The organism is Streptomyces sp. NBC_01116, from assembly GCF_041435495.1.
Lineage (GTDB): Bacteria > Actinomycetota > Actinomycetes > Streptomycetales > Streptomycetaceae > Streptomyces.
Genome location: NZ_CP108644.1, coordinates 6,516,734 through 6,632,076, shown reverse-complemented (window position 1 = coordinate 6,632,076; position 115,343 = coordinate 6,516,734). Strand labels below are relative to the sequence as shown.

92 protein-coding genes, 4 pseudogenes and 1 riboswitch (2 of these 97 running past the window's edge) are annotated in these 115,343 nt (G+C 70.7%); of the genes and pseudogenes, 33 read left to right on the top strand and 63 right to left on the bottom strand.

Annotation, left to right across the window (positions count from 1 at the left end):
- The 6 genes and pseudogenes from OG245_RS29260 to OG245_RS29235 all read left to right on the top strand — a co-directional run.
- A protein-coding gene (locus OG245_RS29260) for a tetratricopeptide repeat protein (protein WP_371626358.1) crosses the window boundary here: on the top strand, positions 1 to 126 show its 3' portion. It extends 1,230 nt beyond the left edge of the window; 126 of the gene's 1,356 nt are visible here — the last part of the coding sequence; its start codon lies off the left edge, out of view; it ends in the stop codon at positions 124 to 126.
- Positions 123 to 1,781: a nickel/cobalt transporter gene (locus tag OG245_RS29255; RefSeq protein WP_371626357.1), complete on the top strand. Its 1,659-nt coding sequence runs from the start codon at positions 123 to 125 to the stop codon at positions 1,779 to 1,781. Before OG245_RS29260 ends, OG245_RS29255 begins: the two co-directional genes overlap by 4 nt.
- Before the next feature lie 75 nt (positions 1,782 to 1,856).
- The gene (locus OG245_RS29250) at positions 1,857 to 2,291 is read left to right on the top strand and encodes a hypothetical protein (RefSeq protein WP_371626356.1); all 435 of its coding nucleotides are present in this window, start codon (positions 1,857 to 1,859) and stop codon (positions 2,289 to 2,291) included.
- Positions 2,270 to 3,445 (top strand): annotated as a pseudogene (locus OG245_RS29245) (DUF4331 domain-containing protein); the annotation flags it as partial. The gene OG245_RS29250 and the pseudogene OG245_RS29245, both read left to right, overlap by 22 nt.
- Positions 3,446 to 3,693: 248 nt before the next feature.
- Entirely contained in the window at positions 3,694 to 4,176 is a 483-nt protein-coding gene (locus tag OG245_RS29240; protein WP_257138271.1) for a class F sortase, read from the top strand.
- A gap of 274 nt (positions 4,177 to 4,450) precedes the next feature.
- On the top strand, positions 4,451 to 4,927 hold the full coding sequence (locus tag OG245_RS29235) for a dihydrofolate reductase family protein (RefSeq protein WP_179893222.1): 477 nt from the start codon (positions 4,451 to 4,453) through the stop codon (positions 4,925 to 4,927).
- A gap of 283 nt (positions 4,928 to 5,210) precedes the next feature.
- Here OG245_RS29235 and OG245_RS29230 read toward each other — a convergent pair whose 3' ends face one another.
- Together OG245_RS29230 and OG245_RS29225 are read right to left on the bottom strand one after the other, a co-directional pair.
- Positions 5,211 to 6,113 (bottom strand): DUF4394 domain-containing protein, encoded by a 903-nt coding sequence (locus tag OG245_RS29230; protein WP_098021763.1) that lies wholly within the window; start codon positions 6,111 to 6,113, stop codon positions 5,211 to 5,213.
- Positions 6,114 to 7,147: 1,034 nt separating this feature from the next.
- Positions 7,148 to 7,556: pseudogene (locus tag OG245_RS29225) on the bottom strand (MarR family winged helix-turn-helix transcriptional regulator); the annotation flags it as partial.
- Positions 7,557 to 8,298: 742 nt separating this feature from the next.
- Between OG245_RS29225 and OG245_RS29220 the strand changes: the two are divergent.
- Positions 8,299 to 8,778 carry a ricin-type beta-trefoil lectin domain protein gene (locus OG245_RS29220; RefSeq protein WP_098021764.1) on the top strand — a complete coding sequence of 160 codons (480 nt, stop codon included), beginning with the start codon at positions 8,299 to 8,301 and terminating at the stop codon, positions 8,776 to 8,778.
- A gap of 325 nt (positions 8,779 to 9,103) precedes the next feature.
- Here OG245_RS29220 and OG245_RS29215 read toward each other — a convergent pair whose 3' ends face one another.
- A complete protein-coding gene (locus OG245_RS29215) occupies positions 9,104 to 9,274 on the bottom strand; it encodes a hypothetical protein (RefSeq protein ID WP_179893223.1) in 171 nt (56 codons plus the stop codon).
- A gap of 543 nt (positions 9,275 to 9,817) precedes the next feature.
- On the opposite strand from OG245_RS29215, the gene OG245_RS29210 reads away from it, so the two are divergent.
- Entirely contained in the window at positions 9,818 to 11,236 is a 1,419-nt protein-coding gene (locus OG245_RS29210) for a hypothetical protein (protein WP_371626355.1), read from the top strand.
- Between the two features lie 434 nt (positions 11,237 to 11,670).
- Here OG245_RS29210 and OG245_RS29205 read toward each other — a convergent pair whose 3' ends face one another.
- From OG245_RS29205 to OG245_RS29195, 3 genes are all read right to left on the bottom strand, one after another.
- On the bottom strand, positions 11,671 to 12,006 hold the full coding sequence (locus OG245_RS29205) for a hypothetical protein (RefSeq protein ID WP_098021765.1): 336 nt from the start codon (positions 12,004 to 12,006) through the stop codon (positions 11,671 to 11,673).
- A gap of 38 nt (positions 12,007 to 12,044) precedes the next feature.
- On the bottom strand, positions 12,045 to 12,293 hold the full coding sequence (locus OG245_RS29200; protein WP_098021766.1) for a hypothetical protein: 249 nt from the start codon (positions 12,291 to 12,293) through the stop codon (positions 12,045 to 12,047).
- Between the two features lie 186 nt (positions 12,294 to 12,479).
- Positions 12,480 to 12,824: a hypothetical protein gene (locus tag OG245_RS29195; protein WP_179893224.1), complete on the bottom strand. Its 345-nt coding sequence runs from the start codon at positions 12,822 to 12,824 to the stop codon at positions 12,480 to 12,482.
- Positions 12,825 to 13,076: 252 nt separating this feature from the next.
- Between OG245_RS29195 and OG245_RS29190 the strand changes: the two genes are divergently transcribed.
- Positions 13,077 to 13,826, top strand: coding sequence for a transposase family protein (locus tag OG245_RS29190; protein ID WP_371626354.1), 750 nt, complete (start codon positions 13,077 to 13,079; stop codon positions 13,824 to 13,826).
- A gap of 97 nt (positions 13,827 to 13,923) precedes the next feature.
- On the opposite strand, the gene OG245_RS29185 is transcribed toward OG245_RS29190, so the two are convergent.
- Complete coding sequence (locus tag OG245_RS29185; protein WP_097958454.1) at positions 13,924 to 14,526, bottom strand: hypothetical protein; 603 nt, start codon at positions 14,524 to 14,526, stop codon at positions 13,924 to 13,926.
- Between the two features lie 209 nt (positions 14,527 to 14,735).
- Here OG245_RS29185 and OG245_RS29180 point away from each other — a divergent pair, with 209 nt between their 5' ends.
- On the top strand, positions 14,736 to 15,953 hold the full coding sequence (locus OG245_RS29180) for a hypothetical protein (protein WP_371626353.1): 1,218 nt from the start codon (positions 14,736 to 14,738) through the stop codon (positions 15,951 to 15,953).
- Between the two features lie 387 nt (positions 15,954 to 16,340).
- Here the strand turns inward: OG245_RS29180 and OG245_RS29175 are convergent.
- Positions 16,341 to 17,168: pseudogene (locus tag OG245_RS29175) on the bottom strand (MFS transporter); the annotation flags it as partial.
- Between the two features lie 558 nt (positions 17,169 to 17,726).
- Here OG245_RS29175 and OG245_RS29170 point away from each other — a divergent pair.
- Complete coding sequence (locus OG245_RS29170; RefSeq protein WP_371626352.1) at positions 17,727 to 18,713, top strand: AAA family ATPase; 987 nt, start codon at positions 17,727 to 17,729, stop codon at positions 18,711 to 18,713.
- Positions 18,685 to 21,348: pseudogene (locus OG245_RS29165) on the top strand (S8 family peptidase). Before OG245_RS29170 ends, OG245_RS29165 begins: the two are co-directional and overlap by 29 nt.
- A 538-nt stretch (positions 21,349 to 21,886) precedes the next feature.
- Here the strand turns inward: OG245_RS29165 and OG245_RS29160 are convergent.
- The 3 genes from OG245_RS29160 to OG245_RS29150 form a co-directional block, all read right to left on the bottom strand.
- Positions 21,887 to 22,135 carry a DUF5132 domain-containing protein gene (locus tag OG245_RS29160; RefSeq protein ID WP_371628022.1) on the bottom strand — a complete coding sequence of 83 codons (249 nt, stop codon included), beginning with the start codon at positions 22,133 to 22,135 and terminating at the stop codon, positions 21,887 to 21,889.
- A 164-nt stretch (positions 22,136 to 22,299) separates the two neighbouring features.
- A complete protein-coding gene (locus tag OG245_RS29155; protein WP_371626351.1) occupies positions 22,300 to 24,555 on the bottom strand; it encodes an ABC transporter ATP-binding protein in 2,256 nt (751 codons plus the stop codon).
- 269 nt (positions 24,556 to 24,824) lie between these two features.
- Complete coding sequence (locus tag OG245_RS29150) at positions 24,825 to 25,883, bottom strand: hypothetical protein (RefSeq protein ID WP_371626350.1); 1,059 nt, start codon at positions 25,881 to 25,883, stop codon at positions 24,825 to 24,827.
- 457 nt (positions 25,884 to 26,340) lie between these two features.
- Here OG245_RS29150 and OG245_RS29145 point away from each other — a divergent pair, with 457 nt between their 5' ends.
- Entirely contained in the window at positions 26,341 to 27,474 is a 1,134-nt protein-coding gene (locus OG245_RS29145) for a DUF917 domain-containing protein (RefSeq protein WP_371626349.1), read from the top strand.
- A 199-nt stretch (positions 27,475 to 27,673) separates the two neighbouring features.
- Here the strand turns inward: OG245_RS29145 and OG245_RS29140 are convergent, their stop codons facing one another.
- Positions 27,674 to 29,251: a hydantoinase/oxoprolinase N-terminal domain-containing protein gene (locus OG245_RS29140; protein WP_371626348.1), complete on the bottom strand. Its 1,578-nt coding sequence runs from the start codon at positions 29,249 to 29,251 to the stop codon at positions 27,674 to 27,676.
- A gap of 48 nt (positions 29,252 to 29,299) precedes the next feature.
- A complete protein-coding gene (locus OG245_RS29135) occupies positions 29,300 to 30,673 on the bottom strand; it encodes a cytochrome P450 (protein ID WP_371626347.1) in 1,374 nt (457 codons plus the stop codon).
- Between the two features lie 125 nt (positions 30,674 to 30,798).
- On the opposite strand from OG245_RS29135, the gene OG245_RS29130 reads away from it, so the two are divergent.
- Positions 30,799 to 31,812 carry a phosphotransferase family protein gene (locus OG245_RS29130; protein WP_371626346.1) on the top strand — a complete coding sequence of 338 codons (1,014 nt, stop codon included), beginning with the start codon at positions 30,799 to 30,801 and terminating at the stop codon, positions 31,810 to 31,812.
- A gap of 277 nt (positions 31,813 to 32,089) precedes the next feature.
- On the opposite strand, the gene OG245_RS29125 is transcribed toward OG245_RS29130, so the two are convergent.
- Both OG245_RS29125 and OG245_RS29120 read right to left on the bottom strand, forming a co-directional pair.
- A protein-coding gene (locus tag OG245_RS29125) for an IS5 family transposase (RefSeq protein ID WP_371626345.1) occupies positions 32,090 to 32,904 on the bottom strand; the annotation gives its coding sequence in 2 pieces (ribosomal slippage) (positions 32,090 to 32,562 and positions 32,562 to 32,904; 816 coding nt in all).
- Positions 32,905 to 32,943: 39 nt separating this feature from the next.
- Positions 32,944 to 33,543 carry a TetR/AcrR family transcriptional regulator gene (locus tag OG245_RS29120; protein WP_371626344.1) on the bottom strand — a complete coding sequence of 200 codons (600 nt, stop codon included), beginning with the start codon at positions 33,541 to 33,543 and terminating at the stop codon, positions 32,944 to 32,946.
- A 92-nt stretch (positions 33,544 to 33,635) separates the two neighbouring features.
- On the opposite strand from OG245_RS29120, the gene OG245_RS29115 reads away from it, so the two are divergent.
- Entirely contained in the window at positions 33,636 to 34,532 is an 897-nt protein-coding gene (locus OG245_RS29115) for a DMT family transporter (RefSeq protein WP_371626343.1), read from the top strand.
- Between the two features lie 532 nt (positions 34,533 to 35,064).
- On the opposite strand, the gene OG245_RS29110 is transcribed toward OG245_RS29115, so the two are convergent.
- Positions 35,065 to 36,393, bottom strand: coding sequence for a class I SAM-dependent RNA methyltransferase (locus tag OG245_RS29110; RefSeq protein ID WP_371626342.1), 1,329 nt, complete (start codon positions 36,391 to 36,393; stop codon positions 35,065 to 35,067).
- Between the two features lie 177 nt (positions 36,394 to 36,570).
- A complete protein-coding gene (locus OG245_RS29105; RefSeq protein ID WP_371626341.1) occupies positions 36,571 to 38,616 on the bottom strand; it encodes an APC family permease in 2,046 nt (681 codons plus the stop codon).
- Positions 38,617 to 38,938: 322 nt separating this feature from the next.
- Between OG245_RS29105 and OG245_RS29100 the strand changes: the two genes are divergently transcribed.
- A complete protein-coding gene (locus tag OG245_RS29100; RefSeq protein ID WP_007454533.1) occupies positions 38,939 to 39,607 on the top strand; it encodes a TrkA family potassium uptake protein in 669 nt (222 codons plus the stop codon).
- On the top strand, positions 39,607 to 40,284 hold the full coding sequence (locus OG245_RS29095; RefSeq protein ID WP_371626340.1) for a TrkA family potassium uptake protein: 678 nt from the start codon (positions 39,607 to 39,609) through the stop codon (positions 40,282 to 40,284). The genes OG245_RS29100 and OG245_RS29095 overlap by 1 nt, the downstream gene beginning before the upstream one ends.
- A 79-nt stretch (positions 40,285 to 40,363) precedes the next feature.
- Here the strand turns inward: OG245_RS29095 and OG245_RS29090 are convergent, their stop codons facing one another.
- The 8 genes from OG245_RS29090 to OG245_RS29055 form a co-directional block, all read right to left on the bottom strand.
- The gene (locus OG245_RS29090; RefSeq protein WP_371626339.1) at positions 40,364 to 41,155 is read right to left on the bottom strand and encodes a DUF3159 domain-containing protein; all 792 of its coding nucleotides are present in this window, start codon (positions 41,153 to 41,155) and stop codon (positions 40,364 to 40,366) included.
- A 3-nt stretch (positions 41,156 to 41,158) separates the two neighbouring features.
- Positions 41,159 to 41,584, bottom strand: a complete 426-nt coding sequence (locus tag OG245_RS29085) for an OB-fold nucleic acid binding domain-containing protein (protein WP_176739446.1) — start codon at positions 41,582 to 41,584, stop codon at positions 41,159 to 41,161.
- Positions 41,585 to 41,659: 75 nt separating this feature from the next.
- Positions 41,660 to 42,355 carry a response regulator gene (locus OG245_RS29080; RefSeq protein ID WP_371626338.1) on the bottom strand — a complete coding sequence of 232 codons (696 nt, stop codon included), beginning with the start codon at positions 42,353 to 42,355 and terminating at the stop codon, positions 41,660 to 41,662.
- Between the two features lie 127 nt (positions 42,356 to 42,482).
- On the bottom strand, positions 42,483 to 45,026 hold the full coding sequence (locus OG245_RS29075; protein WP_371626337.1) for a DUF4118 domain-containing protein: 2,544 nt from the start codon (positions 45,024 to 45,026) through the stop codon (positions 42,483 to 42,485).
- 180 nt (positions 45,027 to 45,206) lie between these two features.
- Complete coding sequence (locus OG245_RS29070; protein ID WP_371626336.1) at positions 45,207 to 45,941, bottom strand: ABC transporter ATP-binding protein; 735 nt, start codon at positions 45,939 to 45,941, stop codon at positions 45,207 to 45,209.
- A gap of 168 nt (positions 45,942 to 46,109) precedes the next feature.
- Entirely contained in the window at positions 46,110 to 46,883 is a 774-nt protein-coding gene (locus tag OG245_RS29065) for a DUF3710 domain-containing protein (protein WP_371626335.1), read from the bottom strand.
- Between the two features lies 1 nt (position 46,884).
- A complete protein-coding gene (gene dut, locus OG245_RS29060) occupies positions 46,885 to 47,415 on the bottom strand; it encodes a dUTP diphosphatase (RefSeq protein WP_371626334.1) in 531 nt (176 codons plus the stop codon).
- A complete protein-coding gene (locus tag OG245_RS29055) occupies positions 47,412 to 47,996 on the bottom strand; it encodes a PaaI family thioesterase (RefSeq protein ID WP_050360243.1) in 585 nt (194 codons plus the stop codon). Before OG245_RS29055 ends, dut begins: the two co-directional genes overlap by 4 nt.
- 58 nt (positions 47,997 to 48,054) lie before the next feature.
- On the opposite strand from OG245_RS29055, the gene OG245_RS29050 reads away from it, so the two are divergent.
- Positions 48,055 to 48,513, top strand: a complete 459-nt coding sequence (locus tag OG245_RS29050) for a DUF3093 domain-containing protein (protein WP_371626333.1) — start codon at positions 48,055 to 48,057, stop codon at positions 48,511 to 48,513.
- Positions 48,514 to 48,610: 97 nt separating this feature from the next.
- On the opposite strand, the gene OG245_RS29045 is transcribed toward OG245_RS29050, so the two are convergent.
- The 4 genes from OG245_RS29045 to OG245_RS29030 form a co-directional block, all read right to left on the bottom strand.
- The gene (locus OG245_RS29045) at positions 48,611 to 49,564 is read right to left on the bottom strand and encodes a hypothetical protein (RefSeq protein WP_371626332.1); all 954 of its coding nucleotides are present in this window, start codon (positions 49,562 to 49,564) and stop codon (positions 48,611 to 48,613) included.
- 13 nt (positions 49,565 to 49,577) lie between these two features.
- Positions 49,578 to 49,874, bottom strand: a complete 297-nt coding sequence (locus tag OG245_RS29040; RefSeq protein WP_003965732.1) for a DUF4193 domain-containing protein — start codon at positions 49,872 to 49,874, stop codon at positions 49,578 to 49,580.
- A gap of 405 nt (positions 49,875 to 50,279) precedes the next feature.
- Positions 50,280 to 51,512: a sensor histidine kinase gene (locus tag OG245_RS29035; RefSeq protein WP_371626331.1), complete on the bottom strand. Its 1,233-nt coding sequence runs from the start codon at positions 51,510 to 51,512 to the stop codon at positions 50,280 to 50,282.
- A gap of 5 nt (positions 51,513 to 51,517) precedes the next feature.
- A complete protein-coding gene (locus OG245_RS29030) occupies positions 51,518 to 52,171 on the bottom strand; it encodes a response regulator transcription factor (RefSeq protein ID WP_030577291.1) in 654 nt (217 codons plus the stop codon).
- A 382-nt stretch (positions 52,172 to 52,553) separates the two neighbouring features.
- On the opposite strand from OG245_RS29030, the gene OG245_RS29025 reads away from it, so the two are divergent.
- A complete protein-coding gene (locus OG245_RS29025) occupies positions 52,554 to 52,727 on the top strand; it encodes a hypothetical protein (protein ID WP_018957059.1) in 174 nt (57 codons plus the stop codon).
- A 105-nt stretch (positions 52,728 to 52,832) separates the two neighbouring features.
- Here OG245_RS29025 and OG245_RS29020 read toward each other — a convergent pair whose 3' ends face one another.
- Both OG245_RS29020 and OG245_RS29015 read right to left on the bottom strand, forming a co-directional pair.
- Complete coding sequence (locus OG245_RS29020) at positions 52,833 to 53,633, bottom strand: inositol monophosphatase family protein (protein ID WP_371626330.1); 801 nt, start codon at positions 53,631 to 53,633, stop codon at positions 52,833 to 52,835.
- 45 nt (positions 53,634 to 53,678) lie between these two features.
- Positions 53,679 to 54,806, bottom strand: coding sequence for a ferrochelatase (locus OG245_RS29015; protein ID WP_371626329.1), 1,128 nt, complete (start codon positions 54,804 to 54,806; stop codon positions 53,679 to 53,681).
- Positions 54,807 to 55,039: 233 nt separating this feature from the next.
- Between OG245_RS29015 and OG245_RS29010 the strand changes: the two genes are divergently transcribed.
- Both OG245_RS29010 and OG245_RS29005 read left to right on the top strand, forming a co-directional pair.
- Complete coding sequence (locus tag OG245_RS29010; RefSeq protein ID WP_371626328.1) at positions 55,040 to 56,287, top strand: MFS transporter; 1,248 nt, start codon at positions 55,040 to 55,042, stop codon at positions 56,285 to 56,287.
- On the top strand, positions 56,244 to 57,566 hold the full coding sequence (locus OG245_RS29005) for a D-arabinono-1,4-lactone oxidase (protein WP_371626327.1): 1,323 nt from the start codon (positions 56,244 to 56,246) through the stop codon (positions 57,564 to 57,566). The genes OG245_RS29010 and OG245_RS29005 overlap by 44 nt, the downstream gene beginning before the upstream one ends.
- A 90-nt stretch (positions 57,567 to 57,656) precedes the next feature.
- Here OG245_RS29005 and OG245_RS29000 read toward each other — a convergent pair whose 3' ends face one another.
- On the bottom strand, positions 57,657 to 58,730 hold the full coding sequence (locus OG245_RS29000) for a hypothetical protein (RefSeq protein ID WP_371626326.1): 1,074 nt from the start codon (positions 58,728 to 58,730) through the stop codon (positions 57,657 to 57,659).
- A 575-nt stretch (positions 58,731 to 59,305) separates the two neighbouring features.
- Between OG245_RS29000 and sepH the strand changes: the two genes are divergently transcribed.
- Positions 59,306 to 60,406 carry a septation protein SepH gene (gene sepH, locus OG245_RS28995; RefSeq protein ID WP_371626325.1) on the top strand — a complete coding sequence of 367 codons (1,101 nt, stop codon included), beginning with the start codon at positions 59,306 to 59,308 and terminating at the stop codon, positions 60,404 to 60,406.
- A 132-nt stretch (positions 60,407 to 60,538) separates the two neighbouring features.
- On the opposite strand, the gene OG245_RS28990 is transcribed toward sepH, so the two are convergent.
- Positions 60,539 to 61,369 carry a sulfurtransferase gene (locus OG245_RS28990; protein WP_371626324.1) on the bottom strand — a complete coding sequence of 277 codons (831 nt, stop codon included), beginning with the start codon at positions 61,367 to 61,369 and terminating at the stop codon, positions 60,539 to 60,541.
- 233 nt (positions 61,370 to 61,602) lie between these two features.
- On the opposite strand from OG245_RS28990, the gene OG245_RS28985 reads away from it, so the two are divergent.
- The gene (locus OG245_RS28985) at positions 61,603 to 62,397 is read left to right on the top strand and encodes a VOC family protein (RefSeq protein ID WP_371626323.1); all 795 of its coding nucleotides are present in this window, start codon (positions 61,603 to 61,605) and stop codon (positions 62,395 to 62,397) included.
- Positions 62,398 to 62,437: 40 nt separating this feature from the next.
- On the opposite strand, the gene OG245_RS28980 is transcribed toward OG245_RS28985, so the two are convergent.
- The 5 genes from OG245_RS28980 to OG245_RS28960 all read right to left on the bottom strand — a co-directional run bounded on the left by OG245_RS28980 (position 62,438) and on the right by OG245_RS28960 (position 69,113).
- Positions 62,438 to 63,499 (bottom strand): metallophosphoesterase, encoded by a 1,062-nt coding sequence (locus OG245_RS28980; RefSeq protein WP_371626322.1) that lies wholly within the window; start codon positions 63,497 to 63,499, stop codon positions 62,438 to 62,440.
- 146 nt (positions 63,500 to 63,645) lie between these two features.
- Positions 63,646 to 64,296, bottom strand: a complete 651-nt coding sequence (locus OG245_RS28975; protein WP_047179213.1) for a thymidine kinase — start codon at positions 64,294 to 64,296, stop codon at positions 63,646 to 63,648.
- Between the two features lie 44 nt (positions 64,297 to 64,340).
- Positions 64,341 to 65,528, bottom strand: a complete 1,188-nt coding sequence (locus OG245_RS28970) for an alkaline phosphatase family protein (RefSeq protein ID WP_371626321.1) — start codon at positions 65,526 to 65,528, stop codon at positions 64,341 to 64,343.
- The gene (locus OG245_RS28965; protein WP_030577251.1) at positions 65,528 to 66,124 is read right to left on the bottom strand and encodes a DUF5998 family protein; all 597 of its coding nucleotides are present in this window, start codon (positions 66,122 to 66,124) and stop codon (positions 65,528 to 65,530) included. The genes OG245_RS28970 and OG245_RS28965 overlap by 1 nt, the downstream gene beginning before the upstream one ends.
- A gap of 58 nt (positions 66,125 to 66,182) precedes the next feature.
- Positions 66,183 to 69,113, bottom strand: coding sequence for a GNAT family N-acetyltransferase (locus OG245_RS28960; protein ID WP_371626320.1), 2,931 nt, complete (start codon positions 69,111 to 69,113; stop codon positions 66,183 to 66,185).
- Positions 69,114 to 69,285: 172 nt separating this feature from the next.
- Here OG245_RS28960 and OG245_RS28955 point away from each other — a divergent pair, with 172 nt between their 5' ends.
- On the top strand, positions 69,286 to 69,567 hold the full coding sequence (locus tag OG245_RS28955; protein ID WP_007449776.1) for an HPr family phosphocarrier protein: 282 nt from the start codon (positions 69,286 to 69,288) through the stop codon (positions 69,565 to 69,567).
- Between the two features lie 159 nt (positions 69,568 to 69,726).
- Here OG245_RS28955 and OG245_RS28950 read toward each other — a convergent pair whose 3' ends face one another.
- From OG245_RS28950 to OG245_RS28935, 4 genes are all read right to left on the bottom strand, one after another.
- Complete coding sequence (locus OG245_RS28950) at positions 69,727 to 70,434, bottom strand: GntR family transcriptional regulator (protein WP_371626319.1); 708 nt, start codon at positions 70,432 to 70,434, stop codon at positions 69,727 to 69,729.
- 177 nt (positions 70,435 to 70,611) lie between these two features.
- Positions 70,612 to 71,427, bottom strand: a complete 816-nt coding sequence (locus OG245_RS28945) for a M23 family metallopeptidase (RefSeq protein WP_371626318.1) — start codon at positions 71,425 to 71,427, stop codon at positions 70,612 to 70,614.
- Between the two features lie 13 nt (positions 71,428 to 71,440).
- Positions 71,441 to 71,607, bottom strand: a riboswitch (cyclic di-AMP (ydaO/yuaA leader).
- A gap of 223 nt (positions 71,608 to 71,830) precedes the next feature.
- A complete protein-coding gene (locus OG245_RS28940; protein ID WP_371628021.1) occupies positions 71,831 to 73,201 on the bottom strand; it encodes a M16 family metallopeptidase in 1,371 nt (456 codons plus the stop codon).
- 26 nt (positions 73,202 to 73,227) lie between these two features.
- On the bottom strand, positions 73,228 to 74,610 hold the full coding sequence (locus OG245_RS28935; RefSeq protein WP_371626317.1) for a M16 family metallopeptidase: 1,383 nt from the start codon (positions 74,608 to 74,610) through the stop codon (positions 73,228 to 73,230).
- 268 nt (positions 74,611 to 74,878) lie between these two features.
- Between OG245_RS28935 and OG245_RS28930 the strand changes: the two genes are divergently transcribed.
- Entirely contained in the window at positions 74,879 to 77,335 is a 2,457-nt protein-coding gene (locus tag OG245_RS28930; protein WP_371626316.1) for a DNA topoisomerase (ATP-hydrolyzing) subunit A, read from the top strand.
- A 37-nt stretch (positions 77,336 to 77,372) separates the two neighbouring features.
- On the opposite strand, the gene OG245_RS28925 is transcribed toward OG245_RS28930, so the two are convergent.
- Complete coding sequence (locus tag OG245_RS28925; protein WP_371626315.1) at positions 77,373 to 78,497, bottom strand: GTP-binding protein; 1,125 nt, start codon at positions 78,495 to 78,497, stop codon at positions 77,373 to 77,375.
- Positions 78,498 to 78,520: 23 nt separating this feature from the next.
- A complete protein-coding gene (locus tag OG245_RS28920) occupies positions 78,521 to 79,666 on the bottom strand; it encodes a citrate synthase/methylcitrate synthase (RefSeq protein ID WP_371626314.1) in 1,146 nt (381 codons plus the stop codon).
- Between the two features lie 145 nt (positions 79,667 to 79,811).
- Here OG245_RS28920 and OG245_RS28915 point away from each other — a divergent pair, with 145 nt between their 5' ends.
- The gene (locus tag OG245_RS28915; protein WP_371626313.1) at positions 79,812 to 81,080 is read left to right on the top strand and encodes a citrate synthase; all 1,269 of its coding nucleotides are present in this window, start codon (positions 79,812 to 79,814) and stop codon (positions 81,078 to 81,080) included.
- A gap of 54 nt (positions 81,081 to 81,134) precedes the next feature.
- Here the strand turns inward: OG245_RS28915 and OG245_RS28910 are convergent, their stop codons facing one another.
- A complete protein-coding gene (locus OG245_RS28910; RefSeq protein WP_371626312.1) occupies positions 81,135 to 82,154 on the bottom strand; it encodes a LacI family DNA-binding transcriptional regulator in 1,020 nt (339 codons plus the stop codon).
- Positions 82,155 to 82,338: 184 nt separating this feature from the next.
- Between OG245_RS28910 and OG245_RS28905 the strand changes: the two genes are divergently transcribed.
- Together OG245_RS28905 and OG245_RS28900 are read left to right on the top strand one after the other, a co-directional pair.
- Positions 82,339 to 84,045 carry an ATP-binding protein gene (locus tag OG245_RS28905; RefSeq protein ID WP_371626311.1) on the top strand — a complete coding sequence of 569 codons (1,707 nt, stop codon included), beginning with the start codon at positions 82,339 to 82,341 and terminating at the stop codon, positions 84,043 to 84,045.
- A complete protein-coding gene (locus OG245_RS28900; protein WP_371626310.1) occupies positions 84,042 to 84,716 on the top strand; it encodes a response regulator in 675 nt (224 codons plus the stop codon). The genes OG245_RS28905 and OG245_RS28900 overlap by 4 nt, the downstream gene beginning before the upstream one ends.
- A 39-nt stretch (positions 84,717 to 84,755) precedes the next feature.
- On the opposite strand, the gene OG245_RS28895 is transcribed toward OG245_RS28900, so the two are convergent.
- From OG245_RS28895 to OG245_RS28885, 3 genes are all read right to left on the bottom strand, one after another.
- Complete coding sequence (locus OG245_RS28895; RefSeq protein ID WP_371626309.1) at positions 84,756 to 86,348, bottom strand: cation acetate symporter; 1,593 nt, start codon at positions 86,346 to 86,348, stop codon at positions 84,756 to 84,758.
- The gene (locus OG245_RS28890; RefSeq protein ID WP_371628020.1) at positions 86,345 to 86,836 is read right to left on the bottom strand and encodes a DUF485 domain-containing protein; all 492 of its coding nucleotides are present in this window, start codon (positions 86,834 to 86,836) and stop codon (positions 86,345 to 86,347) included. The genes OG245_RS28895 and OG245_RS28890 overlap by 4 nt, the downstream gene beginning before the upstream one ends.
- A gap of 245 nt (positions 86,837 to 87,081) precedes the next feature.
- The gene (locus OG245_RS28885) at positions 87,082 to 89,208 is read right to left on the bottom strand and encodes a type IIA DNA topoisomerase subunit B (RefSeq protein ID WP_371626308.1); all 2,127 of its coding nucleotides are present in this window, start codon (positions 89,206 to 89,208) and stop codon (positions 87,082 to 87,084) included.
- Positions 89,209 to 89,654: 446 nt separating this feature from the next.
- Here OG245_RS28885 and OG245_RS28880 point away from each other — a divergent pair, with 446 nt between their 5' ends.
- Positions 89,655 to 89,888, top strand: coding sequence for a hypothetical protein (locus OG245_RS28880; RefSeq protein ID WP_018957087.1), 234 nt, complete (start codon positions 89,655 to 89,657; stop codon positions 89,886 to 89,888).
- Positions 89,889 to 90,111: 223 nt separating this feature from the next.
- On the opposite strand, the gene OG245_RS28875 is transcribed toward OG245_RS28880, so the two are convergent.
- The 7 genes from OG245_RS28875 to wecB form a co-directional block, all read right to left on the bottom strand.
- Positions 90,112 to 90,942 (bottom strand): trypsin-like serine protease, encoded by an 831-nt coding sequence (locus tag OG245_RS28875; RefSeq protein WP_371626307.1) that lies wholly within the window; start codon positions 90,940 to 90,942, stop codon positions 90,112 to 90,114.
- 143 nt (positions 90,943 to 91,085) lie between these two features.
- Positions 91,086 to 92,633 carry an RNA polymerase sigma factor gene (locus OG245_RS28870; RefSeq protein ID WP_371626306.1) on the bottom strand — a complete coding sequence of 516 codons (1,548 nt, stop codon included), beginning with the start codon at positions 92,631 to 92,633 and terminating at the stop codon, positions 91,086 to 91,088.
- Between the two features lie 324 nt (positions 92,634 to 92,957).
- Positions 92,958 to 93,827 (bottom strand): FadR/GntR family transcriptional regulator, encoded by an 870-nt coding sequence (locus OG245_RS28865; RefSeq protein WP_371628019.1) that lies wholly within the window; start codon positions 93,825 to 93,827, stop codon positions 92,958 to 92,960.
- Positions 93,828 to 94,008: 181 nt separating this feature from the next.
- On the bottom strand, positions 94,009 to 95,745 hold the full coding sequence (locus tag OG245_RS28860) for an ATP-binding cassette domain-containing protein (RefSeq protein ID WP_371626305.1): 1,737 nt from the start codon (positions 95,743 to 95,745) through the stop codon (positions 94,009 to 94,011).
- A 143-nt stretch (positions 95,746 to 95,888) separates the two neighbouring features.
- A complete protein-coding gene (locus OG245_RS28855) occupies positions 95,889 to 96,647 on the bottom strand; it encodes an NUDIX domain-containing protein (RefSeq protein ID WP_371626304.1) in 759 nt (252 codons plus the stop codon).
- Between the two features lie 1,692 nt (positions 96,648 to 98,339).
- Complete coding sequence (locus OG245_RS28850) at positions 98,340 to 99,758, bottom strand: glycosyltransferase family 2 protein (RefSeq protein ID WP_371626303.1); 1,419 nt, start codon at positions 99,756 to 99,758, stop codon at positions 98,340 to 98,342.
- 216 nt (positions 99,759 to 99,974) lie between these two features.
- Positions 99,975 to 101,258 (bottom strand): non-hydrolyzing UDP-N-acetylglucosamine 2-epimerase, encoded by a 1,284-nt coding sequence (wecB, locus tag OG245_RS28845; RefSeq protein WP_371626302.1) that lies wholly within the window; start codon positions 101,256 to 101,258, stop codon positions 99,975 to 99,977.
- Positions 101,259 to 101,757: 499 nt separating this feature from the next.
- Here wecB and OG245_RS28840 point away from each other — a divergent pair, with 499 nt between their 5' ends.
- Complete coding sequence (locus tag OG245_RS28840; RefSeq protein ID WP_371628018.1) at positions 101,758 to 103,332, top strand: AMP-binding protein; 1,575 nt, start codon at positions 101,758 to 101,760, stop codon at positions 103,330 to 103,332.
- 181 nt (positions 103,333 to 103,513) lie between these two features.
- Positions 103,514 to 103,768: a DUF6332 family protein gene (locus tag OG245_RS28835; RefSeq protein WP_371626301.1), complete on the top strand. Its 255-nt coding sequence runs from the start codon at positions 103,514 to 103,516 to the stop codon at positions 103,766 to 103,768.
- 475 nt (positions 103,769 to 104,243) lie between these two features.
- Here the strand turns inward: OG245_RS28835 and OG245_RS28830 are convergent, their stop codons facing one another.
- Together OG245_RS28830 and OG245_RS28825 are read right to left on the bottom strand one after the other, a co-directional pair.
- Complete coding sequence (locus OG245_RS28830; protein ID WP_371626300.1) at positions 104,244 to 105,623, bottom strand: DUF4192 domain-containing protein; 1,380 nt, start codon at positions 105,621 to 105,623, stop codon at positions 104,244 to 104,246.
- Between the two features lie 131 nt (positions 105,624 to 105,754).
- Positions 105,755 to 107,914: a RecQ family ATP-dependent DNA helicase gene (locus OG245_RS28825; protein ID WP_371626299.1), complete on the bottom strand. Its 2,160-nt coding sequence runs from the start codon at positions 107,912 to 107,914 to the stop codon at positions 105,755 to 105,757.
- Positions 107,915 to 108,219: 305 nt separating this feature from the next.
- On the opposite strand from OG245_RS28825, the gene OG245_RS28820 reads away from it, so the two are divergent.
- Positions 108,220 to 108,861, top strand: coding sequence for a hypothetical protein (locus OG245_RS28820; RefSeq protein ID WP_371626298.1), 642 nt, complete (start codon positions 108,220 to 108,222; stop codon positions 108,859 to 108,861).
- A gap of 129 nt (positions 108,862 to 108,990) precedes the next feature.
- On the opposite strand, the gene OG245_RS28815 is transcribed toward OG245_RS28820, so the two are convergent.
- The 6 genes from OG245_RS28815 to OG245_RS28790 form a co-directional block, all read right to left on the bottom strand.
- Entirely contained in the window at positions 108,991 to 109,641 is a 651-nt protein-coding gene (locus OG245_RS28815; RefSeq protein WP_371626297.1) for a hypothetical protein, read from the bottom strand.
- 62 nt (positions 109,642 to 109,703) lie between these two features.
- On the bottom strand, positions 109,704 to 110,414 hold the full coding sequence (locus OG245_RS28810) for a ribonuclease HII (protein ID WP_371626296.1): 711 nt from the start codon (positions 110,412 to 110,414) through the stop codon (positions 109,704 to 109,706).
- 256 nt (positions 110,415 to 110,670) lie between these two features.
- The gene (locus OG245_RS28805; protein ID WP_371626295.1) at positions 110,671 to 112,494 is read right to left on the bottom strand and encodes a DUF4153 domain-containing protein; all 1,824 of its coding nucleotides are present in this window, start codon (positions 112,492 to 112,494) and stop codon (positions 110,671 to 110,673) included.
- Positions 112,495 to 112,778: 284 nt separating this feature from the next.
- Positions 112,779 to 113,687 (bottom strand): ADP-ribosylglycohydrolase family protein, encoded by a 909-nt coding sequence (locus OG245_RS28800; RefSeq protein WP_371626294.1) that lies wholly within the window; start codon positions 113,685 to 113,687, stop codon positions 112,779 to 112,781.
- A gap of 12 nt (positions 113,688 to 113,699) precedes the next feature.
- Positions 113,700 to 114,359, bottom strand: a complete 660-nt coding sequence (locus tag OG245_RS28795) for a histidine phosphatase family protein (RefSeq protein ID WP_371626293.1) — start codon at positions 114,357 to 114,359, stop codon at positions 113,700 to 113,702.
- A gap of 43 nt (positions 114,360 to 114,402) precedes the next feature.
- A complete protein-coding gene (locus OG245_RS28790) occupies positions 114,403 to 115,008 on the bottom strand; it encodes a YdbC family protein (RefSeq protein WP_371626292.1) in 606 nt (201 codons plus the stop codon).
- Between the two features lie 256 nt (positions 115,009 to 115,264).
- Here OG245_RS28790 and OG245_RS28785 point away from each other — a divergent pair, with 256 nt between their 5' ends.
- A protein-coding gene (locus tag OG245_RS28785; protein ID WP_371626291.1) for a TerD family protein crosses the window boundary here: on the top strand, positions 115,265 to 115,343 show its start. The gene runs 458 nt beyond the window's last position; only the first 79 of its 537 coding nucleotides appear in the window; it begins with the start codon at positions 115,265 to 115,267; its stop codon lies off the right edge, out of view.

The window sequence follows — 115,343 nt, the reverse complement described above, 5'->3', positions numbered from 1 at the left end:
CACGCCCTCGGCGACCCCGGCGCGGCCCGCCGCGACCTGACCGAAGCGCTGCGCGAGCCGGGCTTCCACCCCCTGCACGCCAACACCGCCCGCGACCTGCTCCAGCGAATCGACACCACACCATGAACCACACCCTGCGCCGAGCCCTCACCACCCTGGCCGCCGGCGCCCTCGTCGCCGTCGCGAGCGTGGCGTCCGCCCCCGCCGCCACCGCCCACCCCCTGGGCAACTTCAGCGTCAACTACCACACCGGCCTCGTCCTTCGCCCCGACCGGATCGACGCCCACGTCGTGGTCGACCATGCGGAGATCTCAGCCCTCCAGGAACGCTCCGCCATCGACACCGATCACAACGGCAGGGTCAGCGACAACGAATCGCGCGTCCACGCCGAGAAGACCTGCTCGGACCTGAGCGGACAGCTCCACCTGAGCGTGGGCGGTACCCAGGCGGACTGGAGGCGGTCCTCGGCCACCCTGGTGTACGAGAACGGGGAAGCGGGCCTCAAGACCAGCCGCCTCACCTGCTCGCTGACCAGCCCGGCCGACCTCACCGAGCCCGCCGGCATCCGGGCCGAAACGGACTACGACACCAAGCGCGTCGGCTGGCACGAGATGACCGCGACCGGCCAGGGCGTCAGGATCACCCGGACCGACGTACCGGCAGCGTCCACCACCCGCGAACTGCGCCAGTACCCGCAGGACCCCCTCGCCTCCCCGCTGGACCAGCGCAAGGCAGAACTGCGCAGCGAACCCGGGCAGGGTGCGGGGGCCCTTCCGGCGATGGCGGCGGACCTTCCCGGCGCGGGCCTGGTCAGCGAGGCGCTCGCCAAGGTCACCGGGGCCTTCGACTCGCTCGTCGGCGCCCGCGAGATCACTCTGCCCGTGGGACTGCTGGCCCTGTTCCTGGCGCTCGTCCTCGGGGCGTCCCACGCGGCGATGCCCGGCCACGGCAAGACCATCATGGCCGCCTACCTGGCGGGCCGCCGCGGCACCCGGCGGGACGCCCTCACCGTCGGCGCCACCGTCACCCTCACCCACACCGCAGGCGTCCTCGTCCTCGGACTGGCCCTCCCGGTCTCCACTCATCTGGCGGGTGAGACCGTCCTGTTGTGGCTCGGTGCCGCCAGCGGCCTCCTCGTCACCAGCATCGGCCTCTGGCTCCTTCTGGGCGCGGTCCGGGGCAGGCCGCAACACAACCACCATCACCACGGCGACAGCCACAGCCACAGCCACAGCGGCGTCGGCCATCATCACGACCACAGCCACGACCACGACCACGGGCCCGGTCGTCCCCACCACCACGGGCCCGCCGTACCGGCCCCCGCGATCGACAGCGCGCCGGCCGAGGAGCTTCGGTCGAACCCCGCGGTCGCGACCCTCAGCCCGCCGGACCACGAGCACCACCTGTCAGGCACATCAAGGGCCCCTGAGAAGACCCGGCGTACGAGCAGGTCCGGCCTCATCGGTATGGGCATCGCCGGCGGTCTTGTCCCCAGCCCCTCCGCCCTCGTCGTACTCCTCGGCGCCGTTGCCCTCGGACGTACGGCCTTCGGCGTCCTCCTCGTCATCGGCTACGGACTCGGCATGGCCGCCACCCTCACCCTCGCCGGGCTCCTTCTCGTCCGCCTGCGCGAAAGGATCGAGAACCACGACCGGGCCCGGACCCTCCGCCACAACACCCTGCTCAGGAAGCTGGCACGGACCGGCCCCGTCATCACCTCACTCCTCGTCATCGCCGTCGGCCTCGGCCTGACCCTGCGCGCGGCCGCTGGCAACGGCTGACTTCCGCCTTGCACCTGGCGAACCAAGCGTCCGCGCCCGGAGCATCAGCATGCGGCGGGTTTCCCTCGGGTACTCATGGAAGGTCTGCTCACCATGAGCGGAGGCGGTGGGTTTGATGTGAACGCTAGGCGCGGGCTTCTGGTACTGATGGGCTCCGGCGAGACGAGCCCGACCATGGTCACACTGCATCGGGAGGTCACTGCCCACCTTTCCCGCGCAGCCGACGCGGTGATCTTGGAGACGCCGTACGGCTTTCAGGTCAACCGCGACGACATCTCCACCCGCGCCAGGGAGTACTTCCGTCGCTCGGTGAGCCTCGCGACCGCGGTCGCTCCGGACGCTGAGATCGACGGCCCCTCGGGCGAGGGCGGCGCGGACAAGGTTCGCGACCGAGTCCGCAGGGCGGAGTGGGTCTTCGCCGGTCCCGGCAGCCCGTCGTACGCGCTGGGCCGCTGGAACACCCTGCGCCTCGGAGAGATTCTCCGCGCGGGAACACCAAGACGCTCCTGAAGGACTCCCCGGTCGCACCCTCGAACGTCGGCAAGGCGTCGATGCCCGACTACGCCTCCCTCCGCAAGGAGGCCGTGGTTCCGCTGCCGGGCGGCGGCACGACCTTCGCCGGCCAGGCGTCCGACCCGTTCTTCCTGGACCTGCGGATCTTCGACCTCCTGTACGGGGGCGACCTCTCGGAGACCGGCCACAACACACTGGCCGGCTACAACATCAACACCCTCGCCGTCCAGGTGCCCAAGTCGACGCTGGCGCTCAAGGACGACGCCAAACGCAACCCCGTCATCGGTGTGTGGTCCACCACCGACCGTAGAGGAGCGAACGTCACGGGCGCAGCCGGCAAGGGCAGCGAGGACGCGAAGGCGAAGGACGCGCAGGGGACACCCGCCAAGGACGGAAACGCCGACGACTGGCGGCAGGTCTCGCGCCTGGGCAATCCGCTCGTCAACGAGGTCGTCGTGCCGCTGAAGTACAAGGACGCCTTTAACTCGCTCAGCCCGGAGAAGGACGCCACCGTCACCCCGGTCGTCGACAAGGTCAAGGACCCCATCGTCCCCAAGCTCATCCAGAACATCTACAAGGTCCCCGCCCCCGCCACGCCGCGCAACGACCTCGTCGAGATCTTCCTCACCGGGATCTGCAAGGAGTGCGGTCCGATCAAGGCGGACCTCAACTCGCAGCGCCTCAACCAGGACGTCGACAAGGCCGCGGTCGTTCCCGCGGAAATGCTGCGCCTGAACATGGCCGTCCCGCCGGCCGCCAAGCCCAACCGCCTCGGCGTCCTGGGCAAGGACCTGGCCGGCTTCCCCAACGGCCGCCGGCTCAACGACGACGTCGTCGACATCGAGCTCCAGGCCCTCGAAGGCGCCGCTCAGACCGGGAAGATCGTGCCCGCCCTGGCAGCCGGCGATGCCGTCGACACGCCCTACCGCGAGCCGGGTGACACCTTCCCGTACGTGGCGCTGCCCAACACCGCGGCCGTCAACCAGGCTGACTCGCTCCACCCCGACGGTGGCGTCGGCGCCGGCCTCGGCGGCCTCGCCTCGGGCGACGGCTTCCCCGTCGTGCCCGTCACCGCCCTGGGCGGCGGGGCACTCCTGGCCGTGGCCGGAGTGCTGGCACTGCGCCGACGACGCGGCACCGGCCAGGCATGAACAGCCCGTTCCTACCCGGTCGCCCGATCCGCCGTCGGCGGGTCGGGCGACCGGCCCGTGCCACCACCACCCGCCGCCCACGACTGCGGCGTATACCCGGCAGGCGGGGAACCGCTGGAACGATCGCCATAGCCGTCGGGGCAGCACTGGCCTGCATCGGCTTCTCCACTCTGAGCACCGGCTCCGGACAGGTACCGAAACTGATGGACAGAGGCAGCCTGCCCGTTCACCCGGGATCCGGCCAAGCCATGACATCCGGCGACCTGACGCCCGCACCACCGGTCCGCATCCGCATACCTACCATCGGAATCGACCAGCCCCTGATCGGCCTGCGCGTCCAGCAGGACGGCCGCCTCGGCGTTCCCGACGAGCCCGAAAACATAGGGTGGTGGAGCGACGGCCCCCGCCCCGGTGGCCCCGGCGCGACGGTCGTCGTCGGCCATGTCGACTCCGCCACAGGCCCCGGAGCCTTTCACGGACTCTCCACGCTCGGCCCGGGCGACGAAGTGACTATGGTCCAGGAGGACCGGTCCACCATCACCTTCACCGTGCGGGCGCTGCGCCAGTACGGGAAGGACGCCTTCCCCGACAGCCAGGTCTATGCGACCAGCGGACCACCCGCCCTGCACCTGATCACTTGCTCGGGCACCTACGACCGCAGCCGCCGCGAGTACCGGGACAACCTCGTCGTCTACGCCACCCTCGACAACGCAGGTGTGCCGAAGGGATGAACGCGAGCCCCGAGACCGGGACCTCCTACGGTCACCGATATCGATCGCTCGCGCACCTTCCAGACCGCGGTCTCGCGCTCTGCGACCGACCGCCCCGGACTGCTTCGCCGAGGGCCGTGTCCGCCGAAAGCAGGCGTCACGATCGTCATCGGACATGACCCGCCCGGCTCCCCTGCTTGACGTCGGTGGTTTCGAGCAGTTCTGGAACGAGAGCTTCGACCGATTGGACGCCTACGTGCGGGACCTGAAGCAGACGAGGGAAGCGGAGTAGCTGATGAGCAGGACAGGACAAGGAACGCCGGCGCAATCGGCGACAGCCGACCGTGAGACCGTCGTCTCCCAGATCATCGACGCTCCACGGGAGCTGGTGTTCGAGGCGTTCACCGACGTCCGACACCTGCCGCACTGGTGGGGACCGGAGGGGTTCACCACCACCACGCGTGACCCCCGGGTGCTGCCGGGCGGGACCACGTTCCACTTCGTCAACGACGGCATCGAGTCCGCGCTCGAACAGGCCCGCGAGGCCGCCGGTGATCGCGACGTCCGCGTCGCGGGCGGCGGCGCGACGATCGTGGAGTACGTGAACGCCGGCCTGATCGACGAGTTTTCCATCGCGCTGTCGCCTGTGCTGTTCGGCTCCGGAATCCGTCTGTTCGAGGGCGTGGACGCGGCCCGCGTGGCCCTGGAGCAGGTCCGCGCGGAGCCCTCCCCGAGGGTGACGCATCTGACCTACACCGTCCGGGAGCGGTGACCGCCCCGAACTCGGCACGCTCCCTCCGCGCTCAGCTGCCTGCGGACGGCCCAGCCCGCCCCGGCGGCGAAGACGGATGGCGATACGCGCTCACCTATTGGTGCGAGGAGCTGGCCCTGTACGCCGACACGGTGTCCGAAGTGCTGTCGCGAGTACCTGACTGAGCTGTACACCGGCGCCTCTACCGGCAGGTCCGAATGCTGATCACGGCGGTGGTGGAAGGAGCTGGTGTGGGGCGGGAAATTGGTGCCGGCCTCGCTGGCCGGCACCAAGCCCTTTGTTCTCAGCTCTGGTTCAGGGGCAGCGCGACGTCGGTGACCTGGTGGTTTCGGGGGAACTCTCCGATGCTCTCGGCCTGGCCGGTCAGGACGTTGACCTCGTAGAAGCGGTAAGCGCCGTTGACGCTCAGCGCCGCGAAGCCGTGGTTCGTGCGGGTCCGGTGGGAGAAGTAGATGTCGAATCCGGCGTTAGGGCCGGCGTTGACGCCGAGGTTCCCGGTGGGGGCGAGGGTGCCGACGTTGGCGGGCGACTGGAGCGAGACCCGGTCGTTCGTCGTGTCGATGTCGAACAGCGAGGTCGCGGTGTCCGCGTTGAGGTCGTTGTTCGTGTAGGCCGCACCGGTCACACCCTTGGCCGATGACGGGGGCGTCGTCGGGTTGGTCAGCGGGCCGTCGACGGTTGTGGTGAGCGGGGCGGCCGGGTCGTCGATGTTGTGGCGCAGGTTCTGGCCGGTGTCGCTGATGACGCGCAGCCGGTTCGCCGCCGGGTTGAAGTCGACTCCGAAGAAGTTGCCGGCCGGAGCCACGGTCAACTGCGAGACCTTGGTCGCCTTCGCGTTGCGGGTGTTCAGGGTGTAGATGCCGCCCTTGTCGCCGACCCCGTACAGCTTGGCGTTCTGCACGCGGAAGTCGATGCCGACCAGCTTGGTGTCCTTCTTCAGCCCACTGACCTTGCCCAGCTGCCAAGGCTCGGACGGCGCTCCGGTGCGGAACTCCACCAGCCGCTGACCGGAGGTCAGGCCGATCACCGCGAGCCCGTCGTCTCCTGCCTTCTGCTCCCGCGTGTCACCGGGCCCGCCCTGTACGGCCTGCGTGGGCAGCGGACCGGCCGCCCACGCGCCTGCCGATGCCGGCACAACCATGGACACCGCTGCGGTCAGGGCCGCGACGAGAACTGCTTTGCGCATCTGTGTCTCCTACGAGGTGCGACTCCCGACCATCGGGCGTCAACAGCGACAGGAACACGTACGCACCTGGGCCGCCCGTCGCACAGGCCCATCCAGCCCCAACCCCACGGGGAATGGCGACCGATACTCCAGCGGGCGAGGACAGGCCCACCGCGCCCTCGATGAAGCTCGCACGCAGGTTCGCGAGGTCTCGTCTGCCGTTGGGAGAGCGACCGCTCTCGGGCCACGGGAAGTGGCCCTGTTCCACCGTCCAAGGCGCGATCAAGTACGCCGACCCCCGGTACATCTGACACCTGGCTTCCAGGCCCGGTGCCACCCCAACGCCATCGTCAGGGACTCCCCCGGTAGTCCCGCTCATGTCGCCGCCGCGGCCCCGGAAGTCAGTTCGGCGGTCGTTCAGGAGGCGATGATGCCCCATCCGGGGTCTTGGTCCTGCCGGCTGATGCGCGGGTTCGGTGTGGTGGTCATGGCCGGAGCGTACGCGCGGCGAACCACTGAGAACAGCCCCGGACACCTGCCTCACGCCGGACGGTTCAGGCGCTGCGGCGCGGCCGCAGCCGGGGTGATCGTGGTCAACCCTGCCGATTCGGCGGCTAGGCGTTGCAGGGCCCGTGCCCGGGATGCCTCGCTGGGGCGCACCTGCCCGCTCGGCGGCCACTTTGGTACAGAGCTCCTCGAGGGCCTGGCGGCCGTCTGCGAAGTTCTCCTCCGGTTCCCGGAGCCGTTCCCGGAGCTGCCGTTCGGCCGCCTTCTGGATCTTGGGGCGGGTGTGCTGCCGGGTGGTGGTCCAGGTGGCGCGGTGGGCGGCGATGACCTCGCGGTATCCCTCCGGCGGACCTGCCCGCTGCATCGGTGCGGCGGGCGCTGTCGGCTGCGGGACCGATTGGATGGCCGCCGTGGCGGGGCCGGCCTCTACGGGAGCGGGCGCCAGGACGTGCAGGGAGCGGATGTTCGCGCCCTGCACCCTCTCGTTGGCCGCCGCGATCAGCTTCGGTGCGCTGGGCCGTGACGCCGGATCGTCGCATAGAGCGGCCTCATGCGAAGTCGTCGGGGACGATACGCATCTTCTCCGCGATCCGGGCGAGGGCCTTCTGGTCGGCGGTACTGAGGGAGCCCAGGACCAGACTGCGTACCGCGCGCAGGTGCGTGGGTGCCGCCCGGTCCACGATGTCGAAGCCTGCGTCGGTGAGTTCGGCAAGGGTGTAACGCCCGTCGGCCGGGTCAGGGGTCCGGACGACCCAGCCGCGCTGCTCGCACCGTTTGATGACGTTGGACAGCCGGGAGAGCGACCCGCTGGCGAGGAAGGCGAGCTCCCCCATTCGCAGCCTCCGCTCCGGGGCCTCGGAGAGGTGGCTGAGCACGAGGTACTCGAACAAAGGTGATGCCGTGCTCTTCCCGCAACGGTGACTCCAGCTTCCCCGGCAGCAGCAGCACCAGCAAGATCGGAGTGACACCGAGCTGGTCCAGGGCGCGGGCCCGGTCACCGAGGTCGAGCTCACGGGGGATGTTCAGGCCCCTCGGTCAGAGGGTGTAGACGGGCGCCTCCATGCCAGCCCGGTGTCTTCGGGACTGGCACCCAGTGGCAGCAGCTCGGTCACCTCGTGACAGCCATGATCACGACGGCTGGGGTGCGTGCGCAGGGACAAACGTGGCCATCATGGCTGATTCCCATCTGATGCCACCGATGCTCCCATTCGCAAGCAGTCGTGGAGGGTGGCTGTGAAGCCGGGCAAGGACCCGAGTCCTGCCGCCCTCCGGCCGGCCTCACTTCGCACTGGATTTTCATTAGCACTGCGGCGTGCGTGGGCCGAATCCTCGGGGACGTACTGGATCCGAACCGCTACGGAAGACGATTCCGCGTCAGTGAGCGGTCGTCGCTGCTCCTCGATCGAGATCTGGGCCAGACTCTCAGGTCAACCCGCAGGTCACCCGGTCAAAGCCGGTCTGTGGAGCGGATCCCGGGGCGGTGCCGTAACTGGGGTGTCCTGGTGTACTTTCTGGCTGCTTTTGAGCGACTTTCGGGTCATCTTACGTAGCGGATCTTTTGGATGAATATTCTAAGCAGAAACCATTGGCCAACCCTTGAGCGGTGCTAGTAATTACTCTGCGTTCGGCGCCGAGTTGCCTATCCATCTCGAAGGTCGGGCGTGAATCCCACTTCTCCAGCAAGGATGGATTTCCTCGCATGGCAATCGCTCTCCGCAAGACACTCGCTCTCACAGCTCTGGCGCTGACCGCTTCCTTCCTGCCGACTGCCGGGGCACAGGCCGTGGAAGCGGCTTCCCCCGCCCTGCGTGCTCCCGGGCTGTACTGTCTCGCGAATGCCTGGAACACCCCGAACGTGTCCACGAAGCCGTGTGACGCGAAGGACCAGGGCCAGCACTGGACCCTTTCGGGCCACCAGATTTCCCTGACCAACGCCCCGGCCTACTGCCTCGCCAACACCTGGAACGCCGCGGACGTCTCGGTGAAGCCGTGCGACCCCAAGGACCAGGGACAGTACTGGAATGTCTCGGGCCAGCAGATCGCCCTCACGTATGCGCCGGCCTACTGCTTCAGCAACGCGTGGAACACCCCGAACGTCTCGACCAAGCCGTGCGACGCGAAGGACCAGGGCCAGCGCTGGGTGATCTTCAAGGACCAGATCAGCCTCGCTGCCGCCTGACCCCCGCTGCGCAAACGGCCTTCCCGGCCAGTCCTCGCAAGCAAGCCACCTGCTCCGACGTCCCAGCCGGCAGAGGTCCCTACGATTTCTGACATCCCGCCCGTAGGTCGCCGCACCGGCCGAACCCCGACCTGGTTATAGCGGCGACCTGCGAGGCTGGCACGGATCCTGGAGAGCAGAGGCAGCCGGTCGGCGAGGTCACCGTCATAGCCGCGGACTCCGGCGGCTACCACCAGCCGCCGGGGGAACGCCAGATCGGGGTGGGCCGGCCGGTGATCCTCCGGTGCGCGAGGACACCGAGGATGTACCAGCCTTTCACCGACCATCAGGCGATCCACGCCTCGGCTACCAGCAGGTAGACCACCAGCTTGACCACGCCGACGAAGAGGGCGGCTCCGCCACCGGAACCACCGCCTCGGCTCCGGCCCCCGAAGAGAGGGACGGAACCGCCGAGGGACAGCGGACCGGGCAGCGGGACGGACCAACGCAAGCGCACGGTGTTCTCCTGACGTTGCGGCACTGGGACGGATACGCCGCACCGACAGGTACAACGAGACAGGGGTTCGGGCCGCTTCGCGGGGCCTATCCCGACGACCAGGCACACATGTGCTGGTGGTAGGTATCCGGAGGCGCTCTGCGAACACCCCGAGCCTGGCATAGCCCCGCCACCCGGTGAGAACTCACACACGGCCGCCCTCCCGGCGGCGTCAAGCAACCGGTGCGTCAGCTTTTGCCGGGAAGCGGACAACTATGGAGGTTCTGCATCGCTGACGTTGTCGGGTCGCAAGGATGTGGTGACTTCGCCGGACGTCGGCTCTGCCGGTGTGCGGGCGGGGTAGGGCTGTTGCGGTGCTCGTTCCTGCCGCAGCGGTGCGCGAGGTGTGCAGCGTGCCCAGAGTGGTGGCGCGGTGCGCGCTGTACGGGGCCCTCGGACCCAGTGGTCCTAGACCGCGGGGTGGGGCCGCGCGACCGCACCGCTGCCGGTTCCCGGGTCCTTCGGACCTGCCGTCGGGTGCGGACTCGATGAAGGGGAAGTCCTGTGACTTCTGCACCTGCCAGACCACGCCGCACCCTGTCCAGCTTCGGGCGGCGGCTGATCTCCCTCACCGCCGGCGCCGCTCTGGCCGTCTCGGGCCTGGTGGCGCTCGCCTCACCTGCCCAGGCCACGAACGGCCCGCTGGCCTACGTGACCAACTTCGGCGGTAACACCGTCTCGGTGGTCGACACGGACACGAACACGATCACCGGCAGCGTCACCGTCGGCAGCAAGCCCGTCGGCGTGGCGGTCAACCCGGCGCAGCCGCGCGCCTACGTCGCCAACCTCGCCTCCAACAGCGTTTCGGTGATCGACACCGCGACGAACACGGTCACCGCGACCGTCCCCGTCGGAGCCACGCCTGTGTTGGTGGCGGTCAACCCGTCCGGGACCCGCGCCTACGTCGCGAACACCGGCAGCGACTCGGTCTCCGTCATCGACACCGCGACGGACACAGTCATCGCGACCGTGCCCGTCGGGGACGGCGCGAACGGGGTGGCGGTGAGCCCGTCGGGCGCCACCGTCTACGTGACGAACAACCTCGCGGCCAGCGTCTCGGTGATCAGCACCGCGACCAACACGGTCACCGCGACCGTCCCGGTCGGCAACGGCCCCGCCGGTCTGGCGGTCAGCCCGTCAGGGACCGTGGTCTACGTCACGAACAACAGCAGCAGCAACTCCGTCTCGGTGATCAGCACGGCGACGAACACGGTGACCGCGACCATCCCGGTCGGGTCTGCCCCGAACGGGGTCTCCTTCACCCCCTCGGGAACCCGGGCCTACGTCGCCGACAACGGCGGCTCCGACGTCAAGGTGATCGACACGGCGACCAACACGGTCACCGCGACCGTCCCCGTGGGCGCCGCCCCCGCCGAAGCCAGGGTCAACCCCGCCGGCACCGCCGCCTACGCCACCAACCTGAACGGCAACACCGTCTCGGTGATCAGCACCGCGACCAACACGGTCACGGCCACCATCACCGGGTTCAACAGCCCCTACGACATCGCCTTCTTCCCCAAGCCCGCACCGAAGAAGGCCGACATCGACGTCAACCTCGTCGCGCAGCCCCACCTGGGCATCCTCGTGCCCTACCTGAGCTACACCCTCACCGCCCAGAACACCGGCCCCGACGCGGTCACCTCCGCGACCCTCACCGCGGCCCTCCCGGCCGGCACCACCGCAACGAACCTCTCCCCCGGCTGCACTGTTGCCGGCATCACGGTCACGTGCGCCTACGGGGCCATCGCCAACGGGGCGAGCGTGAACAAGACGTTCCGCGTCCCGCTGAGTGTGCTGACCCTCGGCCAGGTCACCGTCACCGGCGTGCGGACCGCGTCCGCGCCCACCGATCCCAACCCGGCCAACGACAGCGCCACCGCCACCTGCACCGCCATCTCCATCATCCTCGTCACCTGCCCCTGATACCTCCCACGCGGTGAACCGCGTACCACGCACCACCGCTGCCCTCCACCGCCGCACCGGTGGAGGGCAGCGGCACGAGAAGCGCGGAAGACCCAGCGCCGGGGAAGCGCCCTCCATACAGTGCAGGCCGCCGACGTCTTTACAGAGGCTCATCCCGATCGTTCGCCCGACCCGCCGCTCCATCCCAGCGCGCGCCAACAGGCACACGCTGGAGTCAGAGCTCACCTAGAAATGGAGTCGGTCGTCACCGACAAAGCCACCTGGGCGACTACCTGCCGCCTCACGTGGCGGACATGGCGCGGAAGGTCGCCGGGGTACTGGAGGAGCCACAACCGGCGCCCGCGTGACGCCGGGGGCGTGGTCGTTAGGCAACGCGACCCCATACCGGGCCCCGGGGAAGGTGCTGATCCCCCGGGGCCCGTGGTGTGTCCGCTCTACCGGTAGCAGCGGGTGGGGCCCCGCTCCTGGGGGCGGGCAGCAGCGCCTTTCTCGTCCGCGATCCGCTGCTGGTCTCGCCGCAGAGCGTCCGCTCGGGCCTCGGGGGTGACGGCTGGACCGAGGGTGATCGCCTCGGTGCCGGTCACCGGGGCCAGCGAGTACCGCAAGGGCGCTTTGCTGGACCGCGTGGGCAGGTGGAGACGGGCCACACCGGCCGGAAGCTCGGCGCGCAGCGCTCCGTGCCAGCGGATCCATAGCGCGGGGCGCCCGCGGAGTGCTTCGTCTCGGAGCTTGTCCACGGCGGTGCTCTCGTCCGCGCGGTCGATCTCCACGGCGACCGGCGGGCCGTCTTTGGGTCGAGGTAGGCAGACTAGGACGGCGACCAGTAGGCGATGCAGCCGCCGTTCGTCAGACGGGGCGGGTCGATGTAGCGCATCTGCGCCTCTGTCCTGCATCTCCATCCGGACGCTCCCACCCACTGCACCACCGCCCGGGTGATGGACTGGGTCGCGCCCTTGCCGGTCAGGCCGGTGAGGGAGAAGCCGGTCTCGGACAGGTACGTGCCTAAGGAAACGGCGAGAATCTCGGACTCGCCGGCCTCCGTCGGTTCATGGGCCATCCGGTGATTCTCCGCTCGCCCACTGACAACGGCCTGCTGCTTCCCGGCCGACGACCGGCCCGCACTCCAGCCCATCTCGGGGCAGATCGCGGGCGTGCAGTCTGCCTTGGGGTGAAGGCCGGGCTACTCGGCCACGTTGTCGGGACTGGGCAGGTGGGGCGGGAACTGCCGCTCCAGGATCTCCGCTCACTGGTGCAGGACGACGAAGCCGGTCGCGTCGGCCTGCGCCTGGACCAGCTCGGTCAGCGCGTCGATGAACGGCTGGGCAGACGTGCCCGGCGGCATCGCGGCGGCGGCCTGCTTCAGACGTTCGTGCGCGGTCGGGAAGGTCTCCTTGGCCCACGCGTCCTGTTCCTCCATGCGCTGAGAGCCTGCTTCCCAGTCGATCTGCATGATGGTCCACTGCGTGCAGTCCGGCGTGTGCCACATCTGGTGCGGCGTTCCCACCGCGAGGCAGACGTTGTCCCGGCCAGGGCCCGCCGCCTTGCAGTCCGGGCACACTTCGCCTTCCGTCTCCGCGTAACCCTGCATCACGCTGCTCCCCTCGCCTGGAAAGGCACGAGCCTGCCACGGAGGATCGCGGGCTGACCAGAGCTTCGCCGTCCGGCGCCAGCTCGGTGACCTCACGGTATGGCCACCAGCCCGGTGACCAACCAAGGTGGGGCAATGAGCTTCTTCGAGCAGGCCACCGATCGGGTGATGGCCCGTGAAGGGCAACGAGCTAGGCCCTCGGGCTGTTGAGCGAGATGTCTGACGTCTCAATCACGTTGCTCGGGGGCCTCGTTGGTCGTCCATCCTGCCGCACTCGACCTGCCGCATGCACTCGTGGAGTGGGTCACCATGCTGATCATCACTCGTGAGGGCGACCGGCGCTGCAAGCTCCGCCCGTCCCAGCGCGCGATGGTGGCACTCGTGTACCTGCGCGAACACACCACTCTCGCGAAGATCGCCGCCGGGTTCGGGATCAGCGAGTCCACCGCCCACGCCTACACCAGCGCGGTCATCGACCTGCTCGCCGAACGAGCACCGGGCCTGCTCAAGACGCTGCGCGAGCACGAACCCGACTTCGTCCTGCTCGACGGCACCCTCGCCGAGTGCGACCGGGTCGGCGACGGCCGGGCCGACTACTCCCACAAACACCGACGCCACGGCGTGAACGTGCAGGTCGTCACCGACCCAGGCGGCCGGCTGCTGTGGATCTCGCCTGCCCTGCCGGGCCGTACACACGACCTGACCGCCGCCCGCACCCATCGGATCATCCGGATCTGCGAGCGCCAGGGCGTTCCCATCCTGGCCGATCTCGCCTACCAAGGCGCCGGGCCGTGGCTGACGACCGGCATCAAACGCAAGCCACTCACGGACCTCACTTCCACCGAGAAGACTCTCAACCGGGCGCTGGCCGCGGCACGAGCACCCGTGGAACGCGGTGTCGCGAGCCTGAAGTCCTGGCGGATCTTCCGCAGGTCCCGGTGCAGCCCCAACCGCATAACGTCAATCGCCAAGGCCATCCTGACGCTGGAGAGGCAACTCTGAAAGAGCTCATTGACGCACTCTCCGTCGGCCCTGACACCTACGGATTCGATTCCCTCCGTTCTTCGCAGAGCATGGAGGATGGTCACTGGAAGCAGCCTCAAGCGACCAGCTGGCTGACCCAGCGCGCCAGAGAAAAGCCGCCAACAGCGCCCAGACCATTGGATACCAGGAACATCGAGTTCTGAAGAGTAGACAGACCACGCATCGCCGGATCGGCACCCAGAGCGACAATCCTGCTGGGGCTCATCAACCAGAAGGCTCCGCGCAGGCCGGTCGTCCGGATGGTCCACACCGTCACCACGGCGATGAGGGCAAGGCACGGAACGGCACCCACGAGCCGCCAGGCACTGAAGCCGAAATCCTGGGAATACAGCAGAAGATCCACCAGGGCCGCCACGGGCAGTGCCGCCAGAACAACCCGGAAGAACTCATGACCGCGGCGCTCCGGGCCATATATCTCGTTGCTGAGAACGGAGACGGCCACACAGACAGCCGGTGTAAGCACCACGACGAACAGGATGTTCCATCCCGTTCCCGGGCCACAGGCAACACCGTACCTCGCCCCGCACGAGCCGCCCAGGATGAGCGCCCGCACGGCGAAGTACCAGAAGAAGACTCCCCAGGTGAATACCGCCGTCAGCAACGACATGGCCGCATAACCCATCAGCCCGGGGGTCGTTCTGACCGAGGTCTCAGCCATGCATTCTTCCCATCCGCGCCTCTTCGCGCGCCCACCTCCGCCACCGATTTGAAGGGCTCCGGTGGCCACCGCCTGAGCGCGCCTCCAACTGTCCTTGCGGAGGAGTGAATCATGTCCGCGTCACCCCAGGAACAGCTTCAGACGTCAGACATCTCGCTCAGCAGCCCGAGGGCCTCGCTCGTTGCGCTTCACCGACCGTCACCCGATCGGTGGCCTGCTCGAAGAAGCTCACTGACCGCGGCATCCGCCCCGCGGAGCAGAGTGGCGAACCGCCAAAGCAGCCCGGCCGAAAGCCGGCGCCGCCGCGGCCCAAGACAGTACCGAAGGCCCGCACGAGCTACGCGGACCAACTCCTCGAAGAACTGGCCGCGAACGATGGCTGCCTCATCAAGCCCGTCGAGACCGGCCCGCGCACGGTGAATTGGGCGTCACGGGTCAGCGCCGCCCGTAAGTCCGGAAAGATCCCCCATACACAAGAGCTCTACGCATACCGCACCCACCGCGGCTACGAAATCAAACTCGTCGACATCCCCGCCTGGCGCCTCACGGAACTCACCCCGCTCCCCGTTCCGGCCAGACTCACCAAACCCCACTCCCTCGTGGCCGCCCTCCAACAACGACCACAGCCCATGGGGCTCACCAAATCCATCCAAGGCCGAGCCCTGCGCATCATCCAGGCCCTCATCATCGCCACCGAACCACAAGGCCATAAGGCAGCACTCGGAACCACGCAAGGCGCTCCCCCACCCCACCGTCGCCGCAGCGCACCACCGCACTTCATCATCACCGCCCAAGGCGAAAGCGTCGGATTCCTCGTCCTTCAAGAACAGGACCGCAGCGAACACATCCCCACCGACAAGGAACTCGCCGACGCCAAGAAGCACTCATGGATGCGCATCGCCCGCTTCGACTACACCCCCTCAAACCGCCTGCGCTTCATCCTCCGCGGCGGCAGCCCGCACCGTGCGAGCGAATGGGCCGATGTCCCCGACCGGCCACTGGAAGACCAACTCGCCGAAATCGCACAAGAAGTCGGCCTCCGTGGCAAAGCCGCAGAACACAAACGCCTTGCAGACCAGCAAGCCAGGGAAGCCCAGCAGAGGCGCTGGGAAACCGCCATGGAGGAAGCGCGCACCGCATACGCCTACGCCTATCGCGTCAAGCACCTCGAAGAACAAGCAGACGCCTGGCACCAGACCAAGCGCCTGACCGAATACGTCACAGCAGTACGCGACCACGCCACATCGCTGCCACCCGGTCAGGAAAGGACAGAGATCGAGGCGTGGCTCGCCTTCACGGACGCCCGGCTCCAGCACCTCACCGAATCCGCCGCAGCGCCGAAGCTGCCCACCCCACCCAAGCCGAGCGGCGACGACCTCAAGCCTTTCCTCGGCCACTGGAGCCCTTACGGACCCCGTTCCTACTGATCCTCAAATCAGGCCATATCGAGCACGGCTTCACCAAGAAGCGGCAAAGAGGGAGCCCCCTCAAGCCGTACTCGACACACCGTCACCTGCAGAAACGGGCATCTGACATCTCATCAGAACGTGCGTCAAACGTGCGTCAGAAGGGCCCAACGTGCGTCGAATATGCGTCAAGATATCGCCCGTAACGCCCACAGCGCACATAACGCACACTCGGCGAAACCGCAGGTCAGACGCCCTTTGCGGCGGGCTCAAGGATCGCGACGCACTCGACATGGTGGGTCATCACGAAACACGTGGAACAAAAACCTGTGGAAGTTGCCGCAGGTCAGCGGCCCGCATGGGAAAAACCGGACCATTTGCCTTTGTGCGTTACGGGCGCTGTGGGCGCTACGGGCGCGAAACTGACGCACGCCGCTGGTGCGACCGTCCGCACGTCAGGGACAAACGCAAGGCGCTTGCGGAGGCGGCGGCAGCCAGGCTCGCAGCCGCAAGGGACGCGACGGAGAGCACGGTGGACATGTGCGGGTAGCCGCCCAAGATCTCGGCGAGGCTCGCACCCGCCCAGGGCGCGATGGCTGCGGCGACGGTCGCAGGTGCAGCCAGTAGGCCGGAGAGAGCCGTAGCGGGTGACGCGCCCCAGCGATCGGTGACGGCGGTGGCTTGGAGGAGCGTGAGGTTGCCGCGAACCCTGCCGGCGGCGACGACCCGAACCACGAGGAGGAGAATGGGTCCGGGAGCCAGGCCCAGGGCGAGGGTGGTCGCACCGCCCGCAGCGATGAGGAGCACTGTGCGGGTGGTGGCCGTGGTGGCCGTGGTGTGCCTGGCGAGACGTGCCTACAAGGTGCGGCCCAGGGTCTGGCCTGCACCACCACGTCCCAAGGCCCATGCGGCCGTTGTGGAGCTTGCGCCGCGTTCGGTCAGGAGTGGGACGAGCCCGATGACGACCGCGTAGACCGCGAATCCGGAGAGGGCGACGGCAGCGGCGAGTAGAAGAAAGGAGCGTGACAGGGCGACCGTGTCCTGCTTGTTCGAGGAGGTGGCGTGGGTGGGTGGTTCTGGTGGCGGTGGCCATGGGGCGCGTAGGGCGAGTGCGTGGGCGGGGACGGTGATCAGAGCGAGGATCGCGGCCAGGATCGCGTATGTCGTGCGCCAGCTGAAGTAGTCGGCGAGGGCGGCCGTGATGGGTGCGAAGACGGTGGAGGCCAGTCCTCCGGCGGTTGGCTCGCGCCACCACAAGCCCACGCCCCGGCCCACGACATCGGCCACCGCACCGACTCCCACTCTCACCCCCACTGCGACGCCCGCAGAGTCCTCGCCCATCCCGTCGGCGAAGCCCGCGTCTCCCGGGCACCCGCCCCACCCGAAGGGCGGACCGGGGAAGGACGGCAAGGGGGCCGGGAAGGAGCCCAAGCACCCCTGACACCGCCTCGCCGCGAGTCCCGTGTGTACCGCTGTGCAGGGCTCAGGGGCCCGGTGCGAGCCCGTGGCGCGCTGAAACGCTGGGTGCGTAGGTTTCCTGCGCTCGGTCCCGAACAGGACACATGGTTCGGACATCACCGGCAGACTGCCCTACTGCTGGCCTGGGTGAGAGGGGTCCCACGCCAGCTGACCGTTCGGTATTCTCGCGCTGCGATTCACTCATTCGGACATCTCAGTCAGCAGAGGATCCGGGCAGCAGCCTGGTGCTCAGGGCCGTACGATGCAGGCGCAGGGGCCCGCTGATTTGGGTAGACCTCTTCTTATAGGCAGTCCACATCGGAGGGTGACAGGCGTATGGCGGCGAACGCCGATCACCTGAAAGCTCTTGTGCGGGCGCACTCCGAAGCCAATGACGACCTCTTCTACAGCGTCGCGCTGCAGGTGGCGGCGAAGTCCGCCCGCCAGGGGCAGGGAAAGTTCGCCGTAGAGCTGCGTGAGCTGGTCGAGGCCGCCCAGCAGCGGCAGGGGAAGCAGGACACCCAGCGTGGCCCTACCCCGGTGGTGCAGCCCCGCGGTGAGCTGACCAGTCTCCTGACGGCAGGCTATCCGGACACCCAGCTCGACGACATGACCCTGGACGCCGGACTGCGGGCCTCGCTGGATCGTGTACTGCACGAACAGCGACAGCGTGCACGGCTTGAGCGTTTCGGCTTTACCCCGGTGCACCGCATTCTGCTGTCCGGGCCTCCCGGGACGGGCAAGAGCATGACGGCAGCGGCCCTGGCCGGAGAGCTGAAACTGCCCCTGTTCACCATTCGCCTGGACGGTCTGATCAGCCGGTTCATGGGCGAGACAGCCGCCAAGCTGCGTCTGGTCTTCGACGCCGTGGCTCAGACCCGTGCGGTCTACCTGTTCGATGAATTCGACGCTCTGGGAGCCGAACGGGCAGCAGGCAACGACGTCGGCGAAGCCCGCAGGATCCTCAACTCATTCCTGCTGTTTCTCGATGAGGCACCCTCCGAGAGTCTCGTGGTGGCCGGTACCAACCACCACCAGCTTCTGGACCAAGCTCTGTTCCGCCGCTTCGACATGATCGCCACCTACGGCCCTCCCACCGGGGAGGAAGCTGTACAGGTGGTGCAGCGACGCCTAGCCGGAATGGACACCAGCACACTACGGTGGGGCCTCGTGACAGAACGTGCATCGGGCCTGAGTCACGCCGAGCTGGTCAAAGCGTCGGAAGCAGCGGCCAAACGAGCCATCCTGGCTGACCGGGACGTGGTGGACGAGCAGCTGCTCCTGGAGGCCCTGAATGAGCGACACGCCTCCCACCATGCCTGAGCCCGACTCTTCCGCACGATTCAGTCCGCACCTGATCGTGCCCTGGGAGGCCACCACCCTCACGCCGCGCTCCGAGCCTGCTGGCGGAAACGGCCCCTCCCTGGTCCAGCACACGGACCGGCAGGGGCACGCCGATGCTTTGGTGGATGGGCTGGAGAAGGCCCGCCGTGAGGCAACCCAGTCCATGCAGCAGACGGCCGAGGACCGCCAGCCTGACGGTTTCGCGGTGCGTATCGAGGCGGCTCGTGACCATCCGCTGAGCCTGGAGCGCCTGGACGCATCCGGCCTGACACTCATGAGCAGCCACCCGCAGACCGAGAGCAGTCAGCAGGACGCGCTGGTCTGGATCCCGTTCGACAAAGTCGCTTCGTTCACCCAGCGGATCGCCGACTTCACGGATGACACCCCCGGCGGCAACCCCAAGCAGGCCGTGCTGGTGGCCAATATGGAACAGGTCCAGCGGGCTCTGCTGGAGCATCTCTGGCAGGAGCGGCAGGATCTGCCGCCGCTGGACGAGGAGCGGTGGTGGGAGTTGTGGTTCGATCCGCGGATCTCGCCGGCGGCGGTTGCCACCTTGCGTTCTCTGGCCGAAGAGCGTCGCTGGCGGGTCAGTGAACGGGCGATCCATGTCGGGGAACGCCTGGTGGCGCACGTCGCGACGACCGGTAACGAGCTGGCGTTCCTGTTGGCCACGAACGCCTGCCCTGCTGAGATCCGCAGCCCTACCTTCGCCGAGGGCCTCTACGCCGTCGACCGCGAGTTCCGCGTGGACCTCGTCAAGGATCTCGCCGCGCGCATCGAGCCGGCCGCACCGGAGGCCCCGGCGGTATGCATCCTGGACACAGGGATAGCCCAGGAGCACGCCCTGCTGAAGCCCGCGTTGCACGAGCGCGCCTACAGCGTGCTTCCTGGGAGTACCCCGGCCGACCGGATCGGGCACGGCACGCAGATGGCCGGGCTCGCCCTCTTCGGGGACTTCGCCGCAGCCCTTGAATCACAAGGTCCCGTCGTTCTCAGTCACGGTCTTGAGTCCGTGAAGATCCTCAACGACGCTCACACACCCGGCGTGTCCCCGCGGACCTGTGCGGAAACGACCGCGAACGCGGTCGCGACCGCTGAGATCGGCAACGGAGGCCCCGCACCATCGGGACGGGTCTTCTCGATGGCCGTCACCCGACAGTCCGGGGAAGGGGAGAACGGCGTAGACGGCACCGCGACCCTGTGGTCAGCCACCCTGGATGCCCTGGCAGCAGGCACGGACGTCACCGTCCGGGACGACCGCATCGAACTGATCGGAGCACCCGATCCCGAAGCGTCACGCCTGATCATCGTCAGCGCCGGCAACATCCGCGGTGCCGTCCCCCACCAGATGCGCCGCGACGACGGCACGCTGGATCCGCTGCTTCTCTCCGACCTGTAGCGCATCGAGGAACCCGCCCAGGCGCACAACGTACTCACCGTCGGGGCGTGCACACATATGGACGCCGTCCCCGATGCCGCCCTGTTCCGGGGATACCGTGCGCTGGCGGCGCCGGGCGCACTGTCCCCCTTCAGCCGGACCTCGGTGGCGCTGACCAACGCGGCCATCACCAAGCCCGACATCGTTCTGGAGGGCGGCAACATGCTCGTCGCCCCAGACGACAGCGTCCTGGACGCCCACGATCTGGTGAGCGTGGCGACCACCCACCACGACCCCGCGCGTCAGCTGACCTGGACGAACGCCACGAGCGCTGCCACGGCCCAGGCGGCTGCTCTCGCCGCCACAGCGATGAGCGCCTACCCCGGACTGCGACCGGAGACGGTTCGCGCCCTTCTCGTGCACGAAGCCCAGTGGACCCCGGCCATGGTCGAGCAGGGCCTGTTCAAGAAGACCGGCGCCCCCAAACTCGCCAAGGGCGACATGATGCGACAGGTGATCCGCCGGTACGGATGGGGCATGCCCACCGCCGAGCGTATCCGCAGCAGCGCCTCGAACGCCGTCACCATGATCATCCAGAACACCCTGGTGCCATACAAGGTCAAGGGCGGACAGGTTCGCCTGGCCGAACTCAAGCTGCACGAGCTGCCGTGGCCCCTGGAACAACTGCGTGACCTGGCCGAGACCACCGTCGACCTGCGGGTGACGCTCGCCTACATGATCGAGCCCAATCCCGGCCGGCGCGGCATGCTCGGCCGCTACAGCTACGCCTCACACGGCCTCCGCTTCGCCATCAAAGGCCCCACCGAATCCAGCGACTCCTTCCAGAGGCGCCTGGCCGAACAGGCCGAACACGAGAGCGACGGCCTCGGCAACCCCAGGGCATTCGAATCCAACAGCAAGTGGCTGGTCGGCCCCCGAGCCCGCAACCTCGGCTCCCTGCACGCGGACATCTGGCGCGGATCGGCGGCCGAACTCGCCGACTGTGGCACGCTCGCCGTCTACCCCGTCGGAGGCTGGTGGAAGGCGAACAGGCGCAACGACCGCATCGGCCTGCCTGTCAGCTACGCCCTCCTGGTCTCCCTGCGCACACCAGAGGTCTCCACCGACCTGTACACGCCCATCGCCACCCAGCTCGGCGTGTCGATCGGAGTGACTCCACACGCCCAGACCGAAATCGTGGACGGCATCCCCATTCAGATGGAATTCGGCTGGTAGCTTCCCGGGCAGGTTCAGTCGAGGCCGAACTTGATCCGGCTGCCCGCGCCGACTCCTTCGACCTGCCGTACCGAGTAATGATGCGATCAACCTCGAAGTTTCGTGGCGGTCCACCGATGAACTCGGTGGACCGCCACGAAACTTCGAGGTTACGGCAATGAGGCCAGCGGCCCTCGGGAGTAGGCGTCGATTGACTTCAGATGCGGCGCGCCATTTTAGTGAGAATCCTGAGATAGCCCGGAATTCTCTCCAGTGTCAGGTCAGGGACGGGGATTCTTTGTACGGTTCCCTGACTATGGTCTGTTACGACGAGGAAAAGGCCGCAGCGCTCCTCCCGCAACACGGCACTGTAGAATACACCTGCTCGCGCCGGGTCTTCAAAGCTGTGGTCGTCGGTTCGGTGCGTTGACTGCGTTTCAGGTGGTGCGAACATCGAACATCCTCATGTGGCCCCGGAGAACGCCGAATCCCGTCATTACAACTCTGGGTTGAAGTGCCGGCAAGAGTGACAAAAAGCCCTGCTGGCGTTGCCCGCAGTTCACGCCTTCTCTAGGGTTGACGAGCGCCTGACGGAAGGTCGACGGACCGATTGGCTGTCTTCTCCGGATTGACCGACAAGGGATTCTGCTGCCGCCTCCGCGGCCATGTCTTGGAGGTCTTCACTGGCTGCTTGCACGGCTTGGCGGACGTCGAGCGCGATACCCACCGAAGCTTTAACGACGCCCCGGATGGCAGGCTTGGCGACTCGTTTTACAAGTGAGCCAATAATGAGACCGGCGGCAAACATGGGAATTGGTGCGGCCACAATAGGCCCCTTACTGTTGTCCTAATCATGGATTTTTCGCGGGCTTCATGAATTCCGAGACCCATGGTGATGATGTTGCACTATCAGGTACCGAAGGCAGCGGGAATCCGAGAGTCCTGGGGGTGACTTCTTTGAGGGTAGGGGAGTTATGTTCCCTGTTGCAAGATCTCGCCGCTCGAATCACCCTTTCGCGTGGAACTGGTTTGTCCAGGTCGCGCGAGGGTGACTTCGCGGGGACCTGGGCTGTTGCCCTCTCCGGTTTGGAGGGCCCACAATCTGGCATACGTACCGCCCAGATGGAGAAGATCCGGATGTGAGCCTTGTTCGATCACACCGTTCGGGCCGAGTACGTAGATGCTGTCCGCATGGCGGACTGTGGACAGCCGGTGGGCGATGATCATCATGGTGCGGTCGCGCCCGAACTTGTTGAGAGCTCGGTGGATTGCGGCTTCGGTCTCGTTGTCGACGGCTGAGGTTGCCTCGTCGAGAATGACGACGGGCGGGCTCTTCAGAATGGTCCGGGCGAGAGCGACGCGCTGCCGCTGACCGCCGGAGAGAGCCTTGCCACGTTCGCCGATCGCAGTTTCATACCCCATCGGCAGAGACGAAATGAATGGGTGAGCGCCCGCGGTGATGGCCGCCTCGATGACCCGTTGGTCGTCCGCATCGAATGTCCCGTAGCGGATGTTCTCGGCGATCGTCCCGTCGAACAGGTATGGCTCTTGAGGAACGTATCCGATGGTGTTGCGGAGGTCTTTGAGTCGCAGCTCCCGGATGTCGCTGCCGTCGAGCAACACCTGGCCACTGTCGGGCGCTCGGAATCTCAGCATGAGGGCGGCGAGGGTGGTCTTCCCCGCACCTGTGGTGCCGACGATGCCGGTGACCTTGCCAGGGGCGATGCGCATCGAGAGGTCAGTGAAGAGAGACGCTCTCCCGGGATATGCGAAGGACACCCGTTCGAGGCGTAGTTCTCCGTCAACTCGCTGGTCGATCGACTTGGCCGTAGGGGCGTCGCGCTCCGTGGGAAGGCTGTGAAGCCGCTGCAGCCGTTGCAGTGCCGCCGCGGCTTGGTGGTACTGGTCGACCGAACCGCTCAGCCGGGGCAGCCGGCTCAAAGTGCGATAGGGCAGGTCGATGAGAGGGGCGAAAGCGTCCACACGCAGACTCCCCCGAAGCAACGAATATCCCCCGGCGAGCAGTGTGCCGGCGAGCGAGGCTGTCGCGCACACGCGCATCAACTGGGTCTGCACAACCGCTGTCTGCTGGGCCTCTGCGGAGTTTGTGCTGTTGAGCGCGCTCAGTTTCTCGACGCGACTGTACTCGTACCCCTCGGTGCATGATGCTCGCACAATCGTGTGGGCGTACAGGGTGTCGCTCACCCGGCGGTTCAATCTGGCGCGGTGGTCACCGGACACGGAGTACTGCTCGGCGGCCCTCCTGCTCAGGCGCGAGGCCATCCAGACGACCACAGGTACGGGTGCCAGCGCCACCCACGCCAGGTGTGGAGCGAGGAAGAGGAAGGCAGGAACGAGGAGAGCGAAGCATGTGGCCAACTGGACGATCTCGTTCATCGAGGAGCCGATGAACGCTTCCAGGCGGTCGACATCCTCTGTGAGCGAACTGACGATGTCGGCAGCTCGCTCACCATCCAAATTCTGCGCGGGAAGCCGTTGGACGTGGGCGTACGTGGATGTTCGCCAGTCGTGCTCGACCGTGTGCCCCAGGCCCCGCCAGGTTTTGTCGGCCAGGTATGCCAGTGCGGTGCCTGCCGCGCATGCGAGGCCCACCGCACAGGCCAAGAACCAGAGTTGACTTGCCGTACCGACCATCCCCATGCCGGCCAGAAGAGGACTCCCCCCGCGGAAGAGGACGACGATCGTCCAGGAGAGCACCGCCGTCATTGCAGTCTCCGCCACTTGAGCCAGGACGGAGAGAGCCGCAGCACCGAGAAATCGCTTCCGATGGTTACCGATCATCTCCTCCACGCGCCGCCGGAGACCCACGCTGGACTCGGTGGCGCTGCCCGCCGGCTGGGTGGCTCTGCGAATGGTGATAACGGTCGCGAGTGTCACCGCTCCGAGAGCCAGGCTCGGGAAAGCAAGCAGGGAACCACCCACAGCGGCCACTTTGATGCCGACCAGGCATACAGCCCCCAGCGCGACAGCGGCTCTCGCCCCGCTGGGACGCCCGCCAGGACGCAGCGCATTTTCCGGTGCCAACTGCGCTCCGACCGGAGCCTTGCCGGATGCGGACGGTTGGAAGCTGCCAGATGAGCGATGCCCGCGACGGGCTGGGTACTCGATTGAAGAAACTGCCCGACGCACCGTCCGCTCAACATGCTGCGGCTCCAGAACAGCGTCGAATAGCACCAGCACCCGGCCAGTCACATGATTGGCCTGCACAGTACGAAAGCCAGCTGTCGAGCGAAGTACCTGTTCCAGGAGATCGGCGTAACCACGGTTATTCCGTACGGCAGCGACGTCCCAACGCTGACGCCCGGGCACTGCCGAGCGGACCACGGGTGGACTGCTGGCATGTCCTTCTCCGAACCTGCGGCTGGTACTGATACGTGAGCTTGTCGTGGTGATCAAAATTCCCTGCGGTTCCGTACTCTGCGCCGGCACGGGGACGGGATGCTCCGCCCATGCCGGATTCCTGTGCGGGCATATTGTCAGAGGCGGTAGAGGTCCGAGACGGCGTCCTTCAGGTCGACGACGTCGCCCTTCTCGTCCCTGGCGTGTCGACCAGGATCGTTGAAGTAGAGGGGCGCCCAGTCTCCAGTCGCATCGACGCTGAACATGCGCTCCAGGGGGTACATCCCGACCATGTGGTGCGGTCCGGTCTCCCGGTCCGACCACCCGTGTGCGACCAGCCGCCTGAGCAGGCGCTGGGCCCGGTGGAAGACCTTCCATTCCGGATAGTTCTCAACCATCACAGCCAGGGTCGGATCCGCTCCCTCATGGATACCTGCGGCGCGCAGTTCTTCCACGATGTAACTCAGGACCCCGAGTTCCGACAGATCGCGCGGAGATTCCAAGTCCAGGAGCATTTTCCAAACGTGATCCTGCCCCTGCGCAAGAGCGTCGACGAGATCCTGGAGAACTGGCGCCCGGCCCCGCGCGGCGTCCGATCGGATGTACTCCTCGACGGCAGCCAGCGGAGCGGACACCCGGACCAAGACCTTCCGGCCGGGGCAGGCCCTACCGAGCTCGATATCGAGCCGACGGCGGAAGCAATCCACCACCTGTGCATGCCGAAGGTCCACCAGTCGGAACCAGCGGTCTAGCAGCTCCGGACTGACGTATCGGTCGGCGAGCGTGCCAAGAAGATGGAAGTAGTACTGCACACGCGGAACATCGAGGTTGACCACGACACGGGCCGACGGAGCCACCGATGCGGCGACGTCCGCTGCGGCACGGCTCTGACGCAGAATGGATTCGTGCTCGTAGATCGAGAGTCCGGCATCCACGCACACTTCAGTCAGTGGTGACGACCACTTCGGACGGCGGCTTCCCAGAATGTTCAGCTCTCTCCCAGAGGAATCCCGGAGGCTGAGCGCGCGGTCGCTGAAGAGGCAAGGTCCCGTCACGATGTTGACCCGATCCGCTCTCTGCGGATCCGATGCTCCCTGCCGGATGCCCTTGAGGTGGACGAAGTACGGGTGGTCCCGGCCGAAGTCCAGCTGAGTGAAAAGCACCGCCGAGTCGCCTCGACCAACCGTGAGATTCACTGCGGCACCGCTCGCCGAGGGCCACCTTCCGCCAAAAAGCGCTCCGAGGTACTCGGCCCGTCGGGCGGCACGAGCCCTGGCACGGAACTCCGGCATGCCGGCCTGCGGTCGCTCATCCGCTGTCAGGACAGGCAGACAGTGTGCGCCCGAAACCCCTTTGAGGGGCTGTGCCGTGGCGAGTAACGGAAGGTTGTGCCGCCGTAGCAGCGGCAGTCCGCTAGCGCGTCCAGGGCTCAGCGTCGCCACCGGCAGACCTGAGCCCTCCCTCCGATCAGCGAAGTTGTAGGGGGCAAGCCTTTTCGTGCGGTGAATGTCAGACCTCCGCCATATAAGCCGTGTTGTACTTGAAGTAACCGCCCATGCACCATAGGTGACCATCAAGTGGGTGAGAAGCGATTGTCTGCCCTCTCCCCCGAACGGGGGACTGGGCGAGTGGAACGACGACCAGAGGTGGAATGTGAGTACCGAGCAGACCGCAGCGGCACCCGTGGCAGCCCGAGCGCTGGCTGCGGACGATATGGCCGACCTGGCCCGCGGCGCCGCGATCCTGGGATCGGGAGGGGGTGGCAACCCCTACATGGGACAGCTCATCGCCGAGCGTGCTCTGACCGATCACGGAGATGCTCAACTAGTCGATGTCGAATCGGTGCCCGCCGAGGCGGTCATCCTGCCGCTCGCCGTTATGGGAGCACCGACGGTGTTCCAGGAGCGGCTCCTCGCGGGTGACGAGGTGCATCGCGCGATCACACGAGCCGGAATCGAAGCCGGCCGATCGGTAACCCATCTGATGGCCGTTGAAGTGGGTGGAGTGAACGCCACCACGCCGATCGCGCCTGCGGTAGAGATGGGGCTGCCTTTGGTGGACGCCGACTTGATGGGCAGGGCCTTCCCCGAGTTGCCGATGGTACTGACCACCTTGGCGGGCCGCACCCTGAGCCCGGTCGTTCTGGCAGACGACAAGGGCAACGTCGTGACCATCGAGGCAGTTGACTCGGATTGGAGCGAACGCATCGCTCGTGTCGTCGCCGTGGCCATGGGGGGTACTGCGGTGATCGCCCTTCCGGTGATCGCCGGTGCCGACCTGGGATGCGTCGCGGTACGGGGCACCCTGACTCTTGCCCAACAGGTCGGAGCTACGGTCCGCCGAAGCCGTGAAGAGCATCGCGATCCGATCGAATCTCTGTGCACCAAGTTGGGCGCAACTCGTCTCTTTCACGGACGGGTCCTGGATGTGGACCGGGAACTCACCGGCGGCTTTGTCCAAGGACACGCCGTGATCGAGGGAGTGCCCAACCACCGTCGAAAGGAGGCCGGGCACAGTCAGACCGACAAACTCGTCGTTGATTTCCAGAACGAGTACTTGCTGGCGCGTCAGGCCGGTGCCCCGGTCGCCACCACGCCGAACCTCATCTGTGTGCTGGAGACAGAAACCGGCGAGCCGGTACCCGCAGACGTATTGCGTTACGGACTGAGGGTGACGGTGATCGTGGCACACTGCGACCCTCGCTGGACCTCAGCGGAAGGATTGGCACTGGTGGGACCGCAGCACTTCGGCTACGACTGCACTTTTAGTCCACTGACAAACCACTGAACGCGAGCGATGCTGGGTAGCGGGCCCGCCGAGTAGGGCTGATCAGGCAAATTTGTCTACGAGGCAGCGGATCCGCCGGCTCGGCAAGGGTAACGCGGGAGGGGCGCGCTCCGAGTCGGTCGGTGCTTGGCGCGTCGCCCAGCCGGGAGCCGACGCGAGGGCCATCCGTCAGCGCGTCGGCAGGAGGCCCTGGGACCAGCTAACCCGTAAGCCGTGTGGCGTCCCGGCTCATGCTTCGCAGCGCCAGCGTGCCAACTGCCCTGACGCGGACCCGGGTCACTCGGCCAGGGAGATAGGTCAGTGGAATCTCGTCAATCTCCGTGATCGTGACCGTCTCCGGCCGTGCACCAGCGATCACCGCCTTCTCCGCAGCCTCCTCCTTGGCCCGCTGCATCTGGCGCTCCCTTCCCCCAGGGCCGTCGTTAGACACGACTCGGTCGACTTCGCCGCTCGCCTGTGCAATGGAGGCACCGACCGCGTTCGCCACCGCATAGTGCGGGGGACGTCGCGCGCCGGGCAGGTTTTCCGGTAGCAGAATGCTCCCACCGCCCACCACCAGCGTAGGTAGGTCCGGACGGTCGCCGGCCATACGGTCAACAGCATCTTCGATCAACCTGCGGATCTCGGAGAGTCCCTCCCGAACCATTTCCTGGGTGACCCCTTTGACGCTGCCCGGGTCGCCCAGGTCGCCTTGACCTCCGATAACAGCCAGATCAGTCGCGGTGAGCGTCGTCCCGCCGAAGATCCTGGATCGCGTGACCAACTCGTGTCCTACGCTCCGCGGTCCCACGCGGACCCGCTGGCCCTCATACCGCACCTCGCTGCCCCCGCCGACACCGATCGACACAACGTCCGGCATACGGAAGTTGGTGCGCACCCCACCGATATCCGACTCAAGCGGTGCGAGTCGGGGAAAGCCTCCCGCCAAGACGCCGATGTCCGACGTCGTGCCTCCGATGTCGACAACTGCGCAATCCCTGACTCCCGACAGGAACGCGGCTCCGCGCATCGAGTTGGTCGGACCTGATGAAAACGTCATCACGGGGTATCGGGCGGCACGATCGAGGCTCATCAGCGTGCCGTCATTCTGCGAAAGGTAGAACGGTGCGTCGACCCCCATGACACTCAGCGCTTCTCTCATGGCCCGGCTGATGTCGGCGGCAAGTTCGTGCAGACAAGCATTAAGTACAGTGGCGTTCTCCCGGGGAAGGAGGCCGAGCCCACCAATCTGGGAGGAAAGACTGATCCGAGCTTCGGGCACCCGCGCAGTGACGATTTCTGCTACACGCTGCTCGAATTCGTCATTCGCCGGGGAGAACACGGACGTCACAGCGACCGAGCGAATGCCCCTGCCCGCCAGATCGTCAGCAGCTGCCCGGATTTCGCCCTCGTCAAGCGGGCTGATACAGCGACCGTCGAACTCGCTGCCTCCATGGCACATGTACACCTGCCCGGACACCGCGTGGCGTAGCTCCTCTGGCCACCCACTCAACGGGGGAAGGGCACGGGTTGCTGGAAGACCTAGCCGTAGCACAGCCACCTGCTCCAGTCCCCGGCGCTCCACCACCGCGTTGGTGAAATGCGTCGTTCCGATCATCAGCGCCTGGACATCGAGAGGGTCTGTTCCGGCGTCCTGAAGCGCTGCCCGCACAGCCTCAACGATTCCGGTGGTGATGTCCGTGGTGGTCCTTCTCTTGGCTGCAGATCGGACAGCCTCCTCAGACATCACCACGGCATCCGTGTGCGTACCGCCGACGTCCACCCCTACAACAGCCATGAAACTCCCCAATACTTAGGTTGGTTCGGAATCCTGGATTTCGGCTCTTCATCCGCCGGAAGCTTTGTTTCCATTGATCCGTGGTAGCGGTATAACCATCAGCCCTTGCGGGACGGTCATTGAACTGCTTTCTGCATCAACCGGTCCTCCGGATTGGCAGGTACGCAGGACGTACCTCCTGCTGATAGCTGCCAGGGAGACGGCCGCGATCATCTCCGCGAAGGAGGCGCCGACACAGCGGTGGGCGCCGGCTCCGAAGGGCAGATAGGCATCGGGACCTGCACGAAGGGCCTCACCGTGCAGCCATCTCGTCTCGTCGAACATGGTCGGGTGCTGATATCGCTCTGGATCGTGGTGCAGCGCGTGCAGGTTCAGAAGGATGCGCGTGCCTGCTGGAAACCAATACCCGCCGATCACCGCATCGCGTCCTACTTCTCTGGGCAGTGTCGGAGGCGGGTAACACCGGAGTGTTTCCTTGACCACGCCGAAGGCGGTCTGCAGTTGGCTGCCGAGACCCGGAGCGAGGCGGCCCCCGGACAGGACGCTGTCCGCCTCCTGCTGTACCGCCCGCTCAGTCCGCGGGTTCTGCGACAGTTCATGCAGGGCCCAGGTCAGGATGGTCGCCGTCGGCTCGGTCCCGGCGACCAGGAAGTTCACGACCTCTTCGACCACCTGGACGGAGGAGAGAACGGGGGGACCGTCCACGAAGGCCGCAGTCGTCCGCATACGGCTGACGACGTCACTTCCTTCCAACGCACCGCGCAGCTCTAGGAGCGAACCAACCGTGGCGTGGACGCGTTGAGCAGCACGTCGGGCTGATCGATGACGGTGCGAGCCGTGTGTCGCGCGGCGCCAGCCGGATGCTGCGGAGCGCGCGGCAATGCTCTGGGTGAGAATGGGAATGTCAGCGGCCAGCGACACGGCGATCGTCTCGTCAACCGGGCAGCGCAGGAGGACGCGCAACGTCACCTCGACAGAGAGGCGCCTCATCTCGGCATGGAGATCGATCCGTTCCCCGGACCGCCAGCGATCGGTGAACCCGTCCACGAGCGTCGCGACGGCCGCATCGTCGGAGCGCACTGCGGCCATCGAGAACGAGGGATGCATTACCCGCCGTCGACGACGATGCGCCTCTCCGTCGAGGGTGAACAGCACGTCACCGATGGTGGCGCGGAGGGCCTCCGATTCGCGCTGCCTGCTGAAAGCTCCCCCGCGATCGATCAGGATCTCCCGTACAAGAGCACCGTCGTTGACCACGTAGTGGATCCCAGAACCGACGACGACTTTGACCACGGGGCCGCTGTCGCGAACCTCGTCGCAGGCGGAAAGCACGTCGTGGCCGAACAGCAGCAAGTTCCGGAGCAGCGCCCGCTTCCCGAAGGCCCAAGGCACGGGCAGGGAAGCACCCTTCTGTACTGCCACTGGCATGTTCTCTAACACCGCATCTCACCGATCCGTCCATCAGATACTGTCGGCTACAGAAGGTAGTACGCGGCTGCGGAACGTAACCAGCGAATGGGTAACACCGCACTCGAAAGTAGGTAGGCATGGTGTCCACGCAGAGCGAAGCGGTCCTGCGACGGTTGGAAGCGGCAGGCTTCCAGCCCGGTCATATCATCGGCTGGCATCGCTTGTCGGGTGGCACTTCCAACATCGTCTTACGCGTGACGCTCACCAACAGGGACGCATTCATCCTAAAATTTCCCAGGGAGCCTGCCGACGCGCACGTGTTGGACCCCCTGCGTTGCTCCCTGGCAGCCGAGGCGGCTTTCTACAAGTCTGCGGCGGGGGTGGTGCCGACCGCGCGCCTCGTGCACTTCGCCCCCGCAGGCCGACGCGATGGACCGTTCCTGATCACGACCGCCTGCCCGGGCTCAAGTTGGGACCAAAACACGGATACCGTCTCCCCCACAGAGGAGGAACGTCTGCGCAGAGACCTCGGACAGCTGACGGCCTACCTCCACAGCGTCACCGGACCGGGATTCGGTCACCCTGCTGAGGCAATGCTCCCGTCCAGGGGAGGCTGGCGACACAGCTACGGCCGTGTTCTGCAGGAAACCCTCGCACTTGCCGAACAACACGCCGCTACAGGGCCTGTTCCAATCGGCAGACTACGGCGCCTCCTTAACGCGGCTGCACCGGCACTTGACCATGTCGAAATGCCGCGGCTCGTACACATGGACCTTCGTAAAGGGAACGTCATAATCGCTGGCAGACCCGGCAGCCGTCGGATCACCGGCCTCATCGACGGTGAGCGCATGCTTTGGGGCGACCCGTTAGCCGACTTCGCCTCCCTGGCGCTCCTCGGCGAGCTATCTGACACCGACCCGTTCTGGGTGGGTTATCAAGCGGAGAATGGCTCACGGAACTTCGACCTCTTCGGCCGCACGCGTTACGCCGTGTACCAATGCCAGCTCAGCCTTGTTCTGCTGATCGAAGCTTCACACCCAGAAGCAACCCCACAGGAGAGAAGGGGCTTGAGAACGCTAGCCGAGCCCGCGCTGGCCGCTTCCCTGAAGGTGCTCGCTGAATTTGAGAGCGGATCGATCCAGGGGGAGTGAATGCGACTCCCGGCATGGGAGCTCCATCACAGCACCGTACTCAGAGGCCCCTTCCACCCTCCCACTGCCGGAGTTCCAGATCTCCCCTACCTCAGATCTCCAACAGCGACCCCTGGCTTGGAGCGGTGGTGGGTGACGAGAGGCCAGGTCTCCCAGCGCCCATCCCCGCACGGGGCATGGCAAGGTGTCGACTGCCAGGAGAGCCCGCCCCATCCGGGCGTGGACATCAGGCCGGTTGGAGCCGAGCCTCCGAATGCGACGACGTTAAGACCGTGTCCTACATGGTCAGTTTGAGGAATCGTTTGTAGCAGCAGAGTGCGGCGGCGAGGCCGAGGAAGGCCAGGTAGTTGCCTGGTTTCCGCTCGTAGCGGTGGTTGAGTCGGCGGTAACCAGTCAGCCACGACATCGTCCGTTCGATCACCCATCTGCGTCGGCCGAGCCGCTCGCTGGAGTCGATACCTTTGCGGGCGATACGGACTCCGATGTGCTTGCCCCAGAGCCATCGCCTCAGGTGAGGGATGTCGTACGCCTTGTCGGCGTGGAGGCGGCGGGGCTTCGATTCGCTCGCGTGGGATTCGTGTCCCATGTGGAAATGGGACACCATCGGCTTCAGTGCCTGGCTGTCGTGGGTGTTGGCCGCGGAGAGCCCGACGCGTAGGGGCAGTCCGTCCGCGTCGGACAGGACGTGCATCTTGGAACCCGGCTTACCCCGGTCCACGGGGCTCGGACCTGTAAGTTCGCCCCCTTTTTAGCCCGGACGTGCGCGGAGTCCAGGACTGCCCGGGACAGGTCGACCAAGTTCTGTTCGTCCAGGAGCTGGAGGATCTTCTGGTGCAGTCGGCCCCACACCCCGGCTCTCGACCAGATGACGAACCGGCGGTGCACGGTCGACTTCGAAGCGCCGAAGCACGGCGGTAAGGCCCGCCAAGCACACCCGCTGACCAGCACATAGATGATCGCCGCGAAGACTGCCTCGTCATCGATGTTCGCGACTCCACCGCCCTGCGGACGGACTCGGGCCGGCGGCAGCAACGGCCGTGCTATCTCCCACAGTCCGTCCGGAACGATCCATCCCCACCGTCCATTTCCCATGACCAGCCCAACCGCCAACTCGGCATGTAGGGCACGGTCTTAATGCTCGGTCTGGATCGCGTTCTGGATCAGGCATCTCGCCAGCGTCTTGCCGTGGCCGAGGGGGTCCGGCGTCCGTCCTCGTTGGAGGCCGGCCATGGCTCCGTCGTATGCGAGCAGTACGTTGCCCGCCAGGGCGGCGGGGTCCTCGGTGGTGACGGTGTCCGCCAGCTGGTTCAGCCGTGTGAGGAGGAGCGTGGACTCCGCCTCGATCACGGCGCGGGCGGGGTGGTCGAGGTCGGGCAGTTCCGTGCTGGTCGCGAGGAAGGCGCACCCGCGGCCCGGGGTGTACAGGTTTCGGTAGGCGGCGACGGCGTCGAACAGGGCCAGGAGCTTCTCGGCGGGTGTGGGCGCGGCGTCCGCGGCTTCCTGCCATACCTGTTCCCAGCGGTCCAGACGCCGTTGCAGCGCGGCTGCGATCAGGCCGTCCTTTCCCCCGAAGTGCGCGTAGAGCGTGGCGGGGGCGACGTGGGCGTGGTGCAGCACCTGGTCGACGCTGGTGCGGGCGATGCCGTCCCGGGAGAAGAGCTCGTCGGCTGCGTCCAGCAAGCGGTCCCTGGCGGACGGTCTGGCCATGGCCGCGGCGGTGTCCTGGTCCATGCACCCCAGCATAACGAGCGTTACAGTGAAACGGTCGTTTCAGTGATACCGGGAGGGTCGGGTCCCTTCCGCCTCAGACCGGAGGTGCGCACATGAACGACCTGATTGGCGAGGGACCTGCCCGCACCCGAGCGTTCCTGGGTGCGGGCCTGGTCCTCGTCAGTTGCCTGAGCGTGCAAGCCTCGGCAGCACTCGCCTCGACACTCTTCGATCGGCTGGGCGCTCCCGCCGTCGCCGGGCTGCGGCAGCTCTGCGCTGCTCTCGTCCTGATGGTGCTGGTGCGTCCGAGGGTCCGTGGCCACACGCGGCAGGACTGGGCCGGCATGGTCGTCTACGGCGCTTCGATGGCCGTCATGAACGTGGCCTACTACGGCGCGGTGGGCCACCTCCCACTCGGCGTGGCGGCGACACTGCTGTTCCTCGGACCGTTCGTCGTGGCGGTCGCCTCGGCGCGCGCTTGGCGCGAAGCGCTTCTGCCTGCCGTCGGTCTGGTGGGCGTGGTCCTGGTCACGGAGCCCGGCGGGACAGTCGCGTGGGCAGGAATCGCCTTCGGGCTGCTCTCCGCGCTGGCCCTTGCCTGCTACACTCTCTTCGCGCAGCGCGTGGGCAGGACGTCCTCCGGATTGGAGGGACTGGCCATGTCGGTCGGCATCTCGGCGCTGCTGCTCCTCCCCTTCTCCTTGCCCGCCGTCCCAAGCGTCAGCGGATCCGACTGGGGCCTGGTCGCCGTCTCCGGCGTCGTCGGGGTGGCGCTCGCCTTCACCCTGGATTTCCGGGCCGTGAAGATGGCCGGCGCCAGGGTGGTCGCGACGCTGTTCTCCCTCGACCCGGTGATGGGCGCGCTGATCGGTACCCTCGCCCTCGCCGAGAGTCTTTCCGCACCGGTGCTCGTCGGCATGGGACTGATCGTGTCAGCCGGCGCCATGGCGACCTGGCGTGCTGAAAGGCTCCCGGTTTCGCCGATGCCGAGCAGCACAGACCACCCGTAACTCGGAAACGAAAAGGGGCATTGGCCGCACCCCGCAGACAGCGCTCCTTCTGCCAATAGGACCGACGAACTGCCATGTAGGACAAGGTCTTAGGTACGGCCCCCAGGCGGTGCGGCAGCGCTGCCCGGGGAGCGCTGCCGCACCGCATCCTTCTATGGAAGGCGCCCATCACGGAGCGCCAAGCGACCCAGCTTTTCCAATAAGGGCTCTATATAGCCCAGTTCACCGAAGTGATGGAATTCATAGACTGAAGCAGAATTCGACCACGACACGACGCGCTGACGTCGGCCGGTGGCGAGCGACTCCACCGTAGCCCTCTCACCTGAGGCCAACCCGCTGTACCGAATCCGCCGCGAAAGACACGGCAAAGACCGAGCTCCCACCGCACCTGACGTTCCATCAGGGATATCCACGATCTCCTGACACCCCATCAGGACGTGCGTCAAACGTGCGTCACGTGCGTCGCTCATGCGTCAAGATATCGCCCGTAACGCCCACAGCGCACATTACGCACACTCGGCGAAACGGCAGGTCAGACACCCTTTGCGGCAGGCTCAAGGATCGCGACGCACTCGACATGATGCGTCATCGGGAACAGATCGAACGCCCGCAGCGTCCGCACCTTGTACCCCCCGTCCCGGAAGTACGCCAGGTCCCGTGCCAGCGCCGCCGGGTCGCAGGCCACGTAGGCGATCTTGCGTGCGCCCAGCCCCGACAGGTGCTTGACGACCTGCTTGCCGGCGCCCGCGCGCGGCGGGTCCAGGACGATCAGGTCGCACTCCGTGATGCCGGTGCGGGGCAGGACCTGGTCGACCTTGCCGTGTTCGATGCGGACCCGGTCCAGGTCCTTCAGGTTGTGGCGGGCGTCCTCGACCGCGCGCTTGCCGGACTCGATGCCGAGGACCGCGCCCTTCTCGCCGAGGCGCTGGCCGATGGCTCCGGCGAACAGGCCGACGCCGCAGTAGAGGTCGAGGGCCGTGTCGTTCTTGCGGGGCAGCAGGCCCTGCATGACCGCGCGGACCAGGGTGTTGGCCGCCTGCGGGTGGACCTGCCAGAAGCCGCCGGAGCCGACGCGGTAGGTGCGGTCGTCGGCGCGCTCGCGGACGAAGGCGCGGCCGTGGACGCGGTGGACGCCGCCGTCCTTCTCCTCGACGCGGAGCACGGAGACCGGCTGGTCGAGCTCGACCAGGGGGAGCCGGCCGCCGGGCTTCGGGGTGAGGATGACCTGGCGGTCGTTCGAGCCGGTGGCGGTGATGGCCTCCACCGCGGCGATCTGGGGCCACTCGCGCTTCTCGACGCCGAGCTCCGAGACGCCCGGCGCGGCGATCAGGCAGCGGTCGATCGGCTGGACGTCGTGCGAGCGGTGCTTGCGCAGGCCCGCGCGGCCGTCGGCGTCGACGGCGTACTGGACACGGGTGCGCCAGGCCGGCACCTCGCCCGCGGGAAGCTTGTCGCCCTCGGCCGGCATGACCGTGCCGTCCCAGCCGGCCTCCTCGGGGGTCAGGCCCGCCAGGCGCAGGAGCTGCTCGGCGATGACCTCGCCCTTGAGGCGGCGCTGCGCGCCCGGCTTGGCGTGCTGCCAGTCGCAGCCGCCGCACATACCGGGGCCGGCGTACGGGCAGGGGGCCTCGACGCGGTCCTTGGACGGCTCGATGATCCGTACGGCGTCGGCCCGCAGGAAGCGGGAGTCCGTGTCGCCGTCGGTGACCCTGGCGATGATCTTCTCGCCGGGGAGCGTGTGGCGTACGAAGAGGACCTGGTTCCCGTCGGTGCGGGCGATGCAGTGACCGCCGTGTGCGACGGGCCCGACCTCGACCTCGTACTCCTCCCCGACCAGCGACGACGTGGGTTCGTTCTGCATGAGGGGAGGCTCCAGGGAGAAAGGGGGCAAACGGTCGGGCCCGCGGCCGGACGACAGCCCACCAGTCTACGCGGGCGTGGTCAGGGTGCTGACCACGCCCGGCCCCCGCCGCCCCGCGCCAGCCGGCCGGACTCCTGGCGACCGCACGTCGCCGGCCGGAGTTCACCCCGGCCGGTCTCACCCCTTGCGGTTCGGCTCCTTGTGCCTCCGCTCCACCGGGCCCCGGCGGACCGAGCCCGGGGCGCTCCAGTCGGCGCGCTTGCGGGCCCGTTTCCTCGCCGCCTCGGAGGACTGGAGCTGGTAGGGGACGGAGGTGACCATGACGCCCGGGGTGAAGAGCAGTCGGCCCTTGAGGCGCAGGGCGCTCTGGTTGTGCAGCAGGTGCTCGTACCAGTGGCCGACCACGTATTCGGGGATGTAGACGCTGACCACGTCCCGCGGACTCTGGCGGCGCAGGCCCTTCACGTACTCGATGACCGGGCGGGTCACCTCCCGGTAGGGCGAGTCGAGGATCTTGAGGGGGACGTTGACGGCGCGTCGTTCCCAGTCCTCGCGCAGCGCCTTCGTCTCGTCCGGGTCGACGCTGATGGAGAGCGCCTCCAGGTGGTCGGCGCGGATCAGCTGGGCGTAGGCGAGGGCGCGGAGCGTGGGGCGGTGGAGCTTGGAGACGAGGACGATGGCGTGGACGCGGGAGGGGCGCGCGCTCTCGTCCGGCGCGTCGTCGGCGGCGATCTCGGCGGCGACCCGGTCGTAGTGCTTCCGGATCGCGGTCATCGTGCCGTAGAAGATGACCATGCCGAGCAGGGCCACCCAGGCGCCGTGGGTGAACTTGGTGGCGAGGACGATCACCAGGACCATGCCGCAGAAGAAGGCGCCGAAGGCGTTGATGGCGCGGGAGCGGAGCATGTGGCGGCGCTTGGCCTGGTCCCGTTCGTCGGTCAGCAGACGGTTCCAGTGCCGCACCATGCCGGTCTGGCTGAGGGTGAAGGAGACGAACACCCCGACGATGTAGAGCTGGATCAGCCGCGTGGAGTCGGCGCCGTAGACCCCGACGAGCAGGATCGCGGCGCCCGCCAGCAGCACGATGCCGTTGGAGAACGCGAGGCGGTCGCCGCGCGTGTGCAGTTGGCGCGGCAGGTAGCGGTCCTGGGCGAGGATCGAGCCGAGCAGCGGGAAACCGTTGTACGCGGTGTTCGCGGCGAGGAAGAGGACCAGGGCGGTGGCTGCGGCGAGGACCATGAAGAGGAAGGAACCGTGGCCGAAGACCGCCTCGGCGACCTGGGCGATGACCGGGTCCTGGGTGTAGTCCGCGCCGACCGGGACGCCGTCGCGGATCAGGTCGACCGCCGGGTTCTCGGCCATCTTGACGTCGGTGGCCAGGGCCAGGCCGATGATGCCGCAGAACATGGTGACGGCGAGCAGGCCCATCATGGCGAGCGTGGTCGCGGCGTTCCTGCTCTTCGGCTTCCGGAAGGCGGGCACCCCGTTGCTGATCGCCTCGACCCCGGTGAGGGCGGCGCAGCCGGAGGAGAAGGCCCGCAGGAGGAGGAAGACGAGGGCGAAGCCGGCCAGCCCCTCGTGTTCGGGCTTGATCTCCAGTTCGGAGGTGGGCGCGTGCATCGTGTCGCCGAGGATCACTCCCCGGAAAGCGCCCCACAGGATCATGAGGAAGACGCCGGCCACGAAGAGGTAGGTGGGGATGGCGAAGAGCTTCCCGGACTCCTTGACGCCTCGCAGGTTCATCAGGGTGAGCAGGACGATGGCGCCGACGGCGCAGAGCGTCTTGTGCTCGATGACGAACGGGATCGCGGAGCCGAGGTTCTCGACGCCGGAGGAGATCGAGACGGCGACGGTGAGGACGTAGTCGACGAGCAGGGCGCTGGCGACGGTCAGTCCGGACTTGGGGCCGAGGTTGGTGGTCGCGACCTCGTAGTCGCCGCCGCCGCTCGGGTACGCGCGGACGTTCTGCCGGTAGGAGGCGACGACCGTGAACATGAGGACGACGACCGCGACGGCGATCCAGGGGCTGAAGTGGTACGCCGACACCCCCGCGATGGACAGCACGAGGAGGACTTCTCCCGGCGCGTACGCCACCGAGGACAACGGGTCGGACGCGAAGACGGGGAGTGCGATGCGCTTGGGGAGGAGGGTCTCCCCGAGCTTGTCGCTGCGCAACGCCCGGCCGATCAGGATCCGTTTGGGCAGGTCGGTCAGTTTGGACACGCTGAGGATCGTAAGCGGAGCCCGTGGCCGAAACGCACGCCCTTTCGACGTGGCCCCGCAATCTCCTGCGGTCGGCGGAGAACGCCTCACCATTCTTTAACGGAATCCTTGCACTCGTTCGGCCTATTTTGCTTTCCCTTTGCCGGAGTGCGCGAGGATGCGGACACTCGGATGAGGGATCGCCTTCTCCGGCGCTTAAGCTCGACCTCGGGCCGCGCCGCGGGTGTGTGTCCCGTTGTTTGCCCAGCAAGCTGAGAGAGAAGTGTGAGCAGCGTGTTTTCGCAGGTCAGCCGGATGACCAGGACGGCGGGGTAGGCGCACAGTGCACATCGTCATCATGGGCTGCGGGCGCGTCGGAGCCGCTCTCGCACAGACCCTGGAACAGCAGGGGCACACCGTCGCGGTGATCGACCAGGACCCCACGGCGTTCCGTCGCCTCGGGTCCGGATTCGGCGGTCGCCGGGTCACCGGGGTCGGCTTCGACCAGGACACCCTCCGCGAGGCGGGGATCGAGGACGCCGGGGCGTTCGCCGCGGTCAGCAGCGGCGACAACTCGAACATCATCGCGGCCCGGGTGGCCCGCGAGATGTTCTCCATCGAGAACGTCGCGGCGCGGATCTACGACCCCCGGCGCGCCGAGGTCTACCAGCGCCTCGGCATCCCCACCGTGGCGACGGTCCGCTGGACGGCGGACCAGATGCTGCGGCGGCTGCTGCCTTCGGGCGCCGAGCCCCTGTGGCGCGATCCGAGCGGAGGTGTGCAGCTCGCCGAGGTGCACACGACGCCGTCCTGGATCGGCCACAAGATCAGCACGCTCCAGGAGGAGACGGGGGTCCGTGTCGCCTTCCTCACCCGGTTGGGCGAGGCCATACTGCCCAGCTCGCAGACCGTCCTCCAGGAGGGCGACCTGGTCCACGTGATGATGCGTACGGACGAGATCGCCAAGGTCGAAGAGGCCTTCGCCCAGGGTCCCGAGGAGGACGGTCACTGATGCGTGTGTCGATTGCCGGGGCGGGCGCGGTGGGCCGTTCCATCGCAGCCGAGCTGCTGGAGAACGGGCACGAGGTGCTGCTGATCGACAAGGCGCCGACCGCCATCTCGGTGGAGCGGGTGCCGATGGCCGAGTGGCTGCTCGCGGACGCCTGTGAGATCACCTCGCTGGACGAGGCCGCGCTGCAGCGGTGCAACGTGGTCATCGCCGCGACCGGGGACGACAAGGTCAATCTGGTCGTCTCGCTGCTCGCCAAGACCGAGTACGGCGTGCCGCGCGTGGTGGCGCGGGTGAACAACCCGAAGAACGAGTGGCTGTTCAACGAGTCCTGGGGCGTGGACGTCGCCGTCTCGACGCCGCGTCTGATGTCGGCCCTGGTCGAGGAGGCGGTGAGCGTCGGCGATCTGGTCCGGCTGCTGCGCTTCAGCCACGGCGACGCCAACCTGGTGGAGCTGACGCTGCCACCGGAGTCGGCGCTGGCCGGTACCCGGGTCGGGGACGTCGCCTGGCCCGAGGACACCTCGCTGGTGACGATCATCCGGGGGACGCGGGTGCTGACGCCGGGCCCCGAGGAGACCCTGGAGGCCGGTGACGAGCTGCTGTTCGTGGCCGCCCAGGCGCGCGAGGAGCAGTTGGAGGACCTGTTGTCGGTCCGCCGCGATCCGTCGGAGGACTGACCGGCAGAGACGGGGGAAGGGGCCCGGAACCGCTGAGCGGTTCCGGGCCCCTTCCCCGTCCGGCAGCAGGATGTACGGGTCAGGCGTCCGGGTCGCGGAGCGCCGCGGCGGCCTGCGCCTTGCGCTCCTTCTCGGCCTGTTCCTCGGCCTCCATCTCGGCGAACACGTCGATGGGCGCCGGCGCCTTCGCGAGGAAGACCCAGGTCAGATAGACCGCCAGCAGGAACGGCGGGATCTTCAGCGCGATGAGGACCCAGCCGAACTCGGTGGTGTCGGCCCACCAGTAGAGCGGGAAGAGGATCGCGCACTTGGCCAGCAGGATGAAGCCCCAGGCGTAGCTGGCCTTGGTGTACGCCTTCTTCCGTCCCGGGTTACGGGTCCGCCAGGAGAGGTTCTCCTTGAAGACCGGGCCGAGGATCAGGCCGATCAGCGGCACCCCGGCCACCGCGGTGCCGATGTAGGCGACCGCGAGGCCCAGGGTGTAGAGCATGCCCGGCAGGTAGAAGTCCTTGGCGTCGCCCGTCATCTTCGCGAAGACGACACCGAAGGCCACTCCGAAGACGCCGCTGAAGGCGTGTTTGACGGTGTCCCGGCGGATCAGCCGGACGGCGACGAGGGCCAGGGACACCGCCAGGGCCGCGATGGCCGAGGCGTTCAGGTTCTTGTTGACGGTGAAGATCGTGACGAAGAGCAGCCCGGGGAGGACTGTCTCCACCATGCCGCGCACACCGCCGAAGGCCTCGAAGAGGGCGGCCTCGGTGACGGCCTTCGTCTCGTCGTCCTGCTGGGCGGCGTGCCTCCCGCCGGCGTGCTGCGGGGCCGTACGGTGGGGCTGGTCCGTTTCGGACGTCGGCTTGTCGAGAGACGTCACCGGCTACTCCTTGGCGAGCGGTCGGAGTTCGTATGTGGGGTTGAACAGCACCCGGCGGCCATGGCTCATGGCGACCCGCCCCGAGGCGATGATCCTGCGGCCGGGCTCGATACCGACGATGGAGCGACGGCCGAGCCAGACCACGTCCAGCGGCTCGGTGCCGTCGAAGAGCTCCGCCTCCAGGGCGGGCACTCCGGCCCGGGGACGGAGGGTGACGGTCCGCAACGTACCAGCCACCTTCACGATCTGCCGATCGGAGCACTCGGAGATCCGGGTGCACCCGGTGGCCTGCGCGTCCTCCTGCAGCTCCTGGGACTCCAGGTCCTCCTGGGAGCTGGAGAGCCGGTCGAGCATACGGCGGAAGCGCCCGGAAGGTCGCGCCGCCTTCCCGGCCTTCCCGGCTTTCTCGGATCGGGGAACAGCACTCATACCCGAAGGGTACCGGTCCCACGGGCGGTACACCGAGGCCCCGGACGACCACTCGAAAGGATGACCCGGCGCCCGTCAGTCGCGCTCGAAGCGGTAGCCCATACCCGGTTCGGTGACGAAGTGCCGGGGGTGCGAGGGGTCCGCCTCCAGCTTGCGGCGCAGCTGGGCCATGTAGACCCGCAGGTAGTTGGTCTCGGTGCCGTAGGAGGGGCCCCAGACCTCCTGGAGGAGCTGCTTCTGGCTGACCAGACGGCCGCTGTTGCGGACGAGGACCTCCAGCAGATGCCATTCCGTGGGGGTGAGCCGTACGTCGCGCCCGGAGCGGTGCACCTTCTTCGCCGCCAGGTCGACGGTGAAGCCCGCCGTCTCGACCAGCGCGATGTCCTCGGCGCCGCCCTCCTGACCGACCGGTTCCGCCCGGCGTACCGAGGCGCGCAGCCGGGCCAGCAGCTCGTCCATGCCGAACGGCTTGGTGACGTAGTCGTCCGCCCCGGCGTCCAGGGCCTCCACCTTCTCGTCGGAGGTGTGGCGCGCGGAGAGTACGAGGATGGGCACGCGGGTCCAGCCGCGCAGGCCCCTGATCACCTCGACCCCGTCCATGTCGGGCAGCCCGAGGTCGAGGAGGACCACGTCGGGGTGGCGGGCGGCGGCGAGCTGGAGGGCGGTCGCCCCGTCGGGCGCGGCGTCGACCTCGTACTGGCGCGCCTTCAGGTTGATCACGAGGGCGCGGACGATCTGCGGCTCGTCGTCGACCACAAGCACCCTGGTCATCGTGGACCTGCCTTTCTGCTGCACGGGGAGGAGGGAAGAGCTGTGCTGTACGGGGAGGGCGAGGCGGAGGGGAGCGCCCGGGGACGGGTGGCGTACGCCCGGGGGCGTCCCGGGCCTCGGGGACGGGTCATGAGGTGGCCCGGGCCGGCAACTCGGCCTCCGCCCGGACGCCGCCCGGCGCCGCGGTGAGGGTCAGGACCATGGTCAGCCCGCCGCCCGGGGTGTCCTCGGCGTCGAGGGTGCCGCCCATGGCCTCGGCGAAGCCCCGGGAGACGGCGAGACCGAGGCCCACTCCGGCTCCGCGCGGGGCGTCCCCGTACCGCTGGAAGGGCTCGAAGATCCGTTCCTTGGCCTCGTCGGGGACGCCCCGGCCGCGGTCCACGACCCGCAGCTCGACCCGGCCGCCGAGGGCGCTGGCGGCCACGGCGACGGGCTCCTGGCCGGGGTTGTACTTCACGGCGTTCTCCACGATGTTGGCGACGACCCGCTCCAGGAGTCCCGGGTCGACGGCGACCATCGGCAGCGTCTCGGGGATGTCGAGGTCGACGCTGCCCTCCGGGACGCCGCCGAGCGCCATCGGGACCACCTCGTCGAGGTCGATCTCGCGGATCAGCGGGGTCACGGTGCCGGTCTGGAGGCGGGACATGTCCAGCAGGTTGCCGACCAGGTGGTCCAGCCGGTCGGCGCCGTCCTCGATGCCTTCGAGGAGCTCCGCCTCGTCCTCCTCGGACCAGGCCACGTCGTCGGAGCGCAGCGAGCTGACGGCCGCCTTGATGGAGGCCAGCGGGGTGCGCAGGTCGTGGCTGACGGCGGCGAGCAGGGCGGTCCTGATCCGGTTGCCCTCGGCGAGCCTGCGGGCCTGCTCGGCCTCCCCGACCAGGCGCTGGCGGTCCAGGACGACGGCGGCCTGGGCGGCGAAGGCGCCGAGCACCCGGCGGTCCTCGGCGGGCAGCACCCGGCCGGACAGCGCGAGGGCCATGTTGTCGCCGACCGGCATGTCCACGTCGGCGTCGTCGGGGCGGGTGACCGGGGCCGGCCCGACGGATCCGGCGCAGGTCCACGGCTCGACGTCGCTGCTGCGCTCCAGCAGGGCGACGGACTCCATGGCGAAGGTCTCGCGGACCCTCTCCAGCAGGGCGTCCAGGGCGGTCTCGCCGCGCAGGACGCTGCCCGCGAGGAAGGAGAGGATCTCCGACTCGGCGCGCAGCCGGGCCGCCTGATGGGTGCGCCGGGCCGCCAGATCGACCACGGAGGAGACCGCCACCGCCACCGCGAAGAAGATCACGATGGCGACGAGGTTCTCCGGGTCCTGGACGGTCAGGGTGTGGGTGGGCGGGGTGAACCAGTAGTTCAGCAGCATGGAGCCGACGGCCGCCGAGGCGAGCGCGGGCCGCAGTCCGCCGAGCAGGGCGGCGGCCACCGTCAGGAAGAGGAAGAGCAGGACGTCGTTGGCGAGGCCGGGGGCGTCCTCCATGGAGCGCAGCACCACCGCGAGCAGGACGGGTCCGACGACGCCGACGAGCCAGCCCCAGATGATCCGGGCGCGGCCGAGCCGGGCGCCGCGGGCCATGGGCAGACCGCGGCCCTTGGCGACCTCCTCGTGGGTCACGATGTGCACGTCGAGGTCGGGCCCCGACTCGCGGGCGACGGTCGCGCCGACCCCGGGGCCGTAGATGTACTGCCAGGTCTTGCGGCGGCTGGAGCCCAGGACGATCTGGGTGGAGTTGACGCCGCGGGCGAACTCCAGCAGGGCGGCCGGTATGTCGTCGCCGATGACGTGGTGGAAGCTGCCGCCGAGGTCCTCGACCAGGGTGCGCTGGACGGCCAGCTCCTTCGGGGACGCGGAGGTCAGGCCGTCGCTGCGGGCGATGTAGACGGCGAGGATCTCGCTGCCGGAGCCCTTGGCCGCCATCCGGGAGGCGCGGCGGATGAGGGTGCGGCCCTCGGGTCCGCCGGTCAGTCCGACGACGATGCGTTCGCGGGCCTGCCAGGTGGTGCGGATGTTGTGCTCGCCCCGGTACTGCTGGAGGTACTCGTCGACCCGGTCGGCGACCCAGAGCAGGGCCAGCTCGCGCAGGGCGGTGAGGTTGCCGGGACGGAAGTAGTTCGAGAGGGCCGCGTCCATCTTGTCGGGCTGGTAGATGTTCCCGTGCGCCATCCGGCGGCGCAGCGCCTGGGGCGACATGTCGACCAGCTCGATCTGGTCGGCCCGGCGGACCACCTCGTCGGGGACGGTCTCGCCCTGCCGGACCCCGGTGATCGACTCCACCACGTCGCCCAGCGACTCCAGGTGCTGGATGTTGACCGTCGATATGACGTCGATCCCGGCCCTGAGCAGCTCCTCGACGTCCTGCCAGCGCTTGGCGTTGCGCGAACCGGGCACGTTCGTGTGGGCCAGCTCGTCCACCAGGGCCACGGCCGGGGCGCGCTCCAGCACCGCGTCCACGTCCATCTCCGTGAACACCGAGCCCCGGTACTCCAGCTCCCGGCGCGGCAACAGCTCCAGCCCGTGCAGCATGACCTCGGTCCGCGGCCGGTCGTGGTGCTCCACGAAGGCCACGACGCAGTCGGTTCCGCGTTCGACCCTGCGATGCGCCTCCGAGAGCATCGCGTACGTCTTGCCGACGCCCGGTGCCGCGCCCAGGTAGATCCGGAGTGTGCCGCGTCCCATGGCCCCATTGTCTTCTTCCGTCCGGCCCTGTCGTGTCGGGGGCCGGTGGCGCCCGGTGCGGCTGCCGTCCTCGACGCTACTCCGCCCGGGGCGGTGGTTCGGTCCCGGGAGTGCAGGCGGGGAGCGTATTGACGGAACTCTGATGCGTGTCGGCGCGGGTGCGGGGGCGGTGCGGGAACGTCAGCCGTGTTCGACGATGTGGCCGTCGCTCAGCTCCAGGACCCGGTCGGCGAGGCCCAGCAGCTGGGGGTCGTGGGTGGCGACGAGGGCGGTGACGTTCTCGGAGCGGACGACCGCGCGGAGCAGTTCCATCACGGCGAGCCCGGTCTCGGCGTCGAGCTGTCCGGTGGGCTCGTCGGCGATCAGGAGGGCGGGTCGGTTGGCGAGGGCGCGGGCGATGGCGACGCGCTGCTGCTGGCCGCCGGAGAGCTCGCCGGGGCGCTGTTCGGCGTGGTCGGCGAGGCCGACGAGGGAGAGCAGCAGGGCGACCCGCTCGTCGCGCTCGGCCGGATCGGCCTTCCGCAGCCGCAGGGGTACGCCGACGTTCTCGGCTGCGGTCAGGATCGGAATGAGTCCGAAGGACTGGAAGATGAAGCCGACCCGGTCCCGGCGCAGCTCCAGGAGCCCCTTCTCGCCGAGCCCCGCCAACTCGGTGCCGTCGACGGTGATCCGGCCGTCGTCCGGGGTGTCGAGGCCGCCGACCAGGTTGAGCAGGGTGGTCTTGCCGGAGCCGGAGCGGCCCTTGAGGGCGACCAGCTCACCGCGGGGGATCTCGAACGAGACCCCGCGCAGCGCGTGCACGGCGGCCGCTCCGCTCCCGTACGAGCGGTGCAGGTCCTCGACGGTGACCATGACCGTGCGGGACGGGTCCTCGGCCAGGGCCGTGCCGGACTGCCCGCTGGTGCTCTCGGTCATGCTGCTCCCCCGTCATCACGTGGCCCGCGTCCATCACGTGGCCTGCGCCGTCGCCCGCCAGTATGTGCGTGCGGCCCACGGCCGGGCAATGGCCGGTGGGCCGCACCCGCGAAAGGGTGCGGCCCACCGGCCTGTGCTGCGACTACCGCGAAGTCCCGCCGCGTAGCCCTAGCGGACCTCGGTGATCTCGGGCCCGCGCTGGAGCTGGCCCATGCCGCCGGAGAACTTCGAGCTCTCCTGGTCCTCCTGCTGCACACCCTCGGGCACCATCTGGGCGTCGTTGGGGAGCTTGAGGACGATCGGGTCGCGGGGGGCCATCGGGCCGTCGCCGCGGACGACCACGGTGTCCCGGAAGATCGTCTCCAGCAGCCCTGCGGCCTCCGGCTGGACGGCGCCCTGGCCGGAGATCACTCCGCGCAGGAACCAGCGCGGCCCGTCGACGCCGACGAAGCGCACCAGCTGCACACCGCCCGTGCCGTCCGGGAGCTGTACGGGGACCTGCGCGCGCAGCTCCCAGCCCAGCGGGCCCTCGACCTCGTCGATGATGCCGCCCTGCTGGGTGATGCCCGAGGCGATCTCGTCGCGGACCTCGCCCCAGATGCCCTCTTTCTTGGGGGCGGCGAAGGCCTGCAGCTGGACCGCGCTGTCGCGCAGCACCACGGTGGCGGCGACGATCGCGTCCCCGGCCACCTCGACGCGCAGTTCCATGCCCTCGACCCCGGGGACGAAGATGCCGCCCAGGTCGACCCGGCCCTCGCCGGGCTGGGTGACCTCGGTGCTGTCCCAGGGTCCGTCCGGCCTGGGGGCCGGCGGAAGGTTCATCCGACGGGCGCCCTTGGCGGCGCCGTCACTGCCCTCGGGCTCGTCGGCGACCTGCTCGGCCTCGCGCACCTCGTCCGCCTCGTCCTCGGCGGAACCACTCTTCTTGCGACGTCCGAACACGTCACTGTCCTTCCCGGTCGGATACGACCGAAGCGTAGCTGTTCCCACCGTGGGTGATCCCGCCCTCGGCGCCGTCCACCGACGCGTGGCCGCCGGTGGACCCGAAGCCCCCTTCGGCCCGCGCCGAGCCGGGAAGTTCCGCCACCTCGTGGAAGCGCACCTTCTCGACCTGCTGGACAACCAGTTGGGCAATCCGGTCGAACCGTTCGAATCGCACGCTCTCGCGCGGATCGAGGTTGACCACGATCACCTTGATCTCCCCACGGTACCCGGCATCAACCGTCCCTGGGGCATTCACGAGGGCCACTCCGCAGCGGGCCGCGAGGCCGGAGCGCGGGTGGACGAACGCGGCGTACCCGTCGGGCAGGGCGATCGACACCCCGGTGGGGAGCACCGCGCGCTCGCCGGGGGCGAGTTCGGCGGCCTCGGTGGTCACCAGGTCGGCCCCGGCGTCGCCCGGGTGCCCGTACGCCGGAATCGGCACCTCCGGGTCGAGGAGGCGGATCAGTACGTCGACGGGGCTGCGGGTCACGGGTTCACCTCGAAGGCGCGGGCGCGCCTGACCTGGTCGGGGTCGGACATGGCGGCCTGGATCTCGGCGGGCCTGCCGTTGTCGATGAAGTGGTCGACCTTGACCTCGATGAAGAGGGCGTCGGCCCGGACCGCGACGGGCCCGTCGGGGCCGCCGATCCGGCCGGTGGCGGTGGAGTAGATCTTCCGGCCGTGCACGGCGGTGATCCGGGCGTCGAGGTGCAGCACGGTGTCCACGGGGACGGGCCGGACGAAGTCGGTCTCCAGCCGTCCGGTCACCGCGATCGTGCGCAGCAGCCAGTTCAGCGAGCCGAGGGTCTCGTCCAGCGCCGTGGCGAGCACGCCGCCGTGGGCGAGGCCGGGGGCGCCCTGGTGGGCGGGCTGCACGGTGAACTCGGCGGTGACGCTCACGCCCTCACCGGCCCGCGCCATCAGGTGCAGTCCGTGCGGCTGTCCCCCGCCGCAGCCGAAACAGTGTTCGTAGTGCGCTCCGAGGAGCTCGCCGGGGGCGGGCGCATCGGGGTGCCGGACCGGCGCGACGGCGTCTGCCGGGGGTGTCAGAGCTGCTGATGTTCCACTCACAGGCGCAGACCTTACCCGCGCGGCGGTCCGCCGGTCGCGCCGTGCCAAGCTTGGTTCCATGCAGCCTTCCGCCCCGCCCTTCGACGAACGTCTCACCGCGCCCCGCTCCTGGTGGTTCATCGCCTTCGGGGTCGGTGTCGCCTGTGCTCTGATGCTTCTGCCGTTGGGCACCCTGCCGCTGCTCGCCGGTCTGGCCGGCGGCACGGTCGCCGCCGCGCTCCTGGTGAGCAGCTACGGCTCCGCCCGGATCCGGGTGGTGGCGGGGGCGCTCGTCGCAGGCGACGCCCGGATCCCGCTGTCGGCGCTCGGTGAGCCCGAGGTGCTGGACGCCGAGGAGGCACGGGCCTGGCGGACGCACAAGGCCGACGCCCGTGCGTTCATGCTGCTGCGCGGCTATGTGGAGACGGCGGTGCGGGTGGAGGTCACGGACCCGGACGACCCGACACCGTACGTCTACCTCTCGACCCGGAACCCGCAGGGCCTGGCGGCGGCGCTGAGCACCGTCCCGACGGCCTGAGCACTGTCCGGCGGCGGCCTGAGCGCCGCCCGACCGCCCGAGCGCCGTCCCGGCCCGAGCGCAGCGCACGCCCTGACGCGAGGGCTCCGGAGAAGGCTCAGGGGCCCTCGATCTCCTTGGGCAGCTCGGCCGGGTCCAGGGGCTGTTCCAGCGCGGGGAGCGCGGGCAGCCGGTCCCAGGGGATCCGGTCCTTGCGCAGGTCGTTCCTGACCCGGTCGGCGAGCTTGCGGGTGTCACGGCGGTTCATCGTGGCGCCGACGGCGGCGCCGATCATGAACGGGATCAGGTTGGGCAGATTGCGCGCCATGCGCTTCATGATCTGCTGGCGCAGCTCGCGCTTCATCTGGCCGCCCAGGGCGGCGTTGAGCGTGGTGGGGCGCGTGACGTCGATGCCGCGCTCCTCCGTCCACGACGTCAGATACGCGGTGCTGCGCTGGCCGAGATTGCCGGGGGGTCGGCGGCCGTAGACCTCGTGGAGCTCGGCGACGAGCTTCATCTCGATCGCGGCGACGCCGGTCACCTCCGCCGCCAGCTCGGCGATCATGGCGGGCGGTACGGGCATCATGGCGGCGGCCCCGATGCCTGCGCCGACGGTCGCGGTGGCCCGGCAGGCTCCCGTGACCAGCTTGTCGGCCAGCTCTTCGGGCCCCAGCCCGGGGAACTGCTTCCGCAGGGTGGCGAGGTCGCGCACCGGCACGCGCGGGGCCGTGTCGATGATGCGGTCGGCCAGCTGTGCGGCCAGTGCCTTCGCGCTGTCCCGGCCCTTGCCCACACCCCGTCTCACCGCGTGCAGACGGCCCCCGGTCGTGGGCTCCGCCCGATCCTGCTCTGCGGGCCGGTCCGGCGACGTTGCCGCCCCGGCCACCTCGAGCGAGGCCGAACGGCCCCGCTCGTCGTCGGAACTGCCGGAGTGATCCGGCAGGGCGGCGGACCGCTCGGCAGACGCGTTGCCGCCTTCTGCCGGGCCTGTGCCGCCCGTACCGTCCTGGTTCGTCCCCGGGCCGTGCCGGCGCCAGGGGCGCCGCTTCCGGAACGGTGTCTCGCCTGCCACGGCCGACTCGACCTCAGTCGCAGTCGCGGCAGATGGGCTGACCGTTCTTCTCGCGGGCCAGCTGGCTGCGGTGGTGCACCAGGAAGCAGCTCATGCAGGTGAACTCATCGGCCTGCTTGGGCAGCACCCGGACGGCCAGCTCCTCGTTGGAGAGGTCCGCGCCGGGCAGTTCGAGTCCTTCGGCCGCGTCGAATTCGTCGACGTCGACGGCGGACGCCGTCTTGTCGCTCCGACGTGCCTTGAGCTCTTCGAGGCTGTCCTGGTCCACATCGTCGTCGGTCTTGCGTGGGGTGTCGTAATCCGTCGCCATGTCGCTCTCCCCCTCTTGGGTGTCTACGGGTGTCTCAGCGCACGTAACGCGTGAGAGGCCGGACTTGTGCCCGACCTGAGGCGGAGATTTTGCCTCACATCAAGGTCTGTTACTCAATCGACACCCAACCGGGCGCCTCGGCGAGGCTCGGCTTGGGTGGCGATGGGGACCGTACACGGTCCCGACTGCGCAGTTCACGGGTGCCACCCCGTGTACTTCCCGTGATAACGATCCTCGAAAACCCGGACGATTACCGGCTTTCCGACGGAGTCGCGATCACGGAGAGTAGATGACCGGAAAATCGGCTCTGTGATCGATCACACACGAATCGCCCGGGAACGGGTCCTGAAAATTCCGCCCAAAGCGAACATGAAGATTCGGTGCCGAGTCACATCGTGCAGCCTCTCAGACCGGCAGGGTGACGCGCATCACGAGACCACCGCCCTCGCGGGGCTCCGCGATGATACGGCCTCCGTGGGCCCGCGCGACGGACCGCGCGATCGACAGGCCGAGCCCGACCCCCTTGTCGCTGCCCGTGCGCTCCGTACGCAGCCGCCTGAAGGGCTCGAAGAGGTTGTCGATCTCGTAGGCCGGGACCACCGGTCCGGTGTTCGAGACGACGAGCAGGGCCTGGCCGTCCCGCGCCTCGGTGGTGACCTCCACCCAGCCGTCCTCGGGCACGTTGTAGCGCACGGCGTTCTGCACGAGGTTCAGCGCGATCCGCTCCAGCAGGACGCCGTTGCCCTGGACCACCGCCGTGGCCCGCTCGCCCCGGACCTCGACCTTCTTCGCCACCGCCTCCGACCGTGCCTGGTCGATGGCGCGCTCGGCGACCTCCGCGAGGTCGACCGGCTTGCGCTCGACGATCTGGTTGTCGCTGCGGGCCAGCAGCAGCAGGCCCTCGACGAGCTGCTCGCTGCGCTCGTTGGTGGCCAGGAGGGTCTTGCCGAGCTGCTGGAGCTCCGGCGGGGCCTCCGGGTCGGAGAGATGGACCTCCAGCAGGGTGCGGTTGATCGCCAGCGGGGTGCGCAGCTCGTGCGAGGCGTTGCCGACGAAGCGCTGCTGCGCGGTGAAAGCCCGCTCCAGCCGGTCCAGCATGTCGTCGAAGGTGTCCGCCAGCTCCTTCAGCTCGTCGTCCGGGCCGTCCAGCTCGATCCGACGGGTGAGGTCGGTCCCGGCCACCCGGCGCGCGGTCCGGGTGATCCGGCCGAGCGGGGACAGCACGCGTCCGGCCATGGCGTAGCCGAAGGCGAACGCGATCACGCTGAGGCCGACCAGGGCGAGCAGCGAACGGTTGAGCAGGGTTTCCAGCGCCGCCTTGCGCTGGTGGTTGACGCAGGCGTTCATCGCCGCGTTGAAGGCGTCCGGGCTGGCGTTCGGGGGCAGGTCGCAGATCTCGCTGGTGACCTTGCCGCTGACGATCTCGAACGGCAGATCCGTGCCGACGCTCAGTGCCTGCGCCGCCAGCATGTAGATGATCGACAGCAGCACGATGCCCGCGATCAGGAACATCCCGCCGTACAGCAGCGTGAGCCGTATCCGGATGGTCGGGCGCAGCCAGGGGTACGGGGGCTCCTGCTGCTTGGGCTCCCAGGTGGGTTTCGGAGGCGCCGCGGAGGGCCCGGGGGTGGTGGCCATGATCCTCAGATCCGGTATCCGGAGCCCGGCACGGTGACGATGACGGGCGGTTCGCCGAGCTTGCGGCGGAGCGTCATGACCGTGACGCGCACCACGTTGGTGAAGGGATCGGTGTTCTCGTCCCAGGCCTTCTCCAGCAGCTGTTCCGCCGAGACGACCGCGCCCTCGCTGCGCATGAGGACCTCCAGCACCGCGAACTCCTTCGGGGCGAGCTGGATCTCCGCCTCGTCGCGGAAGACCTCGCGGCGGTTCGGGTCGAGCTTGATGCCGGCGCGCTCCAGGACCGGCGGCAGCGCCACCGTCGTACGGCGGCCCAGCGCGCGCACCCGGGCGGTCAGCTCGCTGAACGCGAAGGGCTTGGGCAGGTAGTCGTCCGCGCCCAGCTCCAGGCCCTCGACCCGGTCGCTGACGTCGCCGGACGCGGTGAGCATGAGCACCCGGGTGGGCATGCCCAGTTCGACGATCCTGCGGCAGACGTCGTCCCCGTGCACCACCGGGAGGTCCCGGTCCAGCACGACGACGTCGTAGTCGTTGACCCCGATGCGCTCCAGGGCCGCGGCACCGTCGTAGACGACGTCGACGGCCATGGCCTCCCGGCGCAGTCCGGTGGCCACCGCATCGGCGAGCAGCTGCTCGTCCTCGACGACGAGTACGCGCACGGCGCAGTCCTTCCTTCGGTCCTTCGATGGGTTCACAGAGCCGGCGGCCCACGTGGGGCCCGCCCGGACACGGGCAGCGATGACCGACTGTGCGCCTACATCCTGCCCGCAACACGCATAAACCGGCGGTAAGACGGCGGCGGCCCGGCCTCCCGGCGGCGGCCCGCCGGGAAACCGCCGGATTTGCGGGCCAGTTGAGGTTTCTCCGAACCGTGGCGCGGGGAAGAGGGCTTCACACCCGCGATCACGCCTGTCACGTGGCATGCCACTGCCCGCTTCTTTTCCCCGGAGCGGCGGCGCGATCACCCGCTCCTCCGGCCCCCCGGCCGGAGGGATCCCGGGCACACCCCCGTGCCACCGACCCACGATGAGGGGGCGCATCATGGACGCTTTCACCGCAGGTCTGCTGCAACGCATCAAGACGACCGAGACCGTCCTCACCCGGGCCCGCGAGGACGGCGACGACTTCCTCGCGGACGTCGAGCAGGGCGAGCTGGACGATCTGCGCCGGCTCGCCGCCGAGCACGGCGTGGAGATCGGCGCCACCAGCGTCTGAGCCGTACGCCACGGGGCCCCGGACACCATGACGGTGTCCCGGGGCCCCGTGGCGTGTGCGGTGCCCTCAGGCCCCCCGCCAGGGCCTTCCTCGGGGCGGGGCCCGTCAGTCGTGCCAGGCGCCCAGCTCGTCGAGTGCGGCCTGCAGCGGCTCGAAGACACCGGGGGTCGCGGCCACCGTCAGGTCCCCGTCGGCGGGCAGTCCCGGACGGCCGCCGGTCAGTGCGCCCGCCTCCCGGGCGATGAGGTCGCCCGCCGCCAGGTCCCAGGGGTGCAGCCCGCGCTCGTAGTAGCCGTCCAGCCGGCCCGCCGCCACGTCGCAGAGGTCGACGGCCGCCGAGCCGCTGCGCCGGATGTCCCGGAGCCGGGGGATCAGCCGCTGGGCGACGTCCGCCTGGTGGGCGCGGACGTGTCCCACGTAGTTGAAACCGGTCGAGACGAGCGCCTGGTCCAGCGGCGGGGCGGGCCGGCAGCGCAGGGCTTCGCCGTTCGCGAACGCACCGCCGCCGAGGACCGCCCGGTAGGTCTCCCGGCGCATCGGGGCCTCGACGACGCCCACGACCCGCTCCCCGTCGCGCTCCGCGGCGATGGAGACCGCCCACGTGGGCAGGCCGTAGAGGTAGTTCACCGTGCCGTCGAGCGGGTCGATGACCCAGCGGATGCCGGTGCTGCCCGGGGAGCTGGCCCCCTCCTCGCCGAGGAAGCCGTCGTCGGGGCGGAAGTCGGAGAGGTAGCCGGTGATCAGCTTCTCGGCGGCGATGTCCATCTCGGTGACCACGTCGATGGGGCTGGACTTGGTCGCGGCCACCCCCAGGTCGGCCGGGCGGCCGTCGCGCAGCAGGGCTCCGGCGCGGCGGGCGGCCTCCAGGGCGAGGTCGAGCAGTTCGGACAGGGCGGGGTCGGTCACGGCGCTCCCAAGGGGTCGGTGCGTACGGACAGGCGGTCCTACGGGCTACGCGTACGGGCTGTCGGCGCCCGCGGCGGCGGGTTTCGGGGCCCTGGCGGGGCAGCAGCCGACCGGACAGAGGTCGTGGGAGGGACCCAGGGACCCCAGCGCGCAGCGCTCCACCGTCCGGCCGCGCTCGGTCGCGGCGCGCTCCAGGAGCAGCTCCCGTACGGCGGCGGCGAAGCGCGGATCGTCGCCCACCGTGGCGGACCGGCGGACCGGCAGGCCGATCTCGGCGGCCTTCGCGGCGGCCTCGGTGTCGAGGTCGTACAGGACCTCCATGTGGTCCGAGACGAAGCCGATGGGCGCCATCACGACCGCGGGGGCTCCCTCGTCGCTCAGGGTCTCCAGGTGGTCGCAGATGTCGGGCTCCAGCCACGGGATGTGCGGGGCGCCGCTGCGGGACTGGTAGACGAGCTGCCACGGGTACGCGATGCCGGTCTCCTCGCGCACCGCCTCGATGATCAGCCGGGCCACGTCGAGGTGCTCGGCGACGTACGCGCCGCCGTCGCCGTGCGCGTCGGCCGGGCCCGAGGCATCGGCGGCGGAGGTCGGGATGGAGTGGGTGGTGAACGCGATGTGCGCGCCCGCGCGGACGTCCTCGGGGAGGTCGGCGAGCGAGGCGAGGACGCCGTCCGCCATGGGCGTCACGAAGCCGGGGTGGTTGAAGTAGTGCCGCAGCTTGTCGACCCGGGGCACCTCCAGCCCCCCGGCCTCCAGGGCGGCCAGGGACTCGGCGAGGTTCTCGCGGTACTGGCGGCAGCCCGAGTAGGAGGCGTAGGCGCTGGTGGCGAGGACGGCGATCCGGCGGTGGCCGTCGGCGGTCATCTCGCGCAGGACGTCGGTCAGGTACGGGGCCCAGTTGCGGTTGCCCCAGTAGACCGGGAGATCCGGGCCGTGCTCCGCGAAGTCCTTGCGCAGGGCGTCGAGCAGCGCGCGGTTCTGCGCGTTGATCGGGCTGACCCCGCCGAACAGGAAGTAGTGCTTGCCGACCTCCTTGAGGCGTTCCTCGGGGATGCCTCGGCCGCGGGTCACGTTCGCCAGGAACGGGACCACGTCGTCCGGGCCCTCGGGGCCGCCGAAGGAGAGCAGCAGCAGGGCGTCGTAGGGAGCGGGATCGCGCAGATCGGACATGGCACCGATCCTGCCACCCGCCTCCGACAGGGCGGCAACCGACATCCGACGCCCCGTCGGAAAGACCGTTCGGAGGGACCGGCCGGAAGGACCGGGGAAGGCCGGGAATCCCGGCGGCCGGGCGCCCCGCCGCTCGCGGGGCGCCGCCCGGATTACGGTGCCCGGGACGTCCGTCCGGCCGTAAGCTGTATCGGCCAGCTATACGCCTGACAGGCACGCGACCGGAGTACCCCTTGCCCAGCCCCTACCGCGCCATCTTCTCCGCCCCCGGCTCCAAGGAGTTCTCCGCGGCGGGCTTCTTCGGCCGGATGCCGTTGTCCATGATGGGCATCGGCGTCGTCACCATGATCTCCCAGCTCACCGGCCGCTACGGGCTGGCCGGGGCGCTCTCGGCGACCCTGGCGATGTCGGCGGCGGTCTGCGGCCCCCAGGTCTCCCGGCTGGTCGACCGCTACGGGCAGCGCCGGGTGCTCCGCCCGGTCACGCTGGTCGCGGTGGCGGCGGTGGCGGGCCTGCTGATCTGCGCCCAGCAGGGGGCTCCGGAGTGGACGCTGTTCGTCTTCGCGGCGGGCGCGGGCTGTGTGCCGAGCGTGGGGTCGATGATCCGGTCCCGCTGGGCGGAGATCTACCGGGGCTCCAGCCGGGATCTGCACACCGCGTACGCGTGGGAGTCGATCATCGACGAGGTGTGCTTCATCTTCGGCCCGATCATCTCCATCGGTCTGTCCACCGCCTGGTTCCCGGAGGCGGGGCCGCTGATCGCGGCCGGCTTCCTGCTGGTCGGCGTCTTCTGGCTGACCGCGCAGCGGGCGACCGAGCCGGTGCCGCACCCGAAGTCGCTGCACACCGGGGGATCGGCGCTGCGCTCGCGGGGACTCCAGGTCCTGGTGGCCACCTTCGTGGCGACGGGCGCGATCTTCGGGGGCGTGGACGTGGTGACCGTGGCCTTCGCCGAGGAGCGCGGGCACAAGGCCGCCGCCTCCCTGGTGCTGGCCGTCTACGCGCTCGGTTCGTGTCTCGCGGGGGCCGTGTTCGGGCTGCTGCACCTGAAGGGGAACCCCTCGACCAGGTGGCTGGTGGGTGTCTGCGCGATGGCCGTGAGTATGATCCCCCTCCTACTGGCCGGGAACCTTCCGTTGCTGGCCGTGGCGCTCTTTGTCGCGGGCCTCGCCATCGCACCGACGATGGTCACCACCATGGCCCTCGTCGAAGCGCACGTACCGCGCACCAAGCTGACCGAGGGCATGACCTGGACCAGTACCGGGCTCGCGGTCGGAGTGGCGCTCGGCTCCTCGGCCGCCGGCTGGGTGGTCGACGCCGCCGGGGCGAAGGCGGGGTACGCGGTGCCCGTCGTGGCGGGAGCGCTCGCGGCGGCGGTGGCGGTCCTGGGATATCGCCGGCTGGCCGGGCCGGCTGCGACGGGAGGGCGCGGGGAAGATGACCGACACCTACGCACGGACGACGACGAGCGCGTGGCGTAACTGGGCGGGCACCGTCACCGCCCGGCCCGCCCGCACCGAGTCCCCCGCGTCCGTGGACGAGCTCGCGGACGTGCTGCGCCGGGCGGGCGCGGAGGGCCTGCGGGTGAAGCCGGTCGGCGCGGGCCACTCCTTCACGGCGGCGGCCGCCACGGACGGGGTGCTCATACGCCCCGACCTGCTCACCGGGATCCGGGACATCGACCGCGCGTCGATGACGGTGACGGTGGAGGCGGGGACTCCGCTCAAGCGGCTGAACACCGCGCTCGCCCGCGAGGGCCTGTCGCTCACGAACATGGGCGACATCATGGAGCAGACGATCGCCGGGGCGACCTCCACCGGCACGCACGGCACCGGCCGGGACTCGGCGTCGATAGCGGCGCAGATCCGCGCACTGGAGCTGGTCACCGCCGACGGCACGGTCCTGGTCTGCTCGGAGCGGGAGAACCCGGAGATCTTCGCGGCGGCCCGGATCGGGCTCGGCGCCCTCGGGGTGATCACCGCCGTCACCCTCGCCGTGGAGCCGATCTTCCTGCTGACGGCCCGTGAGGAGCCGATGGGCTTCGACCGGGTCACCGCGGACTTCGACGCCCTGGTCGCCGAGAACGAGCACTTCGAGTTCTACTGGTTCCCGCACACCGGGAACTGCAACACCAAGCGCAACAACCGCAGCGCCGGACCGGCCGCCCCGCCCGGGAGGGTGAGCAGCTGGATCGACGACGAGCTGCTGTCCAACGGGGTCTTCCAGGTCGCCTGTTCGCTCGGCCGCGCCGTCCCGGCGACGATCCCCTCGATCGCCAGGCTCTCCAGCCGGGCGCTGTCGGCGCGTACGTACACCGACATCCCGTACAAGGTGTTCACCAGCCCGCGCCGCGTGCGGTTCGTGGAGATGGAGTACGCCGTTCCGCGGGAGCAGGCGGTGGCGGTGCTGCGGGAGCTGAAGGCCATGGTCGAGCGGTCACCGCTGAAGATCAGCTTCCCGGTCGAGGTGCGCACCGCTCCGGCCGACGACATGGCCCTGTCGACCGCCTCGGGCCGGGAGAGCGCCTACATCGCCGTGCACCTCTACAAGGGCACGCCCCACCGGTCGTACTTCACCGCGGTCGAGCGGATCATGACCGCGCACGCCGGCCGCCCGCACTGGGGCAAGATCCACACGCGCGACGCGGCCTATCTGGCGGAGGTCTACCCGCGCTTCGGCGAGTTCACCGCGCTGCGCGACCGGCTGGACCCGGACCGCCTGTTCGGCAACGACTACCTGCGGCGGGTCCTCGGCGACTGACGTCCCTGGGCTTCCGGTACGCCGTCGGCCCCGGTCCTCTCCCTGCGGAGGGGGCCGGGGCCGTTGCGCTGTGCGCGGTACGCCGGCGGGTCACTCGGCGTCGGCGCCGGGCGGGGCCTGCTCCCCCTGCCCGGGAGCGACGCCCGTACCGGTCGAGGGCTCGCCGGTTCCGGCGTCGCCGGACGGCGACGGGGCGGGCGGCACGGGGTCGGGCGTGGTCACGCCTGCGGAGCCGGAGGGCGTCGGCGTGGGAGTGGACCCGGTGCCCGGGTTCTCACCGCCCGTGCCCGTACCGGGACCGGGGCTCTCGCTGTTGCGGTCGCCCCGCTCCGTGTCGGGGCCGGATCCGGTGCCGTCACCCGGGGTCGGACCCTGCTCGTCCGCTCCGCCGTCCCGGTCGGTGTCCCCGGAGGGCGTGGGGTCGGCGGGTCCGGAGTCCTGGTCGTCGCCGCCGCCCCGCACGACGGAGCTGAGGGTGGTGCCCTGGCCGCCGCTCAGGTCGTTGCCCGAGATCATCTCGAACGCGGTGATCCCGGCCATGGAGACGGCGAAGACCGCGGCGGCCGCGAGCGCGGGGCGCTTCCAGCCGCGCAGCCGCGTTCCGTGGGTGACGCTCTCGCCGAACGCGTCCTCGCCGGCGGCCGTGCCCGCCGCGGCCCGCGGAACCGTCCGCGTGCGGTCGGCGGCCTGCGGCAGCATCTGCGTACGGTCGGCTCCGGGCTCCGCTCCTGCTCCCGTGCCCGTACCCGGCGGAACTCGGAGCATCCGGGTCACCGCGTCGCCGAGGTCCAGCAACTGCGTCCGGTCGGTGTCGAGCGGCTTCAGCAGGTGCGTGTTCTCCGCGTCCGGGATCACCTCCGGGACCGCGCCCGGGTCGACCGTGGGCAGCACCGTGGTGGCGTCCTCGGCCGGCTCCGGCCCGGACCGCCCGGCGGCGCCTCTGCGCCCGGCGGGCGTCGTCTCCTTGGTGTGCACCGTCACCTGGCGGCCCTCCGGGTGGGTCACCTGGACCGTCACCTCGCGGATCTGCTCGCCGGTGCGGCGGAAGAAGTGCTGGAACACCGAGCCGCCGCAGGTGGCGACGACGCTCATCACGCCCGCTCCCGCGATCGTGCCGTACACGCCCAACTGCGAGGCCAGCACCGCCGCCGCGACGGCTGCCACGGCACTCCCGGCGACCTGCGGGAGACTCAGATCTATGCGCCTTTCCTTGGGTTCTGCGTCACTTTCCGGCTTCTGAACCATTACCAGCCCCTGCTTGACATCTCTCCCACCATGCAACAGGAAGGGACAAATGAGCGAAGTGGATAGTTCCGTTTCCGGAGATTGTGTGAAGCACAACACGCACCAGGGGCGTTTCGCGGAGAACTGGGTAACTCAACTCCCGCGCCCCACGAGAAGTTCGGCGGCGCGCCGGTCCACCTCGATGGCTCGAATGGAGTACTGTGACGAGCCCTGGGGCGGACTCCGACGTGGGAATCCGCTGCCATCGGAGGGTCCGACGGCAGCACTCACACCGACGGCGTGAAGGCATCACACGGATGCCTGCTGCACAGAGCGGCCAAATCGGTCGCTTTGGGTCGCAATGGGTAACCGTGTCATGGTGGTGCACCAGGACGAGCGCCCGACACGCCGGGCAACTTGGCAAGGTTGTGGCAGGCTGCACCCGGGCAGGTCACACTCGACTAGCGGAAGCAGCGACGCACGTGACGTCGGCAGGCACCACCCGGGAGGTCCCCATGCCCGAACTGCGTGTCGTGGCCGTCTCCAACGACGGCACACGACTGGTGCTCAAGGCTGCGGACAGCACGGAGTACACGCTTCCGATCGATGAGCGGCTGCGCGCCGCCGTGCGCAACGACCGCGCCCGGCTCGGCCAGATCGAGATCGAGGTGGAGAGCCACCTCCGTCCCCGCGACATCCAGGCCCGCATACGGGCCGGTGCCTCCGCGGAGGAGGTCGCCCAGTTCGCGGGCATCCCCGTCGACCGTGTACGCCGCTTCGAGGGCCCTGTGCTCGCGGAGCGCGCCTTCATGGCCGAGCGGGCCCGGAAGACTCCTGTGCGCCGTCCCGGCGAGAACACCGGCCCTCAACTCGGCGAGGCGGTGCAGGAGCGACTCCTGCTGCGCGGCGCCGACAAGGAAACCGTCCAGTGGGACTCGTGGCGTCGCGACGACGGCACCTGGGAGGTCCTGCTCGTCTACCGGGTCGCGGGTGAGCCGCACTCGGCGAGCTGGACGTACGACCCGCCCCGGCGGCTGGTCCAGGCCGTGGACGACGAGGCGCGCTCGCTGATCGGCGAGACCGACGACGTCGCCGCGCCCGAGCCCAGCTTCCCGTTCGTGCCCCGGATCGCCCGGCTGCCGCGCGACCGGCCGCTGGACCGGAGCCTCGACCGGCAGATCGACCGCGACCGACCGCTGGACCGGGCCCTGGACCGGCAGATCGAGCGGCCCGCTCCGGCCGCCGCCGAGCCCGAGGAGTACGTGAGCAGTGCCTCGGCCGGTGAGCGCGACTCGCTGACCAGCCTGCTGGAGGCGGTGCCGAGCTTCCGCGGCGACATGGTCGTCCCCGAGCGGCCCATCCAGCCCGAGCCGCCCGCGCTCGAACCGGCGGAGGAGGCGGAGGCGGACGAGCCGCCGGCCGCCGCGGCCTCGGCCGGCGCGGGGTCCGCGTACGCGGATGTGCTGATGCCCCGGGCGGTGGCCGGTCACCGCGACCGGCTGACCGGGACGACGGACCGTCAGGCGGAGGCGGACGGAGTCCGGCCGGGCCGCCGGGCCGCCGTGCCGAGCTGGGACGAGATCGTCTTCGGCACCCGGCGCAAGAAGCAGGACTGACCGGGAATGACCACCGGTGGCAGCGGGGTCCGTACGCGGTCGCGTACGGACCCCGCTGCCTTGCCGTCTCCCCGCCCCCGACCGCCTGGGGCGTGTTGCGAAAGTCCCGCCCGCTCGGTCGGCGCCGCGGGGCTACTGGGGCTCGGGCCCCGTTGCGACGGGCCGGGAAGGGTCCGAGGACCACTCGGACCAGGAACCGGGGTACAGGACGCCGGTGAAGCCCGCGATCTCCAGGGCCAGCACCTCGTGCGCGCCGGAGACCCCGGATCCGCAGTAGACGCCCACGCCCTCGGGGCTCCCCTCCGCCCCCAGGCCGGCGAACCGCTCGGCGAGCCGCTCGGCCGGAAGGTAGCGCCCGCCCTCGTCGACGTTCTGGGTGGTCGGTGCGGAGACGGCACCGGGAATGTGGCCGCCGACGCGGTCGATCGGCTCCACGTCGCCCCGGTAGCGCTCCGCCGCGCGCGCGTCCAGCAGCAGACCCGAGCGGGCGAAGGCCGCCGCACTCTCCGCGTCCAGGGTGGGCAGGGCCCCCGGTTTCGGCCGGAAATCGCCCTCGGGAGGGCGCGGGATGTCGGTGGAGAGGTCGCCCGTCCAAGCGGCGATACCGCCGTCCAGGACCCGTACGTCCCCGTGCCCCGTCCAGCGCAGCAGCCACCAGGCGCGCGCCGCGGCCCAGCCCAGGCCACCGTCGTACACCACGACCGGGGTGTCCTGGCCGACCCCGGCACGGCGCATCACTGCCCCGAAGGCCTCCGGGTCGGGGAGGGGGTGACGGCCGCCGTCGCCCGCCGGTCCCGCCAGTTCCGTGTCGAGGTCGACGAAGACCGCGCCGGGCAGGTGACCGGCCTCGTAGTCGGGGCGGCCGTGCGGGCCGCCGAGCTGCCAGCGGACGTCGAGGAGCACCGGCGGTCGCGATCCGGCCGACTCGCTCGCGCACGCGGATGCGGTGATGATGGGCTTCATGGGTGCCATCCTCGCGCAGCGGCACCGGTACCCATAACAGCATCGGAAGGGACGGTCGGCGGGAATCCGGCCGTCCTTCGTCGAGATCCCGGACGACGCGGCGCGGCCGGTGCGCCTGACGCGCCGGGGGGTGCAAGCATCTGCACGGGGCACGCGGACCGCTTCCCGACCCGGGACGGCGTACCTGTCCCGTTCCCCGCACGGCCACCCATACGGTCCGAGGAGAGAAGACGATGACCGAGGCCCACGCCCGGCGCACGCCCGGAACACCTTGCTGGGTGAGTCTGATCGTGCACGGTCTGACCACGACCCAGGAGTTCTACGGGGCCCTGTTCGACTGGGAGTTCCTGCCGGGTCCCGACCAACTGGGCCCCTACGTCCGCGGGCTGCTGCACGGGCAGGAGGTCGCGGGCATCGGGCAACTGCCGCCCGACCGCCATCTCCCGATCGCCTGGACCACCTACCTCGCGACGGACGACGCCGACGCCACCGCGGAGGTCGTCCGCTCCTGCGGCGGGACGGTCGCGGTCGGACCGCTGGACGCGGGCGAGGCGGGGCGGCTCGCCATCGCCTCGGACCCGAGCGGGGCGGTCTTCGGGATCTGGCAGGGCTCGGAGCACATCGGCACGATGACGGCGGGCGTGCCCGGCACCCCGGTCTGGAACGAGCTGGTGACCCGGGAGACCTCGATGGTCGCGAAGTTCTACCAGTCGGTCTTCGGCTATGAGACGGAGGCGGTCGTCTCGGCCGACTTCGACTACCAGACCCTGCACCTGGACGACGTTCCGGTGGCGGCGCTGCACGGGGTCGGCCACGCGCTGCCGCGCGACCGGGGGCCGCACTGGATGACGTACTTCGAGGTCGCCGACACCGACCGGGCCGCGGCCCGGGTGGTGGAGCTGGGCGGGCGCGTCCTCCAGCCGCCGCGCGAGGGGTCGAGCGGCCGGCTGGCGACGGTCTCGGACCCTGAGGGCGCCGTGTTCACGGTCATCCGGTCCGCCGCCGGGAGCGGTGCGTCCGGCCGTTGAACGTCGGCGGTGACGCCTCTGCCCCGCCCCACCCCGCGTCTCAGGCGGCGGTGTGCAGCGGAACCGTGAGCTGCTTGAGCCAGGTGCCCGTGGAGAAGTCGCGCGCCTTGATGACCACCGTACGGGGGCCCACCTCGACCTGGAGGCCCTGGTTGAAGGCGCCGCCCACCGCGACCTCGCCTCCCTTGCCGTCGTCCGTCCAGCCCGTCTGGACCGCCGCGGTGTTCACGACGGTGAAGCCGTCGAGATTTCCGGTGCCGGGGACGACCCTGCGGACCACCCAGTCCGACAGGTTGAGGTCCCAGTGGGTGTGGCCGGAGAAGAGGAACACGTCCTTGTGGCGGCCGAGGATCGACAGGAGCCGGTCGGGCTGGAGGTAGTCGCCCAGATAGAGCTTGTTGCGGGTGCCCGACACGGTGTTGGGCAGGGGGTGGTGCGTCAACACCATGACGGGCCTGCGCCGCCGGGCCCAGTGGGCGAGCCGGTCGTCCAGCCAGGCGAACTGCGCGTCGCTGATCCACACCTCGTCCCACAGCTTCGCGTCGTGGTAGTGCGCGTAGCGTTCGGTTCCGAGGGTCAGGACGGGAACACCGCCGAACGACGTCTCCGCGTAGACCTTGTTCCGGCCCGCGAAATTGTAGAAGCTGCGGAAGAGCGAGTCCTCCGTGGTGCCGTTGGGCCAGGTGTCCTGGGCGAGCGTGTCCGGGTCGCTGTACTTGGGGACGTAGAACTCGTGGTTGCCGATGGCCCACGCGAGGTTCTCGGGGTGCCGGTGCCGCCCGAGGGTGCGGCGGACGTCCGCGTACTCGAAGTCGTAGCCGCGGGGGGTGATGTCGCCGGCGATCCCCAGTCCGGCGCTGCGGGGGTTGATCCGGTGCAGGTCGTCGAGGGCCTTGCCGAAGTCGGCCAGGTCGCCCTGGATGTCGCTGATGATGTTGAACCGCACCGTCCGGCCCCCGCTGCCGTGGCCGTGCTTCCCGTGCTCCGAGGCGGCTGTGGCGGCCTCGGCCGCCGGCGCCGTCAGGGCGGCGCCGACGGTGAGGGCCCCGCCCGCCAGGAGTGAGGCGCGGCCCGTGGTGGCCATGAACGCTCTGCGATCCATCGGTTGTCTTCCTTCGCCGTGCGACCCCTGGGCGGGGTCGGACGGGGGGAGCCTTGCCGGTCACGATGACTTCTCGGCGTAGGAGAGGTGGCGGCCGGCTGAAGCCCGGGGACGGCGGGACGAGCGGCTCAGTCCGACGACACCGGTCAGTCCGACGACACCGGCAGGACGTCCGGCGAGAGCGCGCCGGCGTGGACGGAACGGCTCGTCATGCGGCGGCAGTGGTGGCGGCGGCACAGCACCTCGTAACCGACCTCGCCCGCCTGCCGGTTGACGTCGCCGACGACGACCTGGGCGCCTTCGACGACCATCTCGCCGTCCACCGTGCGGGCGTTGTGCGTGGCGCGGGCGCCGCACCAGCAGAGCGCCTCGACCTGGAGGGCCTCTATCCGGTCGGCCAGCTCGATCAGCCGCTGGGAGCCCGGGAACAGCTTGGTGCGGAAGTCCGTGGTGATGCCGAAGGCGAAGACGTCGAGCCCCAGGTCGTCGACGACGCGGGCCAGTTGGTCGATCTGGTCCGGGGCGAGGAACTGCGCCTCGTCCACGATCACGTAGTCGACCCGGCCGCCCCGGCTGACCCGGTCGACGATGTGCGCGTACAGGTCCATGCCCTCCTCGGCCTCGACGGCGTCCGTCACCAGGCCGAGCCGGGAGGAGAGCTTGCCCTCCCCCGCGCGGTCGTCCCGGGTGAAGATCACTCCCTGGAGCCCGCGCGCCGAGCGGTTGTGACCGATCTGCAGGGCCAGCGTGCTCTTTCCGCAGTCCATGGTTCCGGAGAAGAACACCAGCTCGGGCATGAGGGGTCGAGCACCTTTCGGAGGGACGGGCACGGCGGGAGGGGTTACGAGCGTACTTCGAGGAGGGGGACGAGCTGTTCCACGGGGGTCAGGGAGCCGTGTACGCCCGCCATCGCCGACTCGTGCGGCTCGTTGACGGAGGCCGTGATGATCACGTCGTCGTGGGCGGCGGCGACCACGTCGCCGATCCGGCCGTACACCCGCTCGTCGATCGTGGGACCGAACCAGCCGGCCGCGATGGCCTCGTCCCGGCTCGCGACCCAGAACTGCTCGCCGAGCACCTCGCGCCAGACGGTCAGGACGTCGGCCTGGGCGCCCGGCACCGCGTAGACGTGGCGGGCGCGTCCCTCGCCGCCGAGGAGGGCGACGCCGGCGCGCAGCTCCCAGTCCTCGTCGAAGTCGATCCGGGACTGCTCGTCGAAGGGGATGTCGATCATGCCGTGGTCGGCGGTGATGTACAGCGCCGAGCGCGGCGGGAGCTGCTCGGCGAGGCGTCGGGCGAGCCCGTCGACGTACATCAGCTGACCGCGCCAGGCGTCGGAGTCGGTGCCGAAGCGGTGGCCCTTGCCGTCGACCTCGCTGTAGTACGTGTAGACGAGCGAGCGGTCGCCCGCGGCCAGGCGCTGGGCGGCGACGTCCATCCGGTCCTCGCCGGAGAGCCGGCCGAGGAAGGAGCCGCCGCTGAGCGCGACCTTGGTGAGGGGGGTCTGCTCGAACGTCGGCGCGGAGACCTGCGCGGTGTGCACGCCCGCGGCGTCGGCGCGTTGGAAGACCGTGGGGTACGGCTGCCAGACCTTCGGCGCGGTCCACGGCTTCCAGCGGAGCTGGTTCATCAGCTCGCCGGTCTCCGGGTTGCGGGCGGTGTAGCCGGGAAGGCCGTGCTCGCCGGGCGGCAGCCCCGTGCCGACCGAGGCGAGCGAGGTGGCGGTGGTGGAGGGGAAGCCCGCGGTGAGCGGGCGGCCGGTGCCGCCGCGCGAGGTGGGGAGGAGGGAGTGCAGGAAGGGGGCCTCGTCCGGGTGGGCCTTGATCTGCTCCCAGCCAAGGCCGTCGATCAGGAAGACGCAGTTGCGGTCGGCCGGGGTCAGCTCCGGGATCGCGGCCGTGAAGCCGGGCACCTCCTGTCCGGCGGCGAGCGTCGGCAGCAGGTCCGCGAGCGAGCCGCTGCCGTACTCGGGGACGGGGGCGGTGTCGAGGGGCAGCAGGACGGGGTCCTGCCAGGCGGGCTGGGCCATCAGCGGCCGGTCGCCGCGGTGGCGGCCGTGGCCTCGGAGAGCGACTGGGCGAAGGCGAGGGTCTGGCGCACGGCGTCGGGGCCGTCGCCGGCCTCGCTGACCCGCAGGCTCAGGTCGTCGGCGGTGGAGCTGCCGGTGTAGCCGTGGTCGGCCTCGCAGTTGGCGTCGCCGCAGGCGGCGGGCTCCAGGTCGATCCGGGAGACCGCGCCCCAGCCGATGGTCAGGACGACCTCGCGGGGCAGGGTGCCCGGGACGTACTTCTCCGGGTTGGCCACGACGCGGCTGACCACGACGGAGGAGATCCGCTCCAGCTTCACCGACTCGGTGGAGGTGGTGGCGTAGGGCGTCGGGGAGCTGGTGTCGGCGGCCTGTTCGTCGGTGTGGCTGACGATGAACCGGTGCTCGGTCAGGACGAGGACCGTCACATGGCGGCGCACCTCGTTGGAGTCGAACGTGGTCTCCTGGTGCACCAGGTACGAAGCGACCGGCTCCCCGCCGACGGCGGCCTCCACCGCCTCGGCCACGAGGGCCGGGTAGTAGCCGCTGCGCTCGATCGCCGCGCGCAGCCCCTGGGTCGTCGTACCGGTCTTTGCCATGAGCACCATCCTACGGCGGACCGGTGACTGCCGGGGACGCCCCGGTGGCCACCGGGTCTCAGTAGTTCGGAAGGCGGCGGGGGCCGAGGTCGTTCCGGGCGGGCGGCGGGGCGAGCCGGACGCTCGCCCCGAGCACGGTCAGTCCGTGCGGGGCGACGACGACGGGCTCGAGGGCGACGGAGACCACCTCGGGGTGGTCGTCGACCAGCCGGGACAGCCGCAGCAGCAGCTCTTCGAGCGCGGCCGTGTCGACCGGGGCCGAACCGCGCCAGCCGAACAGCACCGGGGCCGCCCTGATGGACCGGATCAGCTCGGCCGCGTCGCGGTCGGTGGCGGGGACCAGCCGGTGCGCGGTGTCGCCGAGCAGTTCGGAGGGCGCGCCCGCGAGGCCGAAGGAGAGGACGGCCCCGGCGGCGGCGTCGATGGAGGCGCGGACGACGGTGTCCACGCCGCGCGGGGCCATCGCCTGGACGACGGGGAGCAGTTCGGCGGGCTTGCCGAGGAGGTCGGTCAGCTCTCCGTACGCCCGGCGCAGCGCCTCCTCGTCGGCGACGTCGAGGCGGACCCCGCCGAGGTCGGCGCGGTGGCGCAGGTGGGGCGCGGTGGTCTTGAGGGCGACCGGGTAGCCGAGCCGGGCCGCCGCGGCGACGGCGGCCCCGGGGTCCGGGGCGGGCAGGGTGGGGCGGACCGCGATGCCGTAGCGGCCGAGGAGCTCCCGGGCCTCGTCGTGGGTGAGCGGGCGGCCGCGCGGGTCGGGGGCGGTGGCGAGCTGTGCCTCGATCAGGGCGGCGGCCCCGGGCTCGTCGATGGTGTCGTCGAGGAACTCGGGGATCTTGCCGGGCACGGCCGCCTGGCGCCGCCACTGGGCGTACTTCACGGCCTCGGCGAGGGCCCGCACGGCGCGTTCGGCGGCGGGGTAGGCGGGGATGCGGCCGGGGGCGGGGCCGGTGGCGGTCTCCGGGGCTGGGCTCGCTTCCGGGGTGGCCGGGTCGGCGCTCGGGGCGGGGCTCGTGCTCGGGGCGGGGCTCGCTTCCGGGGTGGCGCTTGTCCGCGGGGAGGTGGTGGCCGCCCGGGGCCGGTCGGCGGTGGGCGCCACCGTGCGGGGGCGTGGCGCGGCGGTGCTGGAGGCGGCGGCCAGCGCCTCGGCGAGGCCGCCGATCTCGACGTGGACGACGGCCACCGGCTTGGCCGAGCCCCCGGCCACGGCCTTGTGCAGGGCGCCGGCGAGCACTTGGCCGTCACCGGTCTCGGCCTCCCCGTTCTCCCCCACCCACGGGATGGCGGTGACGATCACGGCGTCGCAGGTCCCGTCGGCCAGCGCCTCGGCCAGCGCGTCCCGGAAGTCCTGCGGGGAGGCGGCGGTGGTGAGGTCGATCGGCGGGCGCGGGCGCAGCCCCTCGGCCAGGCAGGCGTCGTACGTCAGCAGGCCGAGGGACTCGGAGTTGCCGAGGATGGCGACCCGGGGGCCGGCCGGGAGCGGCTGGCCCGCCAGCAGGATCCCGGCGTCGACCATCTCGGTCACGGTGTCGACCCGGATGACGCCGGCCTGGCGCATCAGCGCGGAGACCGTGGCGTCGGGGATGCGGCTGACCGGGACGGCGTGGCCGGGCGGGGTGGAGCCGCTGTGCCGGGCCCCCTTGACCACGACGACGGGCTTCACGGCGGCGGTGCGGCGGGCGAGGCGGGTGAACTTGCGGGGGTTGCCGAGCGATTCGAGGTAGAGCAGGGCGACGTCGGTGTCCGGGTCCTCGAAGGAGTACTGGAGGAAGTCGTTGCCGGAGACGTCGGCCCGGTTGCCCGCCGAGATGAAGGAGGACAGGCCCGCGCCGCGCCGGTGGAGGCCGGAGAGCAGGGCGATGCCGATCGCGCCGGACTGGGTGAACAGGCCGATCCGGCCACGGGCGGGCGACTCGGGGGCGAGCGAGGCGTTCAGCCGGACGGACTCGGCGGTGTTGATGACGCCGAAGGCGTTCGGGCCGATGATCCGCATGCCGTACGAGCGGGCCTGGCGGACCAGCTCGCGCTGGAGTCCGCGGCCCTCGGCGCCCCGCTCGGCGTATCCGGCGGAAAGGACGACCAGCCCCTGGACGCCGTGCTCCCCGCAGTCGGCGACGGCTTCGGGGACCCGGTGGGCGGGGACGGCGATGACCGCGAGGTCGACCTGCTCGTCGATCTCGCCGAGCGAGCGGTGGGCGGGGACGCCGTCGAGGGTGGCCAGACCCTCGTCGAAGGCGCGGTTCACCGCGTACGTGCGGCCGGTGTAGCCGGAGGAGAGGAGGTTGCGCAGGACGGTACGGCCCACGCCGCCGGGGGTGCGGCCGGTGCCGATGACCGCGACCGAGCCGGGGGCGAGCAGACGCTGCACCGAGCGGGCCTCGGCGCGCTGTTCGCGGCCGCGCTGGACGGCGAGCGACTTCTCGGTGGGTTCGAGGTCGAGGGTGAGGTGGACGGAGCCGTCCTCGAAGCTGCGGCGCTGGGTGTAGCCGCCGTCCCGGAACACCTTGATCATCTTGTTGTTGGCGGGGAGCACCTCGGCGGCGAAGCGCCGGATGCCGCGCTCGCGGGCGACCGCAGCGATGTGTTCGAGCAGCGCCGAGGCGACGCCCCGGCCCTGGTGGGCGTCCTGGACGAGGAAGGCGACCTCGGCCTCGTCGGCGGGCGCGGAGGCGGGGCGGCCCCGGTCGTCGATGCGGTCGTAGCGGACCGTTCCGATGAACTCGCCGCCGATCGTGACGGCCAGTCCCACCCGGTCGACGTAGTCGTGATGGGTGAAGCGGTGCACGTCCCGGTCGGATAGGCGCGGATACGGGGCGAAGAACCGGTAGTACTTCGACTCGTCGGACACCTGCTCGTAGAAGCTGACCAGTCGCTCGGCGTCGTCCGTGGTGATCGGTCTGATGCGCGCGGTGCCCCCGTCGCGGAGCACCACGTCCGCTTCCCAGTGGTCGGGGTACGCGTGATGCGGACTCTGCTCCGGCGTGGGCTCCATGGGCAAAGCCTACGGCGGGGATCCCGGTCGCGGAGGGATCGGTGCCCGGGCAGTCCGAGGGGGCCCGGACCTGGGCCGCTGGAGTACGGGACCGGACAGGAGGCCGGGCACAGCACCACGCACTGCATGAGAGACTGGTCTAGACAACCGTTGATATGTGAAGGGCAGAACCATGGCTGAGCGCCGCGTAAACGTCGGTTGGGCCGAGGGCCTGCACGCCCGCCCCGCTTCCATCTTCGTCCGTGCCGCCACGGCTTCCGGCGTCCCCGTGACGATCGCCAAGGCCGACGGCAACCCGGTGAACGCCGCCTCCATGCTCGCCGTGCTCGGTCTGGGCGCGCAGGGCGGCGAGGAGATCGTGCTCGCGTCCGACGCGGACGACGCCGAGGCCGCTCTGGACCGGCTCGCGAAGCTGGTCGCCGAGGGCCTGGAAGAACTCCCCGAGACCGTCTGAACCGACGCGAACCGGCCCGGCCGGATTCGACAGGTGCGAGAGCCGTGAACCCCTCGGGGGATCACGGCTCTTTCGCTTTCGATAAAGAGCAGCGCATCGAGAATTCGGGCAGCACAAACAATGCCCCGCAATTACTTCCCTTTGTATACGGCCCTTCTGTTAATGGCGGACACCCGCGGTGTTTACGTCATGTTGCGAAGTGCTCACACGGGCGGTCGGCGCGGTGCGCCGCCCCGGCGGGTACGGGCGGCGCAGCCGGTGGGCCCCGCCGGCGCGTTCCGCGTACTGGGCGGTCAGCGCCCTCGCCCGCTCCGCGTCGCCGCGCGCCACGGCGTCCACGATCGCGCCGCGCTCGGCCCAGGCGTCGACCGGGCGGGCCGGCTGCTCGACCGCGTACATCCAGGCGATCTTGTGGCGGAGCTGGGTGAGCAGCGCGATGAGTCCGGGGCTGCCGGAGGCCTGGGCGAGGGTCTCGTGGAACCAGCCGCCCAGTGAGCGCAGATCCTCGCCCTCGCCCCGGCGGGCCCGCTCCTGACCCAGCCTGACCAGGCCCCGGAGCACCTTGAGGTGGGCTTCCGTGCGGCGCTGCGCGGCGCGTGCCGCACCCAGAGGCTCCAGGAGCGTCCGCATCTCCAGGAGGTCGGCCGCCTCCTGCGCGGTGGGCTCGGCGACACAGGCGCCGGCGTGTCTGCGGGTGACCACGAAGCCCTCGGACTCCAGCGTGCGCAGGGCCTCGCGGACCGGGACGCGGGAGACCCCGTAGCGGCGCGCCAGCAACTCCTCGGTGAGGCGGCCGCCGCGCTCGAAGACACCGGAGACGATGTCGTCACGGATGGCCGTGCATACCGAATGCGCGGGAATGCGCATATCCGAACCTCCGCCTTGATCCCCGCGGAACGCGGCCGCCCGACGTCTGTTCCGTGACTCTAGGGCAATCCGCCGGAATTTCCGATGGCAGGCCGGAATCCATGAATATCTCCGGGCCGAAATCGCCGAAGGCCCCGACGGGTGCCGGGGCCTTCGGACGGGGTCGCGCGGTGCGGGTCAGACGTTCAGGCCGTGGGAGCGCAGGTAGCCGACGGGGTCCATGTCGGAGCCGTAGTCGGGGCTGGTGCGGGCCTCGAAGTGCAGGTGCGGGCCGGTGGAGTTGCCGGTGGAACCGGAGAGGCCGATCTGCTGGCCGGAGGAGACGCTCTGGCCGACGGAGACGCCGATCGAGGAGAGGTGGCCGTACTGGGTGTACGTGCCGTCCGTCATCCGGAGCACGATGTTGTTGCCGTACGCGCCGCCCCAGCCGGCCTCGACGACCGTGCCGGCGCCGACGGCGACGACGGAGCTGCCGGAGGCGGCCTGGAAGTCCACCCCGGAGTGGCTGCCGGAGGACCAGAGCGAACCGCCGGTGTTGTAGCCGGTGGTGACGTGGGAGCCGGCGACCGGGAGGTGGAAGGCGTTCAGCCGGGCGCGCTCGGCGGCGCGGGCGGCACGGGCCTTCTCCTCGCGGACCTCCTTGGCGCGGGCCTCGGCCTTGCGCTCGGCCTCCGCCTTCGCCTTGGCCTTGGCGGCCTTCTCGCGGGCCTCCGCGGCGGCCTTGGCCTTCGCCTTGGCGATCGCGTCGGCCTGCTGCTTCTGGGCGTGGGCCTGCGCGTCTATCTGCTCGGCGAGGGTCACGTCGAGGGCGACGGCCTGGGTGAGACCGGTGTCGGCGGCCTTCGCCGGCTCGGCGTCCGCGGCGAGGGCCGGGGAGGCCAGCGAGCCGAGGACTCCGGTGGTGGCCAGGGCCGCGATTCCGGCGGCCTGGGCGCTCCGGCGCGTGAGGCGGCTCGGGGCACGGTGCTTCCCGGTGGCACGGGTGAACGCCATGGAGGGGCTGATCCTTTCCTTCCTTCTCGCCTACCGGGTTAGCTGACGGGTTCGGAGCAGGAAGGTCTCCTACGGATCCCCGCGCCGGTTCGCGGCACGGGCCTCCGATTCACCCCAGGGACTTCGTGGGTCCCCGGCTCCCCAGGCTCGCGCCTGACGGGGACTCGGCGATGACTGCCCGGCGCCGCGGCTGCGGCATACGGGTGACGGACAGCCGAGCCGACGCTAGGCGGGGCGACTTCCCCACGCCAAACGGACCAGGGGATTTGTCGCACATCCCACAGGGCAGACAGGCAGCCTCTCCCCCAAAGGGGGATGTCATGGATTAATCGGGCAAAAAGGGAGGACCCCGACGAACATGCGTCCGTCGGGGTCCTGTTCACGGCGATGTGCCGCAGATGCGTCAGCCGGTGACGACGGACACCTCTCCGATACCGAGGGCCTTCACGGGCTCCTCGATCTGCGCGGCGTCCCCCACGAGGACCGTGACCAGCCGGTCGACCGGGAAGGCGCTGACCACGGCGGCGGTCGCCTCCACGGTGCCCGTCTCGGCGAGCCGGGCGTAGAGGTGGGCCTGGTAGTCGTCGGGGAGGTGCTGCTCGACCTGGTCGGCCAGCGTGCTCGCGACGGAGGCGGCGGTCTCGAACTTCAGCGGGGCGACGCCCACCAGGTTCTGTACGGCCGTCTCGCGCTCGGCGTCGGTCAGCCCCTCGGCGGCCAGCGTCCGCAGGACCTTCCAGAGGTCGTCCAGCGCCGGGCCGGTGGACTCCGTGTCCACCGAGCCGCTGATCGCGAGCATGGCCGCGCCGCCCGAGTCGGGGCCGCTGGAGCGCAGCACCTGGGCGAAGGCCCGCACCCCGTAGGTGTAGCCCTTCTCCTCGCGCAGCACCCGGTCCAGCCGGGAGGTGAGGGTGCCGCCCAGGCAGTACGTGCCGAGCACCTGGGCGGGCCACACGCGCTCGTGCCGGTCGGCGCCGATGCGGCCGATCAGCAGCTGGGTCTGGACCGCGCCGGGCCGGTCCACGATGACCACGCGGCCGGTGTCGTTCGCGGTGATGGGCGGCACCGGGCGGGCCTGGCCCGCGTTGCCCGACCAGTCGCCGAGGGTCTCCGCCAGCAGCGCGTCCAGGTCGATGCCGGTCAGGTCGCCGACGATCACGGCCGTCGCGGTGGACGGGCGGACGTGGGCGTCGAAGAAGGCGCGCACGGCCCTCTCGTCGATCCGCCGGACCGTCTCCTCGGTGCCCAGGCGCGGGCGGGACATCCGGGCGTCGGCCGGGAACAGCTCCTTGGAGAGCTGCTTGGCGGCGCGCCGGGACGGGTTGGCCTGCTCGTGCGGGATCTCGTCGAGGCGGTTGCCGACGAGGCGCTCGATCTCGCTCCCGTCGAAGGCCGGGGCGCGCAGCGCCTCGGCGACCAGCCCGAGGGCCTTGGCCAGCCGGGAGGCCGGGACCTCCAGGGAGACCCGGACGCCGGGGTGGTCGGCGTGCGCGTCGAGCGTGGCGCCGCAGCGCTCCAGCTCGGCGGCGTACTCTTCGGCGCTGTGCTTGTCGGTGCCCTCGGAGAGCGCCCGCGACATGATCGTGGCCACGCCGTCCAGGCCCTCGGGTTCGGCCTCCAGCGGCGCGTCGAGGAAGATCTCCACCGCGACGACCTGCTGGCCGGGGCGGTGGCAGCGCAGCACGGTCAGCCCGTTGGGCAGGGCGCCGCGCTCGGGCGCCGGGAAGGCCCAGGGGCGGGCCGTGCCGGGCGTGGGCTGCGGGTGGTACTCCATGGCTACTCCAGTCACGGCGGCGTCGCTCACTTGTCCGCCCCCTCGTGCGCGTCGGTGCCCTCGGTGCCTGTCGCGCCCTCGTCGGACCCGTCGGCCTCGTCGGCCGGCTCGATGGGCTCGTACACCAGCACCGCCCGGTTGTCGGGGCGCAGGGCCGCCTCGGCCGCCGCGCGCACCTCCTCCGCGGTGACGTCCAGGACGCGGCCCACGGCGCTCAGGGCGAGCTGCGGGTCGCCGAACAGGACCGCGTAGCGGCACAGTTCGTCGGCGCGGCCGGCGACCGTGCCGAGCCGGTCCAGCCACTCGCGCTCCAACTGCGCCTGGGCCCGCTCCATTTCCTCGGGGGTGGGCCCCTCGGCGGCGAACCGGGCCAGCTCCTCGTCGACCGCGGCCTCGATCGTCTCCACCTCGACACCGCCGGACGTCTTCACGTCCAGCCAGCCCAGCGAGGGCGCGCCGGCGAGCCGCAGCAGCCCGAAACCGGCCGCCACCGCCGTACGGTCGCGGCGGACCAGGCGGTTGTGCAGCCGGGAGGACTCGCCGCCGCCCAGCACGGTGAGCGCCAGGTCGGCGGCGTCACAGGCGCGGGTGCCGTCGTGGGGGAGGCGGTAGGCGGCCATCAGGGCGCGTGCCGGCACCTCCTCGTGGACCACTTCGCGCAGCTGCTCGCCGATGATGCCGGGGAGCGTCCCGTCGCGCGGCGGCCGCTTGCCGTCGTGGGAGGGGATGGAGCCGAAGTACTTCTCGATCCAGGCGAGGGTCTGCTCGGGGTCGATGTCGCCGACCACCGAGATCACCGCGTTGTTGGGCGCGTAGTACGTACGGAAGAACGCGCGGGCGTCCTCCAGCGTGGCCGCGTCCAGGTCGGCCATGGAGCCGATCGGGGTGTGGTGGTACGGGTGGCCCTCGGGGTAGGAGAGGGCGGTCAGCTTCTCGAACGCGGTGCCGTAGGGCACGTTGTCGTAACGCTGGCGGCGCTCGTTCTTGACGACGTCGCGCTGGTTCTCCATGGACTCCTCGTCGAGCGCGGCGAGGAGGGAGCCCATCCGGTCGGCTTCCAGCCAGAGCGCGAGCTCCACCTGGTGGGTGGGCATGGTCTCGAAGTAGTTGGTCCGCTCGAAGCTGGTCGTCCCGTTGAGCGAGCCGCCGGCCCCCTGGACGAGCTCGAAGTGACCGTTCCCCTTGACCTGGCCCGAGCCCTGGAACATCAGGTGCTCGAAAAGGTGAGCCAGACCGGTGCGCCCCTTGACCTCGTGGCGCGAGCCGACGTCGTACCAGAGGCAGACCGCGGCGACCGGGGTCAGATGGTCCTCGGAGAGCACCACACGCAGGCCGTTGGCCAGGCGGTGCTCGGTCGCTGTCAAGCCGCCGGAGCCGGCCTGTGCGGTGGCCGTGTGACCCATGGGCATGTACGTCCCTTCGATCGCGATACTGGACTTCCTGCCAGACCTGCCACTCTAAGCAAGCGCACCGGCACCTGGCGAAGTTCCCGTTCCTCGGATGTTTCCGTCGATGGTGTCGCGGACGCTGTCCTGGCGGGCCCCCTCGGCCCGCTTCGGACGGGTCGAGGTCGGCGTTGTCAGTCCGGCGGTCCACAATGGACCGCGTCAGTAGCTCGTGTTGTACCGAACAAGCTCAGGTTGTCCGAACAGAATCTGTGAAGGAGTCGCAGCCGCGATGGCCCGCCGTAGCACGAAGACCCCGCCGCCGCCGGACGACTTCGAGGAGAAGATCCTCGACATCGACGTCGTCGACGAAATGCAGGGCTCCTTCCTCGAGTACGCGTACTCGGTGATCTACTCCAGGGCCCTGCCCGACGCCCGCGACGGCATGAAGCCGGTGCACCGCCGCATCGTGTCCCAGATGAACGAGATGGGGCTGCGCCCGGACCGCGGCTATGTGAAGTGCGCCCGTGTCGTCGGCGAGGTGATGGGCAAGCTGCACCCGCACGGCGACGCCTCGATCTACGACGCCCTGGTGCGCATGGCGCAGCCGTTCTCGATGCGTCTCCCCCTGGTCGACGGCCACGGCAACTTCGGCTCCCTCGGCAACGACGACCCGCCGGCCGCCATGCGGTACACCGAGTGCCGGATGGCCGACGCCACGTCGCTGATGACGGAGGCGATCGACGAGGACACCGTCGACTTCCAGTCGAACTACGACGGCCAGGAGCGCGAGCCGGTCGTCCTCCCCGCCGCCTACCCCAACCTCCTGGTCAACGGGGTCTCCGGGATCGCCGTGGGCATGGCGACCAACATGCCTCCGCACAACCTGGGCGAGGTCATCGCCGCCGCCCGGCACCTGATCAAGCACCCGGGCGCCGACATCGAGACGCTGATGCGCTTCGTCCCGGGGCCGGACCTGCCCACCGGCGGCCGCATCGTCGGGCTGGGCGGCATCAAGGACGCGTACACGGCGGGCCGCGGCACGTTCAAGATCCGCGCCACCGTCGCCGTGGAGAACGTGACAGCACGCCGCAAGGGCCTCGTCGTCACCGAACTGCCCTTCACCGTCGGCCCGGAGAAGGTGATCGCCAAGATCAAGGACCTGGTCTCGGCGAAGAAGCTCCAGGGCATCGCCGACGTCAAGGACCTCACCGACCGGGCGCACGGACTGCGTCTGGTCATCGAGGTGAAGAACGGCTTCGTGCCGGAAGCGGTGCTGGAGCAGCTCTACAAGCTGACGCCGATGGAGGAGTCCTTCGGCATCAACAACGTGGCGCTGGTCGACGGCCAGCCGCTCACCCTGGGCCTCAAGGAGCTGCTGGAGGTCTATCTGGACCACCGCTTCGAGGTGGTGCGCCGGCGCAGCGAGTTCCGCCGCACCAAGCGCCGCGACCGGCTGCACCTGGTCGAGGGCCTGATCGTCGCCCTGCTCGACATCGACGAGGTCATCCGGATCATCCGGGACAGCGACAACTCCTCGCAGGCGAAGGAGCGCCTGATGGCGCACTTCTCGCTGAGCGAGATCCAGACGCAGTACATCCTGGACACCCCGCTGCGCCGGCTCACCCGTTTCGACCGGATCGAGCTGGAGAGCGAGCGTGACAAGCTCGACGGCGAGATCGAGGCGCTGACCGCGATCCTGGAGTCGGACGCGGAGCTGCGCAAGCTGGTCTCCTCGGAGCTGGCCGCCGTGGCGAAGAAGTTCGGCACGGACCGGCGCACGGTGCTGCTGGAGTCGGCCGGAGCGCAGATCGCGTCCGTGCCGCTGGAGGTGGCGGACGACCCGTGCCGGGTGCTGCTCTCCTCGACGGGCCTGCTGGCCCGCACGGCGAACGCGGAGCCGGTCGAGATCTCCGAGGACGCCCGGCGGACCAAGCACGACGTGATCGTGTCGGCGGTGGCGGCGACGGCGCGCGGCGACGTCGGGGCGGTGACCTCCACGGGCCGGATGCTGCGGCTCTCGGTGATCGATCTGCCGCAGCTGCCGGACACGCACGCGGAGCCGAACCTCTCGGGCGGGGCGCAGATCTCCGAGTTCCTCAGCCTGGAGGCGGACGAGGAGCTGATCTGCCTGACGACCCTGGAGGATTCCTCGCCGGGCCTCGCGATCGGCACCCTTCAGGGCGTGGTGAAACGCGTCGTGCCGGACTACCCGCCCAACAAGGACGAGTTGGAGGTCATCTCCCTCAAGGACGGTGACCGCATCGTGGGCGCGACCGAGCTGCGCACGGGCGAGGAGGACCTGGTGTTCATCACCTCCGACGCCCAGTTGCTCCGCTACCCGGCGGCCCAGGTGCGCCCGCAGGGCAGGCCCGCCGGCGGGATGGCGGGCGTCAAGCTGGCGGCCGGGGCCGAGGTGCTGTCGTTCACGGCGGTGGACCCGGCGGCCGAGGCGATCGTGTTCACGGTGGCCGGCTCGCACGGCACGCTCGACGACTCGGTGCTGACGTCCAAGCTCACCCCGTTCGACCAGTATCCGCGCAAGGGCCGGGCGACCGGCGGAGTGCGCTGCCAGCGGTTCCTGAAGGGCGAGGACGTCCTGGTCTTCGCCTGGGCGGGCCCGACGCCTGCCCGGGCCGCGCAGAAGAACGGCACCCCGGCGAAGCTGCCGGAGCCGGACCCGAGGCGGGACGGCTCGGGCACGCCGCTGCTGGAGTCGGTGGACGTGATCGCGGGACCGCCGCTGTAGGCGCCCTTCGCGTACGACGGGGAGCGGCCCGGGGGTGCTACGCCTCCGCGGCCGCTTCCCGTACGTCCACGGGGTCCGCCTCCTGTTGTACGTACCGCAGCACGCCCCACATGCCGCGTTCGACGGCAGCGGCGTCGGCACCGGCATCGGTGCAGTCGTCGAGGGCGGGCACGTCCGCGCGGCAGGCGGTGAGTCCGGCCAGCAGCGCTTTGGCGTCGATGCCCGCGCCGATCATGACGAGTCGGGTGAGCCGCTGCTCGCCGCGCGCCCACGGGCGGGGCACGAAGCGCAGGAAGCGGCCCACCGCGTGCAGCGCGTAGGTGTGGTCCCGGTCCCCCGCGCCGAAGTCCGCGAACCCCTTGATCCGGTAGAGCCCGTCGGGCCGGGAGTCGAGGAACTCGATGAAGCGGCGCGGGTCCATGGGGATGTCCGAGGTGAAGTCGACGCTCTCGTACGCGGCGTGGAGGTGATCGTCGTGCGCCTCGTGCCCGTCCGCCTCCTCCCGCAGCAGGTCCTCGAAGGTGAGCTGGCGGACCTTGTCCTCGTGGTCCGGTCGCAGGGCCGGGTCGAAGAGGAGCTCGGGGTCGATCCGGCCGTGCACGGCGGAGATCACGGCGGCGGGGCCGCTCAGCTCCGCGACCGTCGCCCGCAGCCGCTCCCGCTCGGCCTCCCCCACCCGGTCGGTCTTGTTCAGGACGACGAGGTCGGCGACGGCGAGATGGCGGTCGAGCTCCGGATGCCGCTGACGGGTGCCGTCGAACTCCGCCGCGTCGACGACCTCGACGAGGCCCCCGTACAGGATGCGCGGGTTGTCGCTGGCCAGCAGCATGCGGACGATCTCCTGGGGTTCGGCCAGTCCGCTCGCCTCGATGACGATCACGTCCAGCCGGGCGGACGGCCGGGTCAGGGTCTCCAGGAAGGTGTCGAGTTCGCTCGCGTCGACGGCGCAGCACAGACAGCCGTTGCCCAGGGAGACGGTCGAGCCGACCTGCCCCGAGACGGTCATGGCGTCGATCTCGATGGCCCCGAAGTCGTTGACGATCACGCCGATCCGGGTGCCCTCGCGGTTGCGGAGGAGATGGTTCAGGAGCGTGGTCTTTCCGGAGCCGAGGAAGCCCGCCAGGACGACGACCGGGATCTGCGGGGTACGGGGCGGGGTCAACGGGGGCCTTCCTCGGGGCGTCGTCAGGGTGCCGGGACCGGCTGCGGCGGAGGTGCGCCGACGTAGCGGGCCGCCGGGCGGATGATCTTCGAGTCCTCCGCCTGCTCCAGGATATTGGCGCTCCAGCCGATCACCCGTGCCGCGCAGAAGGTGGGGGTGAACATCGCGCGCGGCAGCCCGCACAGCTCCATGACCACTCCGGCGTAGAACTCCACGTTGGTGTGCAGTTCCCGGCCCGGCTTCAGCTCGGCGAGGATGGCCTCGACCTGGCGTTCCACTTCCACGGCGAAGTCGACGAGCGGCCCGCCGAAGTCCTGCGCGAGGGACTTGAGCATCCGGGAGCGCGGGTCCTCGGTGCGGTAGACGGGGTGCCCGAAGCCCATGATGCGGCGGCCGGAGAGGACCTGTTCGCGGATCCAGCCGTCGATGCGGTCCGGGGTGCCGATGGCGTCCAGGGTGTCCAGGGCCCGGCTGGGGGCTCCGCCGTGCAGCGGTCCGGAGAGCGCGCCGACCGCCGCGACCAGGCAGGCGGCCAGGTCGGCCCCGGTGGAGGCGACGACCCGGGCGGTGAAGGTGGAGGCGTTGAAGCCGTGGTCGACGGTGGAGATGAGGTACTGCTCGACGGCCCTGGCGTGCTCGGGCTCCGGCTCCGCCCCGGTCAGCATGTACAGGTAGTTCGCGGCGTGCGGCAGGTCCTCGCGGGGCTCGACCGGCTGGAGCCCCTGGCCCAGGCGGTACAGGGCGGTGAGGATCGTGGGGACGGCCGCGCAGGCGGTGAGCGCGTCCTGGCGCCGCTGCTCGGTCCCGATGTCGTACACGGGGCGGAATCCGGCCGAGGCACCGAGCAGGGACAGCGCGGTGCGCAGTCCGGCGAGGGGGCCGGAGACGGCGCCGGCACGGGCGATGGCGGGCAGCGCCTCGCGCACCTCGGCGGGGAGGCTCCGCAGGGCGGCCGTGCGGGCGGCGAAGTCGGCGGCGGCCGCCCGGTCGGGCAGTTCGCCGTGGACCATCAGGTGCCAGACGTCCTCGAAGCCGCGGGTCCGCGCGAGCTCGATCGCCGAGTACTGGCGGTAGTGGTAGAAGCCCTCACGGCCGCGCACATCGCCGAGGGCGGTGTCGGTGACGACGACGCCGGCGAGACCGCGGGGGACGGCGGGTGTGATGGTCATGGCTGTTCTCTTCTCTCTTCGACGCACGGAACATTGATTCGACTGTCTATGCTTGACTTGAATTCTGTCAACGTTGATTCAATCAATGCACGAGAGGGGAACTCTTGACCTCACTCATGGATTCAGGATGGATACGGTGGTCGGCATGACGGATCAATCAGCGCCCGGCGAGCAGGGGCCGCCCCGGCTCACCACCCGCGAGGCCGCCGAGCTGCTGGGCGTGAAGCCGGAGACGGTGTACGCCTACGTCAGCCGGGGCCAGCTGAGCAGCGCGCGGGCCGCCGGGGGGCGGGGCAGCACGTTCGACGCGGACCAGGTCCGGACGCTGGCCCGGCGCTCGGGGCGCCGGGACGCCTCCCCGGCCGGGGGCGACCTGGCCTTCCGCACCGGCATCACGCTCATCGAGGACGACCGCTGCTACTTCCGCGGTGTCGACGCGACGGAGCTGGCCCGTCACCACGGCTACGAGGAGGTCGCCGAGTGGCTGTGGACGGGCGAGCTGCGTCCCGGCGCCCGGTTCAACGCGGCCGCCGCGACCCTCGCGGCGGCCCGCCGGACGGTCGGGGCCCTGCCCGCGCACAGCGGGTCCACGGACCGGTTGCGGGTGGCGGTGACCGCTGCGGCGGCCACGGATCCCCTGCGGTTCGACCTGTCGCCCGAGGCGGTGCTGAGCAGCGCCCGCAGTCTGATCCCGACCCTGGTGGGCGCCCTGCCGCCGCTCGGCGACCCGGCGGACGGAGAGGGCCCCCTGGCACGGGGCCTGTGGTCACGGCTCACCGCGGAGCCGGCCGACGCCCCGTCCCTCGCCGTACTGGACGCGGCCCTGACCCTCCTGATCGACCACGATCTGGCCGCCTCCACCCTGGCCGCCCGGGTCGCCGCCTCCGCGCGGGCCCACCCGTACGCCGTGGTCTCGGCGGGCCTCGGCGTGCTGGAGGGGCCGCTGCACGGCGCGGCGAGCGGGCCGGCGCACCGGATGCTCCGGGAGGCGGTGGACCGGGGCAGCGCGGTTCCCGTGGTCGCCGATCATCTGCGGACCGGGCGTCGGGTGCCGGGGCTGGGCCACCGGCTGTACCGGGGCGAGGACCCGCGGGCGACGGCCCTGTTCGCGCTGCTGGAGGACGTGCCGCAGGCCGCCGGAGCGCTGGCGGCGGCCCGCGAGGTGGTGGAGACGGCGACGCGGCACGCTCCGCTGCACGCCAACATCGACCTGGCCCTGGCCGTGCTGTCCGTCTCCCGGGGGATGCCGGCGGACGCGGGCGAGACCGTTTTCGCGGTGTCCCGCACCGCGGGCTGGATCGCCCACGCGCTGGAGGAGTACGCAGAGCGCCCGCTCCGCATCCGCCCCAGCGGGCAGTACGCGGGCCCCCGGCCGCCACAGCCGCTGCCCGGCCGTCCCGGCGCGAGGCCCTGAGGGCTGTCCACCAGGTCCGAACCAGAGGCCAGGTCAGCGCAAATTAACTACGGATCACAGGGAATTCTCGCGCGGCGGCTGCGCGGTGGACCCGCGCACCACCAGCTCCGGCTCGAAGAGCAGCTCGTCCGAGGGCACGGTCCGCCCGCCGATCTGCACCGAGAGCAGCTCCACGGCCGCGCGCCCCATGGCCTCGATGGGCTGGCGGACGGTGGTCAGAGGAGGCTCGGTGCAGTTCATGAAGGCCGAGTCGTCGTAGCCGACGACCGACACGTCCGCGGGCACCGAGAGGCCGCGGCGGCGGGCGGCGCGCACGGCGCCCAGCGCGAGCGGGTCGCTCGCGCAGATGATGCCGGTGACGCCCCGGTCCAGCAGCCGCATCGCGGCGGCCTGCCCGCCCTCCAGGGAGAACATCGCGCGGGCCACCCACTCGTCGGGCACGGTCGTGCCCGCCTCCTCGGCGAGGACCCGGGCGGCGGCGAGCTTGCGCTGCGAGGGCACGTGGTCGGACGGGCCGAGGACGAGGCCGATGCGCTCGTGGCCGAGCGAGACGAGATGCCGCCAGGCCTGCTCGACGGCGACGGAGTCGTCGCAGGAGACACCCGGGAAGCCGAGGTGGGCGATGGCCGCGTTGATCAGCACGACGGGGATCCTGCGGTCGGCGAGCACCTTGTAGTGGTCGTGCGGGGCGTCGGCCTGGTGGTAGAGGCCGCCCGCGAAGACCACGCCGGAGACCTGCTGCTGGAGGAGCAGCTCGACGTAGTCGGCCTCGGAGACTCCGCCCTTGGTCTGGGTGCAGAGCACCGGGGTCAGCCCCTGCTGGGCGAGCGCGCCGCCGACCACTTCGGCGAACGCCGGGAAGATCGGGTTCTGCAGCTCGGGCAGGACCAGACCGACCAACCGGGCCCGTTCGCCGCGCAGCTGGGTCGGCCGCTCGTAGCCGAGGACGTCCAGCGCGGAGAGAACGGCCTGCCTGGTGGCGTCGGAGACGCCCGGCTTGCCGTTCAGCACCCGGCTGACCGTCGCCTCGCTGACTCCCACCTTCTGGGCCACTTGAGCAAGTCGTCGCGTCATGAGCGCAAGATTAGCGCAAGAAGCGCAAGCAGATTGCGTTGACGGCGAACTCCTCGGAGACGCTCCTGGAACGCTCACAGACACAGCGCCGCGAAGCAAGAGGCGCGTACGGCACAGGCCCGCCGGCCGGACCGGGACGCGGCCGAATTTCCGCCCCGGCCGCCCGGCGCTTACCGTCTCTACGATGAACGCCCCACCGACCCCCGGCCGGGGACTGCGCCGGTTCGGCTGGCCCCAGCGGGTCTTCTCCCAGGTCCTGCTGATGCAGCTGACCATCATCACCGGCGTGACGATCCTGGTCACCGGCCTGTTCCTGGCTCCCCTCAGCGACCAGCTGGACGACCAGGCGATGCGCCGCGCCCTCGCCATCGCCCAGAGCACCGCCGCCCAGCCGGGGATCGTGCGGGACCTGACCAGCACCGACCCGTCGGTCAAGGGCCCCGTCCAGTCGGCCGCCGAGCGGGTCAGGCGGGCGACCGGGGCGGAGTACGTCGTCGTCATGAACCAGCGCGGGGTGCGCTGGTCGCACCCCGACACCCACCGGATCGGCGCGATCGTCTCCACCGACCCCGGCGAGGCGCTGCGCGGCCGCGAGGTGATGGAGATCGACAGCGGCACCCTCGGCCGCTCGGCGCGGGGCAAGGTGCCGTTGCTCGGCCCGTCCGGCGATGTGGTCGGCGCGGTGTCGGTGGGCATCGCCTACGACAGCGTCCGCGCCCGGCTCCTCGGGGCGATCCCGGGGCTGCTCGCGTACGCGGGCGGAGCCCTGGCCGTCGGGGCGCTCGCCGCGTATCTGATCTCCCGCCGACTGCAACGGCAGACCCATGACCTGGCGTTCTCCGACATCTCCGCGCTGCTGACGGAGCGCGAGGCCATGCTGCACGGCATCCGCGAAGGAGTCGTCGCCCTGGACGGGACCGGCCGCGTCCGGCTCCTGAACGACGAGGCGCAACGGCTGCTGGGCGTGGGCCCGGAGGCGGCGGGCCGGACGCTGGAGGAGGTGCTGGGCGACGGCAGGACCGCGGACGTGCTGGCCGGGCGGGTGGTCGGCGACGACCTGCTGGCGGTGCGGGGCAGCCGGGTGCTGCTGGCCAACCGGATGCCCACGGACGACGGCGGGGCCGTGGTGACCCTGCGCGACCGGACCGAGCTGGAGCACCTGGGCCGGGAGCTGGACTCCACCACCGGGCTGATCGACGCCCTGCGCGCCCAGGACCACGAGCACGCCAACCGGCTGCACACCCTGCTCGGACTGCTGGAGCTGGAGATGCACGAGGACGCGATGGAGTTCGTCACGGAGGTGGTGGGCGTGCACCGGGCGACGGCCGAGCAGGTCACCGAGAAGATCCAGGACCCGCTGCTGGCCGCCCTCCTCGTGGGCAAGGCGACGGTCGCCGCCGAGCGCGGCGTATCGCTGCGGCTGGCCCCCGGCACCCTGCTGCCGGACCGGGTGGTCGATCCCCGGGGCCTGGTCACCGTCATGGGCAACCTGGTCGACAACGCCACGGACGCGGCGGCCGGATCGGACGGGGCGCGGATCGAGGTCGGGATGAGCACGGAGGGCCGTACGGTGATCCTGGAGGTGCGCGACAGCGGCCCGGGCGTCCCCCGCGAGCAGTACGCGTCGATCTTCACGGAGGGCTGGTCCACCAAGGAGGTCCCGGCGCACGGCAGGCGCGGCCTCGGGCTCGCCCTCGTACGGAGGCTCGCCGAGCGTCAGGGAGGCAGCGTGACGGTGTCCGGGGCGGACGGAGGCGGTGCGGTGTTCACGGTCGTCCTGCCGGAGGCGCTGGCAGAGCCCGGACCGCGGGAGCCAGCCGGGCGCGCCGCGGACTCCCCCGACGGTCCGCCGCCCCCCGCGCGTCCGGCCACGGCGGGAGGGCAGCCGTGATCCAGGTCCTGGTCGTGGACGACGACGTCCGGGTGGCGCAGATCAACGCGGCGTACGTCGCCAAGGTCCCCGGCTTCCGGGTGGCCGCGCAGGCCCACTCGGCGGCCGCTGCGCTGGAGACGGTCGAGAGGGTCCCGGTGGACCTGATCCTGCTGGACCACTACCTGCCCGACGGCAACGGCCTCGCCGTCGTACGGGAACTGCGCCGCCTCGGCCGTCAGGTCGACGTGATCATGGTGACGGCCGCCCGGGACGTGGCGACCGTGCAGGACGCGATGCGGCACGGCGCGCTCCAGTACCTGGTGAAGCCGTTCACCTACGCGGGCCTGCGCTCGAAGCTGGCGGCGTACGCGACCCTGCGGCAGGCGCTCGACGGGGGCGGGGAGGCCGAGCAGGCACAGGTGGACCGGCTGTTCGGCGCGCTGTGGGCGGCGGGCGAGCCGGCCCTCCCCAAGGGCCACTCCCCCACCACGGCCGAGCTCGTCCGTGGTGCCCTGCGCGGCGCCGACGGCCCGCTCTCCGCCCAGGAGATCGCGGACAGCGCGGGGATGAGCCGCCAGACGGCCCAGCGCTATCTGAAGCTGCTGGAGCGCACCGGCAAGGTCCGGCTGACGCTGCGCTACGGGGAGACGGGCCGCCCGGAACACCGGTACGCGTGGGCCGCGGGCTGAACCGCCGCCGTGGCGCCCCCGCACGCCCTGCGTCACGCCCTACGCCGCCCCGGCCCCCGTCAGCGCCCGGACCTCGGCCTCGGCGTGCCTGGCCTCGTCGGGCGGCTCCGGCGAGGTGACCGTACCGATCCAGCCGCCCAGGAAGCCGAGCGGGATGGAGACCAGGCCCGGGTTCTCCAGGGGGAAGAGCTGGAAGTCGACGCCGGGGAACAGGGACGCGGGGCTGCCCGAGACGACGGGTGACACCAGCACCAGGACGACCGCCGGAACCAGGCCCCCGTACACCGCCCAGACCGCGCCCCGCGTGGTGAAGCCGCGCCAGAACAGGGAGTAGAGCAGGGCCGGGAGGTTCGCCGACGCGGCCACGGCGAAGGCCAGGCCCACCAGGAAGGCGACGTTGAGGTCCTGGGCGAGCAGCCCGAGGCCGATCGCGACCACGCCGATGCCCGCGGCGGCGACACGCGCCACGGCGACCTCGCCGCGCTTCTTGCGCCCGGGGCGGCGGAGCGAGGCGTAGAGGTCGTGGGCGACGGACGCGGACGAGGCGAGCGTGATGCCCGCGACGACGGCCAGGATGGTGGCGAAGGCGATGGCGGCGACCACGGCGAAGAGGATCGTTCCGCCGGTGGACCCCTCACCGCCGCCGAGGTGGAGCGCCAGCAGCGGGACCGCGGTGTTGCCCGCCGCGTTCGAGGCGCGGACCTCGGCGGAGCCGACGAGGGCGGCGGCGCCGAATCCGAGCACGATCGTCATCAGGTAGAAGCTGCCGATCAGGCCGATGGACCAGACGACGGAGCGGCGCGCGGCGCGGGCCGTGGGCACGGTGTAGAAGCGCGACAGGATGTGCGGCAGCCCCGCCGTGCCGAGGACGAGGGCGACGCCCAGGCTGATGAAGTCGAGGCGCGCGGTGAGGTCCCCGCCGTAGCGGAGACCGGGCGCGAGGAAGTCCCGGCCGTGGCCGCTGCGTTCGGCGGCGGCGTCGAGCAGGTTGTCGACGTTCCCGTGGAAGTGGACCAGGACGAGCACCGTGAGCGCGACGGCCCCGGCCATCAGCAGGACGGCCTTGACGATCTGGATCCAGGTGGTGGCGCGCATGCCGCCGAACGACACGTAGATCACCATGAGCGCGCCGACCCCGACCACCGTCCAGGACCGGGCGGCGTCGCTCGTGCCGCCGAGCAACAGGGCCACGAGGCTGCCCGCGCCGACCATCTGGGCGACCAGGTAGAGCACGGAGACGGCGACGGACGAGGTGCCGACGGCGGTACGGACCGGGCGCTCCGCCATCCGCGCCGCGACCACGTCGGCCAGGGTGAACCGGCCGCAGTTGCGGACCAGTTCGGCGACGAACAGCAGGACGACCAGCCAGGCCACGAGGAAGCCGACCGAGTAGAGCATGCCGTCGTAGCCGAAGAGGGCGATCAGCCCGGAGATCCCGAGGAAGGAGGCCGCCGACATGTAGTCGCCGGCGAGGGCGAAACCGTTCTCCATGGGCGAGAACAGGCGTCCGCCGGCGTAGAACTCCTCGGCGGAGCCCTGCCGGTGGCGCCCGACCCAGGTGGTGATGAAGAGCGTCACCGCGATGAACGCGCTGAACAGCAGCAGGCCGAGTGCCTGGTGGTCGCCCCTCAACGCCCGCACCCTCTCGTCGTCCCCCGGCCGAGACCTCTCGTCGTCTCCCGGCCGAGGCCCCGGGTCATCTCCTGGGTGTCCCAGCGCAGATCGAGCGCGGCCCGGTCCCTGCGCAGCCGCGCGTGCCGTGCGTAGGCCCAGGTGAGCAGGAACGTGGTGAGGAACTGGCCGAGACCCGCCACCATCGCGACGTTGACCGCTCCGGCGACCGGCCGGGCCATCAGCTCGGGCGCGGTGGTCGCGGCGACGACATAGGCGAGATACCAGAGGAGGAAGGCGACGGCGGCGGGGGCCACGAAACGGCGGTAGCGGCGGCGCACCTCGCGGAAGGCGGCGCTGCGGTGCACCTCCAGGTAGATGTCGGCCGCGCTGGGCCCGGGATCCGGCCCCGCCGCGGCGGGCGCGTCGAGATCCGCGACGCCGCCCGTCCCGTCCCGGCCGTACCGGTCGGGGGCCGGCACGTCGTCCCACGGGTCGTCGAGCCGCACTCCCGCGGCCTCCGGCCCTGCTTCCTTCTCCACCGCACAACTCCCCTGATCCACGGACCTTTTCGGCCGCATGGCCAACCATGGGCGGTTCGGGAGGATCCCGGGCGCGCCATTCGCCCGGCTTCACCCCTTCAGGTGACAGAAGTCCCGTACGGCTGCGCGAACCACGGGGCCGGGGACCCCGAAAAGCACGCGGCCCCCGCTCCGGTGGTCCGGGAGCGGGGGCCGACGCGGGCGCCCGGAGGTCAGGCGTCGATGCGCGAGCGGTCCAGGGTGGCCGCGGAGCTGGTGATGAACTCCTTGCGGGGCGCGACCTCGTTGCCCATCAGCAGGTCGAAGACCTGCTCGGAGGATTCCAGGTCGCCGATGTTGATGCGCCGCAGCGTGCGGTGGCGCGGGTCCATCGTCGTCTCCGCCAGCTGATCGGCGTCCATCTCGCCCAGACCCTTGTAGCGCTGGATCGACTCCTTGATCCGGACGTTCTTGCGCTGGAACTCCAGGAGGGTCTGGCGCAGCTCGCTGTCGGAGTAGGTGTAGACGTACTTGTCCTGGCCCTTCTTGGGCTGGACCAGCTCGATCCGGTGCAGCGGCGGAACCGCGGCGAAGACCCGCCCCGCCTCGACCATCGGGCGCATGTAGCGCTGGAAGAGGGTCAGCAGCAGGCAGCGGATGTGGGCGCCGTCGACGTCGGCGTCCACCAGCAGGACGATCTTCCCGTAGCGCGCGGCGTCGATGTCGAAGGTGCGCCCGGACCCGGCTCCTATGACCTGGATGATCGCGCCGCACTCGGCGTTCTTCAGCATGTCCGAGACGGACGACTTCTGTACGTTGAGGATCTTTCCGCGGATCGGCAGCAGCGCCTGGAACTCGCTGTTCCGGGCCAGCTTGGCGGTGCCGAGCGCCGAGTCCCCCTCGACGATGAACAGCTCGCTCCGCTCGACGTCGTCGCTGCGGCAGTCGGCGAGCTTGGCCGGCAGCGAGGAGGACTCCAGGGCGGTCTTGCGGCGCTGGGCGTCCTTGTGCTGCCGGGCGGCGATCCGGGTGCGGGCGGCGGCGACGGCCTTCTCCAGCACCGCCCTGGCCTGGGCCTTGGCGTCCCGCTTCGTCGAGGTCAGGAAGGCCTTGAGCTCCTTGGCGACCACGCCGGCCACGATCCGGTTGGCCGCGGACGTGCCGAGCACCTCCTTGGTCTGCCCCTCGAACTGCGGCTCGGCCAGTCGTACGGTGACGACCGCGGTGAGCCCTTCGAGGGCGTCGTCCTTGACGACGTCGTCCTCGGCGACCCGCAGCATCTTGGCGGAGCGCAGCGCCTCGTTCACGGTCTTGGTCAGGGAGCGCTCGAACCCGCTGACATGGGTGCCGCCCTTGGGGGTGGCGATGATGTTCACGAACGACCGTACGGTCGTGTCGTAGCCGGTGCCCCAGCGCAGGGCGATGTCGACGGCCAGCTCACGGGTGACCTCGGTGGCGGTCATGTGGCCGCGGTCGTCGAGGACGGGCACGGTCTCCTTGAAGGTGCCGGTGCCGCTGAGGCGCTGGACGTCGCAGACGGCCTTGTCCTGGGCCAGGTACTCGCAGAACTCGCTGATGCCCCCGTCGAAGCGGAACGTCTCCTCGGTCTTGCCCTCGCCGTCCAGCCCCCGCTCGTCGCGGACGACGATCGTGAGGCCCGGGACGAGGAAGGCCGTCTGGCGGGCGCGCTGGTAGAGCGTCTCCAGGTTGAGCTTGGCGTCCTTGAGGAAGATCTGGCGGTCCGCCCAGTACCGCACCCGGGTACCGGTACGGGTCTTGGGGACGCGCTTGCCCTTGCGCAGGCCGTTGGCCGGATCGAACGGGCTGTCCGGCCCCTGCTCGGTGAACATGCCGGGGACGCCGCGCCGGAAGCTGATGGAGTGGGTCGCGCTGTTGCGGTCGACCTCGACGTCCAGGCGGGCGGAGAGGGCGTTGACCACGGAGGCGCCGACGCCGTGGAGGCCGCCCGAGGCGGCGTAGGAGCCGCCGCCGAACTTGCCTCCGGCGTGCAGCTTGGTCATGACGACCTCGATGCCGGAGAGGCCCGTCTTGGGCTCGACGTCGACCGGGATGCCGCGGCCGTTGTCCCGGACCTCGACGGAGGCGTCGTCGTGGAGGATGACCTCGATCTGGTCGCAGTGGCCGCCGAGGGCTTCGTCGACGGAGTTGTCGATGATCTCCCAGAGGCAGTGCATCAGGCCGCGGCTGTCGGTGGACCCGATGTACATACCGGGGCGCTTGCGGACCGCCTCCAGCCCTTCGAGGACGAGAAGGTGCCGCGCGGTGTAGTTGGAGCTGTCCCGGTCGCCGCCTGCTCCGGTCAGCATCGCGGTGGACGGCACGGACGTTTCGGCGGTCACGCGGTTCGCTCCTCGCTGAATTTCATCTGGGGCCCCCGTGGGTATCGGGCTGGGCTTCGGTTGCCGCTGAGAGCCTACAGAGGCCTGGTAGAGCGGTTGTAACGCCACCCTCGGGGAATCCTCATGCTAGTCGAGCCTCATCCGGGCTCGCATGGGTGTTCGATCATTCGTTGGAGTGACGTGCACATCACGTTCCCTTCGACGCATGAACCATTTAGGCTCCGGGCACGTCCTCATGAACAAACCGGCAAGCCGGCCGGCGGGACCGACCCCTAGACAAGCAATGCGAAACCGTAGCGCTCCGCATACGGCACATTCGCCGCCAACCGGCAACGGACAGCCGCACCGAGAAGAAGTTTCGAAGAAAAGCCACGAGCGGGAACGTTTTCGGCCTGGTTGGATGTTGACCCTGGTACGACAGCTCGTCGAGCTAGAGAAGAGGCGACGTGACTACTGTTCTGACCCCCGCGAGCCCGCTGACCGCAGCAGACCGCTGTGACCGTTGCGGCGCCCAGGCATATCTGCGCGTCGTCCTGATCAGTGGCGGTGAACTGCTCTTCTGCGCCCACCACGGGCGCAAGTTCGAGCCGGAACTCAAGAAGATCGCCGCGGAAATACAGGATGAGACGGATCGGCTCACCGCCGTGCAGACGGCTGCCGCCGACGAGGAACAACACTGATACCTCGCATCCACGACGAGCCAGGGGCCGGTCCAGGACCGGCCGACGGGCGGCTCCCCCACCGGGGGAGCCGCCCGTTCTCGTCCGCGGGGACCGCAACCTGACAGCGCTGCCCGTCCGCGAGGATCACGCGCGGGCATCGCCCCGGTCCCACGAGGATCGCCCGCGGCCACGCCGCGGCACCGGCGTCCGCCGCCCGTGCCCCGACGCGGGGCGGGCGCGGTCAGATGCGGCCCTCGGCCCATTCCAGGGCGGCGGAGACCCGGGTGTACACCCCAGGGCTGCCCGCGCGCCCGCAGCCACTGCCCCAGGACACCAGGCCGATGAGCCGCCCACGGGCCACCAGCGGCCCGCCGCTGTCGCCCTGGCACGCGTCCCGGCCGCCCGCCGGATCGCCCGCGCAGAGCATCGCCGAGGCCTTGTACGTACCCTCCCTGCCGCCCGGGTAGGCCCGCTCGCAGTCGCTGTCCGGCAGGACCTGGACCCGCGCGGAGCGCAGCACGGAGGCGTAGGCGCCGCTTCCCGTCGTGTCGCCCCACCCGTAGACGGCCGCCTCGGTCCCGGCCCGGTAGGCGGAGTCCTCGCCCGTGGCCGCCGGGATGACGCCGCCCTCCGGCATCGCGTGGGACAGGGTCAGCACCGCGAGGTCGCCGGCGTTGGAGCCGGGGTCGTACGCCGGGTTCACCCAGATGGACCGGACCGGGATCTCCCGGCCTGTGGAGTCGCTCAGCCGCTCCCGGCCGGCGATGACCAGCAGATCCCTCACCCGCTCCGCCGGCCCGCCGAGCGCCTGGTCACTCAGGCAGTGGGCGGCCGTCAGGATCTTCGTGGGCGCCACGGCGACGCCGCCGCAGAACTGTCCCGAGCGCGCCCCTCCGAACCGGTCCCTGCTCGACAGCGCCACGACCCAGGGGCTGTCCGCCACCGGGGCGGGCTGTCCGCCGACGATGATGCTGTCCGCGACCGCCGCGGAGGGCGAGGCGAGAGGCAGCACGGCCGCGGCGGCGGTCAGGGCGAGCACCCCGGTCAGGGCGCGGACGACGGAACGGGGCATGGAGGCTCCTGACGCTGAGGCGGTAACGGTCCACCCAGCGTGATCCAGCCGGTCACCGTCCGCACCCGAGGACACGCCGGAGGGCCCGGATCCCCTGGGGGTTCCGGGCCCTCGGCCGGTGAATCTTCCTCGATCCGCGCGATCTAGTCGAGGTAGTCCCGCAGCACCTGCGACCGCGACGGGTGACGAAGCTTCGACATCGTCTTCGACTCGATCTGACGGATGCGCTCTCGCGTCACGCCGTAGACCTTGCCGATCTCGTCGAGGGTCTTCGGCTGACCGTCGGTGAGACCGAAGCGCATCGAGACCACGCCGGCCTCACGCTCGGAGAGCGTGTCGAGCACGGAGTGGAGCTGCTCCTGGAGGAGCGTGAAGCTGACCGCGTCCGCCGGGACGACGGCCTCGGAGTCCTCGATCAGGTCACCGAACTCGCTGTCGCCGTCCTCACCGAGCGGGGTGTGGAGGGAGATCGGCTCGCGACCGTACTTCTGGACCTCGATGACCTTCTCGGGGGTCATGTCGAGTTCCTTGGCCAGCTCCTCCGGGGTGGGCTCGCGGCCCAGGTCCTGGAGCATCTGGCGCTGCACGCGCGCGAGCTTGTTGATGACCTCGACCATGTGCACCGGGATACGGATGGTGCGGGCCTGGTCGGCCATCGCGCGGGTGATCGCCTGACGGATCCACCAGGTGGCGTACGTGGAGAACTTGTAGCCCTTGGTGTAGTCGAACTTCTCGACCGCACGGATCAGACCGAGGTTGCCCTCCTGGATCAGGTCCAGGAAGAGCATGCCGCGACCGGTGTAGCGCTTGGCCAGCGAGACCACCAGACGGAGGTTGGCCTCCAGGAGGTGGTTCTTGGCCCGTCGGCCGTCCTCGGCGATGATCTCCAGCTCGCGCTTGAGCTTCGGCGCGAGCTTGTCGGCGTTCGCCAGCTTGTCCTCGGCGAAGAGACCGGCCTCGATGCGCTTGGCGAGCTCGACCTCCTGCTCGGCGTTGAGGAGGGGAACCTTGCCGATCTGCTTCAGATAGTCCTTGACCGGGTCGGCGGTGGCGCCGGCGACGGCGACCTGCTGCGCAGGTGCGTCGTCCTCGTCGTCGTCCGAGAGGACGAAGCCCTTGTTCTCGCCCTCGCCCTCCTCTTCCTCGCCCTTGCCGGCCTTGACTTCCTCGGCCGCCTCGTCGCCGTCGAGGAGCTCGTCGTCCTGCTTGCCGGACTTCTTGGCGGCGGTCTTCTTGGCCGCCGTCTTCTTCACGGCGGTCTTCTTGGCGGCCGTCTTCTTGGCTGCCGCCTTCTTGGCGGGAGCGGCCGCGACGGCGTCGTCGGCCACCGCGTCCCCGCTCTCGGCCGCCGGGGCGGCGGTGGCCGCGACGGTCCTGGTCACGGTGGTCTTCGCCGCGACGGTCTTGGTGGCGGTGCGCTTGACCGGGCTCTTCGCTGCGACGCTCTTGCGGGCGCGCTTCGGCGACTCCGCGGCACTGACCATCAGCGTCACACCCTCTTCCTCGAGGATCTGGTTGAGGCTGCGCAGAACGTTCTTCCACTGGGTTGGCGGAATCTGGTCAGCCTCGAAGGCCCGACGCACGTCATCGCCGGCGATCTGCCCATCAGCCTTTCCCCGCTCGATGAGCGCCATCACAGACTCGGACTCGGCGATCTCCGGCGGGAGCGTACGGGATGTGCTGGCCGACACGAACAACCTCTCGGAACGATGGAAACGGCTTCCGGCCCTGCCCTGGAGAGGGCGGGAACCGACGACCGTCGACTGGGGATGTCGCCGACGGCGCGGGTTTGGCCTCGGAACTGCACAGCGAACCCAAAGGCTGCTGTATTCCTTCCGCGACGCTCACCTCTTAAGTCATCGCGCTGCTTCGAGGAGTGTTACGGCCAATCCGCGTGGCCCGAGTCACACCTCATACGCGACGAAATGGGCCAAGGGTGCCATCCCCCCACAATTATGCCGCCGGACCCGTGCGGTCCGGCGGCACCGGGCCCACGCACCCCGGCCGCGCCCCGGTCAGTGCTGCTCGCGCGGCGCGGGAACCACACGCTCGACGTCGGGGTGGACGACGAGCAGTTGGCGCATGGCCGTCTCGGCCGCTCCGGCGTCGCCGGACGCCAGCGCGTCGGCGATGCGCGCGTGATGGGCGAGCGAGGTCTCGCCCGGACGGTCACAGCCGGTGACCGGGCCTCCGGAGACATGGAGGGCGGCCGAGACGATGCCGGAAAGGTGTTCGAGCATCCGGTTCCCCGCCGCCTGGATGAGCAGGGCGTGGAACTCCGCGTCGGCGCGGGAGAAGGTGATCGCGTCCCCCTGCCCCATCGCGTGCCCCATGATCTCCACCATGTCACCGAGCCGCTGCTGGATGTCGTCCCGGCCGTGCCCGGCCGCGAGGCGGGCCGCGAGCGGCTCGATGGTCCAACGGAGCTCGGCCAGCTCCCGGCGCTGGTCGTCACGCTGCGGACCGAAGGCCCGCCATTCGATGATGTCGGGATCCAGCAGGTTCCAGTCGCTGACCGGCCGGACCCTCGTACCCACATTGGGGCGCGCGCTGACCAGCCCCTTGGCTTCGAGGACGCGCAGGGACTCGCGTACGACGGTGCGGGACACCTCGAAACGCTGGCCGATCTCCTCGGGTACGAGGGGGCGGTCCGCGCCGAGGTCACCGGAAACGATCATCTGGCCGAGCTGCTGGACGAGTTGGCCGTGGAGACCGCGCCCCCGGCTGGCCGACCCGCGTCGGCTCGCCCGTCCCAGCTCGGAATCGGAACCGCCCCAGGCCCGGGCAGCGGCACGCTCGCCGGCCGGTGCCTCCGTATAGGGATAGCGGTCGAGTTCGCCCGAGCCGGCCAGGCCGGAATCGACGGTGCGGGCGGCGGTCATCATGGTGTGCGCAAGGGTACTCACGCATCCTTTGTCGGCGCGGCTCGCCCACCCCTTGAGGTCTTTGGTGAAAAGCACACGAAAGGGTGATCGGCGCTCGCTCCGCAATTGACGCCATATCCGCATAAAGCGGCCATTTCTCAGGGAGTTGTGAGCCCCTGACCTCGATGCGGTGCCTCGACGATCACCAACGCGCCTTTCCTCGAAGGCTGGTGAACAGATACGCGCAGATCAGGGCTGACAACGACAGGGCGAGTGCGGTGCCGACGGGCTGCGCCACCACCCGCGCGACGGCCAGGACCCAGTGGTCCGCCTGCTGCGGCACCTGCCACCCGGCCAGCTCCCGCAGTCGGCCCGGGAGCCCGGCGACCGAACGGGCCGACGGCGCCGCGAAGAGCTTCTGCACCAGCGGAACGACGAGCACCGGAACGGCCAGCACCGCGGCGATCCCCGCCCCGGCCACCCGGAAGACTCCCGCGGCCAGCAGCCCCGCCCAGGCGCAGCCCACCGTCAGGCCCGCCCAACTCGCGCCGAGCGCGACGGCGTTCGAGGGGATCTCGATCAAGTCGGGTCCGTACACCAGCCGGAGGCTCTGCGCTCCGCACACCACGGCGAGGCCCGCGAGCAGCAGCGCGAAGCTCGCGGTCACCGTGAGCTTGGCCAGCAGCAGGCCGAGCCGCCGGGGCACGGTGCCGCGAGCGGCGGCGAGCGCCGGATAACGGAACTCGTCCCCGAAGGACAGCGCCCCGAGCAGACCCGCGCCGAGCGCGGCGGGCGGCAGCGGCAGCAGGGCGGGCCACGCGGCGAGCACGCGGGGCAGCGCGGTGCCGTCGGTGCGGGCGAGCAGGACGGAGACCGCGGCCGACACCACCAGAACGGCCGCCATGATCATGGTCGTTGTCCTGACGCCGAGGGAGCGCCGCAGTTCGTAGCGGAGCGGGCGCAGGGGGCCGCGGGCCGGGCGCACCCGGATCGGGGGCGGCAGCTCGGACAGCGCGGCGGCCGAGTCGCCCCGATCCCCGCTCACCGCCTCGGCCGGGGCGGCGGGTCCGGTGTCGCCGATCTCGTCGGCGAGCCGGTGCACGGGGACGCCGTGGCGGTACGCGGTGTCGCCGATCTCCGCACAGGTGCTGCCGTACACCGTCAGCCGGCCGCTCGCTTCCTCGACGACCTCGACGGAGCGCCGAGCGGCCCGGGCCTCCCGGCTGACCACGGCCGCCAGCCGGGCCGCGTGCGGGGTGCGGACGGCGACCCGGGCCCGGAGCCGGGTGCGGGCGAAGTCGGAGACGTCCTGGTCGGCTACGAGGCGCCCGCCGCCGATGGTGACGACACGGTCGGCCGTGCGGGCCGCCTCCTTGGGGTCGCCGGTGGCGTAGAGAACCGTGCCACCCTGGGTCGCGTACGCGCGCAACAGCCCGTACAGCCAGCTGCTCTCCCTCGGGGACAGCCCCTCTCCCGGTTCGTCGAGGATCAGGGTGTGAGGATCTCCGAGCAGCGCGGAGGCGAGGCCGAGCCGACGGTCCATCCCCACCGAGAGCGTGCCCAGGCGCTGGTCCCCCAGCCCGGCGAGACCGACGACCTCAAGCACCTCGTCGGCTCGGGCCGCGGGCACGCCCGCGGCCGCGCAGAGCATCCGGAGCTGCCCCCGGGCGGTCCGCGAAGGATGGCCCGGTACGTCGCCGAGCAGTACGCCCACTTCCCGTGCCGGGTGGGCGATGCGGTGCAGCGGCCGTCCCCGGAAATAGGCGACGCCCCGCCCGGCGTCCAGTTCGAGCATCAGCCGCAGGGCCGTGGTCTTGCCCGAGCGGGGGGCGCCCAGCAGGGCCGTGACACGGCCGGAGGGAGCCTCGAAGGTCAGATCGTTCACGGCGGGTGGAGCGTCGCGACGGGGGGTGCTGGTGAGTCCGATGGCCTGGAGCATCGCTTATCTCGCGTCTCTCGCGGAAGGTGAGACCGCTCGGCGGCAGGGGTACCGCAGCAACATAACGCGACATTTCAGACTTTTGGTGCAGGGGTGGGCCGACAGGCGTTCCGCGGGGCCATCGCAGCGGAACGCCCGGTGGCTCAGACCTCGGGTCGCAGCATCGGTGGATTGAGCACCGTGGCCGCCCCGGCCCGGAACAACTGCGCGGGCCGGCCGCCCTGCCGCGTGGTCGTCCCGCCCGAAGGCACCAGGAATCCGGGAGTTCCGGTGACCTTGCGGTGGAAGTTACGGGGGTCGAGGACCACGCCCCACACCGCTTCGTACACCCGGCGCAGCTCGCCGACCGTGAATTCCGGCGGACAGAACGCGGTGGCCAGCGAGGAGTACTCGATCTTGGAGCGGGCGCGTTCCACACCGTCGGCCAGGATCCGCGCATGGTCGAAGGCCAACGGCGCCGCCTGCTCCCCCTCCCGGTCGGCTCCGGGGTGCAGCAGATCCTCGACCGGCGCCCAGCGCGCGCTGTTGGCGTCGCCGCCCGCCCGGGGTGCGGGCAGGTCGGGCGCGAGGGCGAGGTGGGCGACGCTGACCACCCGCATCCGGGGGTCGCGCGCCGGATCTCCGTAGGTGGCCAACTGCTCCAGATGTGCGCCGTTGCCCACGGTGGGCTTCGCCGGGTCGTGCGCGCAGAGGCCGGTCTCCTCGACGAGTTCACGCGCCGCCGCGGACCCCAGGTCCTCGTCCATCCTGACGAAGCCGCCGGGCAGCGCCCATCTGCCCTGGAACGGGGTCTCTCCGCGGCGGACGACCAGCGCGCAGAGCGCGTGACGGCGCACGGTGAGCACGACCAGGTCGACGGTGACAGCGAAGGGCGGGAAGGTCGACGGGTCGTAGGGCGGCATGTCGCGATCATAGTCGTCTTCCTGACGATAAACACTCCCTTCGGCATGCTCGTGATCAGCCGGGGTTCCGCGGTCCCCCGCGCGGCGCTCCTGTGATCATCGGGTCGGTACCGGAGCCGTGCACCGGCGGAGGCGGGAGCCACCCGCGCGGCATCACCCTTTCGGGTCCGGGAGGCTTTCCGGTGCGGGGTGTCGTGCTCGCGGACCGCCCGTGTGGCCGTTGGGTGTCCGCATGAGCGGTGTGAGAGTGCCTGGAAGTCCTGGATCCACCCGCCGGTTCGCGCTCTGCGCCGGTGCGGCGGCCGGCGTCCTGATGGCGGTGCGGTTGTTCGTGCCGTCCACGGTGGGGATGGCCGACAACGGCGACGGTTTCCGTCGGATGTGCTCGCTCGACATCGTCACACGGGTTCCGCCCGGCGTGGAACAGTGGCTCGCGTACGCCCACTTCACCTACGTCCGCGCGCCCCTGGACGGCTGCGACCCGGCGCAGGTCTACCCCAGCAGCGGAACCTGGCTGCTCCGTGCCGCGGAACCGCTCAGCGGCCTGCTGGGGCTGCCCGGCAGCCTGGATCTGCGGGCGCTCGCGGTGCTGTTCTGTCTGCTGATCGCGGGCGCCTTCGCGGTGTTCGCTGCGGCGCTGGGCGGAGGCGTCGTCCGCAGGGTGCTGGTGTGCGCGGCGCTGTTCGTGGTGGTCGGGGACAGCACGTTCGCCGGGTACGCGGCGTCTCCGTACGGTGAGCTGGCGGGCCTGACCGGAATGGTGTGGGCGCTCGCGGGCGCGGTCCACCTCGGCGGGACGCCCACCGCGCGGCTGCTGGGGCTCACGGCCTTCACGGCGGGCGCCGTCGTGGCAGTCGCGTCCAAGACCCAGTCGGCGACGATGGCGGTTCCCTTCGTCCTCGTGCTCTGCCTCACGCGGGTACCGGTGGGGCGGTGGGCGGCCGGGTGGCGCGGCCGCGCCGCGCCGCTGCTCGCCGCCGTGCTGATCATCGGCGCGGCCGTGTCCGAGGTCGCCGCGCAGCCGGGGCAGTACCGCCGGATCAATCCCACCGAGATGGTCTTCGTCGGCCTCCTCGCCCACAGTGACGATCCCCGGGCCGCCGCCGTCGATCTGGGGCTTCCGGCGGACTTCGCCCGGTACGAGGGCAGGAGCTGGTGGGTGGAGAAGCCTCCGCAGAGCGATCCCCGCTGGGACCGCTACGAGGACCGGATGACGTACGGGACCATCGCGTCCTTCCTGGTGACGCATCCGGGCGTGACCGCCCGCATCGCCTACCACGCGCTGGACGACTTCGGCGCGGCCCGTCCGGACTACCTCGGCTCGTACCCGGTGGACGCCGCGCTGCCCCCGGGCGCGCAGGAGAACCGGCTCGCCCTGTTCAGCATGTTCGTGACCGATATCGGCGGCGGGCCGATGCTGACGCTCGTCACCGTGCTGGGGTTCGCGGCGGTCCCGTGGTGGCGGCGTACGTCCGACCCCCGCCGCCGGGCGTTCGTCGCAACGGTGCTGTGCGCGGCGGCGCTGACGTGGGCGCAGTTCCTGACGGCGGTCTACGGGGAGGCGATCGAGAACACCAAGCATCTGGTGTTCGCCGTCCTGGCCGGCGGGCTCACCCTCGTCCTGGCCGCCGCCTCGGCCACGACGGCGGGGACCGGCCGACCGGGCGAACCTCCCCGGCAGGGCGGGGCGGATCAGCGGGACTTCGCGTCCTCCAGCGGCGCGGCGGGGGCCGGCGAGGGCAGAGCTGCCTCCGCGTCGCGGCGGGTCCGGGCCTCCGCGTTGCGGCGGGTCTTGGCCCACGACCCGCGCCCCCGCAGGTGGCGGGCCAGCGCCCGCCAGGTGGCGAGCGAGTAGCACCAGACGTACGCCGTGTACGCGAAGCCCCAGCCGACACTGCGCCAGAGACCCTGCGAGGGTTCGCACTTCGCCCGGTAGAGCGGACCCCACATCCCGAACTGGACGACGGCCAGCAGGACGTAACCGGCGATCGGCCACCACCGCACCCCCTGTCCGGTGAGGCCCGCCCCGTCGATCACGTGCCCCACGGCGAGGATCAGCAGCACGGGGCAGACCGCGCTGACGAAGAGCTGGAGCCATGGTTGGAGGAGCGAGTAGCTGATCTCCGCGACCGCCGGGGTGGACAGCCGGCGCGACCGCCACGCCGTGGGGAGATGGCGGGCGCACTGCATCGTGCCCTGGCTCCACCGGGTGCGCTGGACGAGCAGACGGCCCGCGTCCCACAGCGCCTCCTGTTCGACCCAGGTGTCACGGGTGAAGGCCGCCCGGCGCCCCGCGAGGGCCAGGTGCAGGGCGAGTTCGTAGTCGTCCAGCAGCGAGTTGCGCCACGGCCCGCCCCGGTCGGGATCGTCGTCGAGCGTCCGCAGTGCGTCGAGCGTGACGAACTGGCCGTTGCCGCCCAGGGACACGGTCCCGGTGAAGCTGCGGCCGGCCTGGATGGCGGGCACGGCGGCCCGGAACTCGATGTCCTGCATCCGTACGAGGGTGCGGGCGAGGAGATTGCGGAAGCGGCCCGCGCCGGGGAGCGGGCGTCGCTCGTCCCGGTCGCGCATCCGGACCTCGATCTGGACCGCGTCCACGGACGGGTCGCCGAGGAGGTGGGGGGAGGCGACCACGTCCAGGCAGTCGGGGGCGGGAATGCCGTCGGCGTCGAAGACCCCGATCACCACCCTGTCCGCCGGGCTGCTCCCGGGGATCCGGGCGGCCAGGGCGCGGTAGGCGGCGTTCAGGGCGTCGCCCTTGCCGCTGCGGGCGTGGGGCGGTCGCCGGGACACCAGGTGGAGCAGGGGGTCGTCCCGCTGGAACCGGCCGACGACGGCGGCGGTGTCGTCGTCGGAGGCGTCGTCCACGATCCACAGGTGGGCGAGGGGGAAGGCCTCGCGCATCCGGGTCACGGTCTCACCGATCACCGCGGCCTCGTTCAGGCAGGGCACCAGGATGTGCCAGTCGAAGCGTGAGGCGTCCCCCGGCGGCCGGGGTCTGCCGCGGACGAACGGTACGACGAGTGCCAGCAGGTAGCCGACGGAGACGACGGCGAGCGCGAGGAAGAGCGTCATCGTGGCGGTGACCACGGCGCTCGGGGATTCACCCATCCTGGTTCCCTCCTGGGGGATCGGTCCCGCGGACCGGCTCCGAGTGCGGTCTCGGCGCCGGCCCGCGTGGTCGGTCACACGGACCGGTCCGCCGGCCCGTGTCGGGACAGCGGGTGGGCGGCGGTCGTGTGCCCGGCGGTCAGGCGCCCGCCATACGGCTCCGCGCGCCGCGGACCAGGAAGATTCCGGACACGACGAGGGCCAACGACACGAGGGTCAGCACGACGAGGTAGAAGTTGTCGCCGCTTCCGGTGGCGGCGAGAACGCCTCCGGCCGTGGCTCCTCCGGCATGGGGTGGTCGGTACAAGGGTTGCCTCCAGGGGGATGCGGGCCGGCCGGTGTTCCGGCCGGCGAGGGCAGCGTGGCGGGACGAACGCCGGGGGCCGCCGCCGCTGGTCTGTCGGATGCCCGGCGCGTAGGTGGCACCGCTCGCTCGACGAGGGTGCGGATGAGACCGACGATGCGGTCGCCGGCCCGGCCGTCGCCGAACGGCGAGGCGGTGGCCGCGAGCCGGGCCGCGAGACCGGGGGCGTCCAGCAGCGCGCGGGCCCGGAAGCCGATGTCCGGTCCGGGTGCGGCCAGCACGGCGAAGCCGCTGTCCATCGCCTCGGGCCGTTCGGTGTTGTTGCGGACGACGACGAGGGGCCTCTTGAGTACGGTGCACTCCTCCTGCACGCCGCCGGAGTCGGAGACCAGCAGGCGTGCCTCGTGCGCCAGCGCGAGGAAGGTGGCGTGGTCGACCGGCTCGACCACGCACAGTGCCGCCAGCAGCCCGTCCAGTCCGTACTGCCGTGCCCGCGCGGCGGTCCGCGGGTGGATCGGCAGCAGCACCGGCAGCCCGAGTCCCGCCAGTTCGCCGAGGATCAGCCGGAGCCGTTCCGGATCGTCGGTGTTCTCCGGCCGGTGCACGGTCGCGAGGACGAATCCGCCGGAGCGCAGTCCGTGCGCCCGTAGCACGGCCGTCCTGGCCGCGGGGCCGGGCAGCGAAGCGCGAACCGCCTCGACGACGGTGTTGCCGGTGAGGTGGATCCGGTGCGGCTCGACGCCCTCGGCCCGCAGATGCGCCACGGCGCCCTCGGTGGGCGCGCAGTGCACGTCGGCGAGCACGCCGATGATCCGGCGGTTGATCTCCTCCGGCATGGTCCGGTCGTGCGAACGGAGCCCCGCCTCCACGTGGAGCACCTCGATCCCCAGGTAGTGAGCCGCCTGGGCCCCGGCCGAAGCGGAGTTGGTGTCCCCCTGCACCACCACGACCGCGGGACGCGCGGCCTCGAACGCCCGGCCGAGTTGATCGATCATGGAACTCATCTGCTCGACGCGCGGCAGCCCGCCGATCCGCCGGACGCTCACCCGCGGCTCCGGCAGTCCCAGCCCGCGGAAGATCTCGCCCGACAACGCGTCGTCGTAGTGCTGTCCTGTGTGCACCACCCGCGCGTCGGACCCGAGCCCGCGGATCACACCGGCCAGCTTCACCACTTCCGGCCGGGTGCCCAGCACCACGACCGCACCGGTCCCTCTGCATCCCCTACGCGTCAACGGACACCGTTCCTCCTCGGGCCGGCGGCAGCACGGCAGGGCTCACGACCACCCGAGGAGAAAACACGAGCGGGGCGGCGAATCAACGTGGCGCCACCGGCCGGAACGGGCGGACCACCTGCTTGAGCCGCCGGCTGTCACCCGGGCGTACGAGCACACGGAGGCGGTGCCGGAAGCCCTCACCGGGTGCGGCGGTGCCGACGACGACGGGTGAGCGGCGAAGGCACGGGCTACGCCGAGGTCTCCCGCGGCGACGGCGAAGCCTTCTCCTGGCCGTGGACCGTGCCGCGGCACGTTTCCGGCTGGTCGGCCACCTCGCCGGCGGTCGCCGGAGCCGGGTGGCCGCGCCGTATCCTCAGCACTGCCCGCCCGCTGGCCGACAGCCATGCATCCGGAGCACGTCGGTGATGCGCGTTCGCGTCGAACGCCTTCTGATGGAGAGGGAAGAGGAAGCGTGACGTCGATGCCCGCGCCGCAGTTCCGCAACTATGTGGAGATCATCCTGGAGGGCCTGGCCGACGAGTCCGGCCGCGACGTCCTGGTGGACGGGGACCGGCGTATGGGCGCCGGTGAATTCCGGTCCCTGGTCCACCGGTTGGCGCGAGCGCTGCGGGAGCGCGGGGTGGGACCGGGCCGTACGGTCACCCTCCTGTGCGGAAACCTGCCCGAGACGATCGCGGTGCGGTACGCGGTCAACCTGCTCGGCGCGCACTTCAACCACCTCTACAACCGGCTCGCCTGCGACGTGCAGGCCCTGATGATGGCCGACGTGGAGACGTACGCCCTGATCGTCGACCCGCGTCTGGCCGGCCGGGCCGCCGAACTGGTCCGCGCCGTCGCCCCGATCGAGCGCGTCCTGCTCCTGGGCAAGGCCCCCGAACAAGGCGGCCCTGGTCACGAGCACGCTGCGGAAAGCCTGGGCGAGGACCTCCTGGCGCTCGCAGCAGAACAGCCGGACGCCCCCGTGGAGAGCGCCGCGCGCCCCGACGACCTGTGCTTCATCCGGCACTCGGGCGGAACCACCGGGCATCCCAAGGGAGTTCGCAGCACCTTCGCCCGGATGCAGGGCGGAGTCGCGCGCACGAGGGAGCTGTTCAGCGGCACGGGGCGGCGGGACTTGGTGTGCACCCCGTTGTCGCACGCAGCCGGATTCATCGCGGACGGCACTCTCTCCGCCGGGGGCACGGTCGTGCTGCACTACGCGTTCGACCCGGCCGAGGTCCTCGCCACGATCACGCGTGAGCGGATCACCAACATGATGCTGCTGCCCCCGCTGCTCTACCAGGTCCTGGACCACCCCGACGCCGCGCGCACCGATACCTCCAGCCTCCAGCAGATCACCTACGGCGGGACCCCCTCCTCCCCGGCGCGCATCGCCGAGGCCGTGCGCCTCTTCGGGCCTGTTCTCCAGCAGGGTTACGGGCAGTTCGAGGCCGGTGCCGTGAGCGTGCTGCCCGCCGCCGAGCACGATCCCGACCACCCCGACGTCCTGCGCACCGCCGGGCGACCCGTGCCGGGGGTCGAGGTCGAGATCCGCGACGAGACCGGCCGCGTGCTGCCCGCCGGTCGGGTCGGGGAGATCTGCGTACGCTCGGAGATGGTGTTCGAGGGATACTGGAAGAACCCCGACCTCACTGCCCAGGTCCTGCGCGACGGGTGGGTGCACACCGGCGACCTCGGCTCCCTGGACACCCGGGGGTATCTGACCGTCGTCGACCGGATCAAGGACATGATCGCGGTCGTGGGCGGCCACGTGTACACCACCGAACTGGAGGACTTCCTCAACACGCACCCCGCCGTACGGCAGTCCGCGGTCTACGGGGTGAAGGGAACCGGCGGATACGAGCACATCCACGCGTCGGTCGTCACCGCCCCCGGTGCCCCTGTGACCAGCGACGACCTGCGGACCTGGGTACGGGAGGGGCGGGGCGCCATGTACGAGCCCGACCGCGTCGACTTCACCGGCGCCCTGCCGCTGACTGACGCGGGCAAGCCCGACAAGAAGCTCCTGAGGGCCGAAGCCCCGAGCCGGGGCTGATCGCCGGGGCAGCCCGACGTACCCGGTGACCATCTGTCCGGTGTTGCCCCGGCCCGTGCGTGAGCCGTGTCGGAGCGAGTCAGTGGCCCCGCGACTCCTCGGGGGTGACGGGCCCCGGGTCACGAACGGGCCGGCCGACGTCTGCGGGCCGGATTCTTGACCGTGATGTGAGACTTGCAGCATGGACATGGGGCGTGAGTCGCGGTGGGAGAAGGACGCGGTGACGGTGGAGATCGCTTTCGCCCTGGTGACTGCCGCCGTGCTGGCTGGAGTGATCTCTGCCTCCGCCTGGGCGCTCGTCCTGGTTCTTGACCTCTCTGGATCGGCGAGGAAAGGCCTGTTGGTGGGCGGTGCACTGCTCGGTGCGGTGGCCGGAGTGTGGCGTCTGGTACGGGTGCTGCTCCGGTTCGACGAGCAGCGCCGCATGGGCCACTGACTACGGCCCCTTTCCCTTGCGGTCGGCAGCCTCCCGGCGTGGGTCGGCCTGCCGGTGCCCAGCGACGGTCAGGCGGTCGACGTCGCCGCGGAGGCGGTCGGCGGTCAGCCGCGGCGGCGTCGGTGAGGCAGCCGTGGAAGCTCGCGCGGACGTCGTCCAGCTGTCCGGTGAAGGCGACCCGTGGTCAGCCGTGAGGCCGACCACGGGCGGAGGTTGAAGGACAAGGCGGGGCGGGGTTCCACGATTCCGGACTCGCGGCGCGGGGCGCGGCATCACGGCACGGCCGAAGAGGCCGGCCGAGAGCGAGGAGCCAGAGCGGGGAACCGGAGCGCGAGGGCGAGGGGCGAGGGACGAGGGGCAGCCGGTCACCATCGGGGCTCACGCTCCGTCAGTTGAGCCAGGCGGGGCAGCAGTCCGCGTCCCGGCCGGTCGGCGGGCCGGACGCCCACGCCCGGTTCTTCGGCTCGCGTCCGGGTCATCGTCGCGTCCTGCTGCCCCGGCGGCCGTAGCGCCGGGCCTCACGCGACCGCCGTCCGGCCGCCGAGGCCCAGGGGCGGGGCGAACCGGATGACGCCTTCACCCGCTCTCCACTTGGGCGCCGGTGAGCGCGCCCCTGCCCCCGGCCCCCGTCGGGCCGTGGGCGGACCCTGCGAACGCGCGGCGACGTGGCGCCCCGGTCGTCGGCGGTGTCCATCACCGCCTCCACGGCCCGGGCATCGGGACTCGCCCCTTCGACCGCGGCCTCGCGCAGGCAGCGGCGCAGGGCCTCGGGGTCGAGTCCTTCGTTGCAGGCCCGATGCAGCAGCTGGGCGAACGTGTAGTCGGGATCGGCGCGCAGTGCCAGGGCCAGGGCGACCCGCGCGCCGGGTTCGTCGCCCGTGGACCAGGAGACCCAGCCCGCCAGGGTGAGCGGGGCGGCGGCGTGCTCCCCGTACGGTCCGACGCAACGCCGTGCCAGCGTCCGCCACAGCCGCAGGGCCGCTTGTGCTTCCGCGCCCTCCATCCAGGCGGCGGCCTTGTCCCGGGTCTCCCGGTCCTGGAGCCCGAGGATGATGGCCGCGGCCTCGTCGGAGCCGATCAACTGGTCGTCCCCGGCGTCCGAGAGCGCGGGCGGCGCGGGCTGTGCCTCCTCGATGCGGGCCATGAGCGTGCGCGCCGTCCGGAGGGTCTCCGTCGCGACCTCGCCCCTGGCCCGCTCGTCGAGGAGCCTCGGGATCAACGCCGGTGCCGCCCTGTCCAGTGCCTCCTCCTGCGCGGTCACGGCTGCTGGGGTCCGCCACGGCTGGAGCCGCGCCTCCATGTCGCGCAACGTGCCCCGCACATGGACGCCCGCGTAGGCGGCGGCCGCGGCCATCACCGTGGTGCCGGGCATGGCCAGCGGGTTTCCCTGGTCGGGGCAGCATCGGAGGTCGGGGCAGCAGTAGGACCAGTAACGGCCGTCGGAGATGCAGAGCGCTTCGAGGACCGGAACGTCGAGTGCTCCGCACGCCGTGCGCAGGCGTTGCGCGAACGGCCTGAGCCGCTCCATGGTCAGTCGGCCGCCCGACCCGTCCGGGGAGTCCTGGCAGAGGAAGACCACGATCGCGTCGGGCCGTCCTTCGCGGCGCTCGCTCCCGGATACCAGACACTCCGCCAACTGGTCGGCGACCGGCCCCCATTCACCGGGCGCCTGCGGAATTCCGAGGCGGAGCCGGCCGCCGAAACGGCCCCGGCCGCCGTGCAGCGCGACCATCACGACGCTGTCGTTGGGATAGAAGCCCATGAGATACGGGAGGGCGTCGGCCAGCTCGGCGGGGCCGCGCAGGGTGATCTGCTGCTCCCCGGCCCGGCCGGTGGATTCCTGGTGCTTGTTCATGCCTTGACGGTCCCGCAGGCCGCCGTATCCCGCGACCCCTGTGGATAACGTTATCCACAGGGGTCGCCCCGGTCGTTCGGGCCTCGATATCGTGTTGCAGCGCGGCGTGTTCGGTTCGCGGCCTGCCCGGCCTACCCGGCCACGGCCAGGACGAGCGGGAGCACCTCATCGGCACCGGCCTGCCGGAGCAGGCGTGCGCCCACGGCGAGGGTCCAGCCGGAGTCGGTGTAGTCGTCGACGAGCAGAACCGGGCCGTGGGCCTCGGCCAGTGCGGCGGCGAGTTCGTCGGGCACCGCGAACGAGTCGGCCAGGGCGCGCAGCCGCTGGGCGGAGTTGCTGCGGTGCGCGGCGTGGACGTCGGCATGCGGGGTGTAGGCCAGGCTGCCCAGGAGTGGGAGCCTCCCGACCCGGGCCACTCCCTCGGCCAGGGACGTGACCAGCCGGGGGCGGGTGCGTGACGGCACGACGACGATGCCCACGGGCCGCGCCACCGCGTCGGCCGCACCGCCGGCCCAGCCGCCCGGCGAGCGGGCCCAGTCCGCCAGCACCGTCACCACGGCGTTCAGCACGTCGTCCGGGACCGGCCCGTCCGCGGCCTGTGCCGACAACAGCGGGCGGAGGCGGTTGCCCCAGCCGATGTCCGACAGCCTCCCCAGAGCGCGTCCCGTCAGCGCCTGCTGCCCCGCGGGGATGCGGCCCTTGAGGTCCATGCCGACCGAGGCCAGGCCGGTGGGCCACATCTTGCGGGGCTCGACCTCGACGCCCGGCCGCCCCAGCTCACCCGTCGCCGCCGAGAGGGCCCCGGAGGAGACGGCCGGGTCGAGCCAGGGTCCCGCGCAGGTGTCGCAGCGGCCGCACGGCACCGCCTTCTCGTCGTCGAGCTGCCGTTGCAGGAACTCCATGCGGCACTCCGTGGTCGCCACGTACTCCCGCATCGCCTGCTGCTCCGCCGCCCGCTGCTTCGCGACCCAGGCGTACCGCTCCGCGTCGTACGCCCACGGCTGCCCCGTCGCGGTCCAGCCACCCTTCACGCGCTTGACCGCACCGTCCACGTCCAGGACCTTCAGCATCGTCTCCAGACGCGAGCGCCGGAGGTCCACCAAAGGCTCCAGCGCCGGCAGCGACAACGGACGGCCCGCCTGCCCCAGCACGTCCAGGGTGCGCCGCACCTGCTCCTCGGGCGGGAATCCCACCGAAGCGAAATACGCCCAGATCGCCTCGTCCTCCTTGCCCGGAAGCAACAGGACATCGGCGTGGTCCACGCCGCGCCCCGCACGCCCCACCTGCTGGTAATAGGCGATCGGCGACGAGGGCGATCCCAGATGCACCACGAATCCGAGGTCCGGCTTGTCGAAACCCATTCCCAGCGCGGAGGTCGCCACCAGGGCCTTCACCCGGTTCGCCAGCAGATCCTCCTCCGCCTGCAACCGGTCGGCGTTCTCCGTCTTCCCCGTGTACGAGGCCACCGGATATCCGCGCTGCCGCAGGAACGCGGCGACCTCCTCCGCCGCCGCCACCGTCAGCGTGTAGATGATCCCCGAACCCTGCAGATCCCCCAGCCGCTCCCCCAGCCACGCGAGCCGGTGCGCCGCGTTCGGCAGCTCCAGCACGCCCAGCCGCAGGCTCTCGCGGTCCAGCGGCCCCCGCAGAACCAGCGCGTCCCCGCCGCCGGTGCCCAACTGCTCGGCCACGTCCGCGGTCACCCGCGCGTTGGCCGTGGCGGTGGTGGCGAGCACCGGCACTCCCGCCGGCAACTCCGCGAGCATCGTGCGCAGCCGGCGGTAGTCGGGCCGGAAATCGTGGCCCCAGTCGGAGATGCAGTGCGCCTCGTCGACCACCAGCAGGCCGGTCGTCGCGGCGAGCTTCGGCAGGACCTGATCACGGAAGTCCACGGAATTGAGGCGCTCCGGGCTCACCAGGAGAACGTCGGTCTCGCCGCGCTCCACCTCCCCGTAGATCGTTTCCCACTCCTCGGGGTTGGCCGAATTGATGGTGCGCGCCTGGATGCCCGCGCGCGCCGCCGACTCGACCTGGTTGCGCATCAACGCCAACAGCGGCGAGATGATCACCGTCGGACCGGCTCCGCGCCGCCGCAGCAGCGCGGTGGCCACGAAGTACACCGCCGACTTGCCCCACCCCGTGCGCTGGACCACCAGCGCACGACGACGCTCCTCCACCAGGGCCGCCACCGCCTGCCACTGGTCCTCCCGCAGCCGCGCCGATCCCCCGGGCGCACCGACCAGCTCAGCGAGGATGGCGTCGGCTTCGGTGCGGAGCTCCAGGGTGTCCATGCCTCCATGCAACCCGATGGGACGGACAATCGGCGAATCCACCCACCGCGACGGCGGTGTTTCTGCTGGTCCTCGCGATTCAGGGGTGACGGAGGGAGTCATCCCGGGCGGGTTTGGGCAGGGATATCAGTGTCATTCCGGCTGATTCCCGTCAGCCACAGCAATTGCTCGTTGCCGCCTGCCGGTGGGCCAGGGAGAATTGGAGCTGCCCCCGCACAGTTCCTCATCGGGCCCGGAAGGGCTGTGCCGCGGCGCGCCCTCACTCGACCCTGCCCGCACTGTGGGCGCGTAGCGAAGGGAGGACCGTGACCTTCGGATTCGCCCCGTCCACCGCCACTTCGACAGCGGCGTCCTCGTTTGCCTCAGACTCCGCCAACCGCCTTGCCCGGATGCTCGAACCAGCGGAGTGGGCCTCGGCGGGCATACCTCTGCTCCGGAGTCCCCGGGAGGTCGTCGGCGGACTGCACTCCCGGCACCGGCCGACGCCGGCCACCGCCGTGGTCGCGGTCCTCGATCATGAGGAACGGCTCACGGCGAGCGCCTCGTTCGCCCGCCGGGCAGCGGTGGCCGCGGACGGCTGGGAGTTCCGCAACGCCCTGCTGGCGCAGTTGCGGCGCGTCGTCCCGCACGATCTGCGGCGCCGCACTCCGGTCCGTACGGCCGTGCTTCTGTACTGCCGTGACGGCGACGAACGCTGGACCGAGGAGGACGGTGCGTGGATGTGGGGCCTGCGGGACGCCTGCACCCTGCACGGCCTCCGCTGCGGCGCCTACATCACGCTCACCCGCGGAGGCTGGCAGGTGCTCGGCGAGGGAAGGGGCGGGCGGCGGCCCAGTTCGCTGTCGGAGCCGGAGTCCCTGGCCGACGCCGTCGTCGAGCACCGGGCCGCCCCTACGCGGTCGGGCGGCGGGGCCGCGGAGGCGCTGCGTCGCACGGCTGCCCGCTGAGCGGGCAGCCCGCCACCGCGGAGCGGGCGCGGATCGGCGGTCGGCGGTCCGTCCCGGGCGTGCCCGGGCGACCGGCGGTGGTGTCCCCGGCCGCCCGTGCGGGCGGCCGGGAACACCGGTGGGATGTGTTCAGACCCCGGCGCCGAGTGCGGAGTTGATCGTCTGCGGGTCTCCGCAGACGATCAGCAGCGCGGCGGCGCGGTCACGCGCGACGGGCAGGGTACGCGCCACGGCCGGGTCCGCCTCGGCGTTGACGGCGACGACGACCACGGGCCGGGACGTGGCCCGGTCCGCCGCGGAGACGTCGGCGAAGAAGACGTCGTCGCCCGCGTCGTGCTGGGCCCAGTAGGCGGCTTCGCCGAAGGACAGCTCGTGGGCGGCCCACGGGTGCTGTTCGCCGGTGGTGAGCACCAGGATGTCGCCCGGTGCGCGACCGGACTCCAGCAGCAGGTCGACGGCTTCCTCGGCCGCGTCGAGTGCCCCGGCCGCCGTAGCCGGGATCAGCTGGATCTGCGGCGCGGAACGATTCTCCGCCGGCTCCGGACGGGGGGCCGCAGGGGCCGGTGCCGGAGCGACGGGTGCCGCGGGTGCGGGGTGGGTGCGCTGCGCCGGGGGCGCGGGGCGCGCGGGGCCGGGACCCGGACGGCCGGGACGCGGAGTGGCCGCGGAACGCGGACCGGGTACGGGACGAGGGGTCGGCGCGGTGCGGCCGGCGGCCGGAGTGACGCGGGGACCCTGGGCGCTCTCGGGAATCTGAGGCTCCTCGGAGATCAGAGGCATGAAGGTGGTCTGTGGCGGACGCCGATGTCGTCGGCGTCGGTAGGAGGGGCGCGTGCGCGCGATCAGAATTCGAAGCCGAGCTGGCCCCCGCTTTCGAGTGCGGCCGCCTCGGCGGAAAAGCGGACCTTCTTCAGGTGCTGCCACCGGGGCAGCGCGTCCAGATACGCCCAGGAGAGGCGGTGATGGACCGTGGGCCCCCGCTCCTCCAGCGCGGCCCGGTGCACGGGCGAGGGATACCCCGCGTTGGCGCCGAAGGCGAAGTCGGCGCAGTCCTCGGACGCGGCGCCCAGCTCGGCCATCATCCGGTCACGGTGCACCTTGGCGATCACCGAGGCCGCGGCGACCGCGATGCAGGACTGATCGCCCTTGATCACGGTGCGGACCTTCCAGGGAACGCCCAGGTAGTCGTGCTTGCCGTCGAGGATCACCGCGTCGGGCCGCACCGGCAGCCCCTCCAGGGCGCGCACGGCGGCGAGCCGGAGGGCGGCGGTCATTCCGAGGTCGTCGATCTCCTGCGGCGAGGCGTCGCCCAGTGCGTAGGCGGTGACCCAGCTCCGCAGCACGGGATCGAGCTCGGCGCGCCGCCGGGGGGTCAACAGCTTGGAATCGGTGAGACCTTCGGGCGGTCGGCGCAGACCGGTGACCGCCGCGCACACGGTGACGGGTCCGGCCCACGCACCGCGCCCGACCTCATCGACACCGGCGACGGTCCTGGCACCGGTGGTAGCGCGAAGTGAGCGCTCGACGGTGTGCGTGGGTGCTTCGTACGGCATGGCGCCAGACAGCGTACGCCGAGAGCCACGGCAGCAACACCCCGGGGCGCCGTGCGAACCGCGAATCAGCCGGCGAGGGCGGGTTCGAGGCCCTGCGCGCCCTTGATTCCGGAGGCTCGGGCCCCTGAACCCGTCTGCGCGGATCCCATGGACCCGGAGGCGCGGGCCCTTCGAACCCGTGGGCTCGGAGGGCCCGCCGGCTCGGCCCGCAGGCCCGGCCCGCAGGCCCGACGACTCGGCCGGCGGACCCATCGGCTCAGTACGGGTCGTAGCTGTCGTCGTCCGGCTCGTATCCGTCCCGGGTCCCATCCCTGCCCGCGCTGTAGCAGTCACGAGCATCGCCCTTGACCGGGCGCTTCTCCAGGATCTCCTTCGCCCGCGCCTCCCCCCGGCTGGTCGCGTACCAGGGGGTGTCGGCGTGGAGGACGTCGTTCTGGATGATCCGCAGCGCACAGGAGCGTTCCGGTTCGGGCAGGCGGTCCAGGGCCGGTACGGCGTCGGCGGACAGGTCCTCGACGTAGTCGATGTCGATGGCGGTCGACTCGCGGTCCTCGAAGCGCTGGACGTTCTGCTCGGCGATCAGCCCGTCCGGCGAGAGCAGTCCGAAGGCCAGGACGCCGGCCGCCGCGCTCACCGCGATGGCCCGGGGCAGGAACCGGGCCCCGAAGACCCCGGCCGCCAGGATCAGGACCAGCACCACCCCGAGCCAGAGCTCCATCGCCGCCACGGATATCCGGAGCCTGGTCAGGCCGTACTCGTCGACGTACAGGTCCATGCGGCGCAGCGCGGAGGCGACCACGACGAGGGTGAGCACGCAGAGGGGGCCGAGGACCGCCCGCACGAGGGTGCGGTCCCCGGTGGTGCCGCGCGGCGCCCAGCGCAGGGCCAGGGCGATCACGAGAAGGGTGAGCAGCGTGGCCCACAGCAGCTGCCAGAAGCCCTGGCGGGCGTACTCGGAATGGCTGAGCCCGGTCACGTCCCGGACCTTGTCGTATCCGCCGAGGAGCACGACGAGCTGGAGGGTGATGAACGCGGCGAAGAGCAGGTTGAGGACGATCAGTGGAAGGGCCCATTCGGCCCGTCCCCGGGGTTTGCCGGGCCGTACGGTGATCCCGTCCCAGCGCACCGGAGCGGCCGCGGCGTGCGCGGCGGCGAGCGCGCCCGCCAGCCCGAGGGCGAAGAGGAAGATCCGCCACGGTCCTTCGCCGACCGAGGCGTCGGGCATGAGGCTGCCGAGCAGTTCGGCGAAGGCGGCGTCCGCGCTGGCGAAGAGGGTCCCGAACACCACCAGCAGCACCAGGGCCACCACCGTGGTGCGCAGGGCGGCGCCCCAGCGCGCCCGGGAACCGTCGGCCCGCGCGCGTACCCCCCGCACGCCCCAGATGATGCCGGGGACGACCGAGTCGAACAGCCCCAGCGAGCCGATCAGCACGCCCGGCCAGCTGCGGCTGCCGTGCAGCGCGAGGGAGCCGAGCGCGAAGGCGGACACCACGGCGAGGAAGGTGGGCCAGCCCGCTTCCCGGAGCGCGGGCACCGCGAGCAGTGCGAGCCCTCCCACCGCCCAGGTCGCCGTCCACGGCCGCAGCCGACGGCCCGCGGCCCGCGCGGCGAAGTACGCGGCCAGCGCTGCGGGCACAGCCACGATCAGCAGGTTCACCCCGAGTCCGTCGCCCAGGAAGAGCGCGCTTAGGAGCGCGGTGGCCAGGACCGACCAGAGCACGGCGGGCCGGATCAGGGGCGGTTCGGGTGGCCGGATCCGGGCGGTCACACCCTCGTTCTTGGCTGCGGGCGCCCCGGCGCCGTACTGCCAGGGGCTGCCGGGCGGCCCGGCCGGTCGAGCCGCCTGGGCCCGTTGGCGCGGGTCGCCTGCGGCCTGTGCCGGGACCGGATCCCCTACGGCAGAGGACCGCGCGGCCTCGGCGGGCGACGCACCGGCGGACTGCGCCGCGGCCGGATCCGGTCGGTTCGCCGCCGGTGTGCCGGCGGCCTCGGAGGCCGCAGGCGGTTCCGGTGGCCGGGGCGCGTCGGCTCCCTCCGGCTTCTCCGGCGGTCTGGACGCCTCGGACGGCTGATCGGACATGGGACCCCTCCCCCACCGGGTCCACGCGCGGCCCCTGGGCCGTACGCACGTCCCGGCGTCTCATTCGGCGCACGCCCTCAAGATCAACGAGGGGCGGCGTGGCCGAAAGAGTAGTCCCGAACTCGCGTTCGCAGACACGCGGAGTGGTCCTGTGGCAGGACCGTGACAGACGGCCGCAGCACCGGTTCAGGGACCGTCGGCGGAGAGACGGGACGGAAGCGGCGCGGCCGCCGGAGAGAGGGGGAGACGGCTCGGAGGCGTGGCGCGAGGTCAGCGCGGGAGCGTCAGCGCGGGAGCGGCGTCAGCCACGCCGGGGGGTCCTCCGTCCGGGCCAGCCAGGCGGCCGGCGGCGCTCCGGCCGTGCCCGACGCGACGACACCGCCGACGATGGCGCACGTCGTGTCGACGTCACCGCCCGCCTGGGCCGTGACCCAGAACGCCTGCTCGTAGTCCCCGAGGCTCCTGGCGGCCGACCAGAGCGCGAACGGCACCGTGTCGTGGGCGCTGGTCCGGCGGCCGTTGCCGAGGACCGCGGCGACCGTCCCGGCGTCCCGGTAGTCCAGCATGTCGCGGGCCCGGCGCAGCCCCGCGCCGACGGCGCTGCGGGGCACGAGCGCGATGACGCCGTCGAGGAGGCCCTCGGGGCTCGGCGGTCCGCCGGGGGCGGCGGCGAGCGACGCGGCGGCGGCCACGGCCATGGCGCCGACGACGGCTTCGCGGTGCTGATGCGTGGGGTACGAGGAGATCTCCGCCTGGTGCGTGGCCTGCTCCGGATCGTCCGCGTACCAGGCGCCGAGCGGGGCGATGCGCATCGCCGAACCGTTGCCCCAGGAGCCCTGGCCCTGGAACAGCGCCGAGGACAGCTCCCGCCAGTCGCCTCCCTCGCGCACGAGCCTGAGGAGCCGGTTGACGGCGGGCCCGTAGCCCCGGTCGAAGTCGTGGTGCTCGGCGAAGGACCGGGCGAGCGCGTCCTGGTCGATACGGCCGTGCGCGGTGAGCACGGCCAGGACCGAGCAGGCCATCTCGGTGTCGTCGGTCCACTGCCAGGGCCCGGGCGGCAGGGCCCGTTGTTTCAGCAGGGGATAGTTGGCCGGAACGAAGAACTGGGAGCCCAGGGCGTCCCCCACGGACAGCCCACGCAGGCTGGCCAGGGCGCGTTCGAGGCGCCGCACGGAAACAGAATCAGCGGTCATCGCCCTGCCACTCTATCCGGTGCGGCCGTACGGCTCAGGGGTCCGCCAGCTCTGAAAGGGCCGGTCAAGGGTGTAGCGACCGCTCTCGCCCAGCAGCAGGGTCCGCGTCTCGCCGTTGCCGGGGTTGGAGAGCGACTCGAACTCCGCGACCGACCAGTGGAACCAGCGCATGCAGAACAGCCGCATCGTCAGTCCGTGGGTGACCAGCAGGACGTTCTCCGGATGGTCCGGCGCCTCGAAGCTCCGGTGCAGGCTCTCCAGGAACGCGCCGACCCGGTCGTAGACGTCGGCGCCGGACTCGCCCTGGGCGAAACGGTAGAAGAAGTGCCCGTAGGCGTCCCGGTAGGCCTTCTGCAGCCGCACGTCGTCCCGGTCCTGCCAATTGCCCCAGTCCTGCTCGCGCAGGCGGGGCTCCTCGCGCACGCGGACGCGCGCCGGGTCGAGGTCGAAGGCCCGGAACGTCTCGTGGGTGCGGCGGTACGGCGAGATGTAGACGCTCACCCGTTCCTCGCCGAACTGGTCGCGCAGCCCCTCCCCGGTCTCCCGGGCCTGACGCAGACCTGCGGGGGTGAGCCGGAGCGCGTGGTCGGGCTCCCGCTCGTACACCGTGTCGTCGGCGTTGCCCTCGGACTCACCGTGCCGGACGAGGACAATGCGCTGCGGACGTGCCATGCCCCGAGCCTAGGCCGCCCCTACCGGGGGCGCGCGGCCCGGGTCACACCGTCCAGGACGGTTCCAGCTCCACGACGTCTCCCGTCAGCGCGATCACGTCCGTCTCGGTCCCCGCGCGGGCCGCCAGCCGCTCGGCCCCCGCCGCCCGGTACTTGCCGCGCTCGGCGCTCGACTTCCACAGGGACAGCGCCAGGAACTCGTTGCCGGGAGCCTCGCCGAACACGCCGCGCAGCATGCCGGGCGATCCGGCCATGGCGGGGTTCCACACCTGCTGCTGCATCAGCACGAAGTGCTCGGCCCGCTCCTCGTGCACCCGGCTGTGCGCGACCCTGACGACGTCCGCCTCCGCGAAGTGGGGCTCGAAGCCCGTCTTCACGTCGAAGCGGCGCTCGAAGAGCGTGACCTGCATGTCGCGGAACATGCCCGACTGCCCGGCCGCCAGCCGGTCGTGCCCGCGGGCCATGAAGGAGTCGTAGAAGACGCGGCTCTCCCAGAACGCGAAGACATGGGCGACGTCGGGGCGCGTTCGGCTCCACCCGCCGCTCTGTCCTCTGAACCCCGGCTCGCCGAGCAGCCCCGCCCACTTCCGCTGTCCCCGCTCGAAACCATGACGGTCCACCACGGAACAGCGAATCCACTTCACCAGCACCGCGCCATCGTACGGCGCGGAACGTGTCGCGCGTCACGGTCCCGGGGAGTGCGCCCCCGGCCGTCCGTTCCGCTCGCGCACCGGATCGCGGGTGCCCGAGGAGGCCGCAACGCCCGTGCCGGGGCCGGAGGGTGGCCCGAATCCGCCGCCCGTGGCCGGAGCAGTTGGTTCCGCGGCCGGTTGCGTACATGATCGGGTGAATCGTGTACCAGGTGATGGGAACGGTCCGTGGGCCGTCGGCCGGGAGGGAAGTCCCTTGAGCACTCCGAACAAGGACATCGAAAAGGTCGAGGTGCGGGTCAAGTGGGACCCCAGTCCGCACGGGGCCGCGGCCA

What these genes read in the sequence shown, in the direction of transcription:
- OG245_RS28805 (WP_371626295.1), bottom strand. Translation starts at nt 112,494, where the DNA reads ATGTCCGATCAGCCGTCCGAGGCGTCCAGACCGCCGGAGAAGCCGGAG.
- OG245_RS28800 (WP_371626294.1), bottom strand. Translation starts at nt 113,687, where the DNA reads ATGACCGCTGATTCTGTTTCCGTGCGGCGCCTCGAACGCGCCCTGGCC.
- OG245_RS28975 (WP_047179213.1), bottom strand. Translation starts at nt 64,296, where the DNA reads ATGCCCGAGCTGGTGTTCTTCTCCGGAACCATGGACTGCGGAAAGAGC.
- OG245_RS29110 (WP_371626342.1), bottom strand. Translation starts at nt 36,393, where the DNA reads ATGCAGAACGAACCCACGTCGTCGCTGGTCGGGGAGGAGTACGAGGTC.
- OG245_RS29170 (WP_371626352.1), top strand. Translation starts at nt 17,727, where the DNA reads ATGGCGGCGAACGCCGATCACCTGAAAGCTCTTGTGCGGGCGCACTCC.
- OG245_RS29035 (WP_371626331.1), bottom strand. Translation starts at nt 51,512, where the DNA reads ATGGCCACCACCCCCGGGCCCTCCGCGGCGCCTCCGAAACCCACCTGG.
- OG245_RS28860 (WP_371626305.1), bottom strand. Translation starts at nt 95,745, where the DNA reads ATGCTCCAGGCCATCGGACTCACCAGCACCCCCCGTCGCGACGCTCCA.
- OG245_RS29015 (WP_371626329.1), bottom strand. Translation starts at nt 54,806, where the DNA reads ATGTCCGATCTGCGCGATCCCGCTCCCTACGACGCCCTGCTGCTGCTC.
- OG245_RS28795 (WP_371626293.1), bottom strand. Translation starts at nt 114,359, where the DNA reads ATGGCACGTCCGCAGCGCATTGTCCTCGTCCGGCACGGTGAGTCCGAG.
- OG245_RS28930 (WP_371626316.1), top strand. Translation starts at nt 74,879, where the DNA reads ATGGCCCGCCGTAGCACGAAGACCCCGCCGCCGCCGGACGACTTCGAG.
- OG245_RS28855 (WP_371626304.1), bottom strand. Translation starts at nt 96,647, where the DNA reads ATGCCGCCCTACGACCCGTCGACCTTCCCGCCCTTCGCTGTCACCGTC.
- OG245_RS29230 (WP_098021763.1), bottom strand. Translation starts at nt 6,113, where the DNA reads ATGCGCAAAGCAGTTCTCGTCGCGGCCCTGACCGCAGCGGTGTCCATG.
- OG245_RS29160 (WP_371628022.1), bottom strand. Translation starts at nt 22,135, where the DNA reads ATGTTTGCCGCCGGTCTCATTATTGGCTCACTTGTAAAACGAGTCGCC.
- OG245_RS28815 (WP_371626297.1), bottom strand. Translation starts at nt 109,641, where the DNA reads ATGCCTCTGATCTCCGAGGAGCCTCAGATTCCCGAGAGCGCCCAGGGT.
- OG245_RS28945 (WP_371626318.1), bottom strand. Translation starts at nt 71,427, where the DNA reads ATGGCGTTCACCCGTGCCACCGGGAAGCACCGTGCCCCGAGCCGCCTC.
- OG245_RS29085 (WP_176739446.1), bottom strand. Translation starts at nt 41,584, where the DNA reads ATGAGTGCTGTTCCCCGATCCGAGAAAGCCGGGAAGGCCGGGAAGGCG.
- OG245_RS29200 (WP_098021766.1), bottom strand. Translation starts at nt 12,293, where the DNA reads ATGGCCCATGAACCGACGGAGGCCGGCGAGTCCGAGATTCTCGCCGTT.
- OG245_RS29195 (WP_179893224.1), bottom strand. Translation starts at nt 12,824, where the DNA reads ATGCAGGGTTACGCGGAGACGGAAGGCGAAGTGTGCCCGGACTGCAAG.
- OG245_RS28835 (WP_371626301.1), top strand. Translation starts at nt 103,514, where the DNA reads ATGGACATGGGGCGTGAGTCGCGGTGGGAGAAGGACGCGGTGACGGTG.
- OG245_RS28990 (WP_371626324.1), bottom strand. Translation starts at nt 61,369, where the DNA reads ATGAAGCCCATCATCACCGCATCCGCGTGCGCGAGCGAGTCGGCCGGA.
- OG245_RS29185 (WP_097958454.1), bottom strand. Translation starts at nt 14,526, where the DNA reads ATGGCTGAGACCTCGGTCAGAACGACCCCCGGGCTGATGGGTTATGCG.
- OG245_RS28960 (WP_371626320.1), bottom strand. Translation starts at nt 69,113, where the DNA reads ATGGAGCCCACGCCGGAGCAGAGTCCGCATCACGCGTACCCCGACCAC.
- OG245_RS28865 (WP_371628019.1), bottom strand. Translation starts at nt 93,827, where the DNA reads ATGATGACCGCCGCCCGCACCGTCGATTCCGGCCTGGCCGGCTCGGGC.
- OG245_RS29040 (WP_003965732.1), bottom strand. Translation starts at nt 49,874, where the DNA reads ATGGCGACGGATTACGACACCCCACGCAAGACCGACGACGATGTGGAC.
- OG245_RS29050 (WP_371626333.1), top strand. Translation starts at nt 48,055, where the DNA reads ATGCAGCCTTCCGCCCCGCCCTTCGACGAACGTCTCACCGCGCCCCGC.
- OG245_RS28875 (WP_371626307.1), bottom strand. Translation starts at nt 90,942, where the DNA reads ATGCCCCGTTCCGTCGTCCGCGCCCTGACCGGGGTGCTCGCCCTGACC.
- OG245_RS28910 (WP_371626312.1), bottom strand. Translation starts at nt 82,154, where the DNA reads ATGACGCGACGACTTGCTCAAGTGGCCCAGAAGGTGGGAGTCAGCGAG.
- OG245_RS28965 (WP_030577251.1), bottom strand. Translation starts at nt 66,124, where the DNA reads ATGGCAAAGACCGGTACGACGACCCAGGGGCTGCGCGCGGCGATCGAG.
- OG245_RS29240 (WP_257138271.1), top strand. Translation starts at nt 3,694, where the DNA reads ATGACATCCGGCGACCTGACGCCCGCACCACCGGTCCGCATCCGCATA.
- OG245_RS29025 (WP_018957059.1), top strand. Translation starts at nt 52,554, where the DNA reads ATGGACGCTTTCACCGCAGGTCTGCTGCAACGCATCAAGACGACCGAG.
- OG245_RS28810 (WP_371626296.1), bottom strand. Translation starts at nt 110,414, where the DNA reads ATGCCGTACGAAGCACCCACGCACACCGTCGAGCGCTCACTTCGCGCT.
- OG245_RS28970 (WP_371626321.1), bottom strand. Translation starts at nt 65,528, where the DNA reads ATGGCCCAGCCCGCCTGGCAGGACCCCGTCCTGCTGCCCCTCGACACC.
- OG245_RS28920 (WP_371626314.1), bottom strand. Translation starts at nt 79,666, where the DNA reads ATGACCATCACACCCGCCGTCCCCCGCGGTCTCGCCGGCGTCGTCGTC.
- OG245_RS28830 (WP_371626300.1), bottom strand. Translation starts at nt 105,623, where the DNA reads ATGAACAAGCACCAGGAATCCACCGGCCGGGCCGGGGAGCAGCAGATC.
- OG245_RS29250 (WP_371626356.1), top strand. Translation starts at nt 1,857, where the DNA reads ATGGAAGGTCTGCTCACCATGAGCGGAGGCGGTGGGTTTGATGTGAAC.
- OG245_RS29080 (WP_371626338.1), bottom strand. Translation starts at nt 42,355, where the DNA reads ATGACCAGGGTGCTTGTGGTCGACGACGAGCCGCAGATCGTCCGCGCC.
- sepH (WP_371626325.1), top strand. Translation starts at nt 59,306, where the DNA reads ATGCCCGAACTGCGTGTCGTGGCCGTCTCCAACGACGGCACACGACTG.
- OG245_RS28825 (WP_371626299.1), bottom strand. Translation starts at nt 107,914, where the DNA reads ATGGACACCCTGGAGCTCCGCACCGAAGCCGACGCCATCCTCGCTGAG.
- OG245_RS29255 (WP_371626357.1), top strand. Translation starts at nt 123, where the DNA reads ATGAACCACACCCTGCGCCGAGCCCTCACCACCCTGGCCGCCGGCGCC.
- OG245_RS28950 (WP_371626319.1), bottom strand. Translation starts at nt 70,434, where the DNA reads ATGCGCATTCCCGCGCATTCGGTATGCACGGCCATCCGTGACGACATC.
- OG245_RS29075 (WP_371626337.1), bottom strand. Translation starts at nt 45,026, where the DNA reads ATGGGACGCGGCACACTCCGGATCTACCTGGGCGCGGCACCGGGCGTC.
- OG245_RS28840 (WP_371628018.1), top strand. Translation starts at nt 101,758, where the DNA reads ATGCCCGCGCCGCAGTTCCGCAACTATGTGGAGATCATCCTGGAGGGC.
- OG245_RS29115 (WP_371626343.1), top strand. Translation starts at nt 33,636, where the DNA reads ATGAACGACCTGATTGGCGAGGGACCTGCCCGCACCCGAGCGTTCCTG.
- OG245_RS29235 (WP_179893222.1), top strand. Translation starts at nt 4,451, where the DNA reads ATGAGCAGGACAGGACAAGGAACGCCGGCGCAATCGGCGACAGCCGAC.
- OG245_RS29130 (WP_371626346.1), top strand. Translation starts at nt 30,799, where the DNA reads ATGGTGTCCACGCAGAGCGAAGCGGTCCTGCGACGGTTGGAAGCGGCA.
- OG245_RS28935 (WP_371626317.1), bottom strand. Translation starts at nt 74,610, where the DNA reads ATGCCCATGGGTCACACGGCCACCGCACAGGCCGGCTCCGGCGGCTTG.
- OG245_RS29095 (WP_371626340.1), top strand. Translation starts at nt 39,607, where the DNA reads ATGCGTGTGTCGATTGCCGGGGCGGGCGCGGTGGGCCGTTCCATCGCA.
- OG245_RS28850 (WP_371626303.1), bottom strand. Translation starts at nt 99,758, where the DNA reads ATGGGTGAATCCCCGAGCGCCGTGGTCACCGCCACGATGACGCTCTTC.
- OG245_RS28985 (WP_371626323.1), top strand. Translation starts at nt 61,603, where the DNA reads ATGACCGAGGCCCACGCCCGGCGCACGCCCGGAACACCTTGCTGGGTG.
- OG245_RS29120 (WP_371626344.1), bottom strand. Translation starts at nt 33,543, where the DNA reads ATGGACCAGGACACCGCCGCGGCCATGGCCAGACCGTCCGCCAGGGAC.
- OG245_RS28905 (WP_371626311.1), top strand. Translation starts at nt 82,339, where the DNA reads ATGAACGCCCCACCGACCCCCGGCCGGGGACTGCGCCGGTTCGGCTGG.
- OG245_RS28940 (WP_371628021.1), bottom strand. Translation starts at nt 73,201, where the DNA reads ATGGAGTACCACCCGCAGCCCACGCCCGGCACGGCCCGCCCCTGGGCC.
- OG245_RS29070 (WP_371626336.1), bottom strand. Translation starts at nt 45,941, where the DNA reads ATGACCGAGAGCACCAGCGGGCAGTCCGGCACGGCCCTGGCCGAGGAC.
- OG245_RS29005 (WP_371626327.1), top strand. Translation starts at nt 56,244, where the DNA reads ATGACCGACACCTACGCACGGACGACGACGAGCGCGTGGCGTAACTGG.
- OG245_RS29220 (WP_098021764.1), top strand. Translation starts at nt 8,299, where the DNA reads ATGGCAATCGCTCTCCGCAAGACACTCGCTCTCACAGCTCTGGCGCTG.
- OG245_RS28980 (WP_371626322.1), bottom strand. Translation starts at nt 63,499, where the DNA reads ATGGATCGCAGAGCGTTCATGGCCACCACGGGCCGCGCCTCACTCCTG.
- OG245_RS28915 (WP_371626313.1), top strand. Translation starts at nt 79,812, where the DNA reads ATGACGGATCAATCAGCGCCCGGCGAGCAGGGGCCGCCCCGGCTCACC.
- OG245_RS29140 (WP_371626348.1), bottom strand. Translation starts at nt 29,251, where the DNA reads ATGGCTGTTGTAGGGGTGGACGTCGGCGGTACGCACACGGATGCCGTG.
- OG245_RS28955 (WP_007449776.1), top strand. Translation starts at nt 69,286, where the DNA reads ATGGCTGAGCGCCGCGTAAACGTCGGTTGGGCCGAGGGCCTGCACGCC.